Genomic DNA, 111,605 nt, shown 5'->3' on the forward strand with positions numbered 1-111,605 from the left:
CAGCGTGAACGGCTTGTCGCAGACCACGTGCAGCCCATGCGAGATCGCCTCGAGCGCCAGCTCGGCGTGGGTGGTGACCGGCGTCGAGATCGCCACCGCCTCGGCCCCGGCCTCGGCCAGCGCCCCGATCGAGTCGAACGCGGCCGCCCCCGGATGCTGCTCGGCCAGCTGTTTACGGCGCTCGTCGTTGGTCGTGACCACGCCCAGGAATTCGACATTGGCCGCCGAGGCGATCAGGGGAGCATGAAAGGTCCGCCCACCCGAGCCATAGCCCACCAGCCCGAACCGCACCGCGTCACTCATGCTTCGAAACCTTGCCACATCCGCGGCCTGTTCTCGCACGCTGCCCCGCAGCCTGTGGACAACGGACACCCGCTGTCACCCGCCCTGTGGACAACGACCTCAGCCGGCTCCGTCAGGCCATAGGGTTCCCCCACGACGAGCAAGCGCAGCTCGGACGAAGCACTTCGCCGGCGGCGAATCCGCCCGTTGGCCACGATCGGAGAAGAGGACGTATGGGCAGCTCACAACACCGACCGGAGCGCACTGAAAGGCCCGGGATCTCGATCTATGAATCGCGCTATCGTGATCCCATGGCCGAGTTTCGCACGGCGACGGTGCCTGTCGTGGTCGAGCGCGACGAGGACGGCGTGTGGTGCGCCCACGCCCAGCTGCGTCCAGGCCTGGGTGCGAACGGTGAGGGCGACACGGAGGAGGCTGCCCTGGAAGACCTCCGCGAGGCGCTGGCCGGTCTCATCGAGGAATTCGGCGCCCCCAGGGAGCTCTCGGTCACCATCGCCGCCTGACGCCACCGCTCCCTTCCGTTCCGGGCACGCGCATCGTCCGTGCTCTCGAGCGGCACGGGTTCAAGGTGGCCAGGACAGCCGCCTGACGATCGAGCAACTCGCGCCCTGAGTGTCACGGTGGTCGGGTGAGGCTGCCTGTCGGATGGATGACGGGTTCCGGACTGGGGAGCTTCTGATGCGTCAACATTCGACGCATGAAGCAAAAGGAACGTACGCCGTTCGCCGACCTGGATGGGCAGCCGCGGGAGATGACCGCGATGCTGCTGGCCGCCCTCGACGCGATGGGGCGCCATCCCGAGATCCAGCGGGTGCGCCGTACGGCGATGGACACGTTCCGCCCCGAGCCGGGCTGGCGGGTGCTCGACGCGGGCTCCGGCGCCGGTGAGGTGGCCCGCCGGCTCGCCGGTGTGGTGGGTCCGTCCGGCTCGGTGACCGCGCTCGACTATTCGGCGGCCACCATCGACGCCGCGGTCCGGCGGCACGACGGCAGCAACGTGCGCTATCTGACCGGCGACGTGTCCGCGCTCGAGCTGCCCTCGGACAGCGTCGACGGGGTCTGGTGCGAGCGGGTGCTCCAGCACGTCGACGACGCCGACCTGGCCATCGCCGAGATGGTGCGGGTGACCCGGCCCGGCGGCCGGCTGTGCCTGATCGACACCGACTGGAGTTCTCTGGCCTTCGACGGCGTGCCGCCGGCCTTGGCCCGCACCGTCGTGGCGGCCATGCACGGGCGGCTGACCCCCAAGCAGGTCGACATGGGCCGCACGCTGCGGCGCCGGCTTGTCGGCAAGGGCCTGTGCGACGTTGTCGCCACCCCGGTGACCTGCGTTTTCGGTGACCCGCCGTCGGCCGCGGTGGTGCTGCCGATGGTCAACCCGATGGTGCCCCAGGAGGCCTGGATGACACCCCCGGGCGTACGGGAAAGCTGGTTCTCGCACGTCGACGAGGCGGGCATCCGAGGCGACTTCCTGGCCATCCTGACGATCTGGGCGGTGACCGGCACAGTCCAGGTGACCGGCACAGTTCAAGTGACCGGCGCGGCTCAGGAGGCGCGCCGCCAGTACTGACGCTTCTTCTCGTCGCGCACCACGAACCCCAGCCGTCCGAGCTCCTCGCGCAGCTCGCGCGCGTCGTCGTCGTCGCCCGAGCTCAGCGCCTTCTGCCGGGCGGTGAACACCGCGTCGGGCAGGTCGGGCAGGCCGGGCACCCACCGCCGGTAGGCGTCGAGGTAGGGATCCTTCTCGGCCCAGGCCACCCCGCGCGAGCCGAACGCCGCACTCAGTTTCTGCTGGGACAGATGGGACGGCTCCCGGGCCAGTTCCCGCCCGGTGCGGCCGAGCAGCACGAGCTGGTCGCGGTCGGGGAAGGCCAGCGCGATCTCGCCCTTGGCCACCGCTCGCCGGTGACCGGGCCGGGTCAGCACCACCTCGAGCGGCGTGATCCGGACGGTCAGCGACTCGGCGTCGACCAGCGCGGCCAGGATCAGCCCGGCGATCAGTCCGATCCCGAGCCCGGCCACCAGATCCCACGGCTCGGGCAGCCGCCGGATCAGCTCGAACGGCCCGCCGAACGGCACCCGATCGATCACCCAGAGGATCCCCCACAGCAGCGCGGCGCCCGCGATCGGCAGGGTGAGCCACACGAGGACCCGGATCCACCAGGGCGTGGGCACGGTCGTTTCCTGTTCCAGCACGCCACCGAGTCTTCCGTCGCCGCCGGGCCGCCGGTAGCGACCGGGGTCGACCGGACGTAGACCAAAGTCGACTGCCCGCGCGTGCGCGCCGCCGGTAGCGTCGGGGACGTGCGGAGATGGATGGTCGAGCTGTCGCTGGCCCTGGCGGCCACGGCTCTCGGCGTCGTGTTCCTCCGCACCTCGATCTCGGAGGGTGACAGCGCTCCGGTCGCGTTCGAGGTGGCGACCGGGGTGCTCGCCGCGGCCGGGCTGATCCTTTTCCGCCGCAGCCGTCCGGTGGCCCTGACCCTGGTGCTGATCCCGCTCGGCATCCTGTTCGCGCTGCCGATGGGAGCCACCCCGGTCGCGCTCTTCGCGGTCGGCCTGCACCGCCGCCCGTGGGTCGCGGCCAGCCTGGTCGCCCTGCACTCGGTGCTGGTCGCCGCGATCTACTACATCGCCCTCGGCGCCACCCGCCTCTATGTCGAGAGCGTCGTCTTCCTCGTGCTCCTGCACGTCAGCCTGGTCGCGATCGCGATGCTCATCCGCTCGCACCGCCTGCTGGTCGCCTCGTGGGCCGAGCGCGCCCGCCAGGCCGAGGAGGGTCAGCGGCTGCGGGTCGAGCAGGCCCGGCTGGCCGAGCGGGAGCGCCTGGCCCGCGAGATGCACGACGTGCTGGCCCACCGGCTGTCCCTGCTCGCGGTCCACGCGGGCGCCCTCGAGGTACGCCGCGACGCCTCCGACGGCGAGCAGCACGCGGCCGGCGTCATCCGCGCGACCGCGCACGACGCGCTCGAGGACCTCCGCTCGGTGATCCACATGTTGCGCGCCCCGGCCGAGGATCAGCCCCAGCCGACCCTGGGTGACGTGCCCGCGCTGGTCGAGCAGTCCCGGTCGGCCGGCGCCGACGTGGGGCTCACGCTCGACGGCGGCGACGGCGTGCCCGAGACGGTGGGCCGGCACGTCTACCGCATCGTGCAGGAGGCGCTCACCAACGCCCGCAAGCATGCGCCCGGCGCCCCGGTCAGCGTGGCCATCAGCGGCGGTGCCGAGCACGGCCTCGACGTCACCGTGCACAACACCATCACCGCGCAGGGCCCGGCCATGCCGGGTGCCGGCACCGGGCTGGCCGGGCTGCGCGAGCGGGTGGCGCTGGTCGGCGGCCGCCTCGAGCACGGCCCGACGGCGGCCGGCGAGTTCCACCTGAGAGCCTGGCTCCCGTGGACACAGTGAAGGTTCTGCTCGTTGACGACGACGCGCTGGTGCGGGCGGGGCTGACCATGATGCTGGGCGCGTTCGACGACCTCGAGGTGGTCGGCGCGATCACCGACGGCACCGAGGTCGCCGCCGCCGTCAACACCCACCGGCCCGACGTCGTGCTGATGGACATCCGCATGCCCGGCCTCGACGGGCTCTCCGCCACCGAGTCGTTGCGCAAGCGCCGGGACGCGCCCCAGGTGATCGTGCTGACCACGTTCGACACCGACGAGCACGTGCTGCGCGCGCTGCGGGCCGGGGCGGGCGGCTTCCTGCTCAAGCACACGCCACCGCGCGAGATCGCCGACGCCGTCCGGCGGGTGGCGGGCGGTGAGCCGATGATGTCGCCCGAGGTGCTGCGCAAGATGATCGGCATGGTCTCCGGCGCCGACCCCGGCCGCGACCGGGCCCGTACGGCTCTGGAACGGCTCAGTCCCGGCGAGCGCGACGTCGCCCGGCTGATCGCCGAGGGCCGCACCAATCAGGAGATCGCCTCGGAGCTCCTGATGAGCACGGCCACCGTCAAGGCGTACGTCTCGAGGATCTTCACGAAGTTGTCGCTGACCAACCGGGTGCAGATCGCCCTGCTGGTCCACGACGCCCGCTGAGAAGCGCCCGCTAGTACCCGGTCGGCACCATCCGCGCGATCAGGGTGTCGAGCGGCACGCTGGCGAAGCCGACCCGCACATCGCTCGCGCCGTAGGGCAGCCAGAACCGCCCCTCGTGCACGAGCCCGCCACACGAATAGACAACGTTCGGCACGTATCCCTCGCGCTCGACCTCGTCCGGGTCGATCAGCCCCGCGGGCAGGTCGGCGATGACCCGCGACGGGTCGTCCAGGTCGAGCAGCATCGCGCCGATCGCGTAACGCCGCATCGGGCCGACCCCGTGCGTGACGACCAGCCAGCCGGCCTCGGTCTCGATCGGCGAGCCGCAGTTGCCGACCTGGATCAGGTCCCAGCCGCGGTGCGGCGTCAGCAGCGGCGCGGACTGCTGCCACCGGTGCTGCTCGTCGCGGACCGCCAGCCCCAGCGTCTCGCCGTCGGAGCGGCAGAGCGCCATCTTCTGACCGTTCACATAGCGCGGGAACAGCGCCACGCCCTTGTTGCGCGCGGCCAGTCCGCTCAGCCGGGTCACCTCGAAGTGCCGCAGGTCGCGCGAGAAGATCACCCGCCCGGAGATCTGCCGGCCGTCGTACGCGGTGTAGGTCGCCTGATAGACGTGCCGGCCGTCCGGGTCGGTGACGCGCACGAACCGCGCGTCCTCCATGCCGTTGCTCTCGGCCGGGGTGGCCGGCCACATCACCCGCTGGTGCAGCGGCACCGCGCAGGGGAACTCGACCGCGTAGTCCTCGGACACGATGTGCCGGATCTGGTCGATGGTCTCCTGCGACTGCGGCCGGGCCAGCAGCTCACCGGGCACGTGCGAGATGACGTCCTCGAACTCGCTGTCGGTGAACCGCTCGGGCAGCGTGGAGATGACGTAGGCCGAGGCCTCGTTGTCGATCTGGGCGTCGATCATGGCCGCGGCCAGCTGGTTCTTCCAGTGCGTGGCGCCCACCCGCTGGCCCACCATGAGCGGGCCCTCGCGGCTCTCCATGCGGAGTTTGGCGCCGGGGCCGAGCACGGCCGAGCAGAATCCGATCGACGAGATGTGCCCTTCGCCGATCTGCCGCAGGCTGATCGCCACCCGCAGCTCGCCCGGTTCGAGGCCGGCCTGGTCGGGGTGCTCGACCATCGACGGGTTGCACAGGGCCGCCGCCTCGACCGCGAACTCGTGGCTGAAGTACGCCCCGATCAGCGTGCGGGCGGTCGGGGACAGCTCGATCTCGGACGGCACCCGGTGCTGCACCAGCTCGTAGTGGTGCTGGAAGGTGCCGAGCAGGTCGTGGTGCCGGCCGCCGAAGCGGGTCAGCACGTCGTCGAGCAGCGTCGCGATCTCGGCCTCGTCGAGCTGCAGGATGCGCTCGATCAGCCGGCCCGCCCGGTTCTTGACGGTCTGCGAGTCCTCGCCGGGCACGAACAGTTTGATGACGACGCGCCGCCCGTCGGGCTGCATCACGACGTCGTGCCGAGTGGTCATGGTCTGAGTATTCATCGTTGCGGTCACGCCAGGCCGCCTGAGGGTCGGGTCGCGCTCCGGGTCGCCAGCGTGCGGGCATGCTGCAACGTGGAGACGAGCGCGAGGGTGGATTCGGCTCCTTGGTTCACATTAGGACCAGTTGCCATCAGTCCGTCATAACATCCACCGGTTAGCGGGTCGTACATCGTCGTCTGGCCGTCGTTGTCGCCCAGGAACCAGGCGATCGCCCGGAAGAGCTGTTCGTCCCAGCGGTCGTCGCCGGTGACCGCGGCCGCCGTGGCGCAGGCGTCGGCGGTGGCGGCGGCCTCGATCGGCTGCTGGTCGAAGCGGTGCTTGGGCACGCCGGGCCGCCAGCCGCCGACCGGCACCACCGACAGGTGCCCCTCGTTGTCCTGCTCGCGGCACAGCCAGGCCAGCATCTTGAGCCCCGACCGCAGCAGGGTCTCGTCGCCGAGCAGGTCGCCGGCGGCGATCAGCACCTCGGGCAGGGCCGGGTTCGCGTACGTGAGCTCGGGCTCGGGCCAGACCCACTCGGCCTCCTTCTGCGAGGGCAGGCCGATCACCGTGGCCGCGTCGGCCAGCAGCTCGGCCGCCTCGGTGGCCCGCGGGTCGGCCCGCAGCACCTCGGCCGCACCCAGCCCGGCGAACGCCATCGCCCGCGACCACGGCGACCGCTCCCGGCAGCCGATGAGGAACGCGTTCAGCGACTCCCGCCGGATCCAGGGCACGGTCGAGCGGGCGGCGGCAGTCCCCAGGCCCCACAGGGCGCGGCCCCACCAGTCACCCAGCGACGGCTCGTCCAGCCATCGCCGCTCGTACGAGAAACGGTTGCGAAAGCCGCCGGGTGCCTGGGCGTGGGTCAGGAACGCCAGATAGCGCTCGGCCAGCCCGACGAGCTGGGCGGTCGGCCGCGGCTCGCGGCTGATCAGCAGCAGCCCGCGGGACACGTCGTCGACGCAGTAGCCGTGCTCGCGCCGGACGATGGCGTTGCGGGCGTGCTCGAGCAGACCGGTGTCGTCGGACAGGCGCGCGACGTGACTCCAGTCGGGCAGCGGCGCGTCGGCCAGCTGGATCGGCGGTGGCACCAGTCGCAGCCCACCGGAAGCCGTGATCACGCCGGAACCGACGCGGCGAGCGGCGAGCGGGTGGCGAGCAGGCGGGAGGCCAGCGACTGGTAGCGGGCGGCCACGGCGGGCCAGCGCAGCGTCGGGCCGCCGGCCAGGCCGGTGAGCCGCCCAGGCAGTCCCGGCTCGGCCAGCACGTGCCGGATGGCCGAGGCCATCGCCTCCGGGTCCTGGTGCGGCACGAGCAGCCCGGGCCCGTCGGCCAGCAGCTCCACGGCGTGCGGGAACTCGGTCGCCACGACCGGGATGCCGGCGCCGACGGCTTCGATCAGCACGCCCGACGTGACCTGCTCGGTGGAGTCGTAGGGCAGCACCACCACGTCGGCCGAGCGGATCAGCCGGGTCAGGTCGTCCTCGTCGAGATAGGCGTCGTTCCAGCTCACCGCGTCGGTCACCCCGAGCGAGGCGGCGAGGGCTTTGAGCGAGTCCCGGTACGCGTCACCGAACTGCTCCAGAACCTTCGGATGCGTCCGCCCGGCGACCGTGTAGACCGGCGCCGGGTCGACGTCGCCGAGCAGGGCGAGCGCCCGCAGCGCCCACTCGATGCCCTTGCCCGGCCCGAGCAGCCCCCAGGTGAGCAGGTGCGGGCGGTCGTGGTCGGCGCGCGGGCCGGTCCCGCGGCTGGCCGCACCGTGCGGGATCACCGAGATCTTGCGCGGGTCGACGTCGTAGCCGGCGGTCAGCCGCTGCCGGGCGGTGTCGGTCATGGTGACGACCGCGTCGGCCGTGGCCGCGATCCGCTCGAGCACCTGCCGCTGCAGCGGGTCGGGCGAGCTGAGCACGGTGTGCAGCACGACGATCGAGGGCACTTGCAGGGCCCGCAGCAGCGGCAGCACCTCGTTGCCGGCGTCGCCCGGATAGATGCCGTACTCGTGCTGGAGGATCGCCACGTCGAAGCGGTTGAGCGCGTTGGCCGCGGCCTGCCAGCCACCGGGGGTGTCGGTGTGCCAGGTGTGCACGGTCCGCGGAGCGGCGCGGTCGAGCTCGATTCCGCCGCTGATGCTGTCACCGGCGAGCAGCCGGACGACTCCCGAGCCGCCGTTGGTGTTCAGATGCGTGGCCAGCGCCGCATTGAACGTGGCCAAACCGCATTGGGTCGGCGGATAGGTACTCAGGAAACCGTACGTCGCGGGCATGACGTGGCCTTTCTCGCTCTGCGGACCCTTCTCCGCAGCACGGCTCAGCGCACCCGGACAGGACTGTGCCGGGCGCGCGCAAACGCCATTGCGGAGATCCGGGAAATTGCCCGGATTAACGCGCAATTCACATTACGACGTTAACAAGAAAGACCATTCACTCGACGATTTTCCGGTAAATCGCCAGGTAGTCCTCGACCATGCGGTCACGGGAGAACCGTTCTCGGGCGCGGCGGGCACAGGCGCCCCGGTCGAGCCCGCCGATCCGGCCGACCGCGGCGACCGCTTCGTCCACGTCCTCGACGAGATGCCCGGTGACGCCCTCGTCGACCACCTCGGGCATCGACCCTTTCCGGTACGCGATCACGGGCGTCCCGCAGGCCATCGACTCCACCACCGACAGGCCGAACGGCTCGGCGAACCGGATCGGATGCAGCAGCGCGAGCCCCGACCCGAGGATCGTCCCGCGCTCGTCCGGCCCGACCGACCCCAGGTAGACGACCCGGTCCCCGTCGATCCGCGGCTCGATCAGCTCCTCGAAGTACTCCCGGTCCTGCACGATCCCGCACATCACCAGCCGCCGGCCGGCCCGCCGGGCGATCTCGATGGCCAGGTCGGTGCCCTTGTCGGGGTGGATGCGCCCGAACAGGATCAGGTCGTCCCGGCTCCCGGTGTGCACCGGCAGCGCGTCGAGGTCGATGCCGTGGTGCACCGTGCCGAGGTAGTCGAGGTCGGGGGAGCGGTCGCTGTCCGAGATCGAGACGTACGCCGAGCGCCCGCGGCGATAAGCGGGCAGGATGTTCGGCCCCGAGAAGCCGTGGATCGTGGTCACCATGGGCGCCGCGCAGTGCTCCGAGAAGGCCAGCGGCAGCCAGTCCAGGTGGTTGTGCACGATGTCGAACTCACCCGAGCGGGCCAGGGCGTGTCCCACGTGCAGGGCTTCCCAGACCCGGCCGTCCAGGGCGTCGTTCTCCTCGTACCCGCCCGGGGCGACCCCGTCCAGGGTGGCCTTGGTGATCGAGTCGAGGCTGGCGAACAGCGTGACGTCGATGCCGCGGTCGACCAGGCCTTCGGTGATCAGGCTGGTCACCAGCTCCCAGGGCCCGTAGTGCCGGGGCGGCGTACGCCAGGCGATCGGGCCCAGCATGGCGACCTTCATGACAAATGCCTCGTACAGGTAGTTAACACGTGCTTAGTATGCCCAGCGGTTTGATCCGGCGTTCTCGTGTTAGAGAAGACCCATGACGGATCTCTGGTGGAAGAGTGCGGTTGTTTACCAGATCTACCCGCGCAGCTTCGCGGACGCCGACGGCGACGGCATGGGCGATCTGCGCGGCATCATCGACCACCTGGACCATCTGTCCGGTCTCGGCGTCGACGTGATCTGGCTGTCGCCCATCTATCCCTCCCCGCAGGACGACAACGGTTACGACATCAGCGACTACCAGAACATCGAACCGGTCTTCGGCGACCTGGAGACCTTCGACGAACTGCTGGCCGGTATCCACGCCCGGGGCATGAAGCTGATCATGGACCTGGTCGTGAACCACTCCTCGGACGAACACCCGTGGTTCATCGAGAGCCGTTCCAGCAAGGACAACCCGAAGCGCGACTGGTATTGGTGGCAGCCGGCCCGCGACGGCATGGAGCCGGGCACCCCCGGCGCCGAACCGACCAACTGGGGCTCGGTGTTCGGCGGCTCGGCCTGGGAACTCGACGAGAAGACCGGCGAGTACTACCTGCACCTGTTCTCCAAGAAGCAGCCCGACCTCAACTGGGAGAACCCCGAGGTCCGCCAGGCCGTCTACGCGATGATGAACTGGTGGCTCGACCGGGGCATCGACGGCTTCCGGATGGACGTCATCAACATGATCTCCAAGGTGGTGCCGCTCCCCGACGGCCGCGTCACAGCCGGATCGCTCTACGGTGACGGCTCGGCCGGCTTCATCAACGGCCCCCGGATCCACGAGTTCCTGCAGGAGATGCACCGCGAGGTCTTCGCCGGCCGCGACGCGTTGCTGACCGTCGGCGAAATGCCCGGCGTCACCGTCGACGAGGCGAAACTGTTCACCGACCCGCAGCGCAACGAGGTCGACATGGTCTTCCAGTTCGACCACGTCTGGGCCGACCGCGGCGAAGACCCGTGGCTCCTGATGCCGCTGCAGCTGACCAACCTGAAAGCCATCTTCAACCGCTGGCAGACCGGCCTGGCCGAGGTCGGGTGGAACAGCCTTTACTGGAACAACCACGACCAGCCCCGGGCAGTCTCCCGCTACGGCGACGACAGTGCGCAATACCGGGTGGCGTCCGCCAAAATGCTGGGCACCGTGCTCCACCTGCACCGCGGCACGCCGTACGTCTATCAGGGCGAAGAACTGGGAATGACGAACTTTCCCTTCCGGACGATCGACGAGTTCCGCGACATCGAGGCGTTGGGCCAGTACGCGCAGGCCATCGACCACGAGGGACGGTCACCCGACGAGGTCCTGACGGTCCTGCGAGCCCGCGGCCGCGACAACGCCCGCACGCCCATGCAGTGGAACGTCTCGGAGCACGCGGGCTTCACCACCGGAACGCCGTGGCTGGCGGTCAACCCGAACTACCCGGAGGTCAACGCCGAGGCCGCCCAAGGCGATCCGGACTCGGTCTACCACTACTACCGCCAGCTGATCGCGTTGCGCCACGACGAGCCGGCTGTGGTGGACGGTGACTTCACCATGCTGCTGCCCAACCACGAGCAGTTGTACGCGTACACCCGTCGGCTGGGCGGGACCGAGCTGCTGGTGATCGGGAACTTCTCGGGGGCGGCGGTCAAGGCAGACCTCGAGGACGACTGGTCGGGGGCGGAGCTCGTGCTGACCAATCTGTCGGCGCCGCCGGACAAGGACTGGACTCTGGCTCCTTGGCAGGCTGTGGTTTATCGGCGGTCGGTGGGATAACCCGCGTTGCCTCCCTCTGGGCTGTGTCGGGGTGGCTTGGTGGGCGGGGATTTGTTGCGGTGGACGGGCGAGCTTGCCGGCGGCATCGACTTGGGTCACCGGCTGCTGGGTGCCTGGTCGGGGTGGCGGTCACCTGACGGGTGAGGGATCTGGCTGCCGCGTTGGGGACGAAGCGAGGCGGTCCGCTTCAGCAGGCCGACGTGGGTGGTGGGATGCGGGAACTTAACAATGCCGGTCGCGTCCGCCTTCGGCATACATCGTGCAACGGCCGCTGGGTGCATGGCTCTACTTGCCGGTGCCGTCTCGGCGGCTGAACGCCGGCCGGGCTTCGCCTCGGCTTACGCCCAAGCGGGCGACGCACGCGTAGCTTCGCCCCAACCATTGGCCGATGCGTGCGTAGCCCCCCGGCCGAGCCGCGCGAATCAAGTTTACGCGGCGCCAACAGCCGACGACTTGAATCGGCTCAGAGCGGGGCGCGTTATGCCGAGCTTTGCCATGGCGGTGCTCCGTCCACAAAATCCGTCCTGAAGCTTGGTTGATCTCTCCGGGGCGGCAGCCTCAGCTCATCGTGAGCTGGGGCAGGCCGCAAGCGCTCTTCTTGCGGCCTGCCCCAGCTTGCGATTCGCTCCCGGCTTCCGACGCGGAGAGATCAACCAAGCCCACCACCGCAACAAACCCAGTTGATCTTTTCGAGCGGCCGGGGATTGGGGCAGAGCCCCAAGGTCTACCCCCGTGCACACTGCGCCCCTGCCGCCGCTGATCGCTTCGTGGGGCTGGGAATGCCGGCCCAAGATGAGAAGCGCGCAACATGAGGCTGGGCGCCTGGCTGCATGCAGCCAGGCGCCCAGATCAGACAAGAGCGGGATCAGCCGGTAATGGTGTCCCAGGAGTAGCCGAGCAACGCGAAAGCCGCCCCCAGCAACGCCAAACTGACACCGCGGGACGAGATCGGCAGCGCGGCCAGCACAAGCAGAATGATGGCGATCAGATAGAAGATGCCCTGAACGGACATGGAAGCTCCTCGATAGTGGGGGTGGCGGCGCAGCCAATACCCCCACGACGGGAGGCTTCAAACCAAGGTCAACACGAGTTCGGAGCCGGGAGTGATCGTTGTCTCGGTGGGGACCAGGCGGGTGGCCGGGCCCACCGGCTCGGTGGTGCCGTAGTTGCGCAGGAAGCGGGGATGCGCCCCACCACTGATCTGGACCCGCAGGCGGTGGCCGGGCCGGAACACGTGCGCGGTGTGTCCCATGTCGACGGTGACGCGGCCCTCGGTGGTCATCCGGGTCAGGCCGTCGCAGATATTCAGGGAGCGACCGGTGGGGTCCACGTCACAGAGGCGGACGAAGAGGTCGGCACTGGCGGCGGTGGTGGCGGCGTCCAGTTCGGCGCGGACCGGGCCCATCAGCGTGAGCGGCCTCTCGACCGGGTCGCTGGTGAAGAGCAGCACGTCGGAGCGGCGTTCGAGCTCGGCGTTGTCGACCTGGCCCTGGGTCGGGGACTGCAGCGGGCCGCCGATCGACGGGGTCGGGTCGGTGGGGTCGTACCGGAATTGCCAACCCCGTGCCGCGTCGAACGAGTCGAGGCGCAGGTGCTCGGCGCGGGTGCCGGGCGGGGGCCAGTCGGGCAGGTCCCGCCATTCGTCCACGCCGCCCACGTGGACCCGTACGCGATAGGCCGGAGGCTCGCCGCGCAGCCGGCGCATCGTCTGGGCGAAGATCTCGGTCCAGCCCTTCTCGAGGGCCGACGTGTGGGTCCACGGGCCGATCAGCAGGTCGACGTCGCGGCCGGCGGCGCGCAGCGCGGCATGCTGATCGAGCACCTGGTTGAGGGTGAGATCCCACCAGCCGAGCAGCAGGCTGACCGGCACCTCCATCGCGCCGGCCGCGGCGGACATCGACGCGCCCTCCCAGAACTCGGGTGTCGGGTGGGTGAGCCACTCCTCGAACTGTGGCCGCCGGCCCCCGAACGCCGACGGATACGCGTCGAGGAGCGGCAGCCCCCGGATGGCGCGCTGCAAGCGGTACTTCAGGCGCAGCGCGCCGATGAGCAGATCGCCCGAGGTGGCTCCGCCCTGTTTCAAAGCCATGCCGCCGACGATTGCCCGCTCCAGGCCGAACGCGCCGCCGGCCCAGAAGAAGTCGTACGGGTCGGTGTGGCCGAGCTGCATCACGGCGCCGCGCCACTCGGGTGGCGGGTCGGCGGCCAGGGCGGCTTGCGAATAGGACATGTAGCTGGCGCCGAGGGTGTAGAGCTCGCCGGTGAACCAGCTCTGCTTGCGCAGCCACTCGACCGCGGCGACGCCGTCGGCGGTCTCGTGGCGCCAGGGGTGGAATTCGCCCCCCGATCCTTGGGTGCCTCGGGTGCTCTGCAGCAGCACGTGGAAGCCCTGCTCGGCGACGCGGACGCCGTACAGCAGGTTCCAGGGGAAACCACTTCGGATGTACGGGGCCCGGACGAGCACGGTCGGGCAGGGCGCGCCGGCGGCCGGCGCGTAGTGGTCGGTGAGCAGCGCGACCCCGTCGGCGGCGGGCACGGGCACGGCCGTTTCCCGCTGGACGGTGTAGGGGCCCGGGGCCCGGCGGCTCAGGAGTCGGAGGGACAGTGGCAGTCTTTTCATCGGTCCACCCCCGCAATTATCGTACGTCGTACCAAAAATAGTAGCAGGAGGCATCGATGGCTCGCGGACGTCCGCCCGCGCACACCCGGGAGCAGGTCGTGGACGCCGCGATCGGCATCGCCGACGTCGAAGGACTGGGGGCGGTGACGATGCGCCGCATCGCCCAGGACATCGGCGCCGGCGCGATGTCGCTCTACACGTACGTCCCGGACAAGGACCGCCTGGTGGATCTGATGGTCGACCGGATCTCCGGGACCGTCCCGCCGATCGCGATCACCGGCGACTGGCGTACGGATCTGCTGGCCCTGGCCCGTTCCCAGCGCACCCTGATGCGGGCGCATCCGTGGCTACCCACGGCCCTGCCCAACCGGCGGCTGACCGGCCGCAACACGCTCGCCTATCTGGAACAGGGCCTGGCCGCGCTCGAACCGACCGGCCTGCCCGGGTCGATCAAGATGGAGATCGTCGCGCTGCTCACCGGGCTGGTGGCCACGTTCGTCACGGCCGAGGTGGCCGGGACGACGCCCGTACCGGAACAGGTCGCGCTCATCGGTGAGGCGGTGGCCAGTGGGGACTTCCCGCAACTGGCCGCGACCCTGGCCGAAGGTGGCCAGGGTCGCGAACCCGACTTCGATCGCATCGCCGGGTGGACGATCACCGGTCTGGTGACTCAGGCCCTCAACTCTTGAGGCAGATGTCGAAGGGGTGACCCTCGGGGTCGAGCAGCACCCGCCAGCGGTCGGCGTTCGGCTGCTCGTCGGGCTTCGTCGCGCCCAGCGCCAGCGCCTGCTGCTCACCCTTGTCCAGGTCGTCGACGTAGAAGTCGAGGTGGTAGCGCTTGGGCGAGCTCTCCCGCGGCCAGCCCGAAGCCGAATATCCGGGCACCTGCCCGAAGCCGATGCTGGTCGAGCCGTCGCCGATCATCGCGTACTCGGCCTGGCTGTGCTGGACCTCCCAGCCCAGCACAGCGGCGTAGAAACGGGCCTGTCCGGCCGGGTCGGACGCGTCCAGATTGATCATGGCCAGCGTTGCGAATCCACTCATGAACGCGATCCTTCCCGCAGAGACTGACACCTTCTGTCAGTTACTTCAGATAGACCAGCCCGTCGAGGGCGACCCCCGGCCGACCCGTCGTGCCTTCCACCACGATCCGTACGGTGTGCTCGCCGCTCTGCGGCCACCAGCGTGACCACACCACCTGACGTGGCTGCGGCCGAGCGGAGCGCAGGTCGATCAGACCCTGCGGCTGCCCGTCGAGGAACACCCCGATCCGGCCGGCGCGCGGGCCCCGGCTGAGCACGAGCGCCGCCGAGCTGCCGCTGAACCGCCACGACGCGCTCGTGCCGCGCACGCTGCCGCCGACCGCGGTGCCGCCGAGATAGGACCCGTTGCTCAGTGGACGCCACGTTCCGGTGCGCTGGGCCGACGATTCCGAGACCACCACCGGCGTACGGGTGACTGAGGCACTCACGGCGTTGAAGGCACGGTCGGTGGCGCGCACCGTGAAGGTGGTGGGCCGGTTGGCGGGGGCGCCGACGTTCCGCGTACGGGAAGTGACGCCCAGATTGACGGTCGCGGGCCGGGTCAAGCGCACCGAACCCAGGCTGGCGTTGTCGCGGACGGTCCAGTCGAGGTGCATCGGCACCGCGCTGAGATCGACAGTGCCCGGCCGCAGTGCCACGTCGGGCTCACGGCTGAAGACCGGCGCGCTCGTGTCGGCGAAGACCCGGCTGCTCACGGCCGTGGACCGGCCCGACAGGTGCAGCGCGCGCACGGTGACGGTGTGCCCGCCCGGGGCGAGCCGGATCGGGGCGAAGCGGCGACCGGCCGGCGTGGCGACCCGCAGGACACCGTCGACCCAGACCTCGTAGCGGTTGATCAGCCCGGCCGGCGTGCTGACCGTCCAGGCCGGCTGGATGACGCCCTTGGTGAAATACCAGGCGCCGGCGTGGGCGGCGCCCCGCATGGCGGTCAGCCGCAGGCCGGTCGGGGCGGCGCCGGCGATCGCGCGGATCGACGGCAGCTGGGCATAGAGGGCGTTGCCCGGGCACGCGGTCTGCCCGGCGTCACGGTGCCCCGAGATCCGGAAGAACGGCACGCGCCGACCCCGGGGAAAGCGGTCGGCCCCGGTCGAGGTGACCACCACCCGGCCGCTCGGCGGATTCCCGTACGCCCCGAGCTTGTAAGCGGCCACGGCGGCGATCACGGTCTGGACCCGCGGGGTGACCCGCAGGCCGCCGTAGGAGCCGATCACCGCGATGGAGCTGGCATCGGCGTTGAAGCCGAGCGTGTGCGCACCGAGCACCGTGCGCGCGACACCACCGCCACGCCCCTCGAAGACCGTGCCGCACTTGTCGATCAGGAAGTTGTAGCCGATGTCGTCCCAGCCCCGGCTGCGCACCTGATAGGCCTGGATCCCCCGCACGATGCTCGCCGACTGCGAACAGCTGTAGCCGTTGCCGGTCGCCGTGTGATGCACGAAGAAGACCTGGGTCGGCCCGGTGTATTCGGGCACGCCCTTGACGATCGCCTCGTTGGCCCGCCACCCGGCCCGCGTGACCAGCCGCGGAACCGGCCGCGCGGGCAACGGCACAACGGCCCGGGCGGTCGTCTTCTCGGTCCGCCCGGCGTCCTGCCTCGGGTTCTCTGCTTGCCGCGCGGCGATGGTGCCGCTGGGCGTCGGCGTGGCGGCATGCGGTGTGGCGGTTCTGATCGTGGCCGGTGCCTTGGCCGGGTGCGGAATGGATCTGCCGCCCGCCGGGGGAGTGACCGCGTCGGCGGCGTCGGGATTGATCAGGTCCATGCGGAGTCCGGCCGGCAGCGGACCCCGAGCGCCGGTCACGCGGGCCTGGACACCATCGGACGGTCCGACCCACAGGGGGTCCGACGATCCCCGTACGTCGGCCGGAGCGCGACCGTCGGTCTCGAGCGTCAGCCACGACGACCACCGGCGGGTGTCGGCCGCGCGGGTGCGCACCTGGACGACACCGCCGACCCGGGCCGCCGGATCGGCCCAGGTCACGCCGACAAGACTGAACGGCCTGATCGCCGCCGGTCCCTTGCTCACGGCCGAGCCGAGCGCGACCGTCTGCAGCGCCGGATTGACGGCACTTCCCGCAAGCTGCTCAGCGGCCGAGACCGGCGCGCCGCCCGCCCCGGCCACCAAGGTCAGGAGCGCAGCGGCAGCTCGAGATAACGTCCGATTCCGATGCACGTGTCCCCCCGTGGTCCAGTTGACCGGCCACGTGCCACCCTGCCGTCAGTGCTCCCACCCGTCCCGAGAACGCCAAATAAGCCCCGCAAATCGGACGAATGGCGTGCCGAACCAACCGAACGTCCGGCGTGTTCCGCTTCCGAAGCCCCCAGTGCACCCGCGCAGCCCCGCGCCAGGCCTCCAGCGCACGACCCCACGCCAGGCCTCCAGCGCACCCCCGCGCACGACGACCCGCGCACTGCGCACCCCGCGCGTGACCCGCGCCAGGCTGTCGACGGGCACACTGCCCCGCCCTGACGCCCGGCGAGGGTGATGCTGCCGCTCGGGGCACCGCCAGGGGTCGCCGGCGTCGGTGATGATCCGGATCCAGTCCGCGCGCGATGGCCGGCGCGTTTCATCGGCCGCCGGGCCAGTCCTCGGCTCCCCCATGCGCATCGTTTGCGGCCTGGCCGGCGGCTCACCCCCCGGCGGAACCAGCCCGCCGAGCACCCGAACCGCACGGCGGGCCGCATCGACGTGCCAGGCCGGTGCCGTATCCGTTGCCGGGTCGGGCTCGCGGTCAGAACAGCGTGCCGGGCAGCTGGTCGACGGGGGTCATGCCGGTCAGGGTGACCCGTAGCCCGGTCAGCGCAAGCTCCGGCGCCTGCTCGAGCAGCTCGCGCGCGACCGCCGGCCAGGCCCGCAGGTCGGCCGTCGCGGTCCGCCCGGCTCGCCTGAGCACTTGAGCCGGGCTCCCGTCATCCGGCCGGAGGGTGATCGTCAGGCCCGCGGCGGCCAGCCCGGCCCGCTCGGCGCGGCGGCACACCCGCTCGACGCACCGCTCCAGAAGCTCGGCCGGCGTCCAGTCGGGCCGGGCGTAACCGCTGATCGAACCCTCCGCCGACAGCTCGGAGCGGTGCTCGACCGGCCGCACCGCCGCGTCGTCGGTCGCGTCGCGGATCGCTCGCAGCCGGCGGGCCATCGCGGTGCCGCACACCCGTCGCAGCGTGTCCCACGGAACCGTGTCGATCTCGCCCAGCGTTGCCACCCCGAGCTCGGCGAGCCGCTCGACCGTCCGGGCCCCCACGCCCCACACCTTCGTCATCGGCAGGTCGCGGCGCAGCTCGGCCTCCTGCTCGCCGCGGATCACGTGCAGCCCGTCGGGTTTCGCCGCGCGCGAGGCGAGCTTGGCCATCAGCTTGGTCCGCCCGATCCCGACGCTGACGGCTATCCCCAGCTCGGCCGCCGCCCGTCGGCGCAACTCGTGACCGGCCGCGACCGCCGCGGGCCAATCGGCCGCACCGACGTCGAGGAACGCCTCCTCCATCGAGCCCGGCTCGACCGCCCGGGCGCACTCGTGAAAGAGGTCGAACAGCGCGTCCCCGGCCTCCTCCACCTCGGCGCGCGGCACGTCGATCAGCACCAGCTCGGGGCACTGCCGCAACGCCTCCTGGGCCAGGACGCCACCCCGCACTCCGCGCGCCCGCGCCGGATAATTGGCGCTGGCCACGAAGACGTGAGCCACCACGGCGACCGGCCGGTCCACGAGCTCCGGCCGGTGTCGCAGCACCACCGAGGCGAAGAACGCATCAGCATCCGCGTGCAGGAGCGGTCCTCGACCCATCCGCAGATAGTACACATGTTCGACTGCCTGAAGGAGCCCTCAAGGCGCGGTCAACGTGGGGTAGGGCTGGAGGGTGATGGCCTCGGCCTTGGCGAACTGGCGGGCCAGCAGCTGTTTCATCGGCCAGCGACCCATCGAGCCCATGCTGAGGGCTCGCAGGCGGATCGCCAGGCGGCTGTTCGGGGCGAAGCCGGCCATGCCGCCCGGCGGCAGCTGGGTGCCCTCGGCGACGTACGCGGCCATGGCCTCCTGGTAGCGGGCGAAGGCTGCCATCGGTGTCCCGGCTGAGGTCAGCTCGCCGGCCAGGACGTACGCGCCGACCAGGCTCATGCTGGTGCCGAGGCCGGCCAGCGGGGAGCCGCAGTAGCCCGCGTCGCCCAGCAGCACGACCCGGCCACGGTGCCAGCGGTCGACGTGCACCTGGTCGATCGAGTCGAAGTAGAAGTCGCCGGCGTCGGGCATCGCGGCCAGGAACGACGGGACACGCCAGCCCACGCCGGCGAAGCGCTCGGTCACCAGCCGCTGCTGGGCCGCGCGGTCGAGACGGCCATGACGTTCCCTCGTACGGAAGCTCAGGCTCGCCTTGGCGGTGCCGCCGCGCTCGGGGCGCAGACCGGCCACCCGCCCGCCCGGTGCGTTGAACATGTGGAACCAGCCGGCGAGGTCGCCCGGGTCTCCGACGGTGAACAGGGCGCCGTAACCGCCCAGCGGCCGCACGTAGTCCGTTTCCGGGCCGAAGGCCAGCGCCCGCACTCCGGAGTGGACACCGTCGGCGCCGGCCACGATGTCGTATCGCTCGGTGCCGCCGCTCGCGAAGGTGACATCCACGCCGTCGTCGTGCTGGGTCAGCGCGGCGATGCGGTCGCCGAAGCGGTAGGTCGCCTGATCCCGGGTGGCGTCGATCAGGACGCGGGTGAGGTCGCCGCGGGAGATCTCGATCTCGGCGACGATGCCCTCGCCGCCGAACAGCTCGGCCGGCATCGACGCCCGGCGGCGGCCGTGCTCGTCGACCAGCGCGAAGCCGCGCTCGTCGACGCGGTGGGCCAGCACGTCGGGCATGAGGCCCATGCGCTCGACCACCGTGCGGGCGGCGCCGCGGAGGTCGACGGCGTGGCCGCCGGGGCGGGGGCCGGGAGCTTTCTCGATGACGGTCACGTCGGCGCCGGCGCGGTGCAGCCACCAGGCCAGCGCCGGGCCCGCGATGCCGGCACCGGAGATGAGGACGCGCATTTGCGTACGGTGTACTCGCATGCCTCCGAAGGCTAGAAAGCCTTGCCTTCATTGGCAAAGCACACTAGTACACACAGGATCAGGGCGATCTGGTGTACTAGAACGGTGGAAGCTTCCTACCGGCGGATCGTCGGTGACATCCGGCGCCGCATCGAGGCCGGCGAGCTGCGCCCGGGCGATCGGGTGCCGTCGGCCCGGGCGATCACCCGGGAGTGGGGTGTCGCGATCGCCACCGCGACCAAGGCGCACGCCGCGCTGCGCGAGGAGGGGCTGACCATCGCCCGGCCCGGCGTGGGCACGGTGGTCGCCGGGCCGGTGCCGCGGCGCGAGCACGAGTTGAGCCGGGAGCGGATCATCAAGGCCGCCATCACGATCGCCGACGAGCACGGGATGGCCGAGCTGACCATGCGCCGGCTCGCGGCCGGGCTGGGGGTGGCCACCATGTCGCTCTACCGGCATGTGCCCGGCCGCGACGAGCTGATCATCGGCATGATCGACGTGGCGATCGGGGCGGTCCGTCTGCCCGCGCGTCGTCCGAGGGACTGGCGGGCCGGTCTCGAGATCGTGGCCCGCGAGGAATGGGCGATCTTCCAGCGTCATCCCTGGCTGGGCCGGTCGATGTCGCTGACCCGCCCGCAGATGGCGCCCAACGGTGTGCGCCTCAGCGAGTGGGTGCTGGCCACCTTCGACGGCACGGCGCTGACTATGGCCGAGCGCATGTATGTCCAGATCGCCCTCCTGACGTTCGTCCGCGGCCTGGCCGCTGCCATCGAGTTCGAGCAGGAGGCGGTCCGCGAGACGGGCCTGACCAGCGACCAGTGGCTGGAGACCCAGGAGACGACCCTGGCCGGGATGATCGAGGCGGGCACCCTGACCCGATTCGAGCAGCTCACCGCGGACGGCTTCGACTTCGACCTCGACCAGCTCTTCGAGTTCGGTCTGGCCCGCCTGCTCGACGGCCTGACCCTGTTCGTCGACGCCCGCAGTTGAGGCGCCCGCCGTCGGCGCGCCTGCGTTTGGCGCGCCTGCGTTTGACGCGCTCGAGTTGACGCGCCCCGGGTTGAGGCGCCCCGAGTTGAGGCGCCCCGAGTTACGGCGCCCGGAGTCAACTGGCGATGAGCAGGACTACCTTGCCCTCGCTGTGCCGGGATTCGACGGCACGATGGGCCTCGACGACCTGATCGAGGGGGAAAAGCTGCACCGGCATGACGACCTCGCCCCGCGCGGCCAGCTCGACCACCTGGGCCAGGCGCTGGGGATCGCGGCCCGCCCGCACCACGTGGGCCCCGTGCTCGGCCGCGGCTTTGTCGTCGACGATCGTGCCGACGCGGTCGGGCGTGATGCCCAGCTCGATCGACTGGGCGATCGCCTCGCCGCCGGCCGCGTCGAGCGCGACGGTGGGCTTCAGGCCGAGGTCGTGCAGGTCGCGGATCAGCTGCGGACCGTACGCGACGGGGATCGCCCCCTGGCGGCGCAGGCGGTCGTGGTTGCGCGGGCTCGCGGTGCCGATCACCGTGGCCCCGGCCCGGCGGGCCAGTTGGGTGGCGATCGTTCCCACGCTGCCCGCGGCGGCGTGGACCAGCAGCACGTCGTCCGGGCCGGCGTTCAGCTCCAGCAGGGCGCCGCTCGCCGTCTGGGACGCGGCCACCAGGGCGGCCGCGGTGGGGAAGTCGAGGGCGGCCGGCTTGCGGACGACGGTCTCGGCGGCGACGCACAGCAGCTCGGCCGCGCCGTTCAGCATGGTCGAACCGAGGACCGGGTCGCCGACCACGAAGTCCCGCACACCTTCGCCGACGGCGTCGATCACTCCGGCGTACTCCTGACCGATGGTCTGCGGGAACGTGATCTTGGCCCAGGGCATCTGTCCCTGCCGGACAGCGACGTCGAACGGCTGGACACCGGCGGCCAGGACGCGTACCCGCACCTCGCCCGGGCCGGGTTGCGGATCGGGGATGTGGACCACGTGCAGCACCTCGGGCGGACCGAAACGGTCGAACACGGCAGCTCTCATGGCCGGAGTCTGCAAGCTGAACCGAGGTTGAGGTCAAGATTCTCGCCCGGATCGTCGATTTCGCGGCGGTGCTGTTCGTCGGTGGAATGACAGCTAGCCAACGGAAAGAGGACCGAGATGGCCAAGTACACCCTGCTGATCTATGGCGACGCGGCGCAGTGGGAGGCGTTGTCCGACGAGGAGCGCCGGGCCAAGGACGCCGCCCACGCCGAGTTCCGGGCCGCGGCCGGCGACCGCATCATCGGCGGGCAGGAGCTGGAGCCCGCTCCGAACGCCACGACGCTGCGCGGCTTCGTCACCTCGGACGGGCCGTTCCTGGAGACGAAGGAGGCGCTGGGCGGCTTCTACTCGCTCGAGGCGGCCGATCTCGACGAGGTGCTGGGCCTGGCCAAGCTGCTGCCCGAGGTGCACGACGGGCACAGCGCGGTGGAGATCCGGCCGGTCGTCGACCACCCATGACCGCCGGCATCGTCGCGGCGGTGGCCGAGGCTCACCGCCGCGACTGGGCCCAGGTGCTGGCCACGACCGCGCGGGTCACGCGGGATCTCGAGCTGGCCGAGGAGTGCACTCAGGACGCGTACGCCCAGGCCTTGGTCGTGTGGGCGCGCGACGGTGTGCCCGCCCGGCCGGGGGCGTGGCTGACCCGGGTGGCGCGGAACCGGGCGCTCGACGAGGTGCGGCGCGAAGCGGCCTTCCGTCGTCGCCTGCCCCTGCTGGTCACCTCACCGGACAGTCCGGGCGACGACCGCCTGCGGCTCATCTTCACGTGCTGCCATCCGGCGCTGTCCCGGGAGAGCCAGGTGGCGCTGACCGCCCGCCTGGTCTGCGGCCTGTCGACGTACGAGGTGGCGCGGGCCTTCCTGCTCTCCGAGCCGACCATGGCGGCCCGCCTGACCCGGGCCAAGAAGAAGATCGCCACCGCTCGCATTCCGTATCGCACGCCGGACCCGGACGAGATGGAGGAGCGTCTCGACCCGGTCCTCGAAGTGGTGCACCTGCTCTTCACCACCGGTCACACCGCCCCCACCGGCCCGGCGCTGATCCGCTCCGACCTCACCGCCGGCGCGATCCAGCTGGCCCGGACGCTGCACCTGCTCATGCCGCGGTCGGCCGCCGTGACGGCCCTGCTGGCGCTGTTGCTGGTGACCGACGCGCGCTCGGCCGCCCGGGTCACGCCGGCCGGTGCCCTGGTGTTGCTGCCCGACCAGGACCGCAGCCGGTGGGATCGGGCGCTGATCGCCGAGGGGACGGCTCTGCTGACCGACGCGTTGCGCCGCCGGCCGCCGACGCGGTTCGCCGTGGAGGCCGCGATCGCCGCGGTGCACGCCGAGGCGCCGTCGTGGGAGCAGACCGACTGGACCGAGATCGTCGGGCTCTACGGGGTCCTGCTGCGCCTGACCGGTGATTCGCCTGTCGTGGCGCTCAACCGGGCGGTGGCCATCGGCTTCCGCGACGGCCCGCAGGCGGGCCTGGACGCCCTGCTCCCGCTGGCGGCCGAGCCCGCCCTGGCGACGTACGCGTATCTCTCGGCCAGTCGGGCCGACTTCCTGCGCCGCCTGGGCCGCCGGACCGAAGCGGCCGCCGCCTACGACGAGGCCCTGACCCTCACCGGCAACGAGGTCGAGCACGCCTTCCTGACGGCGCGCCGAAACAGCCTGTAGCCACGCGCCGGGAAAGCGTCCAGCCCTACGCCTCACATCACATGGCGCTCGGCCGATAGTTGGGGTACAAATGATTTGCGTGGCAACGGAAGCTCGGGAGGGCGCGGAGATGACGAAGGACGCCGAGGGACGCGGCCGGTTCCGGCAGTGGATTCACGAGACGTTCGACGACATGTGGTTCCGGTCGATGATCGGCCCGGCCCAGACCAAGAACGCCGTGCAGGGCTGCGACGAGGGCGCCCGCGAGCAGTGGAAGCGCGACCTCGAGAACCGCAAGCGATACACCCGTGAGCAGCGCGAACGCAAGCGCCTGGCCCGCGAGGGCAACCGCAGCTGATCGCCGCACCAGCGCCGGGCTGCACCAGCGCCGGGCTGCACGGAAGCCAGCCGCACCAAAGCCGCGCTGCACAAAAGCCGCGCTGCGCAAAAGCCGCCCGCGGACGGCCGTTGATCAGCGCCGCACGTCGTCGCCGGCCAGGGCGGCCAGCTCGGCCCGGGACGGGGCACCCTCGCAGTCGCCCGGCACGGTGACCGCGAACGCGCCGGCCGCGATGGCCGTGGTCAGGCGATCGACCGCGGTGGCGCCGGCCAGGCGGTCGGCCAGATAGCCCGCCACGAAGGCGTCGCCGGCCCCCACCGGGTCGACCACCGTCACTCCCAGGGCGGGCACGGTGTGCCGCTCGCCGTCGATCAGGGCCACGCAGCCGCGGCCACCGTCCTTGACGATCACCTCGGCCGGGCCCAGCTCGGCCAGCGCCGCGGGCACGTCGTCGCCGGTGACGAACAGGGTCGCCTCCTCGGGGGAGGCGAAGACGATGTCGGAGCGCGACACCAGGTCCCGCAGCACGGGGGCGGCGTCGTAGCTGCTCCACAGCTTGGCCCGGTAGTTCACGTCGACCGACACGGGCACCCCGGCCGCCCGGGCCGTCTCGATGGACTGGAAGACCGCCGCCCGGGCCGTCTCGCTCAGGGCGGGCGTGATGCCGGTGACGTGCAGGATCGAGGCCGCGGTGATCTCCGAGGCGCTGATGTCGGCCGGGGACAGGTGTGAGCCCGCGCTGCCCGCCCGGTGATAGTCGACCTGGGCGAACTCGCCCGAGCGGCGGTGCCGCACCATCAGACCGGTGAACGACTCGTCGGTGATCGCCACGGTGCGGACCCCGGCCGCGGCGATCCGGGCGGCGATCAGGCTGCCGGTGGCGTCGGGGCCGACCCGCCCCAGCCAGGTGGCTTCGCCGCCGAGCCGGGCGACACCGATGGCCACGTTGCTCTCGGCGCCGCCGATGCCGAAGGAGAAGCTTTTCGCGTACGCCAGAGGGCCGATGCCGTCCGCCGCGACCAGCCCCATCGTCTCACCGAAGGTGAGCAGGCCCGTCATGAGCGGGCGAAGGCGACCGCACTCACCGCGTGCCGGGCGCGGGCGGCCAGGGCGGTGAGGCTGCCCCCGACGACGGAGTCACCGACGAGCGGGCCGCCCAGACCGACCGACCGGGCGCCGGCGAACAGCCAGTCGGCGATGTCCTCGATCTTGATGCCGCCGGTCGGCATGACGTTGATCTGGGGGAGCGGGCCGCGCACGTTGCGCAGGAAGTCGGGGCCGAGACCGGCCGCCGGGAACACCTTGACCAGCGGGGCGCCGGCCCGGTGAGCCGCGTACATCTCGGTCGGGGTCGACGTGCCGGGATAGAACGGCACGGTGGTGAGCCCCATCAGATCGACGTCGAGCACCGGGGACACCAGGAACTCGGCGCCGGCGTCGACCGCGGCCTTGGCGTCGTCGGCGGTCAGCACCGTGCCGGCACCGACCGCCACCGACGACGGCAGCTGACGGCGCAGTCCGGCCAGCGCCTCGAGAGCGCCGCGGGAGGTGAGCGTCACCTCGAGCGCGGTGACACCGTTGGTCGCCAGCACATCGGCGACCGCGGCGAAATAGTCGGCCGTGGGGGCTCGCAGGATCGCGACGATCCCACTTTCGACCACGGCGGCGGACACGGCGTCGAGGGGAACGCTGTCATCGGTCACGCCTTCAGATCCTGCCCCACTTCGGCTCGGCCATCCAGGGGTGCGGTGCGTGCGGGACGTCTCAACCGGGACCAGGGCCGGCCGCGCTGGTCGGCGTCGGCCACCGTGGGCTGGGCCGGCGGCATCGTGTCGATCCGGAGCTCCTCGCGGATCGCCGCCTCGAACTGCTGCATGACCAGCGGTACCTGCGCGATCAGCTCGCGGAAGTGGATCTGTGGCTCCACCCCGGCCACCGCGGCCGGGTTCATCTCGCCGTGCAGTTTCTGCAGCAGGACGTGGACCGCGAGGGCGGCGCTGCGCACCGAGCCCGAGGCGAGCAGCCGCACCTGCATCAGGGCCGGGCCGACCTCGTCCATGTATGTCAGCACCGGCACCGGCTTCTCCCCGGCGTCGTACGCGGCACGCAGGCGATAGGTGTCCCGCTCGAAGACCGAGAGCAGGGTCACGTACGCCTCCTTGCGCTCCTCGTACCACCTCCGGGTGCGCCGCCGGCGGCTGCGCAGATAGTCGTTGCGAGCGGACGTGAGCTGCACCGCAGCGGCTCCGGCCAGGGCGAACAGGGCAGCGATGAGGGGTAGCCCCCACCACGGGATGTCAGACACGGGCTAACGGTAGCGACGCCCCGCCCGCCGGTCCCGCCCCGCCCGCCGATCGTGACCGCCCGGCGACCAAAGCTCACCTATCCGGCCATCCGGGACAGCGCAGCGTCGATACCCCGTGACCCTTCGTCATGCGCCCGAGATGCCCATTCGTATACTTTTGCGCGGTGTATTCCCCATTCGGCCTTCGGTCCGATTCCCGCCGCGCTGGGGGCGTGATAGAAGGCAGAGACCAGTGTCACGAAGTGCGGGAGGCGTCGCCTTGGCCGGAGCGGAACTGTCCACAGCGTTCAAACTGCTGGGCGCGGTGGCCAAGCCGGCCGCCGAGAAGCTGAAACGCCAGGAAGGGGTCGTCGCCGTCCTGCACCGGCTCGGGATGGCGCCCGACGTCCCGCCGCCCGACTTCGCGGGCGTCTACACCTACACCGTGGTCGAGTACTGCTACGGCAAACCGGAGCCGGTCCTGCGGCTGTTCCAGAACGAGTACGTGCGCTCGGCGTTCGAGAAGTCCTTCGCCACCGGTGACCCGGCGCACCTCGACCGCGAGATCACCGAAATCCTGCAGTGGAACGACGAAACCGGCGCCCTCGGCCGGATCGATTACAACCTGGCCCGCGAGGTGACGGGGTTCTCCGTCGTTTTCAACCGGCTGGTGGACCGCACCCGCACGGCCGCCGAAACCCGCGTGGAACGCGACGTTCAGGACGTCCGGGGCGGCGTGAAGGACATCCAGGAGTCGCTGTCCTCCTTGGTCAGACGACTCGACCGGATGAACACCCGCGAGGAGATCCTCCGCCAGGAGTGGCGTGACCGGACCCCGGTGAGCCGTCTGGCCGACGAGCTGCGGGAGTGGTTCGCGGCCGTGGAGTACAAGATTCTTCAGGAGGTGCGGAGCAGCGCGACGGATTTCGTCTGGCTCGTCCGGGTGCCGGGATCGCGGCGGGGCTTCGACACCGTCGTGGTGCTCGGGAAGAGTGGTGAGCTCAGTGCTCCGGACGTGACCGAGGCGGCCGATCTGGTCACGACGCACCGGGCGGCCGAGGGCTGGGTCATCGTCCCGCAGCGCATCAGCAAGGCCGCCCGGGCTGCCGACCAGGAATTCGAGCAGGTCATCTGTTACACGATGGACGAGCTGATCGATGAGCGGGCCGACTTCGAGCCTTACCTTTCGTGGCTGGAGAACGAGATCCGCAGCCGTGACATCGAACATCGGTTCGTGCCGCTGTCGTGCGTGAAGGAGGAGCCGGACCGGCGGACCGGCCGGATCGCCGCATCGAGCCACTACTCGTGGCGGGAGGGCGGTCTGGATGAGCACGTGCGTTCGTGGGTCGACGACAACGCCAAAGAGCACTTGTCGATCCTCGGTGAGTTCGGCATGGGAAAGAGCTGGTTCAGCCTCCACTTCGCCTGGACCATGGCGCAGGAGTGGCGTGCGGCCAAAGCCGCCGGTCGGAAAAGGCCCCGGCTGCCGCTGGTGGTCCCGCTGCGCGACTACGCCAAGGCGGTAAGCATCGAGTCGCTGTTCTCGGAGTTCTTCTTCCGCAAGCACTCGATCCTGCCGGACGGGTACCGCGTCTTCGAGACGCTCAACCGGATGGGCCGGCTCCTTCTCATCTTCGACGGCTTCGACGAGATGGCGGCACGCGTCGACCGCCAGTCAAGGATCAACAACTTCTGGGAACTGGCCCGGGCCGTCGTGCCCGGTTCGAAGGTTCTGCTCACTTGCCGTACCGAGCACTTCCCGGAGGCGCAAGAGGGACGAGATGTGCTGAGTGCACAACTGATCGCCTCGACCAGCGCCCTCACGGGTGAGCCGCCTCAGTTCGAGGTGGTAGAGCTGCAGCCGTTCGACGACGAGCAGATCGCCCGGATGCTCGAACGGATCACCACCGACCGGACCCGGGAGACGATCCTGCAGCATCAGGATCTTGTCGATCTGATGCGCCGCCCCGTCATGGGGGAATTCGTCCTGTCGGCCCTCCCGGCCATCGAGCGCGGCGCCAAGGTCGATCTCGCGCGCGTCTATCTGTACGCGGTGCAGCACAAGATCAACGCCGACATCAAGGCCGAGCGGACCTTCACATCGCTGGCCGACAAGGTCTACTTCCTGTGTGAGCTGTCCTGGTTCATGCTCACCGAGTCGATGCTCAGGATCAACTACCGTGCGATACCCGATCACATCCGGGCCTGTTTCGGGCGTGCCGTGCGGGAACAACGGGACCTCGACCACTGGCATTACGACATGCTCGGCCAGACGATGCTGGTCCGGGATGAGGCCGGCGACTACACGCCGGCTCACAAGTCGTTGCTGGAATTCTTCGCCGCCTACAAGATCGCTGCTGAGCTGGGCATCATGAACGCTGATTTCATGGCTCTCATCGGGGCGACGAGCGCCGAGAGCGCGCCGTCGTTCTGCTGGTCCGAACTACCCGGGGTGCCCAGTGGTGGCAGAGCGACCGCGATCGGGTGGAAAGCGGAAGATCATGAGCGGCAGGCCAAGACGTTGGGTGCCATACCCCTGGAGTCAGCCGTTTTCGACCTTCTGCGGCCCATGTTGATCGAGGACGTCGTCGAGTCACTGGTCGAGCTGGTTCAGGCTACGTCGGTGATCGGTCCGTCGGCGTCGGGATACACCGGTGCGCACATCGTCGAACTGCTCATGCGGTTGGACGCGACGGCGCTGCGCGGACGCCAACTCGACGGCGTGATCCTGCGAGAGTCGTACTTCGACCGGATCGATACCGTCCTGGATCTGACCGGCTGCTCCCTGCGTTCCGCCGACCTCTCGGAGACCGACATGGAAGACGTCGATCTGACCGGCGCGGATCTCACCGGAGCGGACTTGACAAACGCGAGATACGTGGGGTTCGACCGGAACGCGATTCACCTGGTCCGGACAAAAGGTGATCTGCCGATCCTGTGCGTGAGCCGTAACGGCCGGGTCTACCGGTGGGATCTCTCCGGCGATCCCTCCCCCGTGTTCACCGCACCGGCTGAGGCGGAAAGCGCCTGTACGTTTTCTGACGGAACGACGGTGACATTCTGGCGGGACCGGAGCGAGACCGGCGCGATGACTGGGGACATGCATCGCTCCTCCGCGGAAAAGGACGCCGGCACAGTCGTTCGAGGCTCATTGATAGACGTCTGGGAGGTTGATGGGAAACGCTACCTGCTGGAACGGCGGGGAGTCGATAGTTCAGGTTCACTTGTCCTCCTCGATTTCGAGTCGGGCGATGATGTGGCGGAGACTCCGTTTCCGTTCTCGAACGCGGTTTTCGATGTCAACTGCGACGGTCGCCTATTTGTCCTGATCTTCGAGGATGGGGTTTTCGACTACACGAGCCGGCTTATCGACGCTGAAGTGGTCGAATTGGTGCTCGAGTCGCCCCATCGGCTGCGTTCTGTCAAGCGTCGCGACATCAAGATGGCGGCCAGTGACCGCGACCTCTTCGCGCTGTACGGCCGCAGCGGCTTCGCCTACTTGCTGGCGGCCGAGGATGGCGGTACACGAATTGTCTTGATGGATGTCGATACGAATTCGTCAATGACGGTGGATCTGCCGGAGGCGATCGTCGACTATCGAAGTCTTTTTCTTCGCTATGGGCATGCGATGGCGCGACGATTCGTACTCAACCGCGACGGTAGTGTCGGTGCGTTCGCGGTTGGCGGGGGACTTGTGGTGGTCCGCCTAGATGATCCGCGGCGGCGGGTGTTGTCGATCTCCGAGGATCAAAATGTGAGTTGCGCCCTCCTGACCGAGCAGGACGTCCTGGTGTTCGCCGACACGTACGGCGGCTTGAGCGCCTATGACATCGACTCCGGCGAGGAGATTGCCGCCGTCAATCTGAACAACAAGGTTCGCGGCGCGACGTTCCTCGACGTTACCGGTGTCGAGCCTGCGGTCCGCGCGCATCTGGCTCGCGCTGGCGCGATCGTGGACTGAAAGACGCAGAACGAGGTCGAGCCGTCAGGACACGGCCGGGTCGATGGTCAGGGTGCCGGCGGTGGCGTCGAGGGTGGCCGGGGTGCCCAGCGGGATGGCGGCCTGACCGATCGGGAGGCCGGCCAGGATCGGCACGCCGAGGGGGGTCAGGTGGTCCCGCAGGACGTCGAGGACGGGGCCGGGACCGCACTCCACGTAGCGGCCCACCGCCACCGCCCGGACGCCCTTGAGGCGACCGGTCCGGGTCAGCATGGTCAGCTGGCGGTCGATCTGGGCCGCGGTCAGGCGCTCGGCCTCCAGCAGGAGGATGGCGTTGTAGAGGCTGGGCAGGATCCAGCCGGCGGCGGTGGCCAGTTGTTCCTGGTCGCCGCCGAGCAGCACCCCCGACGCCCGGCCGGTGGTGGTCAGTTCGGCCGTGTGGGAGTCGGGCTCGCCGCGTACCACGATCGGGTCGGCGCCGAAGGCCGCGGCCAGCAGCGACCGGTCGGCCACGCCGTAGATCCCGGCCAGGCCGGCCCGCTCCCAGAACGCCAGATGCAGGATCGTGCAGTCGCGGAAGCCGACCAGCAGCGTCGGCAGGTGGGCGGCCGTGGTGAAGTCGAGCCGGTCGGCGATCCGGTGGGCCCGGTCGCCGCCGCCCACCGCGATCACCGCCTTGATCGACAGGTCGCGCAGGGCCTCGTCGATGTCGCCGACCCGGCCGGCGTCGTCGTCCGCGTCCAGCGTGTGGGCGCCCACCGAGACCTTCAGGCCTAGGCCCTCGAGCCGGTGGACCGTGCGCTCGACGTCGGCCCGTTGCGGCGGGCCGGCCGGCGACACCAGTCGCACCTGATCGCCGGCCCGCAGCCGGGGCGGCCGGACGACATCGACGTACTCGTATGCGCTCTGCACGTCCGCATTATCGCGTCGCGACCCGCCACTCCGCCCCCGGGCGAACGTCCGACCCCGATCCGGGCCCGGCCAGTAGGGTGCGTCGGCATGAAGGTGCATGAAGAGGACGTACGGATTCCCGGGGCCGGCCATGAGATCCGGGCCAAGGTGCTGATCCCGGACGGTGGCGGCAACCGGCCCGCGGTGCTGCTCTATTCCGACATCTTCCAGCTGACCGAGTCGACGCTGCGCACCTGCCGCCGGCTGGCCGCGGCCGGTCTGGTCGTGTGCGTGCCCGAGATCTATCCGCGGGGCGAGCTGGCCGGGGTGGCGCTGGAGTTCGACGACGCGGGCAAGCAGGCCGGGCTGGCCGGTGCGGCCTCGATGACGACGGCCGAGTTCGACGAGGACCGGGCGTCCGCGCTCGATTACCTGGCCGGTCGCGACGACGTCACGACCCTGCACGCGGCGGGGTTCTGCCTCGGCGGGCACCTGGCGTTCCGGGCCGCCTTCGACGAGCGGGTCGCCTCGACCGTCTGCTTCTATCCGACCGGCCTGCACAACGGCTCGCTCGGCGCCGACACCGCCGACTCGCTGAGCCGGGCCGCCGACGTCGGGGGTGACCTGATGATCATCTTTGGCTCGCGGGACCCGCACGTGCCCGCCGGCGCCCGCGTCCAGATCCTGTCCGCGCTCTACGAGGCGGGCAAGGAGGATCTCGAACTGCATGTGTACGCCGGCGGGGAGCACGCGTTCATGCGGGACGTCGGCCCGCGTTACGATCCGGCGCTCACCGACCTCGGGCTCGCAGAGGCGATTTCTTTCTTCGGCGGGCGCTCGCTTCGGTAGCCGGCCGCTCGACCCGGGCCGGATTCCCGCGTACGAGCCGGTCGTGCACCCGCCACCGGTCGGTGACCGCGGCCCGCTCGGCGGCGGTGTCGCCCGCCTCCAGGCGCTCGCGCAGCCGGCGCAGGGCGATCCGCCGGTTGAGCCCGAACTCCCGCTCGGTGTCGACCACGACGACGAGCCCCGACGGCCGGTGGGTGGCCCGAGCCGCCGTACTGGCCTTGTCCCGGTGCTGCCCGCCGTGCCCGCCGGTGCGGATCGCGACCACGTCGACGTCCCCCGCCGAGAAGACGGTGCGCGGCACCTCGAGGCTGATCGGCTGCCCGACGACGTACCAGTTCTTGCGGCCGATGCCCGTACGGAAAGGACTGGAGGCCTGCCAGCACAGGGTGCCCGTCCAGGACCGGGCGAAATCGCCGGCGCCGGAGCCCTCGATCGCGACCAGGGCCGACCGGGTCGTGCCCTCGGCGACGCTGGTGCGCAGCCCGTGAGCCGCGGCCTCGGCCTCGAGCCGGCGCAGCAGCTCGACGAGCGCCCACTCGCACTCCTGTGGCCCGCGCCCGGCCGAGAGCATCAGATGCACCGTCATCGGTGGCTCCTCGTCTTGTACGTGACCAGCGGAATCGTGACGGCGACGGGCGTGGCCAGCTCGTGCGCCACCAGGTCACCGATCACCTGCTCGATCCGTTTGTAGGCGGTCGGCGCCTCCTCGAACAGCAACTGCCGGTCACCGCAGACGACCAGCGACCCCACCGGCGTACGCCGGAGCCCGGCCACCGTGTGCTTGACCTTGCCGCGGCGCAACGCGTCCGAGCGCGACATCTTGCGCCCGGCCCCGTGCGCCACCGAGAAGTTCGCCTCGGCCCCGGCGTGCCCGGCGACCAGGTAGGACGGCGTGCCGCGGGTGCCCGCGACCAGCACGTCGCGCCCGTCGCCGCGGGCCGCGCCCTTGCGGTGCAGGAAGAGGCCGTCGCGGACCTCGGCCAGGTTGTGGCACTCGTCGGCGATCGGCTCGGTGGCCTCGGCTCCGAGCGCGTGCGCGACCCGGGCGGCCATCAGCCGCCGGTTGAGCGACCCCCACCGTACGGCGTCGTCGTGGGCCCTCAGGTAAGCACCGGGATCGGCGGCCGGCCCCGCGCCGTGCACCTCGGTGTGCGCCCGCAGGATGCTCTCGCCGAGCCCCCGCGATCCGCTGTGGACGATCAGGACGAGGTCGCCCTTGGCGACCCGGCCCGCCTGGAGAACGCTGTCGACCCGGGCCAGCTCGACGAAGTGGTTGCCCCGCCCCACGGTGGCGAGGCTGTCGGTGTGCCCGGCCGGGATGTCGTCCGGCCACAGGTCGTCGTCCGGCGTGAGCGGCCGGTCGAGGTCGGGGAGGCGGGCGGCGATCCGCTCGGCGTCCGGCCGCTTGAGCCGGATCGGGAAGACCGCGATGCCGCACCCGATGTCCGAGCCGACGAGGAACGGATAGAGCACCGAGGACAACATGGCGGCGCCGATGGGCGCCCCCTTGCCCGGGTGCAGATCAGGCATGCCGGCGACATGGATCATCCCGTCGAGCGCGGCGACCTGGTCGCACTGGGCGAGGGCGTTCGATTCGATCCAGCTGCCGGGAGACGCGAAGACACGGACAGACGGCTGAGACAAGGAGACTCCGAAAAGGGAATGACGAACGGACGGCGGCGCGGCACGGCGCGCGGCCGGAGGAAGGGCTGAGGGCAGTCCGTCAGTACGTCATGCCCCGACTCTGCCAGCGGCGGGGCCACGCGGACAACCGATTTCCCAGGCGATTGACAGGCGACTATGTAAGGGGTGAGGTGGGGAGCGACAGCCTTCAATGAAGCAGGGGGTTCGATGTCGCTTCGTCCTCGATGGGTGGCCGCGCTGGCCGCTCTCGTTCTCATCACGGCGCCGGTGTCGGTGCCGGCCCAGGCGGCGCCGGCTGCGGCGCCGTCGGTCACTCTCGGCGCCGGGGAGTCGGCGCTCATCCGTTTCCGTCTTCCCGGCGAGGACATGCTGCGCCGGCTGGTCGCCGGAGGAGCCGACCTCGCGGCCCGGCCGCGGACCCAGGACGGCGCGGTGCTGGTCGACATGGTGGTCGACGACCAGCAGCTCGCCACGCTGACCGGGCAGGGCGCCGTCCCGGTGCAGGTCATCCAGCGCGAGTCCGACCGGGCCCGCGTCTCCGCCCGGTCCGGACTGGCCGTTCAGGCCGACACGTTGCACTTCCTGCAGGCCTACTGGTGGACCACCGGCGGCCGGACCTTCCTGCAGACCCAGGTGGCCACGACGGCCAGTGACGACCCCGACCTGGAGATCACGGTCACCTGGCGGACCGCGGACGGGGCGACCGGATCGTTCCCGCTGGTGCGGTTCGAGGACGCGGGCGAATACCAGTACCACTACACGTTGCCCCGCCCGCTGCCCGCCAAGCCGGTGCAGGTGACGGCCACGTCGAGCCTCGGTGGCACCGCCCGCGCGGTGACCCCGGCGGCCTGGCCCGGCGCGACCCCGCCGGCCGCGCCCAGTGGATATCAGAAGGACTTCGTCGACGCGTACATGACGCCGGTCGACGTCCGGGCGCGGATCAAGCGGCTGGGACGGCAGTACCCGGCGCTGGTGGATGTCATCAACCTGCCCCGAAAGACCCAGGGCTACCGGCGTACGGCCGTGGCCTACCTGGGCGACCCGGCCGCGGTGGCCGTGGTGGTCGAGTCGGTCAAGTTCGGCGATCAGAACATGAACGGCGTCCAGGTGCGGACCGTGGACCCGGGGGTGGCCAACCGCCCGCTGGCTGCCACCTATCGGGACCGCGTTCTCACCGTACGGCTGGCGACCGACGCCGGCGGCAAGGTGATCAGCACGACCGACGACGTGGCCGCCTTCATCACGGCCCGCTACCCGCAGCAGTTCCGCGCCTTCGTCGAGGACGGCTCGGCCGGGGTGCCCATGCCGGTGACCGGGCCGGCGCGGCTCGACGACGGGCTCGAGGGCGCCGAGGTGCCCAAGGGGCCGTGGACCGTGCAGGCGCTGCGCATCGGCAAGGTGCGGGACGGGTCCAAGCCGGGTGTGCTCGCGTATTCGCAGGAGCACGCGCGCGAATGGGCGACCCCGCTGGTCACGCTGGAGTTCGCGGAGCGGCTGCTGGCCAACTACGCCACCGATCCGGCCACCCGCGAGCTGGTCGACTCGGTGGACGTCTTCGTCATCCCGACGGTCAACCCGGACGGCGCCAACTACTCCTTCAACGACTTCAACTTCCAGCGCAAGAATCTGGTCAACCACTGCACCGGGGCGGCCCGCGATCCGCGTAACCGCGACTCGTGGGGGGTCGACGTCAACCGCAACTACACCGTCGGGTCCTACTTCGACGGTTACGTCGGTGGCAGCGGCAACTGCCTGTCCGGCACCTACGCCGGCACCGCCGAGCTCTCCGAGAACGAGAGCGGCAACGTGATCGCGCTGGCCCAGGCCCACCCGAACATCGGGCTCGCCATGAACGTGCACAGCTACGGCGGGTACTTCATGTGGCCGCCCGGTGCGTACAAGGCCGACGGCCGGGTCACCCTGCCGCGGCCGTCGATCGACGAGTCGAAGTTCTTCCTGGACAGTGCGCGCCGGATCGTCGGGGCGATCGCGTCCGAGCGGGGCACGGTGACCTGGCCGTCGTACACCGGGCCGGTGGCCGACGTGCTCTATTCGGCGGCCGGCAACTCGGCCGACCAGCTCTACTACGAGCTGGGCATCGACGCGTGGGACTTCGAGGTCGGCAACGACCGGTGGAACGAGGCGACCCAGCAGTGGGAGGGCGTCGGGTTCCAGCCGCCGTTCGACGAGGCCCACGCCGAATCGCAGGAGTACGCGGGCGGGCTCGTCGAGCTGGTCCGGGTGGCGCGCGACAAGGAGGCGGGCGAACAGTGAGCGACTACGCTTGATCCGTGATCGGGACCACAGCCGGGTTGCTGCTCGCCGCGGGCGCGGGGAGCCGGTACGGCATGCCCAAGGCGCTGATCCCCTACCCGTCGCGACTGCTCGTCGAGCGGGGGGTCGACACCCTGGGTGAGGCTGGTCTGTCACCGATCGTCGTGGTGCTGGGGGCGGAGGCCGAGCGGGTGCTGGCCGCCGCCCCCGGTCTGCCCGCGACGGTGATCAACGACGAGTGGCAGTCGGGCCTGGGGTCGTCGCTCCGGGCCGGTCTGCGCGCCCTGGCCGGGACGCCGGCCGAGGCGGCCGTGGTGCTGCTGGTCGACATGCCCGGGGTCACCGCCGAGGCCGTACGCCGGGTGACCGCCCACGCGACGGCCGGGGCGCTGGTGATGGGCGGCTACGGCGAGCGCCGCGGCCATCCGGTGGTCCTGGGCCGGTCGCACTGGCCGGGCGTGATCGCGGGTGCGACCGGCGATTCCGGGGCACGGTCCTATCTCCGGACCCGTTCCGTCCACGTGGTGCCCGTCGGTGACGTGGCCGACGACCTCGACCTCGACGTCCCGGAGCTGAATCCCCATGCGTGATGTGCTCGAGAGCCTGCTGGCGTGGTGGGAGGCCGGCGAACCGGTCGGGCTGGCCACGGTCACGGCGACCTGGTCGAGCGCGCCCCGCCAGCCGGGCGCGGCCATGGTGGTCGGCCCGGGCGGTGAGGTGGCCGGCAGCGTCTCCGGTGGGTGTGTCGAGGGAGCCGTCTACGAGTTGTGCCGCGAGGTGGTCGAGACCGGCACGGCCCGGACGGCCCGGTTCGGGGTGAGCGACGACGACGCGTTCGAGGTCGGGCTGACCTGTGGCGGCACGATCGAGCTGCTGATCGAGCGGGTCGACCGGGAGTCGTTCCCGCAGCTGCCCGAGCTGGCCCGGGCGATCGCCGCCGGCCGGCCGGTCGCGTTGCTGACCCGGGTCGGCGACGCCCGGCATCTGGTGATCACCCCCGACGGCCGGGACGGCACGCTCGGCGGCGACCGGGTCGACGACGCGGCCACCGACGACGGGCGCGGCCTGCTCGCCGCGGGCCGCACCGGCGTGCTGCACTACGGCCCGTCCGGCGAGCGCCGCGGCGAGGGTCTCGCGGTGCTGGTGGCGTCGTTCGCGCCGCCGGCCCGGATGCTGGTCTTCGGCGCCACCGACCACGCCGCGGCCACGGCCCGGATCGGGTCGTTCCTCGGCTATCACGTGACCGTCTGCGATGCCCGCCCGGTCTTCGCCACCGCGCGCCGCTTCCCGTCGGCCGACGAGGTCGTGGTCGACTGGCCGCACCGCTATCTGACCGCCGAGTTCGAAGCCGGCCGGATCGACGAGCGCACCGTCCTGTGTGTACTCACTCACGACCCGAAGTTCGACGTCCCGGTGCTCGAGGCGGCCCTGCGCCTGCCGGTGGCCTACATCGGCGCGATGGGCTCCCGCCGCACCCACGACGACCGCAACAAGCGCCTGCAGGAGGCCGGGGTGACCGACGCCGAGCTCGGCCGGCTGGCCTCCCCGGTCGGCCTCGACCTGGGCGCCCGCACCCCCGAGGAGACCGCGGTCAGCATCGCCGCCGAGATCGTCGCCCTGCGCTGGGGCGGCACGGGCGCCCGCCTGACCGCCACCGCGGGCCGCATCCACCCGGCGTGACCGGCCGTCGGGCCCTCAGAGACCCCGCTTGCGGTTCCAGTCGATGACATACCAGGCGTACAGGATGTTGCCGAGGCCGGCGGTGAGGAAGAACAGCACGACGTGCAGGCCGAAGGACTGGCGCTTGCGCAATCCGTAGCCCCCGGCGAAAGCGGCCGCGGTCGTGTTGTTCTGGATCACGACCTGGGGCACCGGCTGGGGTGCGTAGTGCGGCGGCGGATAGGCCTGCTGCGGGTAAGGCTGCTGGGGGTACGCCTGCTGCGGGTACGCCTGCTGCTGATATCCCTGTGGCGGGTACTGCTGGCCGTAGGGAGCCGGCGGGTTCCCGTACTGCTGCCCGTTGTATCCGGGCGCCGGCGGGTAGCCGGGCTGGATGGGCGGGTATTCGCCACGCGGCGGATAGCCACCGTAGGAAGGCTGGTCGTCGGACGGAACCGGGTGGGACACGGCGGCACTCCAGGAGATCTTTGAAACCTGAAGCAGCAGGTTAGTTGATCTCCAACGCCGCCCATGGTCGTCCTGACGGCTGGTTCGGCCAGTCGAACAGCCGGGAACCGGCGCCGGGACGTCAGCGCGGGGTGTACTCGAGGAGAACCACGCCGGAGGGGAAGGCGGTGGCCTTCGTGTGTGACAACGGCAGGGCGACCTCGTCGAACAGGCGGATGCCGTGGCCCTGGACGACCGGGTGGACAAAGAGGCGGAACACGTCGACCAGGCCGGTCGGGATCAGTGAGCGGACCAGCGTCGTGCTGCCGGTGACGGTGATGTCGCGGCCGGGCTGCTTCTTGAGGGCGGCCACGGCGTCCAGGTCGCGCAGGATCGTCGTGTTCGGCCAATCCGCCTGCTCGAGGCCGGTCGACACCACGTACTTGGCCACCTGGTCGAGGTAGGCCGAGATCTTTCCCTCCTGGTGCGGCCAGAAACCGGCGAACTCCTCGTACGTCACCCGGCCCAGCACCAGCGCGTCGGAGTCCGCGCCGTGCCGGTCGTTGACGGCGGCCAGTTCGGCGTCGTCGGTCATCGGGTCGAACCATCCGGCCATGGGCGAGATGATCCCGTCGAGGGTGCTGTTCTCGGTCACGATGAGTCGGCGCATCACCTGCCCTTACCCGCTCCGGGCAGGAAACCTCGCACGGCGGCCAGGCCCAGAGCCGTACGCGGATGGTAGGCCGTCCGCCACAGGCCGCCGTGGGCCGCCGCCACCGCCTCGTCCGGCCAGGCCAGCGGGGCGGCCGCGCGGGGCCGGCGGATCTGGTGGACGAGCAGCAGCGCCATCAGGCGGTTGGCCGTCTCGGGGCGGAAGATCTCGACGTCGAACAGGTGGGCCCCGGCGTAGGCCGCGGCCAGCAGCCGGTTGCTGGTCACCGAGCGGGTCCAGGTCGGCGGCGCGACCGCGAAGCTGACCACGCCGTCGCGCCGGGCGACCGAGGCCCGCCAGCGCTGGATCCGCTTGGCCAGCGCGTAGTTCGGGCCCTGCTGCGGGACCAGGCTGTCGTTGATCGGCTCGCCGCGATAGTTCGGCTGCAGCAGGTGGCCGCCGGACAGCGCCGCGGTCACCCGGGCCCGGCGTGAGCGGGCCTCGAAGCGCCGGGTGGACTGGGTCACGGCCGCCGGCGGCACGGCGAAGACGTCGGTCGGGGTGGCCAGGAAGGCCAGCGCGACGTCGTCGCGGCGCGCGCGCAGATGGACCGCGAGAGCGTCGAACGCGACCGAGAGCTGGGCGTAGGCGGCGCCGGGGGCGTAGACGTAGTTGCCGAGGATCAGCCGTCCGTCGATCCCGTCCAGCCAGTGCGCGACCGCGCCCGGCTCGGTCAGCAGGTCGGCCCCGGGGTCACGTCCGGACAGCACCGGTGCGATGAGCGTGCCGGCCGAGGGCACTGTCGAGACGCGTCCCCACACGGCGGGCAGGTCGACCGCCACGACCGTGCCACCCCAGCCGAGCACGGCCGGCACCGGGCCCATCTCGGCCGCGGCCCCGACCGCCACCAGCCGCTGGTCGGAGAGGTCGAGCCAATCCGGGTTGTCGATCACCTCGCGCACCGCCCCGGCGCACGACTCCTCGATCACCCCGGCCGCCACCCACGCGTCGAGGCGTTGCCGCAGAGCATCACCCCGCAACAGTTCCTTCCCGTACGGGAGCACGACCTCCGTCTCCGGCGCGCGATCACCGGTGACGGTCACCGTCTCGAACGGCTTCTCGGGCCGGTCGAGCGGGACCGGCATCCGCCGGTGCACCGAGTCGAGCCCGGCTGAGGCGATGGCGTACCCGTCGGTCAGCCCGGCCGAGACCAGCGCCCGGAAATGCCGCAGGTAGCCCCGCCGCCAGTCGGTCTCGGCAGCGGCGGCGCCGGCGGCGGCCGGGTCGGCGGCCCGCAGGGCGTCGGCGACCACGTGGCGGCCGAAAGCAGCACTGCTGCGCCGGCCCGTCTCATCGGCGGGAAACTCGATCACGCGCGACAGTATCTCCTCCCGGGGTAGGAGGCGCCTTCCGACCACCGGCCGCGATCGGGGCCCGCGGGCGGACGAGACGCCGCTGGGAAACCACGACGCTTCGGTCATGACTACCGTTGCCCTGCGCACCACCCGATGGCACCGGCCGCTGCTGGTGCTGACCGCGGCGATGGCCGGGCTCGCGCTCGTGGCCGCCGTCGGCCTGCTCGCCGACGACCGCATCCTGGTCGGCGCGCCGATCTGGGCCAAGCCGTTCAAGTTCGCGGTCTCGTTCGCGCTCTATGCCCTGACGCTGGCCTGGATGCTGGCCGTGCTGCCGCGGCGCAGCCGGGTCGGCGAGTGGGCCGGCCTGGTGATCGTCGCCGTCTCGTTCGTCGAGATGGCCATCATCACCGGGCAGACCGTGCGCGGGCACCGCAGCCACTTCAACGACACCAACGCCCTCGACAGCCGGCTCTGGGCGATCATGGGCGCGTCGATCATGGTGTTGTTCGTCGCGCACCTGGTCATCGCCGTGGTCGCCCTGCGCCAGCGCATCCCGGACCGGGTGGCCGCGTACGCGATCCGGGCCGGCCTGCTGCTCTCGCTGCTCGGGCTGATCGTGGCCTGGCCGATGGTGATGCCCGGCCAGGCGTCGCCGGCCGAGGCGATCTCGGGTGCCCACGCGGTCGGGGTGGCCGACGGCGGGCCCGGGCTGCCGCTGCTGGGCTGGAGCACCACCGGCGGCGACCTGCGGATCGGGCACTTCGTGGGCATGCACGGTCTGCAGGCCATGCCGCTGCTCGCGCTGCTGCTGACCCGGCGCACCCGCCTCGATCCGGCGGTGAGCTCCCGGCTGATCGTGGTGGCCGGTTTCGCGTACGCGGGCCTGACGCTCCTGACCACCGGGCAGGCCCTGCGCGGTCAGCCCCTGCTCGAGCCGGACCTGCTCACTCTGGCCGCGCTGGCCGTGCTGGTGGCCGGAACCGTCCTGGGCGGCCGCGCCGTGCTGCGCACCCAGCGCCTAGGCTGAGCGTCATGGGCTGGCTGGCTCGCCTCTTCGACAAGCGGGACACCTGGGCCCGGATGCTGCTGCTCGACCTCAGCGGCCTGAGTTACCTGACCTTCTACGGCGGTGGGGCGCCGGGGCCGAGCCCGGCGCAGTGGGGCCTGGCGATCGCCGCGTTCGTCACGATGCTCGTCCTGTCCCGGCTGCCCCGGATCAACTTCCTGGTGCAGACGGCCCTGCTGGTGGCGGCGTTCGTGCTGGTCGACGACACCACGATCAACCAGGTCGGCAGCAGCTGGGCGCTGGGCGAGCTCGTCGTCCAGGCGAGCCGGCCGCGCGTCTTCGTGCTGGCCGCGACCCTGCTGACCGCCCTGCACATCGGTCTCGACGTGCTCCCGATCGACGACCGGCTCGGCCGGGAGTTCCTCGGGCTGCTCGTGCCGATCGGGTTGCCGCTGATGCTGGGCCTGGTCGTGCGGACCTCCCGCGAGCTCAGCCGGCAGGCCGAGCAGCAGATCGTCGCGGCCGCCCGCGCGGCCCGGGCCGACGAGCGCAGCGCGATCGCCCGCGAGCTGCACGACGTGGTGGCCCATCACGTGGCGTCGATGGTGCTGCGGGTCGGGGTGGCCCGGCACGTGTTGCCGGGCCTGGACCCCCGGGTCGGCGAGGTGCTCGACGACGTGCACCGGACCGGGACGGCGGCCCTGTCCGACCTGCGGCGACTGGTCGCCGTGCTGCGCGCGGACGGGGACAGCACCGACGCCGCGCTGACCGCGATCGAGCCGGGCGCGCTGCCCGCGGCTCTGGGTGCGGCCGTCGACACGGCCCGGCGCACCGGCCTGACGGTCGAGGCCGACATCGACGAGGCGGTGGGGACGATCGACGCCATCCGGGGTCTCGCCGTCCTGCGGCTGACCCAGGAGGCGCTGACCAACGTGGCCAAGCACGCCGGTCCCGAGGCCCGGGCGCGCCTGCGGGTGGCGGTCGGGGCGGGCGACGTGGTCTGGGAGGTCAGCGACGACGGCGGTGCCGGGCCGGTCCGGGCGACCCCGGGCGGCGGGCACGGGCTGACCGGCATGCGGGAGCGGGTCGAGGTGCTGGGCGGCACCCTGACCGCGGGGCCCGAGGGCTCGGGCTGGCGGGTCGCGACCGTGCTGCCGGTGCACAGCGGGGCGGCCGCGTGATCCGGGTCCTGCTCGCCGACGACCAGCGGCTGATCCGGGCCGGGTTGCGCATGCTGTGCGACGCCGAGCCCGACCTCGAGGTGGTCGGCGAGGCCGGCGACGGTCGTGAGGCGATCACGCTGGCCGCGCGGCTGACGCCCGACGTGATCGTGATGGACCTGCGGATGCCGGGCGTCGACGGGATCAGCGCCACCAGCCGGGTGCTGGCCGAGCGGCCGGCGACCCGGGTGCTGGTGCTGACCACCTTCGGCGACGACGACCACCTCTACCCGGCGCTCAACGCGGGGGCCTGCGGGTTCCTGCTCAAGGACGCGCCGCCCGAGGAACTGCTCGAAGGCATCCGGCGGGCGGCGGCGGGGGACAGCCCGTTCAGCCGGGACGTGCTGCGGCGGCTGGTGCACCGGGCGACCAGCGCCGGAGCCGATCAGCGGCGCCCGGTCGAGGGGCTGACCGCGCGTGAGCGGGACGTGCTCGACTTGGTGGGGGAGGGACTCTCCAACGCCGAGATCGGTGAGCGGTTGCACATCGGCGTCACCACCGTGAAAACCCACATCACGGCGCTGATGGCCAAGACCAACAGCCCCAACCGCGTACGCCTGGCGCTGGTGGCCCACCGGCAGTGAAAAGCCGGAGCCCCATGGCGGTGGGACTCCGGCTTTGTCTCCTCCACGGTAACGCGGTTTGCACCCCGGCGTCCCGTGAACGTGCTATCAGCCCTGGCGGCCGTTCCAGCGCGGGTTCTTCTTGTTGATCACGACCTGGCGGCCGCGACGACGAGTGACCACGCTTCCGGGCTTGCTCTTCAGCGACCGCAGCGAGTTTCGGACCTTCATGATCGGTACCTCTCTCCGCGCCGGCGAGGCGTCCGCCGGTCGCGAGTGAAGTAACGCCCGGGGCAGGGCCGGTATTTCCCGGGTACGAGCCGGGGTTTTGCCTCATGTCGGCCGGGTGCCGCACCGATCACAGGGCCATGCGTATGCGCTCCCTGGCCACCGCGGCCGCCACCGCCGCCGTGGTCATCGCCGGCACCGCCCTCCCCGCCCAGGCCTTCGTCCCGGAAGGAGCCGTCTTCGGTGCCGGCGTCCCGGGTGCCATCCCCGGTCGCTACATCGTGACCCTGAACCAGCCGGTCGGCGGTGACGCCTCGGCCCTGTCGGTCGACGGTGGAACGACCTACGTCGCCGACCTGAGCGCCACCCAGGCCCGCCGGCTCGCGGCCGACCCGGACGTGCGTTTCGTCGAGCAGGACCGGATGCTGACCCTGCAGGGCACGCAGAAGAACCCGGCGTGGGGTCTCGACCGCATCGACCAGCGGGCCACCAAGGCGTCCAAGTCCTTCACGCCGACCGACGACGGCAGCGCGGTGCACGCGTACGTGCTGGACACCGGCATCCGCATCACTCACGCCGACTTCGGCGGCCGGGCCACCTACGGCTACGACGCTCTCTCGGGCACGACCACCGCGAGCGACTGCAACGGGCACGGCACCCACGTGGCCGGCACCATCGGCGGCTCGGTCTACGGCGTGGCCAAGAAGGTGAAGCTGGTCGCCGTCCGGGTGCTGGACTGCGAGGGCAGCGGCTCGCTGTCCCAGGTGATCGCCGGCGTGAACTGGGTCACCGCGCACGCGGTCAAGCCGGCCGTGGCCAACATGAGCATGGGCGGCTCGAACAGCAAGTCGCTCAACGCCGCCGTCCAGCGCTCGATCAACTCCGGCGTCACCTACGTGGTGGCGGCGGGCAATGAGAACGCCAACGCGGCCACGATGAGCCCGGCCAACCTGCCCGCCGCGATCACCGTGGGCGCCACCGACAGCGCCGACCGGCGGGCCTCGTTCTCCAACTACGGCTCGGTGCTCGACCTGTTCGCGCCGGGCGTCAACATCCGCTCCGACTACTACGGCGGCGACCGCCTGACCGCGGTGGCCAGCGGCACCTCGATGGCCTCCCCGCACGTGGCCGGCGCGGCCGCGCTGGCCCTGGACGCGTCGCCCGGGCTGACCCCGGCCCAGGTGCGCAACTACCTGGTCAAGAACGCCACCACCAGCAAGATCAAGAACCCCAAGGGCTCGCCGAACAAGCTGCTCTTCGTGCCCAAGCCGCCGGCCAAGCCGGTTGTCAAGACCGCTTCGCTGACGGTGACCGCCGGTCAGGCCTACGCGGGCAAGCTGGCCCTCACCGGGAGCCGTTCGGGCACCTGGAGCATCGTGTCCGGCAAGCTGCCCGCCGGTCTCACGCTCTTCCCGAGCGGGTCGATCACCGGTACGCCGAAGGGGCCGGGCTCGGCCACCGTCACCGTCCGGTTCACCGACTACGTGCCGCAGTCGGTCACCCGGGCGCTCAAGGTGACGGTCCGCACGACCACGCCGGTGATCTCCTCGGACTCCCTGGAGCCGGCCGTGACCGGCGCCTACTACTACCAGCAGCTGACGGTCGCGGGCGGTCGCCCCGGCACCTGGTCGATCGGCGCGGGGGCCCTGCCCGACGGCCTGACCCTGTCGTCCGGCGGCATCCTCGAGGGTGTGCCCACGACCGCGGGCAGTGCCGCCTTCACCGTGGCCTTCACCGACGCCTTCGGCACCCGGGGCCTGCGCGACCTGACGATCGACGTCAGCTGAAGCCCGCGGCGTACTTCTGAGCCACCGCAACGGAATCCGGAAGGTCTGCCTCGACGACGGGCAGGCCTTCCGCCACGTCCGCTCCCAGCTCGGTGAGCAACTGGCGCAGCAGCGCCTCGGCCGCGGCCGCCTGAGGTGCGATCCCGGCGGTCACCACGGGCACGGCCCGCTTCCCGGCGAGGGCCTGGGACGGCAACTGATCGAGCAGGACCTTCAGTACGCCGGTGTAGCTGCCCTTGTAGGTCGGCGTCGCCACCACCAGCACGTCGGCCTCGCGCAGCGCCGCCACGGCGGCCGCGGTCGCCTCGTCGCCCGGGGTGAGCAGGCCCGCGCCGAGCTCACCGACCTCGATCACCGTCGGGCTTCCGTCGCGGGCGAGGGCCCGGCCGACGGCGATGGCCAGAACTGACGTCCGGGAACCCGGGCGGGGGTTGCCGGACACGACGACGTAGTGGGTCATCGACTCTCCCGGATCAGGCGGCGTGCCGCAGATGGGTGTAGTGCCCGTCGTGATAGACGAGCGGGGTCACGGAGTCGTCCTCGTGGTGCCAGCCGGCCTCGGGTGCGGCCAGCACGATCGTGTGGTCACCGGCCTCGACGCGCCGCACCACGCGGCAGACGATGCGGGCCAGCACACCGTCGAGCAGCGGCACGCCGCCCGGCCCGGGCTGCCACGCCCCGTGGGTGGCGAAACGGTCGATGTTCCTGGTCGAGAACGTGCGGGCCACCTCCTCCTGCTCCCGGGTCAGCACGTGCACCGCGACGACGCCGGCCGCTTCCACGGCGGGCCAGGCCGAGGCGGTGTGGGCCAGGCAGAACGAGACCAGCGGCGGGTCGAGCGAGACCGAGGTGAACGACGTGGCGGTGAAACCGGCGGGCGGCTCACCGGGCGCGGTGATGACGACCACGGCCGCGGCGTGCCGGCGCAGGAGGGCCCGGAAAAGATCCGTGTCCACGCCGTCCACATAGTGAGAAAAACCGGAATCGGACGAACTTGCGGTACCCGTTACGGCTGCTTGCATGACCATCACCGTGCGCCCTTTCCAGCATCGATGTCAACGCGCTTCCCATATCCTAGTTAACCTAGGGGGTATAGTGATCCGGCCGCCACCGGAGGGAGAACCCCATGTCCGCGCTCGCCATCGCCCACCCCGCCGTTCCACGCCGCCGGCTCCACCCCGTGCCCACGCTGCCCGAGCCGCCGGTCACGGTCACCATCAGCATCTCGGGGACGGGCGCCGGCCGCGATCGGGTGGTCGCCGCCCTGCGCGACTTCGTGGACGCGGCCGGGCCGGCGATCTCGGTCGAGCCGGAGCGGGCCGGCGGGCTGCGGCTCGACCCGGGGGCCCGCACGGCCGTCCGCGACGGGCAGCCGCTCGACCTCAGCCGCCTCGAGTACGACCTGCTGCTGTTCCTGGCCCGGCACCCGCGCCAGGTCTTCAGCCGCAGCCAGCTGCTGTCCCAGGTGTGGGGACACACGCACACCACCAACCGCACGGTCGACGTGCACGTGAGCCGGCTGCGCACGAAACTGGCCGACCCCGAGGTCGTCACCACCGTCTACGGGCTCGGCTACCGCCTGGCCGACGATTCCGGCGTGACGGTGGTCGAGCGGTGACCCCCTCTGTTCGCACGGTCGCCGTGGTCGGCGGCGGCTGTGCCGGTGTGCTGGCCACCCGGGAGCTGCTGCGCGGCACCGGCGACCGGGTCGTGCTGATCGAGCCGGACGAGCCGGGTGGTGGCCTGGCCTACGGCTCGGCGCGGCCGTGGCACCTGCTCAACTCGAGGGCCGGTGCGATGAGCGCCGACCCGGACGACCCGGGTCACTTCGCGCGCTGGGCCGGGTGCTCGCCCGGCGAGTTCCGGCCCCGGGCCGAGTACGGCCGCTATCTCCGCGATGTCTTCGCGTCCCTGGCGTCGGAGGATCGGCTGACCGTACGGCGTTCCCGCGCGGCCGGCCTCTCGGCCACCGGGGTGCGGCTCGCGGACGGGTCCGAGGTCCGCGCGGACGGTGTGGTGGTGGCCACCGGCAACCCCGCGCCCGCGCAGCCGGTCGGGCGCCCCGACCACCCCGACTACGTCGCCGACCCGTGGGCCAAGGGCGCGCTCGAGGCGATCCCCTCCGACGTGCCGGTGCTGCTGGTCGGGGCCGGGCTGACCGCGATCGACGTGGCGCTCACCCTCACCGCGTCCGACCGGGACGCGCCGATCACCGCGGTCAGCCGCCGGGGCCAGTTGCCGCTGACCCACACTGAGGTGGCCGCGCCCCCGGTCGGGCTCGCGCTCGACGACTGCACCACGCTGCGCGACATCGTCCGGGCCGTGCGGGCCGAGGCGGCGCGGGCGGGGGACTGGCGGGCGGTGGTCGACGGCCTGCGCCCCTACCTGGACGAGATGTGGACCGCCTTCACCCCCGACGAGCAGGACGCGTTCCTGCGTCACCTGGCGCGGCCGTGGGAGTGTCACCGGCACCGGATGGCGCCGTCGGTCGGGGCCCGGGTCGCCTCGCTGCGCCAGGACGGCCGGCTCGAGGTGCGGGCCGGGGGCATCCGGTCGATGACCGCGCCGCCCGCCGGTGGCCTGCTCGTCGAGCTGGAGGCCGGGGTGCAGTGGTTCGGGGCCGTGGTCAACTGCGCCGGGCCCGGTCGCCTGCCGGCTGCGGCCGGCTCGTTCGTGGGCAGCCTGCTCGAGGCCGGTCAGGCGCGGGTCGGGCCGCACGGGCTGGGGCTCGACATCGATCCGGCCGGGCGGTTGATCAGCGCCGGCGGGCGGGTTCAGCCGGACCGGTGGCTGATCGGGCCGCTGCGCCGGGGTGCGAAGTGGGAGACGACAGCGGTGCCCGAGATCCGCTCGCAGGCGCGGGGTTTAGCCATCCCGGTTGGATAATACGATTCGCGCTATGTGGGGTGGTTGTCGCAGGTCAGACGGATTTCGCTCGCTGCCGCGGGAAATGTGAACATCTTGTCGAACCATCGAGAACCCTCAATACTCCGAGGGCAGAGTGGTACGCCGGATCCGGCGTACCCCCACCCCCTGGGAGGACCCCCGTGCTCAACCGGAAGCTGCGCCGGCCGATCGTCGGCCTTGCTGCCTGCATGCTCGTCGGCACCGGACTCGCCGCCTCACCGGCGTCGGCCGCCCCCGCCGGCGACCCGTCGTTCGCCCCGTCCGCTCTGTCCCAGAAACTCGACGCCCAGTTCGGCGTCAACGACGCCGGCTCCTACATCGACGACGCCGGCAAGGTCGTCGTCAACGTCACCGACGCGGCGACCGCCCGCTCGGTCAAGGCGGCCGGCGCCGTCCCGCGCTTCGTCACCCGCACCGGCGCCGAGCTCGCCTCCGCCGACAACGCCCTCAAGAGCAGCCTGAAGACCCCCGGCACCGCGTTCGCCATCGACCCGGTCAGCAACCAGGTCGTCGTCGAGGTCGACAGCACCGTCACCGGTGCCGCGCTCGCCGCGGTCCAGGCCACCGTGGCCAAGCTGGGTGACAAAGCCCGCATCCAGCAGGCGCCCGGCGCGATCACCACGAAGATCAGCGGTGGCGACGCCATCTACGCCGGTGGCAGCCGGTGCTCGCTCGGCTTCAACGTGCGCTCCGGCAGCACCTACTACTTCCTGACCGCCGGCCACTGCACCAGAGCCGCCAGCACCTGGACCAACGGCTCGGCGACCCTGGGCACCCGGGCCGGCAGCAGCTTCCCGGGCAACGACTACGGCATCGTCCGCTACACCAACACGACCATCACCAAGAGCGGCACCGTCGGCAGCCAGGAGATCACCTCGGCCGGCACCCCCGCCGTCGGCGCCACGGTCACCCGCCGCGGCTCCACCACCGGCATCCGCTCGGGCCGGGTCACCGCCCTCAACAGCACGGTGAACTACGCCGAGGGCTCGGTCTCCGGTCTGATCCGCACCACCGTCTGCGCCCAGCCGGGTGACAGCGGCGGCTCGCTCTACGCCGGCACGACCGCCCTGGGTCTGACCTCGGGTGGCAGCGGCAACTGCACCTCCGGCGGCACCACGTACTTCCAGCCGGTGACCGAGCCCCTGAGCGTCTACGGCGTCCAGGTGTTCTGATCCACCCAGCTCCACAACGGACGGCCCCGCCCTCACCGGCGGGGCCGTCCTCGTCCCGAGGGTAGGGGTAGCCCTACCTTCGATCGGGTGGCTCACGGGATCGGCAGCCGGCGCACGGGTGAATAGCGTCGACGGCATGACGACGACTCAGCTCGAGACGGCTCCTCAGCTGGACATGCGGCCGACCGCGGCTCAGCTCGAGACCCCGCTGGCCAAGCAGGTGGCGGACAACTCGCGGTACGTCCTGAGTGGCTTCCCGATCGCGCTGGCGTCGTCCGTGATCGTCCTGGCCGCCTTCGTGGCCGGGCTCAGCCTGGTGGTCGTCTGGATCGGCGTACCCCTGCTGGTCCTCGCCCTGACCCGGTCGCGCACGGTCGCCGCCGCGGAGCGCGCGCGGGTCGCCGAAGTCCTCGGCGTCCCGATGCCGGCGCCGGCCCCTCGCACCGGCCGGCTCACCGCCCTGATCACCGACGGGCCGGCGTGGCGGGAACTGGCCCACGCGATCCTGCGCCTCGTTCCGAGCACGATCGCCTTCTCCGTCGTCGTGACGTGGTGGGCCGGGATGCTGGGCGGTGTGAGCTTCGCCCTGTGGGGCTGGTCGCTGCCCGGCGACGACCTGCCCGAACTGCTCGGCCTGAGCGACACCTACCCGGCGTCCATCGCCTTCTATCTCGCCGCCGGCGTGCTGTTCGCCCTGACTCTGCCGGCCGTCGTCAGCGCCGCGGCCCACTTCGAGGCCCGCTTCGCCCGCCGCCTCCTCAGCCGCTGACCGTCCTGAGGCTTATCGTCGAGGCTTGACGAACTTTCCCCGGCTGCACCCGCCCGAGCGCGAGACGCTCACCCAGTTTCTCGACGAACACCGCGCGATGGTGCTGGCCGCCCTGGCCGGGGTCGGCGACGAGGAGGCGGCGGCCCGGTTGCTCCCGGCCACCGGGATGACGATCGGCGGGATCGTGAAGCACCTGGCCCACATGGAAGACCTCTGGTTCACCCACACCCTGCTCGGTGCCGCCTACCCCGAGCCCTGGGCCGCGGTCGGCTCGGACGAGACCTGGGCCTGGGCGTCGGCCGGTCACGACTCGGCCGGGTCACTGCGCGAGCTGTACGCCGTGGCCTGTGCCCGGAGCCGGGCCGCCGTGGCCGGCGTCGACGACCTGGGACGGCGCGCGGCCCGGTCCTCGTTCGGCAAGGCGCCGGTCAGCCTGCGCTGGATGCTCGTGCAGATGATCCGGGAGACCGCCCAGCACTGCGGTCACCTCGACCTGATGCTGGACGTCCTGCGCCGCGGCTCCCGTTAGCGGGTCTCCTCGACCCGCTCCTCGCCCCGGCGGCGCAGCAGCTTCAGACCGGGCAGGCCGGCGATCGCCAGGTGCAGGTCCTCGGTGACCTCGAGCAGCTTGTGCAGGTCGGGGCCGACCTGGTCGAGCTTGCCGAGCAGCGGCATCACGTCGTCGACCAGGTGGGCCCGCAGCGTCGGGAGCTGGTCGATCATGCGGATGGCGGCGGTCACCTCCTCGGAGGACAACTCGTCGACGAACCGGCGGGCCAGCGGCGCGCCCTTCAGGAGCGCCTCCGAATAGGCCGCCAGCAGCAGGGCGGCCTCCTTGGCGGAGGCGTCGGCACTGCCGACCACCAGCTCGGCGCGCGCGCTGACCTCGGTGGCCCGCTCCACCACGCCCGCCGCGGCGTCGGAAACCCCGACCGCCCGCAGGACGACCCCCTCGGCCCGCTCGCTGACCTCCTCGGCCCGGCCCACCACCTTCCCGGCCCGCGCGCTGATGTCCTCGGCCCGCTCGACGACCCCGCCGGCCCGGCCGCTGATGTCCTCGGCGCTGCCGACGACGATGCCGGCCCGGCCGCTGATCTCTTCGGCGCTGCCGACGACGGCGCCGGCCCGGCCGCTGATCTCTTCGGCGCTGCCGACGACGATGCCGGCCCGGCCGCTGATCTCTTCGGCGCTGCCCACGACGGCGCCGGCCCGGGAACTGATCTCGACGGCCTGGCCCACGACGCCGGAGGCGGTGGCGGCGATCGCGCGGGCCTCGGCCACCGTCGACTCGGCCGCCTCGACGACCCGGGTCACCCGCTGGATCAGGCCCTCGGCCTCGTCGGCCAGCATGGTGACCCGGCTGACCAGGAGCTCCGTCTGGCCGAGGAGCCCGAGCACGCGGACCGGAACGGTGGCCGCGGCCGCCGCCGTCTCGACGACCTGGCCGACGGCGGAACGAGCGAGCTCGGCGATCGCGGCCGGAGACACCAACGGGAAGCGCATGCACCCATCATGCGCCCACTCGTCACCTCCGGCCGGGGGGTCACCCTTCGTGAGCGAGCCGTGCGCCGAATGTCGGTAGTCTCGGTCAATCTCCCCGCCGAAGCACCCTAGGACGCCCATGAACCGTCGAGACACGGCACTATGGCAGGCGTGCGACGTACGCGAAACTGGATTCTGGCCATTGCGGCGGTGGGAGTCCTCGGGGGTGCGGGTTTGGTCGGCGCGGGCATGATGCGCGACTCCGGGGGCAGTTCGACGCCGGCGGCCGGCACGTTCCATGACGCCGGGGCCAAGGCGGCTGGGGCTCCGGCTCAGGCCGCTCCGCCCCAGGCCGCTCCACCCCAGGCCACGCCGGCTCCGACGCCCACCCGGACCGGTCCGGGTCCGGCCGAGGTGCGGGCGGCCCGGGTCCGAGCCCTCAACGCCGCGCTCAAGAAATACGCCGCGTCGGCCCCCGAGTTCTCGGTCGCCGTGCTCGACCGCCGCACCGGCCAGCGCTACTCCTATCGCGGCGCCGAGCGATACGAGACCGCCAGCGTCGTGAAGGTTCAGGTGCTGGCCTGCCTGCTGCTCAAGGCCCAGGACGCCCGCCGCGACCTCACCGCCACCGAGTTGTCGCTGGCCAAGCGCATGATCCGGCTCAGCGACAACGACGCCACGACCTCGTTGTTCGGCAAGCTCGGCCGCGCCTCCGGGGTCGGTGCCTGCAACAAGCGGCTCGGCCTGACCCAGACCACGGTCAACAGTGCCTGGGGCCTGACCCGGACCACCGTCAACGACCAGGTCAAGCTGCTCGCCGAGCTGGTCGACACGTCCGGCCCGCTCGACGCCGGCTCGCGCAAGCTGGCCCACACGCTGATGAGCACGGTCGACGACAGCCAGGACTGGGGTGTCCCGGCGGTCGCCCGGAGCGGGGAGAAGTTCACCGTCAAGAACGGCTGGCTGGCCCGCTCGACCGAGAACTACCGCTGGATCATCAACTCGGTCGGCCGCGTCACCGGGCCGGGCACCGACGTCTCGATCGCCGTGCTGTCCCACGACAACGCCAGCATGTCGGGCGGCATCAGCACGGTGCAGAAGGTCGCGAAGCTCACGCGCCAGCACTTGAAGTATTAGCCTCGGCCGCCCGGGCCTCGCGGCGCTTCGAGATCCACGAGATGGTCTGGTTGATGATCAGGATGAGCAGGACGGCCGCGATCACGCCCTCCCACGGCTCGGGGAAGATCGAGCCGCCGGCCACCCCGATCCCGGCGTAGACGGTCGACCACAGGGCGCAGGCCGGCGCGTTGGCCACCACGAAGGTGCGCCACGGCATGCCCAGGAAGGCCGCCGCCAGCAGCACCGGCACCCGGCCGCCGGGGATCAGGCGGGAGACCAGCAGCACCGGGATCTGTCTCTGCTGCAGTTTCTCCTTGACCGACACCAGGTGCTCTTCGTCGCGCAGCCAGCGCAGGCGCTTGGCCAGTTTCTCGCCGCCGACCCGGCACATCGCATACATGACCAGGTCACCCACGTACGCCCCGGCGGCACCGGCGGCGATGACGAAGACGATGAGGACCGGGTGGTGCTCGTGGAAGGCCAGCGCCGCGGCGCCGCTGACCGCCGCGCCGGTCGGGACGATCGGAATGATGGCGCCGAACGCCACCACCGCGAAAAGCCAGGCCAGCGTGCCCAGGGTGGCCGTCACCCGGGACGTCCGACGGTCAAGGTCCCGCCGTGGGCCAGCACCCGCACCTGGGAGTCGGGGGCGGAGCGCAGCGCGACGCGGGCGAACTCCTCGCCGGGGTCGCGGAACATGTGCGAGCGGATCCGGCCCATGCCGACCGGCCACAGCGTGCCGTAGTGGATCGGCACCGCCCAGGCGGCTTTCGCCCGCCGCAGGGCCTCGGCGCCGGCCGCCGCGTCCAGGTGGTGCAGCGAGCCGAGCGTGGGCCCCCAGCCGCCGACCGGTATCAGGGCCAGGTCGAGCGGGGCCAGGTCGTGCATCTCGTCGAACAGACCGGTGTCACCGGCGAACCAGGTGCGGGCCTCGCCCTCGACGACGAACCCGATGGCGATCGCCCGCTCCCGGGACCACGGGCCGCGGCCGCCGTCGTGGGCCGCCTTCACCGCGCGGATCCGGAGGGAACCGGCGGTGGTCTCCTCGCCCGGCGCCAGCTCGACCGTGCGGGCGGCCGCCTCGGCCCCGAGTGACCGGGTCACGAACGATCCGGCGCCGCGCGGCACGATCAGCCGCGGGGTGCCGCCCAGCTTGCGCAGCGACGCGACGTGGAAGTGATCGGCGTGCAGGTGGGAGAGCAGCACCGCGTCGGGAACGCCGGCCGGCTCGGGGGCCGGACCGGCCATCCGGCGCAGGTGAGCCACCCGGCTCGTGAGCACCGGGTCGGTCAACAGGGTGGTGCCGGAGTCGGAAAGCCACACAGTGCTGTGGCCCCACCAGGTGACCGTAGTCGTGCTCACACATTCCACGGTACAGAAGGTGAGTTTCGATCCCGGCCCGCCCCGGGCACACTGTCGCCGTGACCGGACCCCGCAGCGCCGTAGTAGTGAACCCCTCCAAGGTGCCCGACATGGACGAGCTTCGCCGGATCATCGGCGAGGGCCTGAGCCAGGCCGGGTGGCCCGACCCGGCCTGGTACGAGACCACCCCCGAGGACCCGGGCGAAGGTCAGGCCAAGCAGGCCGTCGAGGACGGGGCCGAGCTGGTCTTCGCCTGTGGCGGCGACGGCACGGTGATGGCCGTGGTGACCGCCCTGGCCGGCTCCGACGTGACGATGGCCGTGCTCCCGGCCGGCACCGGCAACCTGCTGGCGGCCAACCTCGGCCTGGGCACCGACCCGGCGACCGGCGTGGAGGTGGCCCTCGAGGGCGGCCGCCGCCGCATCGACGTGGGTGTCGTCGACGACAAGTGCTTCGCGGTGATGGCCGGCATGGGCTTCGACGCCCAGATGCTGGAGAAGACCTCGGACGAGGCGAAGAAGCGGATCGGCTGGCTGGCCTACATCGGCGGCGGGGTCAAGGCGCTGCGCGACCGGCCGATGCGGGTGCGGATCGTGCTCGACGGCGGCAAGGTGATGCCGCGGCGCCCCCGATCGGTGATCGTCGGCAACGTCGGGCGTCTGCAGGGCGGCGTACGGCTGCTGACCGAGGCCGACCCGGCCGACGGCAAGCTCGACGTCGCCATCCTGAGCCCCAGCAACCTCGGGCACTGGGTGTCGCTGGCCTGGGGCGTGATCCGCCGCCGCAAGCGGGTGCCGCTGATGGAGACCTACACCGCCGAGCACGTCGAGATCCAGGCCCGCTCGGCCCAGCCCCGGCAGCTCGACGGCGACCTCATCGAGCCCGGCCGCACCCTCAAGGTGTCGGTCAAGCCCGGGGCGCTGCTGCTCAGTGTGCCCCGCCCAGCCGGCGACCCCGACCTGGCGTACGACGTGAGCGTCGCGGCCGAGGCGGCCGAGGACATCCGCGAGGCCGCCCGTGAGTAGTACGGAGCCCGTGCCCCAGACCCGCGACATGAGCGGGGACGAGCTCTCGGCGGACGACGCCGTCCACGCGTTGTGGCACTACGGGCGGTGGCCGCTGGTCCGCGACGCGTTCATCCGGTTCCGCTACGGCGACGGCTTCAGCCATGCCCGGGCCTTCGCGTTCCAGCTGTGCCTGGCGATCGTGCCGTTCCTCATCGCGCTCTCCGGCCTGGCCGCCGACCTGGGCGCCGAGGACGGCGGCCGGGTCGTGGCCGAGACCATCCTCGAGCTCACCCCGGGCGCCAGCGACCCGCTGGTCAGCCAGTTGCTGGAGGACACCGAGGAGTCCAGCGACGCCGGCGAGCTCGCGCTGACCCTCGGCCTGATCACCGGCCTGGCCGCACTGATCACGGCGATCTCCCAGATCGAGCGGGGCGCCAACCGGATCTACGGCGTCGAACGTGATCGTCCGGCCCTGTTCAAATACGTCCGGGCCACGATCCTGGCCGCCGTCGCCGGCCTGCCCGCCCTCTTCGGCTTCCTGCTTCTGGTGGCGGGCCGCCCGTTCGGCGACGCGGCCGCCCGGCACTGGCCCTGGGCGGAGGACGTCCGGGTGTTGTGGGACTTCGTGCGGTGGCCGCTGAGCCTGCTGCTGATCGTCTTCGCCGTCGCCCTGCTCTTCAAGTACTCGCCCCGCCGTCGCCAGCCCGGCCTGTCGTGGCTGCTCTTCGGCGCGGGGCTGGCCACCGCGCTGTGGTGGCTGGCCAGCTTGATGCTGGCCGGGTACGTGCGCTTCGGCTCGGGCTTCGGTGCCACCTACGGCCCGCTGACCGCGATCATCGCGCTGCTGCTGTGGGCCAACCTGACCGGGATAGCGCTGTTCCTGGGCCTGGCCTTCGCGGCCCAGCTCGAGGCGGCCCGGGTCGGCGCGCCCCGCCCGGCCAAACGCGACCGATGGGAGCCGGAGGACGATTCGTCCCCCGGTGTACGCGCGAAGCGCTCAGGGTAAAGGCGGGTCACCTTCCGACCCGGCGACAAAGGAGCTCGATGTGACCGACGACAACCGCGTGGTGGAACGCGCCGGTTGGGCCCCCGTCCGCCACTTCGCCGAGCGCAGCGTCGCCGGCTTGGCCGGGGTCGTGCTCGCCGGACTGGTCTTCGGCACGTTGCTGCTGCTGGTCAGGGCCAACTGGAGCCCGCTGCGCCGCCTCGACGAGTCGATCGCGAGTGGTCTCAACGACCTGGTCGCGCCGCATCCCGCGATGGTCGAGGTGCTCACCACGATCACCTCGGCCGGCGGCCGGGGAGTCCTGGCCCCGCTGGTCGTGATGGCCGTCGTGCTGCTGCTGATCCGCCGCCTGCCGCGCCTCGCGCTGTATGTGGCGGTCACCGGGCTCGGCGCGGTGGTCCTCGACCCGTCGCTCAAGGCCGTGGTCGGCCGGCTGCGGCCGGTGGTGGCCGACCCGATCGCCTTCGGCGGTGGCAACAGCTTCCCGAGCGGTCACACGCTGGGCGCCACGATCGTGTACGGAATGCTGGCGCTCGTCCTGCTGTCGGCCACCCGCGGCCGTCACAAGGCCTGGATCCTCTCGGTGGCGGCGGCGGTGATCGTGGCCGTCGGACTGACCCGGATCGCGCTCGGCGTGCACTTCCTCTCCGACGTGCTGGCCGGCTGGATGCTCGGCCTGGCCTGGATCAGCGTGACCGCGTACGCGTTCCGGGTCTGGCGCCGCGAAGCGGGCCACGCCGTGCCGCCGCTGACCGACGGCCTCGACCCCGACGCGGCCGACGACCTCGTGCCGGCGCCGGCCGAGCGCGCGGTGCTGCCCCATCCGTGGGCCAAGGGAGCCGAGATCCTGGTCGGCTGGGTGTTCACGTTCGGCGTGCTCTACTTCGTCGGGTACGCGGTGACGCGCTGGGAGCCGTCCTTCGACGACGGCGTGCCGCGGTGGCTCCAGACCTTCCGTACGTCGTCTCTGGACCACCTCAGCTGGCTGGCCTCCAAGGCCGGGGACACCCACGCGGTGCTCATCGTCTGCCTGGTCTTCTGCCCGCTCGCCCTGGCTCTGTGGCGTCAGTGGCGGCCGATCGTGTTCGTCGTGCTGACCATGATCGGCGAGCTCACGCTGTTCCTGTGCGCCGCCGCCGCGACCGGCCGCGCCCGCCCGTCGGTCGAGCAACTCGACGGCCAGATGCCGACGTCGTCCTTCCCGTCCGGTCACATCGCCGCCACCATGTGCCTCTGGGTGGCGATCGCGGTGGTCTGCATGCCCCGCGTACGCCAGTGGTGGCGCTGGGTCTTCCCGGTGCTCGCCTTCGTGATGCCGGCGCTGGTGGCCCTCTCCCGGATGTATCGCGGCATGCACCACCCCACCGACGTCCTGGGCGCGACGCTGCTGACCGCCTGCTGGGTGACCGCCCTCTACTTCGTCATCCGCCCCAACGCCCGCCCCGAGACGGTGACCGAGGCCGCCGAGGAAGCGCACCTCGCCCGCGACCACGAGGTGGTGACGGCGTGACGCTGCGTTTCCTCACCTGGAACATCAAGACCGGTGGCAAGGGCCGGCTCGACGCGATCGCCGCGGTGATCCGGCGCGAGCAGCCCGACCTGCTGGCCCTGCAGGAGCTGCGCGACTTCGACCGCGACGGCGGCCGGGTGCTGCACGAGCTGGCCGGCGCGGTGGGCCTGGTGCCGCACCTGGCCCGCTCGTTCCTCGGCCAGCCGGTCGCCGTGCTGGTCCGCCCGTCCATGCAGATCATCGACCGGGCCGAGGTGCGCTGGCGCCTGCACCACGCCGCGGCGATCGTCACGGTGGCCACGGCGTCGGGCCCGCTGCGGATCGTGAGTGCCCACCTCAACCCGTTCTCCCCCTACCGCCGCATGCGCGAGGCTGTGTGGCTGGCCGCCCGCTACAACCCGGCTCAGGTCCCCACCGTGATCGCCGGCGACCTCAACGGCCTGGACCCCGGCACCGACCACACCGAGACGCTGGCCCCCCAGCCGGGCTTCCTGCGAGCCCGCCACCTGGCCCGCGACGGCTCGGCCGACACGAGAGCGGTGGCCGCCTTCCTCGACGCCGGCTACGTGGACCTGTGGAAGGTGGCCGGCTCCGGTTCCCCCCTGACCGTCCCCACCACCCGGGGCGGCGGCCGCGAGTTCTCCCGCATGCGCCTCGACTACGTACTGGCCACCCCCACCCTGGCCCAGGCGGCCACCGCCATGACCGTGGTCCGAGGCGACGAAACCGAGTTCGCCTCCGACCACTACCCCCTCCGCGTCGACCTGCCCGGCTGACCCCCGAGATCAAGCGGCGTTCGATTCGTGCCGGCTGGCCTGGGAGTGGTCATACGTAAGCTAGTCGTGTAACAATGCCGCGTGCCCGCAGATTTGATCTTTGAGTCATCCGTCGAAGACGCCGAGGGTCGTCGATGAGTCCCGCGCGGCCGCCCGAGCAGCTCGTTCGCCTTGTGCGAGAGCTACTGAGGCTGCCGGTCGAGACGGAGTGGCTGGAAGACAAGGTGGGCCACTGTGAGCCTGCGGAGATCGGGAGCTACATCTCCGCGCTGGCCAACGGCGCTGCCTTGGCCGACCATGATCGCGGATATCTCCTGTGGGGAATCGAGGATGGCACCCGAGCCCCGGTCGGGACGGATTTCGAGCCGTTGCGGCATAAAGTCGGTAACGAGAATCTGGAGAACTGGCTGCTGCGACACCTGAGCCCGCAGATCCACTTTAGTTTCCACAGCGTTGCCGTCGGCGACAAGCCACTGGTCGTCCTGGAGATCGACCGGGCGGTGCAGCAGCCGGTGACGTTCAAGGGCGAAGCCTTCATCCGGATCGGCTCCTACAAGAAGAAGCTCAACACGCATCCCGACGTGGAACGGCGGCTCTGGAAGTCGTTCGTGCACGGCACGTTCGAGGGCGGCATCGCGGCCGACCACTTGAGCCCCTCCGAGGTGCTGCAGTTGCTCGACTATCCGTCCTACTTCCGGATCATGAAGGCGCCCCTGCCTGAGAGCCGGTCCGGAATCCTGGATGCGGTCACACACGAGGGTATGGCGGTGGCGGACGACTGCGGCAGCTGGGCGGTGACGAACCTCGGGGCCATGCTTTTCGCGCACGACATCGCTGCTTTCTCAGCGTTGCGCCGCAAGTCCGTGCGGGTGGTCCAATACCGCTGAAGCAGTCGCGTCGAGACGATCAAAGAGCAGGAGGGTGTGCACGGCTACGCCGCCGGGTTCGCCGGCCTGGTCCGTTACATCGATGAGCTGATTCCCTCGAACGAGGTAATCGGACAGGCGCTGCGTCAGACCGTCAAGCTCTATCCAGAGCTCGCCGTCCGCGAGCTGGTGGCGAACGCTCTGCTCCATCAGGACTTTCTCGTCTCCGGCAGTGGGCCGACCGTGGAGATCTTCGACGACCGGATGGAGATTACGAATCCGGGACGACCGCTGGTGGATCCGCTGCGGTTCGTCGACAGTCCCCCGGTGAGCCGAAACGAGCGTATGGGGAGGGCCATGCGGCGGGGCGGTCTCTGCGAGGAGCGCGGCAGCGGATGGGACAAGGTGGCTTTCGAGATCGAGTTCCACCAGCTTCCGGCCCCGCTGGTCGAGGTGACTCAGGAACACACGCGGGTCACCCTCTACAGCCACCGGGATTTACGCGACATGGATCGTGCCGACCGGGTCCGGGCCGTCTATCTACACGCGTGCCTGCGCTACGTAAGCGCCCAGCGGATGACGAATACCTCAGTGCGTGCACGGTTCGGCATCGAGGCACATAACAGCGCCAGGGCCTCACGGTTGATCAAAGAAGCGATTGACGGAGAGTTGATCGGCCTGCGTGACCCGCAAGCGCCAGTCAAGCTGCGTGAGTACGTACCTTGGTGGGCTGCCCCGGACGGCAGCCTGCCGGCCTGAGTCGGGTGGGGCTTGACGCGAGGAGTGCACTCGACTCTCCTAGTTCGCGTCAGGTTGCTCAGAGTGATTTTTTCCTTGATGAGTAACTGTGTTGCTACCTCAGATTTCGCCGTAGTAATGCTTTGAGCTGGAAAGACTTGTCATATTTTCCTTGATGGGTCCTTGATTGGGCAGCCGAGATGCACTACTCAGAGTGAATTCTGCCGTGAGGCTGCGTCGGTCTTCGTGTGGCCGGATGAGACGTCCTTCGGGTGCAGGGTAACTCCGGCGTCGAGCGGGCCACGGTCCGCCGCGCATGGGAGGCGGGGAGGGTGGGCATTGCCTCAGGGGAGATCGATTTGATTGGGGCGGGTTGGTCGCTATCATCAGCGGACGCCGCACTCGGAAGCGCTCCAATGCGGGAGTGCTCGAAACCGGAGGCGTTCGATGGCGAATCAGCGCTTGGCGGTGATGGTGGGCGTCAACGACGCCGGCCCGCACCCGCGCCTTCGTTTCGCCGAGCGGGACGCCGAGGCCCTGCGTGACCAGCTGGAGCTCGAAGGCTTCGAGACCTGCCTGTTGATCGGCGCGGAGGCCACCGCGGCCGAGATCAAGGCGACTCTGCGCCAAGCCGTTATGCGGTCCGACACCTCGGATGTCCTGGTTGTCTATTTCGCCGGGCACACGGTCACTCCGGAGTGGAGCCGGGGTACCGATACCTATCTGGTCACCCCCGATCTCGACGAATCGGCCCTTTCCGAAAATCCGGATTCGGGGCTTCGGATGGCTTTTCTCGAACGGGATGTGCTCGAGTTCTTCGCCGGGCCGGCCGTCCTGCTCGTCGACGCGGCCGGTGATGCCCACGTCGCGCCACAGGCCGGCTACAGCGCGCTGACCTCCTATCAGCCCGACGCCGCGAGCCGGGAGGACCCGGTCATCCAGCACGGCGTCCTCACCGCGCACATCCTCGCCACGCTCCGCCGGCGGCCGGGCGTCACGTTCGGGTCGCTCGTTCTCGCCGTACGGGAACAGGGGTTGACCCCCCAGGTGGTGAATCCGCCGTGGGGTGACGGGATCGTGCTCGCCGGGCCGGCCGGTCAGCCCCGCACGCCCGCGTCGCTGCCGCTGGCCAATCCGATGGACGCGGCCGCGGGCGACATCCTGCACCTGATCAGCCGGCTCACCCACCACGCCCGGATGCCCCGCCACGCCGCCCCGCGATCGGCCGGCAGCCGGGCCGAGGCCGGTGTGGCCGCGCCCTCGCGTGTCGAATACCTGCGGGCCGCGACCGACGCCCACTCCACGGCGCTGCTCGAGTACACCCCCAACGGCTTCCAGACGATCGACTCGTCCAAGCGCTTCGACCTCGACGTGATCCGGCCGCTGCTGCGCTTCCCGGCCGGCGCCGACTGGTTCGGGCACACCGTGCACGACGATCACCGCACGGTGCTCTGCGTGCCGCTGCGTCACGCCGAGGGCCGCTCCCTGCTGCTGGCCCTGGTCGACCCGGCCACCGATCTGCTCGGGCTCGGCCAGCCGCTGGCCAAAATCCTCGAGACCATCTGGCGTACGGATTTCGCCGCCTCCCCGGACGAGGCCGAGGTCGAGGTGCTGACCGCGCTGCGCGACGCGTTCGGCCGGCTGCCGGTGCCGCTCTACGAGCACTGTTTCGAGCTCTACCGGCGGGTCATGGAGTCGTACTGTGTCGTCTTCCAGCCGGTCGTGACACTCGGCAAGACCGCCCGGCGGGTGGGGGTGCACAGTTACGAGGCCCTGGCCCGGCGCTCGCCGAGCGACCAGCGCGCCCCCGTCGCCATGCTGCGCCTGGCCGAGGTGTGGGGTGACCGGTTCGTCGTCGAGCGCGACAAGGTGATCCTGCGGATGGCCCTGCGCGCGTACGCCCAGGCCCACGCCGAAGGGCCGTGGGCTCAGCCCAAACCGGTCTCGGTCAACGTCGCCGTGCGGTCACTGTTGAGTGACGCGTACGTCGAGGTCCTGCGCACGATGATCGCCGAGCTGGGCATCGACCCCGAGACGGTGACGCTGGAGATCTCCGAGCAGGACCCGATCGAGCCCCGCCGCGGCGAGCAGTGGGCCGAGGCTCCGCACGCCTACTTCCACAACCGGCTGGCCGCGATCGCGCGCGACGTCGGGGTGGCGTTCGCGGTCGACGACTTCGGCGAGGGGTACGCGTCGCTGTCGCGCATGGCCGAGTTGCCGCTCACCCAGATCAAGGTCGACCGGGCGATTCTGCACCACCCGCTCGCGGCCAAGGAGTTGTCGCTGGTCATGGACACGGCCCGGTACGCCGGCCACGCCCCGCGGGTGGTCATCGTCGAGGGCGTGGACAACGAGTCGCCGCTGACCCTGCGCGAGATCTACGAGCAGCGCATCCGTCACGTGCAGGGCTACATCACCCGGCAGCCGGCCGGCCCGACCCTGAGCACGATCTCGCCGGAGACCTCCGAATACATCGCGGCCCTGGTCCGGGGCGACGACGAGCACCGCGACACCCTGATCACCCGGGCCGACGACATCCCGTTGCAGCGCGGAGCCTGACAGCGGTCACCTGGTGGCCGCTATTGCGGGCACGGTGAGGTCATGACTTCTTCGATCGACCGCGCGGGCTCCCGGATCGACCACCTGAACATCGCCGTACCCGACCTGGGTGCCGCCGTGGCCTTCTACGAGCCGGTGCTGGCCTCCATCGGGATCACCAAGATGCTCCAGATCCCGCCGAACGCGACCCCGAACCAGCCGACCGCGATGACCGGGTTCGGGCTGGCCGGGGTGAAGCCGTACTTCTGGCTCATCGACGGCGGCACCGTGGGCACCAACATGCACGTGGCGTTCACCGTCGACCGCCGGGAGGACGTCGCCACCTTCTATGACGCCGCGTTGAAGGCCGGCGCCACCTCACTGCTGGAGCCGGCCGTCCATCCCGAATATCACGACGACTACTACGGCGGTTTCGTGCTCGACCCGCACGGCATCAACCTGGAAGCGGTCTGTCACGCCTGAGCGTCGGCGCGGCGCGGCAGCTTCCAGTCGGGGCGCGGGAAGTGGCAGGTGTAACCGTCCGGGATGCGCTCCAGGTAATCCTGGTGCTCCGGCTCGGCCTCCCAGAACGGCCCGGCCGCGGTCACCTCGGTGACCACCTTGCCCGGCCACAGCCCCGACGCCTCGACGTCGGCGATCGTGTCCTCGGCCACCCGCTTCTGCTCGTCGGTCTCGTAGAAGATCGCCGAGCGGTAGCTGGTGCCGACGTCGTTACCCTGCCGGTTCAGCGTCGTCGGGTCGTGGATCTGGAAGAAGAACTCCAGCAGATCCCGGTACGACGTCTGAGCCGGGTCGAACGTGATCTCGATGGCCTCGGCGTGCCCGTCGTGGTGGTAATAGGTCGCGTCGGCCACGGTGCCGCCGGTGTAACCGACCCGCGTCGAAACGACCCCCGGCCGCCGCCGGATCAGGTCCTGCATCCCCCAGAAACAGCCCCCGGCCAGAATCGCCTTCTCCGTCGCCATACCGCTCACCTCACTGATCGCCCGACAACCCATCGTCCAGCCTGCCCCGAGCGGCCGCCGGAGGCACTGTCAGTTCGGTCACGTGCCAGCAGCTCGACCAGCCGGGCCATGGCGCCCGCCCGAGCCGCCTCGAGGAAGGCTGTGAGCAGCTCCTCGCGCATCGCCGGGTCGACCGGACGGTGTCGCGGCTCGGTCAGGTGCCGGCGGGCCCGGCTGGCCAGTTGCCGCGCGCTCGCCTCACTGACCCCGAGCACCCCGGCGATCTCGCGGAACGGGTAGCCGAAGGCCTCGTGGAGCAGATAAGCGGCACACTCGGCCGGGGTCAGCCGTTCCACCAGCAGCTGGACGGCGGCCGCGAGGGACTCGCCGCGCTCGGCCTCCCGCGCCGGGTCGTCGGCCGCCGGCCGGAACTCCGGTGCCCAGCGGCCGGTGCTCACCTCGCGACGGGCGTGAGCCGAGGTGGCCGTGTTCAGCGCGACCCGCCGGGTGACGGTCACGAGGAACGCGATCGGGTCCCGGACCTCGGCCGGGTCGGTGCGGTGCCAGCGGATCCACACATCCTGGACGACGTCCTCAGCGTCGGCGCTGCGACCCAGAATGCGGTAGGCGACTGTGAACAGTTGGGCACGGACGCTCTGATCGATCACCACGGTCGGCACCTCCTCTCGTGGTCGAGGATCGCCGCCGGGGCCGGCCGGTCGAGTCCGCCAACACGCCAGCCGGCGTGGCCAGTCCCGATTGACGCGACCTGGCCAGCGGTTATAGCGTCCGGGGCGATGTCGATCAGCCCGGCCATGCGCGATCGGCGCGACGAATGCCAGGTTCTGGATCAATTGCTGACCAGCGTGCGGGCGAGCCGGAGCCAGGTGCTGGTCGTGCGGGGCGAGGCCGGGGTCGGCAAATCGGTCCTGCTGGACTACCTGGCCCGCAACGCCTCCGGCTGCCGGGTCGCCCGGGCGGCCGGGCACGAGTACGAGATGGAGCTCGCCTACGCGGGCCTGCATCAGCTGTGCGCGCCGTTGCTCGACCTGAGTGATCGGCTGCCCGGTCCCCAGCGGGATGCCCTCGCGGCGGCCTTCGGACTGAGCTCGGCCCCGGCCCCCGATCGTTTCATCGTCGGACTGGCGGTGCTCGGCCTGCTCTCCGCGGCCGCCGAGGACGAGCCGCATCTGTGGATAGTCGACGACGCCCAGTGGCTGGACCGGGCGTCGGCGTTGACGCTCGCGTTCGTCGCCCGCCGCCTGCTCGCCGAATCGGCCGGCCTGGTCTTCGCGGTGCGGGAGCCGGGCAGCGTTCCGGAGCTGACCGGGCTGCCCGAGCTCGCGCTGGGCGGGCTGCCCGACAGCGACGCCTCGGCCCTGCTCGACTCGGCCCTCCGCGGGCGCCTGGACGAGCACGTCCGGGACCGCATCATCGCCGAGTCGCGCGGCAACCCGCTGGCCCTGCTCGAGCTGCCCCGGGGGTTGACGCCGACCGAGCTGGCCGGGGGTTTCGGCGTGCTCGAGGTGTCGCTGCTGGCCAACCGGATCGAGCAGAGTTTCCTGCGGCGGCTCGACGCACTTCCCGAGCAGACCCGGCGACTGCTGCTGACGGCGGCGGCCGAGCCGGTGGGTGACGTGGCCCTGCTCTGGCGGGCGGCCGCCGTGCTCGGGCTCGGCGCCGGTGCCGCCGCCCCGGCACAGTCGGCCGGGCTGATCGATCTGCGCGGCCGGGTGCGTTTCCGCCATCCGCTGGTGCGCTCGGCGATCTATCGGACCGCCACCCTGCCCGAACGGGAGCGAGTGCACCGGGCGCTGGCCGAGGCCACCGATCCGGGCGTCGACCCCGACCGCCGGGCGTGGCACCGGGCGTACGCGACGACCGTGCCCGACGAGGGCATCGCCGCGGAGCTGGAGCTGTCCGCCGGACGCGCGGCCGACCGGGGCGGGCTGGCCGCCGCGGCCGCCTTCCTCGAGCGCGCGGCCGAGCTCACTCCCGATCCGGCCCGCCGGGGGCGGCGGGCCCTCAATGCCGCCCAGGCCACCTTCGAGTCGGGGTCACCGGAGGCGGCGAAGAAGCACCTGGCGCTGGCCGCGTTGTGCCCGCTGGACGACCTCGACCGGGCCCGGCTGACCCATCTGCGGGCCCGGATCGCCTTCGCGCTCCGGCGGGGCAGCGACGCTCCGCCCCTGCTGCTCGAGGCCGCCACCGAGCTGGCGCCGCTGGACAGCGGGACGGCCCGCGAGGCCTACCTGGAGGCGCTCGGGGCGGCCATCTTCGCCGGGCGCTTCAACGACCGGATCGGCCCGCGTCAGGTGGCCGAGGCCGTACGCACGGCACCCCCGGCCGGATCGCCACCGCGGCCGATCGACCTGCTCCTCGAAGGACTGGCGACCCGGTACACCGGGGGCTACGTCGCCGGCGTGGCGCCGCTGCGGGCCGCGCTCGAGGTGTTCGGACGCGGCGCCGCGGACGACCCGGGCGAGGTGACCCGATGGTTCTGGTTGCCCTGGCTGGTCGCCGGCGACCTGTGGGACGACGAGACCTGGCACGGGCTGGCCACCCGGGCGGTCCGGCTCGTCCGCGAGGCCGGCGCGCTCACCATGCTGCCGCTGGCGCTGGGCAACCGCGCCGTCGTGCACCTGCACGCCGGAGAGTTCGCGGCGGCCTCGTCGCTGGCCGAGGAGGCCGACGCGATCACCGAGGCCACCGGGAACGCCCCGGTCCGGTACTCCTCCATCCTGCTCGCCGCGTGGCGGGGCGTCGACGATGCCGGCAGCCCGGACATCGAGTGGAATCTGCAGAACGCGCTCGAGCGCCGCGAGGGACGGGCGATCGGCGGCTACGGCTACACGTCCGCGGTGCGCGACAACGGCCTCGGCCGCTACGAGGCGGCGATGGCCGGCGCCCGATCGGCGGTCGAGTACGACGACCTCGGCATCACCGGGTTCGCGCTGGTCGAGCTGATCGAGGCGGCGGCCCGCAGCGGCGCGTACGACGAGGCCGCAGTAGCCCTGCGCCGGCTCGAGGAACGAACAAATGCGGCCGGCACCGACTGGGCGCTCGGTGTCCAGGCCTGGTCGGGTGCCCTGCTGAGCGAGGGCAAAGCCGCCGAGGCCCTGTACACCGAGGCGATCGAGCGGCTCGGTCGCAGCCGGATCAGCCTGCACCGGGCCCGAGCCCACCTGGTCTACGGCGAGTGGCTGCGGCGCGAGAACCGCCGCGTCGACGCCCGCGAGCAGCTGGGGACCGCGTACGAGATGTTCAACCGGGCCGGGGCCGAGGCGTTCGCCGAGCGCGCCCGCCGCGAGCTGCTCACCACCGGTGCGACCGCCCGCCGGCGCACCGTGGAGACCCGCGTCGAGCTCACCCCGCAGGAGGGACAGATCGCCCGCCTGGCCCGCGACGGTCTGTCCAATCCCGAGATCGGCGCGCAGCTCTTCATCAGTCCCCGGACTGTGCAATACCACCTGGGCAAGGTCTTCGCCAAGCTCGAGATCACCTCCCGCGGCCAGCTCAGCCGGCTCCCGCCCGGCCGTTTCTGACCGGCGCCCGCCCCTTCGCCATGGGCCAGGTCAACGCTCCCGCCTGACCCCGGTCGGCCGGGTGGCCATCCTCGTCCGGCCGGTCGGCTGGTATCGGTGAGCGTGATTGTGCGGGACGTTCCGAGGACGGCTACGCACGACGCGAACGAGGAGGAACCTCATGCAACGAAGGCGAGTCAGCATGGCCGCGATCGGCGTCCTGGGGGCGGCGCTGGTCACGATCCCGATGAACGGGGTGGCCGCCGCGGCGATCCCGGCCGGGCAATCGGTCGCGGCCTGCTCCTCGGTGTCCAGTGAGCGCGCCCGGGACCACCGGCCGGGCGGCTCCGACCCCAACGACCTGACCCGGAGCCAGGCCGTGCAGGCGGAGAAGCAGATGACCGCCAAGCTGCGGTCGAAGGGGCTGAACTGGGCGTCCCGGGTGCCGAAGGGCCCGATCACCATCGACGTCCGGGTGCACGTCATCACCCGCGCCGACGGCACCGGGGGCGTGACGCGGCAGCAGATCGCCGACCAGATCGCCGTGCTCAACGCCGCCTACGGTGGCCGGAGCTCACGCCACGACGCTCCGACGATCTTCCGGTTCAAGACCAAGTCGGTCGACTACACCGCGAACGATGACTGGTTCGACTGGTCCAACCCGGACGTCGACCCGGCCGACGACCAGGAGGCCAAGGCGGCCCTGCACCGGGGTGGCTACGACGACCTCAACATCTACATCGCCGGGCTCTCCGACGGTCTCCTCGGCTACGCGTACTTCCCGAACGAGGCCACGCTGATCCAGGACGGTGTCGTGATCCTCAACGACAGCCTGCCCGGCGGTGCCGCCGCGCCGTACAACGAGGGCGACACGCTGACCCACGAGGCCGGCCACTGGCTCGGGCTCTACCACACCTTCGAGAACGGCTGCACGGCTCCCGGTGACGCCGTCTTCGACACGCCCTACCAGGCCGACGGCGACAACATCTTCGAATGCAACGAGTCCGACGACACCTGCCCGGCCCCGGGCCGCGACCCGGTGCACAACTTCATGAGCTACGGCGACGACCCGTGCCTCGACCGCTTCACCCTCGGCCAGAGCATCCGCATGGCCCTGGTCTGGTTCGCCTACCGGAACTGACCACCACCGACCCGTCGGCCTGTCCCCGGCTCCCGGGGGCAGGCCGATCCGGCGTACGAGATCGTCCGATCCCTAGATCATCTTGGACGAGCGGACCATGGTGGGCACCGAGCACGCCGCCGTAGCGTGGGGCCGGTTCGTGCCCGCACCTCGAGGAGCAGACGGTGGACAACGAGATCGAGCTGATCAGTGACGGCGATGGCCTGGCGGTCATCGGGCACCCGGCGGCTGTCGAACGTTTCCTCACCACCGAGGGGCTGCCGTCGAAGGACCTCGGCCTGCAACGGCTCGACACCGCCCTTTTCGCCGGATCCCTCCTGTCCAAGGCGGGCGCCGGGGTCGCCGAGCACTCCGGTCGCTGGGTCCAGCTGACCGGCCGATCAGCCGAGGCCCTGAAGAAGTACGACCTGATGAAGGGCTCGGAGAACGGCGTCAGCCGGGCCGTTCTGACCGACCACGGCAAGATCACCGGCCTGCTCGAGATCGTCCGGGGCCACCCCACCGCGCTGCTGACCAACCCGGCCATCCTGACCGGCGCGGCCGGGCTCATGGCGCAGCTCGCGATGAAACAGAGCATGGACGAGATCACCGAGTATCTCGCCGTGATCGACGCGAAGGTCGACGCCGTGCTCCGCGCCCAGACCGACGCCGTGGTGGCCGACATGATCGGGGTCGAGCTGGTCGTCGACGAGGCCCTCGAGATCCGCGACCGGGTGGGCCGGGTCTCCGAGATCACCTGGTCGAAGGTGCAGGCCACCCCGGTGCCGCTGGCCCGCACCCAGGTGTACGCGGTGCGGCAGCTCGACGCCATCGCCGAGGCCCTGGAGACCACCAAGGTCGGTGACCTGGCCCGGGCGACCAGGGAGGCCGAGGGAAAGGTTCAGGAGTGGCTGGCCGTCCTGGCCCGGTGCTTCCAGCTGCAGGACGCGGTATCGGTCCTCGAACTCGACCGGGTGCTGAACGCCTCCCCCGAGGAGCTGGAAGAGCACCGCATCGGCATTCGCATCGCCCGGCGGAACCGCATCGACATCATCGCCGGCACTACCGAGCGCCTGCTGACCCGCCTGGACGCGGCCGCCGCCACCGCCAACGCCAAGGTCCTCCTCAACCCGACTTCGTCCCGAGCCGTAGTGCACTCCACCAACCACGTCGGAACCGCCGTAACCACCTTCAACACCCGCCTCGGCCTGGACCGCGACCACCAGTCCCACAACGCCCGCCGCTGGCTCGACGCCGCCACCGAAGTACGAGACAAGGCCCTGACCACAGGTTCCGAAGTACGAGACAAGGCCCTGAACACCGGTTCCGAAGTACGCGACAAGGCCCTGAACACCGGCTCCGAAGTGCGCGACAAGGTCCTGGAAGCAGGTGCCGACAGCGTAGGCGCTGCCACCCGCTTCGGCCTGAGCGCTTTCGGCCGAGCCAAGTCAATGATCAACAAGGTCGCCACCGACCACCCCGAAAAGCCCCAACCCCAGCTGGAACCCAAAAAAGACGCCTGAACTGAGTCGCGGTGGTGGCGAACCCGTGCCCGCGCGACGTAGTCGTGCTGGTACGGGCGCAGCCCCCGACACCCTAGTTGGCGTGCCGCAGTGAGGTGCAGTTGGCGAACCCCGCTCGCGCGACGTAGTCGCGGTGGTTGGCTCGCGCGACGAAGTCGCGGTATCCGCCCCGCCACGACCGGTGAGTGAGCGGCAGAGGGGGTGCGGGTGGCGTAGCCCCCGCCTCGCGCGACGAAGTCGCGCGGAAGGAACGAGGCGGCCCGGTCTGCGCACCCCGCAGACACACTGCCGCCCCCGACTCGTGGGCGATACTGGGATCGAACCAGTGACCTCTCCGGTGTGAACGGAGCGCTCTCCCGCTGAGCTAATCGCCCTCAACGAAGACAGACTGTACTAGACCGCGTCGCTGTGGGGCGAGCAGGGGTCAGTTCAGGTAGTCCTCCGTCTCCTGGATCAGGTCGACGCCGAAGCTGAGCTTGACCGAGAAGTAGACGATCGCGCTCACGAAGACGAAGCAGACCAGGCCGACGAGCGCCTTGACGGGCCACGACTGCCGGGCGATCCAGTGGGTCCAGGCCAGTACGTGCTTCTTGGTGAACTCGAGCAGGTGTCTCGCCCAGGCGAACTCGACGGCCCAGATCGCCAGGCCGGCGATGACGATGGCCCAGCCGGGGCCGGGGAACGGGATCAGCACGATGCCGATGGCGACAACGATGGCGCCGAGCGTGGCGATCGAGATCTTCAGGGCGAGCCGGCCCGTCGGGTTGGCCCGGATCTTGTCCAGCACACCCGGTCGGGCTTGTTCGTGGTCGGGTTTCGCAGTCATTTCATCCCCCAGTGTCCCGGAGCCCCGTCACTACCCGGGAGGAATGGACGTTACCGGAGTAAGTCAACTGCTGGACCACCCGACGCCGGGCGGAACCGAGTACTTGGGCAGAACAGGACAAGATAACGCTTTACGTCTTGTGCGAATGGGTTTTCGGAACCGTCTTCCCACTACTGGGTGAGATCAGCGTATGGCGGAGCGTAACGACAGGGATCACCTGAGTATGGGAAACGCGGGGTTCACCAGCCTCGCGCGGTGCCGGGGGGAGTTCGTCCATGAGTACCATTCGTCCAACGACCGTCGAGGTCGAGACCTCACTGCGGCTCGTAGCGCCTGATGCCACGGCACTGCCCGTGCGTGCCAGCCTGCGTTACGACCCAGCCGACCCTTATGCGGTCCACGTGTTGTTCCACGCAGAATCAGCCGGTGGGGAAGCCGTGAGCTGGTCCTTTGCGCGGGAACTGCTCGTGACCGGGCTCGATGAGCCCGCGGGCATCGGAGACGTCCGGGTGTGGCCGTGGGCCACGCCGCGGGGGGACTTCGTTGCTCTCGCTTTGTCATCACCTGACGGCAATGCGTTGTTTGAGGTGCCTCGCAGCGTCCTTGTCCGATTCCTCCGTCGCACCTATGTGGTGGTGCCGCGCGGCCGGGAATCGGAGCACCTGGACGTCGACGCGGCGGTCAATCGGTTGCTGGCCGGCCGATAACGCACGGAATGCGATGGGGGCGACTCGCGCGGACTCTGCCGGTCCGCTCGGGTCGCTTTTCCGTGTACGGAACTTAAAGCTCATAACCGGACATTAGACCCTAGAAATCACGGTCCGCGATGCCCATTCGCTCAAGCTGTGTTTCAACGGGTGCATCGCTGGTCAGGGCCAGTTACCGTCGGCCCGATGTCCACTGCAGCTCTGCGGCTCGACACCGCGACCACGTTCCGTCCGCCCGGGTGGGCGGGCGTCGGCACCTGCGCTCTGGACGCTACCTCCGCCCAGCCGCCGAGCCGGCTTCCCTATCACGTCCTGCTGCTGGCCACGGCCGGTCACGGCACCGTCGAGGTCGACTTCTTCGGGCACTCGTGCCGGCCCGGCACCCTGCTCTGGATCCGTCCGGGCCAGGCCCTGCGTGTCGGCCGCAACGGGCTGATCGCGTCGGTGGTCACCTTCGACCCCCGGCTGGCCGGCGACGAGGAGCACCTGCACAGCCGCTGGCAGCTGCGCGGCGAGGACGAGGACGCGGTGATCAACGAGTTCGCCCAGCTCGCCGTGGACTGTGAGCGGCACCCGCCCGGTCCGATCGCCGCTGAGCTGCTGCGCCATCAGCTGCGCGTCCTGCTCCTGCGGGTCGCGCTGATGGCCTCGGCCGATGCGTCGGGGCCCGAGAGCCGCACCTACACCCGGTTCCGCGGGCTGCTCGAGGCCGGGCACCCGCACAGCCGCCGGGTCGAGGACTACGCCGAGGAGCTGGGCTGCTCGGTGCGGACGCTGACCCGGGCCTGCCTGTCGGTCACCGGGCGCACCGCCAAGCAGGTGGTCGACGACCGGGTCTCGCTGGAGGCGCGCCGGCTGCTCGCCTGCACACCGCTCTCGGTGGCCGAGGTGGGCCGCCACCTGGGCTTCCCCGAGCCGACCAACTTCGGTCGCTTCTTCCACCGCGAGGTCGGGATGAGCCCCGGTCAGTTCCGGGCCGAGACCTCGGACGAGCCGCACGCCGCCATCCCCGCCCAGCGACGATCGTCTGACTGAGCGTAATTCCCACAAAACCGTGGGGTATGTGCGACTCGGTGGCGCCGAGAGGGCATGATGAATGAGTGCAGATCTCCGCGCGCGGCGACTATGCGGTCCGGGCCGCTCTCAGCCTGGCGAGGGCCTACCCGGCATTGATGTCCGCCCAAGCCATCGCCCAAGACCAGGAAATGCCCCGCAAGTTCCTCGAGGCGGTGCTGGCCGATCTGCGCCGCGCGGGAGTGGTGCGGGCGCAGCGCGGCGCCGAGGGTGGCTACACATTGTCACAATCCCCGCGTGACGTGACGATCGGTCAGATCCTGCGCGCGGTCGACGGTCCGCTGGCCGGCGTGCGGGGCCTGCGTCCTGAGGAGACTCGTTACACCGGCGCGGCGGAAAATCTGCCCAACCTGTGGGTCGCCGTGCGCGCCGCCGTACGGGAAGTGGTCGACGAGGTCAATCTGGCCGAGCTCATCAGTGGGCGCATGCCGGCGCACGTCCGCAAACTGACCACCCGCCCCGATGCCTGGCAGCCGCGCTGACGTTTGCCAATTTGTCCAATCGGGAATTGATCTCCCATCCGACGCACCTTGGGAGGGACGTACCGATGGCTCTCGTCTTCCGTAAGCGTAAGAAGTTCGGCCCGCTGATCCTGAACTTCACCGAGAACGGTTTCTCCTCGTGGAGCATCAAGATCGGCCGCTGGTCCTGGAACTCGCGCAGCCGCTCGCACCGCTACGACCTGCCCGGCCCGTTCTCCTGGAAGCAGGACAAGAGCCGCTCCTGACCGTCGGCAGCCGCCGGCGGCGAGCGGCCGCCGGCAGCTACTGGACAGCGATGACGACGTCCCCGCCGAGCCGCCCCGTGGGCGGCCGGCGGGTCACCGTCCCCGCGTCGACCAGCGCGTGCAGCACCCGCGTGGCATCCGCCGAGCGATAGACCGTCTCGGTCAGGGCGAAGGTCCGCAACGCGGTCACCGTGGCCTCGCCGGCCTCACCCAGGTGAGCCAGCAGTTCCCGGCGTAGCGGCCCCGGGTGCGGCGTGAGCGAGATGTCGATGAGGTGCCGGTCAGGGTCGCCCGGGTCCCGATACCGCACCCCGGCGAACTCGTCGACCGACCACAGCGCCTCCTTGAACCCTTCGAGGCTCTTGCCGGCCGTCGTGCCGAAGACCAGCAGCTCACCGGGCTCCTCGGAGACCGCCAGCTCGACCTGGGTGAACAACGGCCAGCCACCGCGATAGGGCTCGGCCGACGCCCCGGGCGGCAGCACCAGGATCATCTCGGCCGGCTTGCCCGCGGTCAGGGCGGCCACGGTCGCCGGAGCCGGCAGTGCGGTCTCGCCGGCCGCGTCCACAAACCCCAGCAGGGGTACGCGTTGAGCCCCGATCGCCTTGAGGCCGACCGGCAGCAGCCCGTCCGTCCCGCCCGAGATCGTGTGCACCGACAGTCCGGTGCCCGCTCCCGATGCGACCTGGATCGCCTGGAGCCGGGCGTCGAGCGCCGTCAGGTCGTGGCCCGCCGCCACCATGGCGAGCTCCCGGCCCCGTACGAGATCGGCCTGCTCCGCCAGCACCCGCATCGCCGCCTCGGCCGCCGCCCCGTCGTCCGCGTCGGCGTAGCCGTGCGCGTAGATCACCCGCCGGGCCCGGTGCAGAGCGGCCGGCGCCCAGGCCTCGAGGTAGCGGACCAGCAGCTCCCGCTTGACTGTGGCAATTGCCGAAGGGGACATGTGCGGGCTCTCCAGTGTCTGGTCAGCGAGGACTTCGCAACATTGCACTTGTACCTACAGTGGTCACATGAGCACTATGGGATACGTGGCCCCTCCCCAGCTCGCCGAACTCACCGCGCGCGCCCAGACTCTCACGTCTGCCGGCGACCTCGCTGGTGCGCGCCGCGTGCTGGCCCAGGTGCTCGATCCGGCCGACGCCGCCGACCCGCGCCGGGCCACCCCCGACCTGGCCCTGGCGGCCGCGCTGCACGCCCGCATCCTGATCGCGCTGGGCGACGCCCACGGCGCCCGGTTCTGGGCCGAGTATGCGCATGCGGCCGAGGAGCGTCTGCACGGCCCCCGCCACGACCACACGGTCGGCGCGGCGGCCACCCACGCCGCGGTGCTCCAGCGGGTCGGACAGTTCGCCCGGGCCGCCCAGGTCTACCGCCAGCTGGTCGGCGACCTCACCGAGCTCGAGGGCCCGGAGTCGCCGCGCGTGCTCGCGGCCGAGGCCGACCTGGCCACCGCCGAACACTCAGCCGGTCACTGCACCGCCGCCCGCTCCCGGCTCGGAGCCGCCTGGCGCCGGCACACCCGGCTCCACGGTGAGGCGTCCGCCCCCGGTATAAAGATGCTGGCCCGGCTGGGCGCGATGGAGCGCGAGTGCGGGCGGGACGCCGAATCCCGCGAGCACCTGGCCCAGGCCCAGCAGCTGTGCGCCCGCTATCTGCCCGACGACCACCCTCTCGTACGCCAAGTCACCGCGCTCGCCACGGCCGGGCCCTCGGGCAACCACGTCTGCGGCCGGGTCGAGCAGTCCGAGGGCCCCGGCACGACCACAGCGGGCGGCCCCGGCGTGACCACAGCGGGCGCCCCCGGCGTGACCACAGTGGGCGGCCCCGGCGTGACCACAGCGGGCGCCCCCGGCGTGACCACAGTGGGCGGCCCCGGCGTGACCACAGCGGGTGGCCCCGGCGTGACCACGGTGGGTGCCCCCGGCGTCCGCACGCTGCCGTTCCCACGCCGCCCCACGGTGCCCGACCCCGACCCGGCCGACGACCCGTCCCTGCCGCCCCCGGACAACCGGCCGACCGACCCCAACGGCTCGGTCTATCAGCAGCCGCTCTATCTGGCCGACGTGCATCAGGACACCGACGACCTGGCCGGCGGCCGCCACGCCCGCGCCGACACCCCGCCGCCGCTGCCCGGCCGGCGCGCGCCCGACTACGGCCCCGACGGCCGTCCGCAGCCGATCGGTTCCGCGCCCGCCAGCACCTACACGCTGCCGCCCAACACCGAGAGCCGGCTACCCGTCCGCGCCGAGCCCGCACCCACCCGTCGCCGCCAGCCGTTCCTGCTGGCCGCCGTCCTGGTGGCCGGCGTGGCCGCCGCCGTGGCCGTGGTCGCCCTGACCCTGCCCGACGCCAACGGCGACGAGAGCCCGGCCGCCGCCCCCACCCCGGCCGCCACCTCCGCTCCGGCCGCGTCCGCCTCCGCCGCGGCGCCGGCCACCCCCACGACCCGCCCGCCGACGGCCGACCCCGGCGCCCCCACCGCGCTCAAGCTGCGCGACAACCGCGACAGCGTCACCCTCCAGTGGACCTACCCGAAGGACTCCGAGGGCCCGATCCTGGTCTCGGGCAGTCGCGCCGGCCAGCCCCAGAAACCGTTCCAGCAGCTCCCCGCGGGCAGCGCCGACTACGTCGTCTACGGCCTGAACGAGCAGCTGAACTACTGCTTCACCATCTCAGTGGCCTACGGCACCAACAACATCGCCCGCTCAGTCCCGGCCTGCACCAAGCGCTGACCGCCCGTCCCGCCCGCTCAACCGGATCTGGCGCGGTACGGCCTGCCTTACACTTGCTTCGTGACTACCACTGATCGGGTGCGTGTCGACACCGGCGCCGGCGGGTGAGGAATGAGCGGCTACTCGTGCTGGCGGGACATTCGGTCCGAGTACGTCGAGCGGGCCGGCGGCGAGGAAGCAGTCGCTGAGGGCAAGCGGCAATTGTTCGCGACGATTCTCGGGCAACGGCCGGCCGATGATCGCGGGCCGTATCTGTGCGGTGCCGGCCGGTCAGGTGGCGGCCGGCGAGATGCCGCCCGCTGCTCACCGCCGGCTGCTTGCGACGCTGCCTTATCTGATTCTCCGATCCCGTACGAGGTCGGAGACCGTCACGGCGGTCGGGCCTCGTGCGGCGAGGGCGGTCAGCAGGTCGTCGGTGGTGGCGGCGACACCGCTGCGCTGGGCGGTGCCCTCGTGCAGGACGACGATCGAGCCCGGGCGGATCGAGGCCAGCAGGTGGCCGGCGATCGCCTCGTCGGCCGGGCCCCCGGTGTGGCCGGCGACGAGGGTGCCGAGGACCGCGCGCAGGTTGATCTCGGCCGCCGAGCGGAGCATCCGCGGGGTGAAGACGCCGGAGCCGGGGCGGAACCACCGGACCGGACCGTAACGGGCGAGCATCCGGCTCACCTCGGCCAGGTCCTGGCGGAACCGCTCGTCTCCGATGAAGGCCGACCGTTCGTCGCGCATCAGGTGGTTGGCGATCTCGTGGCCGTCGGCCACGATCTGCTCGACCAGTTCCCCGTACGCGGCGACCCGCTCACCGATCAGGAAGAACGTCGCCGACGCCCGGTGCCGGCGCAGCACCTCGAGCAGCTGCGGGGTGGTCTCGGGGTGCGGCCCGTCGTCGAAGGTCAGCGCGAACACGGGTTCGGTGGTGTCGGCGAACCACAGCACGTCACCCGGAATGACCCGGGACAGCGCCCGGGCGACGGGTTCCCGCCAGCGCAGAAACCCGTCGGAGACCATGGTCAATGGTAGGCCGGATCGCGGCTCGGCCCGTCCTCGCCGATCAGCGCGTACGGAAGTGGGGAGTCAGCTCCAGAGCGGGACGGTCCGGTCGAGGTCGGCGACGAGGATGTCGTAGGTGTCGCCGACCGCGTGGTCGCGGGCGCCCGGCTCAGGGGTCGCCCGCAGGTCGCGCAGATCGGGCTCGGCCGGCTGCACGTAGCCGAGCCACAGATAGAGGTCGCGGGCCACCCGGTTGGATTTGTCCACACCGAGCAGGACCTGCTCGTGACCCCGGGCGCGCAGATTGGCCTCGGCCTGCCGCAGCAGAGCCCGGCCCACCCCGTGGTGCCGCCGGGCGGGCGCGACGTGCAGATGGAAGATCATCGGTACGCCGGCCAGGTGCCGCCGGATCTCGGGCTCGGTGGCCAGATCCCACGAGAGGAACACCCCGCCCACCGGTCCGTCGTCCTCGAAGGCCAGCAGGATCTCGCCCAACCCCTTCTCCTGCAACGGATAGCGGCCGGCGAAGAACTCGTGATGATCAGGACCGAGGGCACCGATGAGCGATTCGAGGTCGTCGCGGTTCGCGGCGCGGATCTTCACGGGCACCCGCACAGCTAATCCCACTTCCGGTCCGGCCGCGAACCCGGCACGTGCCCCGGCGCACGGCCGGGGCACGTGGGTTCGTCACCGGCCGAGGGCCGAGACAATGACGGCGCCGATCAGGGCGACGAGGGACAGGAGCAGCAGGACGACCACGCCGAGCGAGGTGAGCAGCATGCGGGTCATCTGCCAGACGGCGGTCAGGACGGAGCGGGCCCAGCTGACCGCGAAGCCGAGAAGCATGATCGCGACCATGATCGCGATGGTGCTCATCAGGTCGGTGGGGAGCTCCGGAGAGGTGCCGGCCGCCGCGGCGAAGGGGACGAGAATTGACATGAGCGTGCCTTCCCTGACAAAGAGGCGGGTTCGCGACAGAGCATCTTCGGGGCGGGCGCGAGGGGAGAGCGGCGGAGCCATCGCGGTGGCTCACGTGATCGAGGAGAACGTCCGGGCATCGGCATCGTCATCACCCCTGCCGGCGCTTGATTTCAGCGCTTCTTGTAAGCTCAGACTAAACTTCAGCACTTCACTGAAGTAGCGTTAACCATCGTCAATTTCTGGCTCCTCACGGCAGCCCCGATAACCTCATTCCGGTTCACTCATGCTTTTCCCGGCGTTAAGGTCTATCCTTCGGGCTGTGCTTCAGCGAGCTACTGAAGTCAACTGAAGGAGACGGCGCCGATGCCCAGGGTGACTACGCTCGCCGAGCGGCTGAGGGAGCTGCGCACGGCCGGGTGGCCGGGTCACCCGCTGACCCAGCGGGCACTGGGCCGGGTGCTCGGAGTGAGTGTTCCGCTGATCTCCTCCTGGGAGCACGGCACCGTGCCGCCGCCCGAGCGCCTGGACGACTACGCGCTCTACTTCGCACTGTCCGAGCCGGCGTCGTCGCTGCCCGGCGTCGATCAGCTCGACGGCGAGCAGCAGCAGGCCTTTCACGAGCTCCGGCGGAGTCTGCACACTCTGCGCGGCCGCGTCGCCGGGGAGGGTGATGCGCTCGGTGAGCCGGCCATCCCGCATCCGTTGCACTTCCCACCCGGCCAGGCGATCACCATCGTCCCGTCGGAGCTGCCCCAGCACGTGCGGGACCAGTTCGGCGATGTGTCCCGGCCGCACGGCCCCGACTACGTCGAGTCGTACAAGTACGCCGACCTCGACGCGCTGATCGAGTTGCTGTCGTTCATCCGCGGGATGAATCCGACCAACCCCACAACCGTGGGCGTCCCGCGGGAGCTGTCGACCGACGATCTGACCGCCCACCTGATCGCGCTCGGCGGCGTCGACTTCAACGAGGTGACCGCGGCCGCGCTGACCGACCTCAGCCACGTCCCGGTCAAGCAACTGGAGCGCGAGACGTTCCACGACACCGGGGCGTTCTCGGTCGGCTACGCGGACGGGCGGCGCGCCCGGCTGGCCCCGAAGCTGCACCGTGACCAGGGCAGCACCACTCTCCGGGAGGACGTTGCGCACTATCTGCGCGCTCCGAATCCCTATAATCGGGAGCGAACACTGACATTCTTCAACGGCATGTACAGCCGGGGAAGCTACGGGATCGTCCGGGCCCTGACCGATCCGAAGATCCAGGAGCGGAACGCGGCTTACGTCGACCGTAGATTTCACGGGACCGACACCTATAGCATCGTCTGCCGCGTGAAGATCGTCGCCAATGAAGTCGTCGTCCCCGACTGGACGGTGGACGACATTCGTTTACACGAGTGGCCGGAGGCCGAGCATGACCGCACCAGCGGTGCTGCTGCCCACTGACGCGCAGCAGTCCCGGCAACGGGCCACGCACCGTCCGCTCCTCCACCACATCACGGCGGTGGACGCCGAGGCTGACGTGAACGCGATCATCGTGCCCGCCGCGCGGTCGGCCGGCAGCCTCGCGCATGCCACCCGGCTGGCCGCCGAGCTCGGCTGCCCCCTGCTGGTGCTGTGCAGCCTCGAAGCCACCCCGGCCGGCGTCCGGGCGCAGACCGCCGGTTCCGGGGTCGAGGTGTTCGCGGTCGAATCGCCGGAGACCAGCCGGCTGCCGGTGCTCGAGAGCCGGTTCATGCGGTTGGACAGCAGCCTCCGGCGGCAGACCGACACCCCCGGCAAGCGGAACTTCGGCCTGGCCCTGGCCTGGATGGCCGGGTGGGAGCGGGTCCTCTTCCTGGACGACGACATCGACATCCGGGATGCTTCCGAGGTGCGCCGGGCGGCTGCGCTGCTCGACGACTACGAGGTGGTCGGCCTCGACAATGTCGGCTTCCCCGACAACTCCGTGGTCTGCCACGCCCACCGCGACACCGGCGGCCACCAGGGGACGTTCATCGGGTCGGGCGCGATGCTGTTCCGCCGGAGCCGGGCGACCTCGTTCTTCACGAGCATCTACAACGAGGACTGGTTCTTCCTGCTCGACCCGCACGGGCTGGCCCGGTGTGCGGTCTACGGGACGTTCAGTCAGGCGCGCTTCGACCCGTACGCGGTCAAGAACCGGGCCGTGACCGAGGAGTTCGGCGACTGCCTGGCCGAGGGTCTGTTCTCCCTGCTGGACGACGGCCGGACGCTGGACGAGGCGGCCGCCACCCCGTTCTGGGAGGCCTTCCGGGCCGACCGCGAGGAGTTCATCACCGGCATCCTGCGCCGGCTCGACACGGCGCCCGGCATCTCGGTGTTCCGCCGCATGCAGATGGCCGAGGCGCTGCACGCGGCCCGGGCCGGCCTCCACCAGTTCACCTCGGACGACTGCGTCAGCTACCTCAAGACCTGGCAGGTCGACAAGCAGGTGTGGCGCACCTGGGTCGAGGCGCTGCCGGTGGGCCTGACGATCGGCGAGGCCTGGACGCACCTGACCTCCTGAGCGGCGCGCACGGATCTGAGGGCAGGGCATCGTCCGGTACGGATGAGTGAGCACCGGGCCGGGTCAGAATTCGACCGGTGGCGCGTTGAACGGGGTGATCACCTGGACGGCTGAGGGGTTGGTGCGGATCGGGCCGGGGAGCACGCCGTGCGACTGCATGATGGCGTGGCAGGCCCGGCGCAGGTCGGTGCGCAGGTCGTGGTGGAGCACGGCCGATAGCTTGCGCTCGCGCAGCAGGGCCGTGTTCTCCCGGTCGAGGTCGTGGGCGACGAAGACGTCGTACGGGTGGTCGCGGAACGCTTCGACGACGGCCGCGTTGCCGCCCGCGCCGGCGTAGAGCGAATAGATCCCGCGGACGGCCGGGTTCGCGGTCAGCCGGTCGCGGATGTCCCGGCGTACGGTATCGGGCCGGTCCTCGGCGTCGGTGACCTCGACGACGCGGCGCCGGGTCTCGGCCCGGAAGCCCGCCTCACGCTCGTCCTCGCCGCGGAACGTGCCGCGGCCGCGCACCACGAGCACCTCACCCGGACGGTCGCCCAGCCACTGCTCGATCAGGTAGGCCGCGGTGGCCCCGGCGGCGTGGTTGTCGAGGCCGGCGTAGGTGATGCGGGGGCTGGTGGGCAGATCGGTCACGAGCGTGACCAGCGGAATGCTGAGCCCGGTGGCCGCCGCGACGATGTCCGGGTGGTCGGGCGCCTTGAGGATGACGCCGTGCGAGCCACTGCGGCCGGCCCGGTCCAGGGCGGCGACGACCTCCCGTACGGAAGGGCCGTCGAGCAGGTGGAAGCGGGCCCGGACCAGCGCCGGGCGCAAGCCGGGCAGCTCGGCCTCCAGCGCCGCGCGGATCGTCGTGGAGAAGCGCGGCGGTGCCTGCACGACCACGTCGACGAGGAAAGTCCGGCCGGCCAGGCGCACCTGGTCACGCTGCCGGTCGAGATCGGTGATGGCCCGGCGCACCTCGCGGACGGTGCTCTCCCGGACGCCACCCCGGCCGTGCAGCACCCGGTCCACTGTGGCCTCACTGAGCCCGGCTTGAGAGGCGATCTCGCGGATCCGGTACGGGTGCTTCATGCGTCCCACGATGATGGGGTTTTGAGGGGTTCTCAAGGGTCCGTGGCGGCGCACGGAGACCTAGCGTGAGGCCCATGACAACGTGGTTCACCGCCGCCGACTGCGACCTGGAGGACTTCCGGGCGGTCTGCGAGCAGAAGACGGAACTGACCGGCTACCCGCACGCGACCGACGTCGTCGACAACGTGCTCATCTATCCGGGATCGCTGCCCCGGACCCGCGAGATCCAGGGCGAGCTGATCCGGGCGCTGCGCGACGGGCCGGGCATCGTGGTGTTCACCGACGCCTTCGCGACCGACGTCGTCGACCGGGCGACCGCCGTGTTCACCGCGCTGATCGACGAGCAGCGGGCGGCCGGCGTCCAGGGCGGTGACCACTTCGCGAAGCCTGGGGCCAACGACCGGGTGTGGGGCGCGCTCGACAAGTTCGCGTTGCGGGACCCGGCGGCGTTCGCCGCCTACTACGACAACCCGGTGCTGGCGCTGATCTGCGAAGCCTGGCTCGGCACCGGCTACCAGGTGACCTCGCAGGTCAACGTGGTCAACCCGGGTGGCCAGGCGCAGGTGGCGCACCGCGATTACCACCTCGGGTTCATGTCGCAGGAGCAGGCGCTGCGGTATCCGGCCCACATCCACGCGCTGTCGCCGGTGCTGACGTTGCAGGGCGCGGTCGCGCACGTCGACATGCCGATCGAGACCGGGCCGACGCTGTATCTGCCGCACTCCCAGAAGTACCCGGCCGGCTACATCGCTTTCCACCAGCCCGAGTTCACCGGCTACTTCGACGCCCACCACGTGCAGCTGCCGCTGAACAAGGGCGACGCCGCCTTCTTCAACCCGGCCCTGTTCCATGGCGCCGGCACCAACAGATCCACGGGCGTACGCCGGATGGCCAACCTCCTGCAGATCTCGTCGGGCTTCGGCCGCGCGATGGAGGCCGTCGACCGTACGGCCATGGTGGCCGCGCTCTACCCGGTGCTCCGGACGTACGGCGGCTCGGTCGAGAACGTGATCGCCGCGTCCGCCGAGGGCTACGCGTTCCCGGCCGACCTCGACCGCGACCAGCCCATCGGCGGACTGGCCCCGCCGACCCAGGCCGAGCTGGTGCGCCGGGCGCTCACCGAGAAGTGGGACCAGGACCGGTTCCAGCAGGCACTGCGGGCATGATCGGGTCCGTCGCGGGTAGCCGGGCCGGGTGCGCGCCTACCTGAACCAGCACCGGGACGACCTGGTGGACGAACTGATCGGTTGGATGCGGTTGCGGTCGGTGGCCGGGCTGCCCGAGAACGAGCCCGATCTGCTCCGCTCGGCGAACTGGCTGGCCGGGGCGCTGCGGGCGACCGGGTTCCCGACCGTGGACGTGTGGCGGATCGAGGGTGCGCCGGCGGTCTATGCCGAGTGGTGCGAGGCGCCGGGGGCACCGACCGTGCTGATCTACAGCCACCACGACGTACGGAAGACCGACGACGAGCAATGGGAGGAGACCGCGCCGTTCTCGCCGGCCGTGCGGGACGGCTACGTCTACGGCCGGGGTGGGTCGGACGCCAAGGGGCAGGTGCTCAGCCACCTCTGGGGTATCCGCACCCACCTGGCGGTCACCGGTCGCGAAGCTCCGGCGGTCAACATCAAGATCCTGGTCGAGGGTGAGGAGGAGACCGGCTCGGCCCACCTCGCGGACGCTCTCGACCAGCACCGCCACCTGCTCGACTGCGACCTCGTGGTGGTCAGCGACACGCTGACCTGGCGGGCCGACCACCCCGCGGTGTGCACGAGCGTGCGCGGCATGATCAGCGCGGAGTTGCGGGTCCTGGGGCCGCTGCGCGACGTGCACAGCGGGGCCGTGTCGGGTCCGGCGGTCAACCCGGCGATCGAGCTGTCCGCGCTGATCGCCGCGCTGCACGACGACCAGGGGCGGATCACGTTCCCCGGGTTCTACGACGACGTCGAGGAGCTGACCGAGGCGCGGCGGGCCGAGCTGGCGGCGCTGCCCTACAGCGACGAGGACTGGCTGGAGCGGTCGGAGACGCGCAGCATCGGCGGGGAGCACGGCTACACAGTGCTGGAGCGGCTGTGGGAGCGGCCCTCGGTCGAGGTGATCGGGCTGCTGTCGGGGGACCCGGCCGGTCTGCCCCGGGCGGCGGTGCCGGCGGTGGCCACGGCGCGGCTCAGCATCCGTACGGCGACCGGGCAGCGCGCCGCCACGGTCGAGAAACAGCTGCGGCAGTGGGTGGCCGCTCGGCTGGACGACAAGGTCGACTACGACTTGACCATCTCGGAGCAGATCTCCCAGGAGCCCTACCGCACGCCGGGCGACCTTCCCGCGCTGGCCGTGCTGGCGGCCGCGATGGAGGAGGGCTTCGGCCGGCGCCCGGGCCGCATGGGCAACGCCGGCGGCGGTCCGGCTGAGCTGCTGGCCCGCAAGCTCGCCGCCCCGGTCCTCTTCTTCGGCGTCGGCCTCCCCGAGGACCGCTGGCACGACGACGACGAACGAGTCTCCATCCAGATGCTCCTCAACGGCGCCGCCACCCTGGCCGCTTTCTGGTCCCGCTTGGGCGCCGACGCCGATCCCCAGGCCGGAAAGGCACGAAGCGCGGACTGAGATACGCCGGCTGGTGCTGCCGCTCGAACAGTTCCTCGAGGCCGACCGGATGCCGTAGCAGCTTCCCTGCCTGCTCGAAGGCGTCATCGGCCCGCTGGTCGGGGTCTCGCACTCCGCCGCCCACCGGGCCATCGACACCCTCGGCCCGCTACTCGCACTCGCGCCAGTACGCCGCCGGCCCGAAGACTTACACGATCCTGCGGGACTACCGCCGCGCCGGGCGCATACCCGCGGTCACTGCTTCAGGCATCGCTCATCTGCACGACATCGCTCTGGCCGACTGACGCCGCCCACCCGTTTGCCCGGCGCCCGCACCGAGTTACGAGACATCACTCAGGACACCGTGTCAGGGCTTCTTAACGTTCGTCTCAGATTCGCTTGGTACGAATTCGGCATCGGATGAACGAGGCAATCCGCGTGCAGGAGGCAATGATGTCACACCCGGGCGCGCCTGGTGACGACGAAGGGTCGAACTGAAGCATCTCGCAGACGTTTGCCGTGCGGATACCACACCACAAGCAGCTGGAAAGAGACTGACATGAAGTCCATGGGACGCCGCGGCTTTCTGGCCGCCGCCACGGCACTTGGCGCTGGTGCCGGCTTGTCCACGTATGCCGCTGCTTCGGCAGCCGACGGGAAAGACGCTCCGGGCAAGACTCCGGACATTGCATTGCGAGACCGGGACCTGCCCTTCATCGGCGTGGAGGAGACCTTTTCGACTCCCACGTTGTTGAAGCTGAACTCCATCAATGAGGAGCACATAGCGTTCCTCGAGGAAATTGGTCTTTCGGATCTGGGCCAACGACGCATCGGCGATATGGACGCGGGGGGACTCAACGTTCAAATCCTCTCTGCTCATACACCGTCCGTACAAAACGTCCCCGGGCAAAGGGGCATCGACCTTGCCTATCGTCTCAACCGGCAACTTGTCGACGGGCCGATCGCCAAATATCCGGGCCGCTTCAAGGCTTTCGCCACCTTGCCCTTGCAGAGCCCGGAGGCGGCGGCGGACGAACTGGAACGCTCGGTCAAGGAGGATGGCTTCCTGGGCGCACTGACCAACGGGCACATCACGAAGAAGTATCTCGATCATCCCGATTTCGAGCCTGTTCTGGCGCGTGCCGTCGCTCTCGATGTGCCGATCTACCTGCATCCCGGCTATCCAGCGGACGAAATCTTCAAGATTTACTACAGCACCACACGGTCGGAATACACGGAAGAGTTCCAGGACTACATTTTCAGTGGGTCTGGATATGGCTGGCACCAGGAGGTGCTGACCCAATGCATTCGGATGATCACGTACGGGGTTTTCGACAGATTCCCTGAACTGAAAATCATCATCGGACACATGGGCGAAGGTCTTCCCTTCTACTACAAGCGGATCATCGAAGACATGGGCGAGCCGACCGAAAACTCGCTCGAGAAGCCCATCGGGCAATACTTCCAGGACAACTTCTGGATCACGACCAGCGCATTCCCCCAGACCGAACTGCTCGATCTTCTGCTGAAGTTCATCAGCGTGGATCGAGTGATGTTCGCAACCGACTACCCGTTCGCGGACATCAAGGCGCAGACCGACTGGTTCCGCGGAGTCGATCTGCCACGCGAAGACAAGGAAAAGATTGCGTTCCGAAATGCAGAGAAACTGTTCGGAATGAAAGTGCTCGTGAAGTGATACGCCGGCGTCGGGCAGCCTTCACCCGGCGACGGTCGCGTCGCCCGCCAGCGCCAGCGCACCGGTTACACCGTGTGCTTCGAGCAGGCGCCGCTGGCGGGCGGCGCCGGTGCCGTCGCGGCGCAGGCGGTCGAGGCCGGCCGTCACCACCTCCAGGTCGCCGTGCCGGTCGAGGGACGGCGCGACCAGCTCGAGCAGCTCGGCGATCAGCTCCCAGGCCGGCCGGGGCCGGGCCGAGCGCGGGTCGAGCAACGTGCCCGCTGTGCCCTGGCGGGCGGCATTCCAGTGGGCCGCTTCGAGCACCACGTCCGGGATCGCCACCGGCTCGGCCGGCGGTGACGCCATGGTGTCGACCAGGCCGCGCACCAGGGCGGCGATCAGCACGGTGTCGGCCGCCTCCAGGCAGACGTCGCCCACGCGCACCTCGACCGTCGGGAAGTTGGCCGACGGGCGGGAGAACCAGAACAGCATGCTGTGGTCCATCATCTCGCCCGAGGCGATCAGCGCCTCGACCGTACGCTCGTAGTCCGCCACCGACGCCAGGTGCGGCCACGGTCCCAGGCTGGGCCACCGGTCGAGCTGGATCGAGCGCCAGCTGGCGTATCCGGTGTCCGCCCCGAGATGCAGCGGCGAGTTGGCGGCCAGCGCCTGGATCACCGGCAGCCAGGGGCGCAACCGGGTGCAGATCCGCACGGCCAGGGCCGGGTCGGGGACGCCGACATGGACGTGGCAGCCGCAGACCGCCGGGTCGCGCGCGATCGGGCCGTAGTGGGCCACGATCTTGCGGAAGCGGGTGTCGTCCATCGGCTCGCGGACCGGCTCGGCGACCGGGGTGGCTCCGATCGCCACCAGGCGGGCGCCGGTGGCGGTGGCCGCCGCGGCCGTGGCCCGGCGGGCAGTCAGCAACTGGTCGCGCAGCTCGTCCAGGGTGGTGCAGACGTCGGTGACCATCTCGACCATGCTGGGGCGGAACTCGCGGCGGCTGCGGTGGCGGAACTCGTCGGGCAGCTCGGCGTAGACCTTCTCGGCCATCGGCGCGTTCTCGCCGGTGTCCGGGTCGAGAAGCAGGAACTCCTCCTCCACGCCCAGGGTGAGGCTCACCGGGGACGGGTGGCGGTCAGCAGGACCACCGCGATCCGCTCGGCCCGGGCGTAGGCCGAGCCGTCCAGCTCCTCGTCGTAGACGTCCGGGTCGACCTCGCGATAGGTCCAGGTCAGACCGGTGCCTTCGAGCCGCCGGGCGGCCGCCTCGCGCAGCCGGTCGTGGCCGTCGACGATGCCGCAACCGCTGAACAGCACGAGCGAGCCGCCGGGGCTCAGCCGCTGCGCCGCGACGTCGATGATCGTCAGCGACAGCTCGTGACCGCCCGGACCGCCGCCGTCGCGGTAGGTCCGGCCGGCCGGGTCGACCATGAACGGCGGATTCGAGACGATCAGGTCGAAGGAGCCGTCGACGTCGTCGAGCAGGTTGCTGCGGCGGGGGAGCACCCGGTGGTCGACGCCGGCCAGGGCGGCGTTGACCCGGGCGTACCGGAGGGCTTTGTCGTTGATGTCGACCGCGAGCACCTGCGCGCCGGGGGCCCGCTTGGCGACGGTGATCGCGCCGGCTCCGGTGCCGCAGCCGATGTCGACCGCTCGCGCGATGTCGAGGCCGCTGACGTGGGCCGCGGCGGCATCGGCCATCCGGTAGGTGTCCGGGCCGAAGAACACCGAGTCGGGCGCCTCGGTCGGGAACGCCGAGTGGACGTAGAGCTCCCCGTCGTACGAGGAGAAACGCACCCGGCTGCGCCAGAGGTCGCCACTCGTGTCGACCGCGCCGGCCGCCCGGAGCAGGTCGACGATCGGGGCGGGCAGCAGGTCGGGGGCGAACGGCCGGCTCCAGCCGAAGACATCGCGCAGGCTGCGCGCGACGGCGTTGCCGGGACGGCGGTTGACCCGCTCGTGGGTGGCCGGTGTGACAGTCGTGAAGCAGTAGCCACGTTCCTTGAGCGTCGCACCGAGCCGCAGCAGGGCGGTGTCGGCGTCGGTCAGTCGAACCATGGCGGCAGCCGTCTGGGTCGTCGTCATGGGCCGCGCATTCCCCCGAACTTTTCGCTTAATCGTTCATCCGCGACGGGTGATGCCCGGCCCGGCGGCATGCGGGACGGTCGGCGGGACACCAGGGCCGGATGGGGCAGGCGATGCGGACAGACACGAGAACGTTGATCGGCGGGGCGGTGGCGCTGTGTGTGGCCTCCGGTGTGGTCGGCGGCGTCCTCGGCGCCTGGTGGGCTCCCGGCCCGGAGCCGCAAGCGGTGCAGGCGGTCGCCGCCGCCTCGACCGGGTGCGACGTCACCGGCGTGGCCGAACGGGTCTTCCCCTCGCTGGTGACCATCCAGGTGCAGGGGGCCGAGGGCTCCGGTCTCGGGTCGGGCTCGGTCCTCGACCGTGAGGGCAACATTCTGACCAACGACCACGTCATCTCCTCGGCCGCCGCCGGGGGCCGGATCACCGTCGACTTCGCCCGGGGCGCCGCGGACGTGCCGGCGACCGTCGTCGGGCGGGATCCGAGCACCGACCTGGCCGTGCTGCGGGTGCCGCCGGATCGCGCGGCGCTGACCCCGATCGAGGCGGGTGACTCGTCGGCGCTGGTCATCGGGCAGCCGGTGGTCGCCGCCGGCTCGCCGCTCGGCCTCAACAGCACCATTACCGCCGGGGTGGTGAGCGCCCTCAACCGATACGTCGACGTCGGGCAGGGCGGCCGGCCGAGCGCGCTGGTCAACGCCGTGCAGACCGACGCCGCGATCAATCCCGGCAACAGCGGCGGACCGCTGGTCGACTGCTCCGGGCGGCAGGTCGGCGTCAACTCGGCCGGCGCCCAGGTGCCCGGCGGCGGGGGCGGCAGCATCGGGCTCAACTTCGCCATCCCGATGGACTTCGCCCGCTCGGTGGCCGACCAGATCATCGACACCGGCCGGGTCACCCATCCCAGCATCGGGGTGCTCGCGGTGACCGTCACCGACGAGATGGCCCAGGCCACCGGGCTGCCCCGGGGAGCCCTGATCGACCAGGTGCTGCCGGGCCTGGGCGGGGCCCGGGCCGGTCTGCGCGAGGGTGACGTCCTGACCAGCGTCGGCGGGAGCGCCGTGGACAGCGTCGACCAGATGCTGGTCGCCGTCCGCAAGCAGAGCCCCGGGAAGCCGGTCGAGGTGACGTACGTCCGGGACGGCAAGACGTTGCTGGCGCCGGTCCCGGTGTCGGCCATCTGAGCTCGACGGAGGACGTGACCATGGGCACGACCGACACCGCTCAGGCGGTGAGCACACCGCAGAAGCTGACCCTGATCACCATGACGGCGATGGTCGTCGGCTCGATGGTCGGCGCTGGGGTGTTCTCGCTGCCCCGGCGCTTCGCCCAGGAGACCGCGGTGCTCGGCTCGCTGATCGCCTGGGTGATCGCCGGGGCCGGCATGTTGATGCTCGCGTTCGTGTTCCAGACTCTCGCCGTCCGTAAGCCCGAGCTCGACGCGGGCGTCTACGCGTACGCCAAAGCGGGTTTCGGCGAGTATCTGGGCTTCTTCGCCGCCTTCGGCTACTGGGCCAGCTCGTGCGTCGGCAACGTCACCTACTGGGTGCTGATCATGTCGACGATCGGGACCATCGCCCCGGCTCTGGGTGAGGGCGACACGGTGCTGGCCGTCGTGTTGTCGACGATCGGCGTCTGGGCGTTCTTCTATCTCGTGCAGCGCGGGGTCAAGGACGCGGCCGTCATCAACCGGGTCGTCACGATCGCCAAGCTCGTCCCGATCATCGCCTTCGTGCTGCTGGCGTTGTTCGCCCTCGACCCCCAGGTGTTCGCCGACAACCTGCGCGGTGGCAGCGATCTCGGGTCGCTCTTCGAGCAGGTGCGCGGCACGATGCTCGTCACGGTCTTCGTCTTCCTGGGGGTCGAGGGGGCCAGCGTCTACTCCCGGCACGCGGCCCGCCGCTCGGACGTGGGGCGCGCGACGATCCTCGGGTTCCTCAGCGTCTTCGCCGTCTTCGCCTCGGTCACCGTCGTGTCGTACGGGATCCTGCCCTATCAGGAGATCGCCCAGCTGCGCCAGCCGTCGATGGGCGGGGTGCTCGAAGCCGCCTTCGGCCAGTGGGGCAAGGTGCTGGTCAGCGTCGGCCTCATCGTGTCGGTGCTGGGCGCCTATCTGGCCTGGACGCTGATGGCGGCCGAGGTGCTCTTCGTGGCCGCGCGCGACGACGACATGCCGCGCTTCCTGGGCCGCACCCGCGGCGCCGACGTGCCGTTCAACTCGTTGCTGCTGACCACGATCCTGATCCAGGTCGTTCTGATCATCACGTACTTCTCCGAGGACGCCTTCAACTTCGCGCTCGACCTGACCAGCGCGCTCAGCCTGATCCCGTTCCTGCTGGCGGCGGCCTACGCGGTCAAGCTGGGCCGCGGACGCGCGCTGACGGTCCCGCTGATCGCCACCGCGTACACGGTGTTCCTGCTGTTCGCCGCGGGTCTGAAGTTCCTGCTGGTCTCGTTCATCCTCTATGCCCCGGCCACGATCCTGTTCGTCATGGCCCGGCGCGAGCAGGGGCGCCGGCTGTTCTCGCCGCGCGAACTGGTCATCCTGGCCGTCTCGGTCATCGGGGCGGTCGTCGGCATCGTGGCGCTCGCCGCGGGCTGGATCTCCATCTGAACCGAGGAGTCGATCATGACTGAATCCACCCCCTACGGCGTCCACTCCGAGGTCGGCCGGCTGCGCAAGGTGCTCGTCTGCTCGCCCGGCCTGGCCCACCGCCGGCTCACCCCCAGCAACGCCGACGACCTGCTCTTCGACGACGTCATGTGGGTCGAGAACGCGCAGCGCGACCACGCCGACTTCGTCAACAAGCTGCGCGGGCACGACGTCGAGGTGGTCGAGCTGCACGAGCTGCTGGAGCAGACCATGGCTCTCCCGGACGCCCGGGCCTGGCTGCTCGACCGCAAGATCGTGCCCAACGAGGTCGGCATCGGGCTGGTCGACGACACCCGCGCCTTCCTGGAGTCGCTGACGCCGCGTGAGCTCGCCGTCTTCCTGATCGGCGGCCTGGCCACGTCCGACCTGCCGGACGACTTCCGGTCCGGGTACGTCGCTCTGGCGCGCGAGTCGACCGGCGTACGGGAGTATCTGATGCCGCCGTTGCCGAACACGCTCTACACCCGGGACACGACGTGCTGGCTCTACGGCGGGGTCACGCTCAACCCGCTCTACTGGCCCGCCCGCCACGACGAGACCCTGCTGATGAAGGCGATCTACCAGTTCCACCCGGACTTCGCGGGCGCGACCGTCTGGTGGGGTGACCCCGAGAAGGACTGGGGGCTGGCCACCTTCGAGGGCGGCGACGTGATGCCGGTGGGCAACGGCGTGGTGCTGGTCGGCATGAGCGAGCGCACCTCCCGCCAGGCCATCACCCAGGTGGCCAAGGCCCTCTTCGACCAGGGGGCGGCCGAGCGGGTGGTGGTGGCCGGCATGCCCAAGCTGCGCGCCGCCATGCACCTGGACACGGTGTTCACCTTCGCCGACCGGGACATCGCGACGCTCTATCCGGCCATCGTCGACGGCATCCACACCTTCTCGTTGCGCCCCAGCGACAACCGGCACGGGGTCGAGATCACCGACGAGGGCTCGCGGACGTTCGTCGACGTGGTCGCCGAATCGCTCGGCCTCAAGGAGCTCCGGGTCATCGAGACCGGCGGGGACGTCTATCAGTCCGAGCGCCAGCAGTGGGACAGCGGCAACAACGCGGTCGCGCTCGAGCCGGGCAAGGTCTTCACGTACGACCGGAACACGCTCACCAACACGCTGCTGCGCAAGGCCGGGGTCGAGGTCATCACGATCGTCGGCGCCGAGCTGGGCCGGGGCCGCGGCGGCGGGCACTGCATGACCTGCCCGCTCATCCGCGACGCCGTGGATTTCTGAGATCCCATGTACGAGCACAGCGCGCTGGTGCTGTTCCTGGCCCTGTTCGCGCTCTACAGCCCGGTCGCGGCCCTGGCGTCGTACCTGCCGATCGTCCGCCCCTACGCCCACGGCGAGCAACTGCGGCTGGCCTCCGCGCTGACGGTCAACGTCGTGGTCTTCGTGCTGACCGCCATCTGGGTCGGCGAGCCGCTGCTCGTGCTGCTCGGCATCAGCACCGCGGCGCTGACCGCGACCGGCGGCATCGCGCTGTTGCTGGCCGCGGTGCCGATGATGCGGGGAACTGTGGCCACACCGTCGCCGGACGACGACGGCCCGGGGCCGGACGTGCCGTGGCGCTCGGTGCTGTTCACCCCGCTGACGTTTCCGCTGACCGTGGGGGGCACGACGTTCGCCTTCGGGGTGGCCGCCTCGGCCGACGCCGCGGACAACGGCGAGCGGCTCCTGCTCTCCGTCGCCGCCCTGGCCTATGCCGTCGTGACCGGTGTGACGCTGTATATCTCAGGGCACGTCGAACGGCGCGTGTCGCCCCGGATCAGCATGATCCTCGACCGGGTGGCCGGCATCCTGCTGACCGCGATCGCGGTGATCCTGCTGGCCAACGGTTTCACCGATCTGGTCCAGGCCGCGATATGAGAAAGGGCGCCGGCACTCGGCCGGCGCCCTCCTCCGCCGTACGTCAGACCGCGAACCCGCGGTGGCGGCGCACCAGCTTGCGGAGCATGAAGACGGTCTGCGCGATGGTGGCGATGTAGAGCAACGGCCAGCCGAGCGAGAGGATCGCCGACTGCACGCCCACGCTCTGCTGGGTCCAGGCGAAGATGGCCCCGCCCATGACGGCGATCAGCACGACCAGCGGCATGACGTAGGCCGAGCCCTTGCCCTTCTCCGCGTTGGCCTGGGCGGCCCAGTTGTCCTGATCGGTCTTGGCCAGGAACTGCGCCCAGGCCGAGACGAAGTGCCCCATCCGGACGAACATGTAGAGCTCGGCCGGGACGAAAAGCGCCGCATAGAGGATGTCGGAGGCGCTCTTGTCCTTCATGGACAGAGCTAGGCGCAGGTTGAGCAGCATGGCGATGGCCGGCGGGATGAGCCAGATCGGGTTGAACACGAAGGCGTCGATCGACAGCGCGGCCACCAGCAGCAGCAGGAAGCCCAGTCGCGACACGATGTTGAACGCCATCGAGATGTTCTCGAACCACCGCAGCCGCAGGTTGGGGTGCAGCGGCTGGCCCTTGCTGTCACCGCGCTGGCCGGGCCAGAACAGGTCGATGGCGCCGAAGTTCCACTTCACCTGCTGACCGTGCAGCGCGCGGAGGTTGGTCATCGGGCCGACGTACGCGCGGGCGCTGGCGCTGATCTTCGTGCTGAAGCCGGCGTCCTTGATCTGGAGCGACAGCTTGCTGTCCTCGACCTCGCTGTCGCGCACCCACGGCGCCTGCTGATAGTGCCGGACCATGACCGTCTCGAGCGCCCGCATGTTGAACAGGCTGCACTGACCGCCCAGCACGGCCATGTTGCGGCCGCGGAGCAGGTTGTCCATGTTGAACGCGGCGAACTGCGCGCGCTGCCCGGCCACCAGGAACCGCGCCATCAGGCCCTTGCGGTTCTTGTCGATGCTGTAGATCGCGCTGAGCCCGCCGATGCGCGGGTCGTCGGTCATCTCCAGCTCGAGCCGCTCCACGGCGTCGCGGGCCAGCGTGGTGTCGCCGTCGACACCGAGGATGTAGTCGAAGCCGCGCGACAGGAAGTAGCCGTAGTTGAGCGCGCCGACCTTCTTGTCGGGGTTCACGCCCATGTCGTGGACGTGCACCGTGGTGACGAATTCTTCGCCCTTGACCGTACGGGTGTGCCGGCCCTCGAAGCCGCGGGCGATCTCCGGGGTGTCGTCGTCGGTGTTGTTGATGATGACGTGGATGACGTCCGGCAGGCGGGTCTGGGCGAGCAGGCTCTTCAGCACCTCGGCGATCGTGTCCTGCTCGTTGTAGCAGGGGATGATGCAGCTGATGGTCGCGTTGCGGGGGGTCGCGCTGGTGGCGGCGGCCGCGATCTCCCCGGCCACCGTCTCGACCGCCTCCAGCTCGTGCAGCTGCGGGGTGGCCGGCGGGAGCGCCAGCGGGCCGGCCTTGGAGCTGCGGGGCAGCAGGATCTGGCGGTCGGTGGCCCGGCGCAGGCCGGGGCTGGACTCGGTCATCGGGGGGCACCATTCGTGAGCAGCGGCAGGGTCAGGGTGTCGAGGGCGGTCGAGCGGTAGTAGCTGTTCGACTTCGGCGCCGTCTCGACCAGCAGGTCCAGCCGGATCGTGAGCGCGAGCGTCGTTGCTCCCGCCGTGGCCGCCGGCAGCGTGACCACGGTGTTGTAGGGGAAGGGCGGGGTGACGTCGAACTTGCCGTTGTCGGTGGCGGCGGTGACCCGCTTGGTGCCGTCGTCCTGGATCACCTGGAAGGTGCTGATGGTGATCCGGTGGGTGTCGTCGGCGTCCTCGACATGGGCCGCGACGTTGATCGTCTTGAGCGTCTCGGCGCTGTAGAGCTTGGCGTTGTCCGAGGTCCAATAGGTCAGCTTCACCGAGAAGGCGCCCTGTTTGAGGCTGTGGGTGACCGTGCCGGTGTCCAGCGGGCCGCTGGCCCGGACCGGGAGCTTGACCGCGACGGCGGTGGGGGACGCCGACGGGGTGGAGGCGGCGCCGGGGGTGCTCGCGCCGGCCAGCGGCTTGCTGCTGCTGGTGAAGTCCTTGAGGGTGGTGCAGCCGCTCAGGCTGCCGCCGAGCATGGCGGCTGCCGTGCCGACAGCCACGATTCGGGGGAGGCGCACGGGGGATCCTTCGCTTCGACCGGCGCGGATCGCCCGCGCTCTGCTCGACACCTCATCGGCGACGGCGGGTCCCGGCTTGAAGGTTTCCCTCAGGGTTCTTTTCGGTAGCCCGCCCGTGGGGGATATCGGGCTACGGCTGCTACTGGTGCCAGCGGGCGATACCCGCCGAACGACGGGTCACCAGGCCCGCCTCGAAGAACTGGACGGTGTCGGGACCGTCGCCGATCGTCTGCTCCGGGTGGGTGGGAAAGCCGATGTCGGGGCCGAGGATGGCCAGGACGTCCTCGCGGACCGCGATGGAGTCGTGTTCGGGGCTCCAATAGATGGCGCCGCCCTCGAAGGGCTGGATCCGGCGGCGGGCGTCGGCCTTCCGCGGGGCGTCGGTGGGGAAACCCAGCCAGGAAGCGGTGCCGCCCAGGCGCTCGTAGAGGATCCCGATACCGGCATCGACGGTGTGGGTTCCGTGTGTCGAGGTGTAGACGGTGGCGCCACCGGGATGGTCGAAGCCGATGCAGGCGGCCACCAGGTCGTCGGGGTAGTCCCAGGCGCCCTCGAAACGCTGGAACCGGCCGTCGGTACCTTGCGGCGACCGGCCGGCGGCGTGCGATTTTCCCCGCGGGAAGCCGAGACGGCCGTTCACCCCGCCGAGGACGTCGTAAAGTTCCCGCACCGGTGACATGATCTCGATCGCCCCGACCGACTCGGTGAAGGCGATGCTGCCCCGCTCGAACGGTTGGATCCAGCCGTGGTCGCCGGTGCCGTTCTTGCGCGTCGGGCCCGCTTCTTGCTCCGGGCCGGTGGGAAAACCGAACCGTTCGACGCTTCGGTGGCTCTCGTAGTGCTCGCCGATGCCACCCCACGTGGCGAAGGTCCCGTGCTTCTCGCTCCGGTAGACGGTTGCCCCACAGACCACACCGAGCCGCGAGCATGTCTCGGCGCTGTAGTTGCCCAGGAATTCGAAGTGCTGACGAGTCCCCGCTTCCGCGCCGACCTCGAAATCGGTGGGTGGCGTGAGCGGAAAGCCCAGCGGTCCTTCACTTCCCCCCGACTCGAGATAAAGATCGGCGATGGGGTCCGTGGTCGGGTGGGCGCCCCCTCGTGCGGACCAGAAGACCGCACCATCTCGATACATAATGTAGAAACCGTCGGTTCCTTGGGGTGACAGCTGCGTTCGGCGAAGAAAATCAGGCTTGGCGCCGAGAACTTCGCCCCACTTGTCGTGAACTCTCGACATCGCTTCCGCCGCCGCCGGCACATCCGCCAAGCCCTGCAGATCCGGCCCGCCGCGACTGATCAGCGCTCGGGCTCGAGCTGGGTGCATCACCGCGACGAGTGCGACGGCGTACTCCTCGTCGACCGAGTACAGGAGACGCAGAACTTCATCCGCGTCCTTCTCCGGCGCGGCTTTCATGATCTGGTCAGCGTCGTCGACGTCCAGCTGCCGAAGTTCCCGAACGACTTTCCATGGGGCGGCCCGGCCGATCAACCCGAGATCGAGCGTCTTGCGCGACTCATTGTTGATCTGAATGTTGTTGTTGCCGGCCTGGACACCGCTGCTGCCGTGGACCGAGGTCTCGATATGCCGAGGTTCAGGGTCCACCAGTGCTCCTGCCGGCTGAGGGGTATAAGCGGCAGTCAGTATCACCCCGGAGCGGGCGGTCGGAAACCGGACAAACGGCCGGGTTCACGGGCCAGGGGTATGATGGCCGCTGCGGTGAACGAGGAGTGCTTCATAGGTTAACGGCAGGTTAACGAGCAGCGTTCCTCAGGAAAACGGTTGAGGGTTGTCGATCTAGGGAAGAGGACGTTTTGTTTCGCCGATTCGGGCAATGCGGGTCGGCATGTCGGACCACCAGATACGCGGGCGTGCAGTGAGTAAAACAGCAATGACCAGGTGTTTCTGGCAACCTCCGATCAGCAAACAGGCACCCAAGGTCGAGCTCAAGGTGGCCGTCTCCTCCGACGATCTGCGGGCCCTGGAGGCGAATCTCGACGGTGGCCTCACCCGCGAGATCTACTTCCTCGACACGGCCGGCCTCGCCCTGCAGCAGCACGGCCTGATCGTGCGCGTGCGCAGCACCAAGGGTCGCGCCGGCGACGCTGTGGTCAAGCTGCGGCCGGTGCTGCCCAAGGCGCTGCCGCGATGGCTGCGTAACGACAACGGGTTCGCGGTCGAGATCGACGCGCTACCCGACAACTACGCCTGCTCGGGCACGCTCAAGCGCACCCTCGGGCGGCACGAGGTGGAGCGCACGGTCGCGTCCGGGAAACCGCTCACCCGGCTGCTCTCCGGCCGTCAGCGGCGCCTGCTCACGGCGTACGCGAATGTGCCTTTGACCGCGCTGATGACCTTCGGTCCGGTGCGGGTGCGCAAGTGCCGCATCACGCCCATCGCCCTGGACCATCCGCTGATGGCCGAGGAGTGGACCTTCCCGGACGGCACGTCGATCGCCGAACTCTCCACGCGCTGCCCCTCGGGCAAGGCGGCCGCGGTGGCCGCCGAGACGTCGAGCGCTCTCCGGGCGTATGGGATCGTCCCCGACGACGAGCCCCAGGTCACCAAGACGGAGGCGACGCTCCGGTATTTCAGACCTCTATTCGCGACCCCATGATCACCGTGCGGTCGCGGGGTAGGCTGAAATACTCCGCCGCGTCGGCCGTGATGTAGGAGGTGGCGATGAAGAGGCGTTTGCGCCACGGCGCCATCGTGTGGGACGGACCGCGGACGAGCTCGATCTTCGACAGGAAGTAGGACGCCTCGTCGACCGAGATCTGCCCCTCGGTCAGCTCCTCGTCGAGCATGCGCAGCAGGGCGGGCACGTCCGGCGTCTCCATGTAGCCGTATCGCGCGGTCACGTGGGTGACACCGTCGCCCGGCGACCCGAGATGGTCGACCTCGATGCGCCGATCCTCGGTCAGGCGGGGCACGGGCAGCGTGTCGATGGCCAGGATGATCACGTGGTCGTGGCGTACATGGTTGTGCTCGACGTTCGCCCGGAGCGCGAGCGGGGCGGTCTGCTTGCCGCGGTTGAGGAAGATGGCGGTGCCGGGCACCCGGCTCAGCGGTGGCTGGCGGGTCTCCATCTGCTCGACGAATTCGCGCAGCGGGCCCTCCTCGAGGTCGCGCTGCTCGGTGACGATCTGGCGGCCGCGCTGCCAGGTGGCCATCACGGTGAAGGCGACCACGCCGATCAGCAGGGGCAGCCAGGCGCCGTGCACGATCTTGGTGAGGTTGGCCGCCAGGAACAGCACGTCGATCGCGAGCAGGATCCCGCCGCCGGTCAGCACCAGCCAGAGCGGGGTGTGCCAGCGGACCCGGGCGAAATAGAAGAACAGCAGCGTGGTGATGGTGATCGTGCCGATCACGGCCATGCCGTACGCGTAGGCCAGCGCGGCCGAGCTGCGGAAGGCGAACACCAGCACCAGCACCGAGATCATGAGCAGCCAGTTGATCCACGGGACGTAGATCTGGCCGATGGTCGACTCGGAGGTGTGCGCGATGCGTAGCCGCGGCAGGTAGCCGAGCTGACCGGCCTGGGAGGCCACCGAGTAGGCCCCGGTGATCACCGCCTGCGCCGCGATGACGGTGGCCGCGGTGGCCAGGATCACCAGCGGCAGCCGGCCCCACTCCGGCACGAGCAGGAAGAACGGCCCGGTCAATGCGCTCCGGTCACCGAGCAGCAGGGCGCCCTGGCCGAGGTAGCTCAGCGTGAGCGCGGGCAGCACCAGCCCCAGCCAGCCGCGGATGATGGCCTTACGCCCGAAGTGCCCCATGTCGGCGTAGAGCGCCTCGGCCCCGGTGACGGCCAGCACGACGGCCGCCAGCGCGAAGAAGGCGATGGGGAAGTGGCCGGTCAGAAACCCGATGGCGTACGTCGGGGACAGCGCCTTGAGGATCTCGGGGTTGCCGGCGATGCCGCCGACCCCGGCCGCCGCGATCACCAGGAACCAGGCGATCATCACCGGCCCGAACAGGCGCCCGACCGCGGCGGTGCCCCGCCGCTGAAAGCTGAACAGCACCACGATGATCAGGGCGGTCAGCGGGACGACGATGCCGGCCAACCCCGGCTCGACCGTCTTGATGCCCTCGACCGCCGACAGCACCGAGATGGCTGGAGTGATCATGCTGTCGCCGAAGAACAGGGCGGCGCCGAAGATGCCCAGCAGGGCCAGGGCGACCGCGCTGCGCCGGCCGGTCGAGGTGCCCCAGCGGCGCAACAGCGTGATCAGGGCCATGATGCCGCCCTCACCGTCGTTGTTCACCCGCATCACCAGCGTGACGTAGGTGAGGGTCACGATGATCATGACGGACCAGAAGATCGTCGACACGACCCCGAGGATGTTGACGTCGGTGAGCGGCACGGGGTGCGGGTCATCCGGGTTGAACAGCGTCTGGATGGTGTAGATGGGGCTGGTGCCGATGTCCCCGAACACCACCCCCAGGGCGCCGACCACCACGGCGGCCCGGGCCGTCTGGTTGCCGTGCTGGGTCTGCGGACGGGTGGTCTCGGTCGCCTCTGGGCTCACATGGTCATTCTGCGCGCCGGTGAGTGCTTCGGGTGGCGTGTCGGACGGTGTCTCGTATTACGAAGCCGGGGAGTTCAGCCGGGCCCGGGTCACGGCCTGGCCCCGCTCGGAGGCGGGGAAGCGGTCGAGCATGGCGCGCAGCTCGGGCGCGGAGACGTTGGCGCCGAACGCCTCGGTGCCGGGCTCCAGCCGTACGCCCTCGGACAGCGGCCCGGCGATCACCGGATCGAAGCCCAGGTCGTCGACGATCGCCGCGACCGCGGCGACGTCGGCCTCGTCGTCCCCGGCCACCGCGATCGCCTTGCGGCCGGGCGCCCCGGCCGGGCGCGCGTCCTCCTCGAGGTCGTGGTAACCCATGTGGTTGAAGGCCTTGACCACCCGGGAATCGGCCAGGAAGGCCTGCACGATCTCGCTCGAGGAGGTGCGCGGGTCGGTGAGGTCGTCGCGGATGCCGTCGACCTCCCACCAGTAGTTCATGGCGTCGACGACGAGCTTGCCGTGCAACTGGCCGACCGGCAGGGTCTGGTGCTTGCCCAGCGGGAGCGCGAGCACCACGACGTCGGACCGGGCGGCCACCTCGGCCGCCGTGGTGGGCTCGGCGCCGGGCACCAGGACGCCGACGATCAGCCTGATCTTCGAGACGTCACCGGACCCGGCGATGAGGACCCGGTGCCCGGCCGCCACCGCCAGCCGGGCCAGGACGGTGCCGACCTTGCCGGCGCCGAGGATGCCGATCGTCGTCATGGCTCAGGCCGCCAGCAGGTCGCGGGTCATCGGGATGACCTTGCTGCCGAACAGCTCGACGGCGCGCAGGCGGGCGCTCGCGGGGGTCGACCCGGCCACATAGATCAGGTCGAACCGGCCGACGCCGAGCGAGGTGATCGCCTTGGCCATCTTGCGGGCCACGGTCTCGGGCGAGCCGATGTAGAGCGAGCCGTGCTCGACCTCGTGGTCGAACTCCTCCTTGCGCAGCGGGGGCCAGCCGCGCAGCTTGCCGATGCGGTCACGCATGACCTTGTAACGCGGGTAGAACACCTCTTTGGCCTCCTCGTCGGTGTCCGCGATGAAACCGGGGGAGTGCATCCCGACCGGGTGCGCCACGGTGCCGAGCTGGTCGGCGGCGCGCCGATACAGATCGACATAGGGCGCGAAGCGGTCGGGGGCTCCACCGATGATCGCCAGCATCAGGGGCAGACCGTACCGCGCCGTGCGGACGACCGACTGCGGGGAGCCGCCGACGCCGACCCAGGTGTCGAGGTGGCCCGAGTCGGTCTTGGGGAAGACGTCGGCGTCGGTCAGGGCCGCGCGGGTGGTGCCGCTCCAAGTGACCGGCTTCTCCTTGAGCAGCTCGGCGAAGAGCTCGATCTTCTCCTCGAACAGGGTGTCGTAGTCGCTCAGGTCATAGCCGAACAGCGGGAACGACTCGGTGAAGGAGCCGCGGCCGAGGATGACCTGGGCGCGCCCGCCGGACAGGCCGTCGAGGGTGGCGAAGCGCTGGAACACCCGGACGGGATCGTCGGAGCTCAGGACGGTCACGCCGGAAGCGAGCCGGATGTTCTTCGTCTTGCCGGCGATGCCGGCCAGCACGGTCTCGGGGGACGAGATCGCATACTCCGGGCGGTGGTGCTCGCCGAGCGCGATGACGTCCACGCCCAGCTCGTCGGCGAGGACGGCCTCGTCGACGACCTGGCGGATGGCCGCACCGTACGACAGCAGGTTGCCGTTGTCGTCCTCCGGCACGTCGCCGAACGTGTCGAGACCGAAAGTGATGTCGGTCATGATGACCCCTCCAAGCTGGTTGACGTGTCAATTATGCTCGCTACGATTGACACGTCAACTACAGGAGGTGTGTCCGTGACCACTCGGTTCCCGACCAGAGACGAGCTCCGCGTCTGGCGTGACTTCATCGAGACCGGCGAGGCCGTCCGCACGGAGATGGCCGCCCGGTTGCAGCGGCAGGGCCTGTCGACCGGCGACTACACGGTGCTGCTGGCCCTGAGCGAGGCGACCGGGCAGCGGATGCGGTCGTCCGAGCTGGCCACGGCCGTCGGCTGGGAGCGCAGCCGGCTCTCCCACCACCTCGGGCGGATGGAGAAGCGCGGCCTGATCCGCCGCGAGGAGTGCCTCACCGACAACCGGGGCGCCGAGGCGGTGCTGGCCCCGGCCGGCGCCGAGATCTTCCAGGCGGTGACCCGGCCGCACCTGCGCGACATCCGCGAGATCTTCGTCGACGCGCTGACCCCCGACCAGCTGGCCGCGACCGGCGAGATCATGGCCGCGCTGCGGGAGCACCTGGCCCAGGAGTAAAAAGGGGGTCATGGCTCGTATAGCGGTGACCGGAGGCAGCGGCAAACTCGGCCGCGCCGTGGTGCAGGACCTGCTGGCGCACGACCACCAGGTCGTCAACCTGGACGCCGCCCCCGGCGACGGCTCGTTCATCAAGATCGACCTCACCGACTTCGGTCAGGTGGTGGGGGCGCTGACCGCGGTCGACGAGCGCTACGACGGCATCGACGCCGTCGTGCACCTGGCGGCGATCCCCGCCCCCGGACTGCGGCCCAACGCGGCGATCTTCCACAACAACGTTCCGGCCACCTACAACGTCTTCGAGGCGGCCCGGGTGGCCGGCATCAAGAAGGTGGTCTGGGCGTCCAGCGAGACGGTGCTCGGGCTGCCCTTCGGGAGCACCCCACCGCCGTACCTGCCGGCCGACGAGGACTACCCGGCCCGCCCCAACTCGGCGTACTCGCTGGGCAAGCACCTCGAGGAGCAGATGGCCGCCCAGTTCTGCCGCTGGGACCCGGCACTGTCGATGACCGGTCTGCGCTTCTCCAACGTGATGGATCCGGCCGACTACGCGGCCTTCCCCTCCTACGACGCCGACCCCCACCTGCGCAGCTGGAACGCCTGGGGCTACATCGACGCCCGCGACGGCGCCCAGGCCGTCCGCAAGGCCCTGGCCCACACCACACCGGGCGCCGACGTCTTCGTGATCGCCAACGCCGACACGGTGATGACCCGTTCCAGCGCCGAGCTGGCGGCCGAGGTCTTCCCCGACCTGCCGATCACCAAGGAGCTGGGCGAGCACGAGACCCTGCTCTCCATCGACAAGGCCCGGCGCGTGCTCGGCTACGAGCCCGAGTTCAGCTGGCGGACCCAAGTCTGAAGCGTGGCAGCGGCGGGCCACCGGCGGAGCCCATGGCTCCAGCGCCGACCACGACGACGTCGAGCATTAGGGCGGCTCCAGATGGTTGTGCTGCGGGGTCACCTTGATCACGGTCTCCCGGATCGACAGGCCCAGTGCGCGCCAGGCGGTGATGGGTCGAGTGGCGGCCGTCACGAACGAAGCGGCCCGCTCGTAGCGGCGTTCGCGGACGGGGTGTCGACCGCGCCGACGACCCAGCCGGCCCGGCCGAGGGAGGCATGATCGAGCGACGCCAACTGTGTGGCCAGGTGGAACGGCTCGGTGACGGTGACGTGCAGTTGCGGGGCGAGACCGATCCGCCGGGTGCGCCGCGAGAGGTACGCGGCTCGCACGCCGGCCTTGACCGGACCGGAGTTCCCGATCGTCACGAAGGCGAACCCGGCCGCCTCGACCTCGTCGATCGGGGCGTCACCCAGCTCCAGCGCGAGGTGCATCACGGCTGCCGCTCGTACGGGATCTTCTCGCCCGCCTCGACCGCGACCGGCAGCCGGTTCTCGGTGGGGGGCAGGGGGCAGGTCGCGAAGTCGGTGTAGGCGCAGACGAGGTTGGTGGCCTTGTTGAAGTCGAGGGTGACCGTGCCGTCGGCGGCCGGTGCGTCGATGGCCAGGCTGCGGTTGGCCGCATACGTCGTGATGCCCGACGTCTCGTCGGTGAACAGGGCGAAGAGCGAGCCCGGCGTTCGTCCATTGAAGACAGTCAAGGCCAGCGGGATGCCCAGCGCCTCGAACTCGACGCGGCCCGGCGACTCGTACACGTGCTCCAGGCCCTCGACGGCCGCGCCCACGGTGACGGCGCGCGGCTCCTTGAACGGCACGTAGCGGCCGGTCAACTTCCATTTCCCGGTCGGCTCGTAGGCCGGGACGCCGTGGAACCGCTGCCGCAACTCGTTTCCGGGGTGGCGTGGCCGGACGATGTCGAACCCGCCGCGCTTGGCCACCTCGATGACGGCGTCGCCGGAGCCGGGAAAGACGCCGCCGCGCTCGGGCAGCACGCCGAACCGGTGGCGCCCGGTGGCCTCCTTGCCGTCGACCGTCAGCGACTCACCCTCGGCCAGGTCGACGACGACGCCGTCGGGGCCGGTGCTCCACTCGCCGGGCGCGTCGGAGAAGCGCCGCGGGGTCGCGTCCAGGAAGTTGAGGCTGGTGATGGCCAGGAATCCGTGCGGGTCGGCGAGGGCGCGCTCGTGCTCGGCGTGCCACTCGAGCCAGGTCTGGGTGCTCATGCGATCGACCATATCCCTACTTTGCCTATAGGCAATAGGGGGTGCTAGGCTTCGCCCTGAAGGTCATGAGTGCCAGCGACAAGCCCCGGCTCGCTGGCCGGCAACCCTTGCGATCGCGATGGGGTGCCCCGGGTGACGACCTGGCCCGCGCCGACCGGCGTGGGCAAGCGCGAGTCTGCCGGAGGTTTCTCCATGTCCGATCATCTCGACATCGTCGGCGCCGACCTCACCACCACGCTGCCCGGTGGGGCCACCGTCCGCTTCGCCCATCTCGACTACGCGGCCTCGGCCCCGGCCGTGCGGGCCGCCGTCGAGGCCGTCCGCGATCTGCTGCCCTACTACGGCAGCGTGCACCGCGGGGCCGGGCTGCGGTCGCAACGCTCGACCTTCGCCTACGAGCGGGCCCGCGACATCGTGGCCGAGTTCGTGGGCGCCCGCCCCGGCGACGAGGTCGTCTTCACCCGCAACACCACCGACGCGCTGAACCTGCTGGCCCGCGCGCTGCCCGAGGGCACCACGACGATCGTCTTCGACGGTGAGCACCACGCCAACCTGCTGCCCTGGCCGTCGCCCGTGCGCCTGCCGGCGCCGGCCGATGCCGACGAGGCGGTCGCAGCGGTGCGGGACGCGCTTTCTTCCGTACGCGGCCCGGCGCTGCTCGCGGTCACCGGGGCCAGCAACGTCACGGGGGAGATCTGGCCGGTCCGCCGCCTGGCCGACGTCGCCCACGCGTACGGGGCCCGGGTGCTCGTCGACGCCGCGCAGCTCGCCCCGCACGTGCCGGTCAACCTCGACGACCTGGGCGCCGACTATCTGGCCTTCTCGGGTCACAAGCTGTACGCCCCGTTCGGTGCCGGTGTGCTGGCCGGCCGCGGTGACTGGCTGGACGCGGCCCCGCCCTACCTGCGGGGCGGCGGCGCCAGTGTCTCGGTCGGCGACGACGCCGGTGACGTGGTCTGGGCCACCGGCCCGGCCCGCCACGAGGGCGGCACCCCCAACCTGATCGGTGCCATCGCGGTGGCCGCCGTCTGTGAGGCGTTGCTGCGGACCGACCGCGCGGCCTTGCTGGAACACGAGCAGAGCCTGCTGTCCGGCCTCGACGGCGGCGTCTCGCTCTTCGGCGGCCGGCAGCCCCGCGTCGGCATCGTCTCGTTCGCCGTGGCCGGCCCGGCCGCCGTGGCCGACCGGCTGGCCCGCGAGCACGGCATCGGGGTGCGCGCCGGCCTGTTCTGCGCCCATCCCCTGGTCCGCAGGCTGGGCGGCGCCGGCTCCTGCGACACCGGCGGCCTGCTCCGCGCCAGCTGGGGCCTCGGCACCACCCACGAGGACATCGACCGTCTGGCCACCGCGCTGTCCGATCTCGCTTAGATGGGGACATGCCCGTTCCCCGCGCCGTCGCCGTCGTCCTCTCCGATCACCGCGTTCTGGTCATCAAGCGCTACCTGCGTCGACCGCACCCGTGTGTCATGTGCCCGCCCGGCGCCACGTCGTGCGCCGGCCATCATTACGCGGTCCTGCCCGGTGGCGGTGTCGAACCGGGGGAGACCGTGGAGGCGGCCGCGGTGCGCGAGCTCGTCGAGGAGACCACCCTGCGCGCGGTGATCGGCCGTCGATTGTGGACCGGCCGGCACAACGGCCGTCCGGCCACGTATTTCCTGATGACCGACGTGGTGGGCACCCCGGTCCTGTCGGGTCCGGAGGCCGAGGAGAACGGCCCGGACAACAGTTTCGAGCTCCGCTGGGCCACCGCCGGGGAGTTCGAGGCGCTGAACCTGCACCCGGCCGAGATCCGTCCGCCCCTGGCCGATCTGCTGCCCGGGGTGACGCTGCGGCCGGCCACTGCCGATGACGCGTACGTCCTGGCCGACATCGTCATGGCGGCCACCAAGGCCCAGGGGCGGTGGACCGCTCGCAGCCCCGGGGACGAAGCGGACTGGCGCGAGGGTTTCGCCGAGTGGAGCCGGGACACCGTCCGGGAGGCGAGCCCCGGCAACGCCCTGTCCGTGATCATGCTGGGCGACGAGGTGATCGGGCGGTTGCGCGTGGTGCGGCGGGACGGGGTCGTTCAGCTGGCCGGTCTGCAGCTCGTTCCGTCGGCGCAGGGCCGGGGCATCGGCTCGTCGATCGTCCGCGATCTGCAGACCGCCGCCGCGGGGGAGGGACTCACGCTGCTGATCGGGGTGGAGAAGGACAACCCGCGGGCCCGGCGCCTCTACGAGCGTCTGGGCTGTGTGCTCGAGTCCGAGACCGGCGACGAGCATCTCCTGCGCCGGCCTAATCTGGGTCGATGAAGACGGTGGTCATCGGCGGCAGTGGGCACATCGGCACGTTCCTCGTTCCGCGGCTGGTGCGGGGCGGGCACGAGGTGATCAACGTCAGCCGGGGGCAGCGGGCCGCCTACGTCGACGATCCCGCGTGGCAGCACGTGCGCCACGAGAGTGCCGATCGCGACGCCGACGACTTCCCGGAGCGGATCGCCGGGCTGGGGGCGGACGTCGTCGTCGACCTCATCTGCTTCACGCTCGACTCGGCCACCGCGCTGGTCGAGCGGCTGCGCGGCGAGACCGGGCATCTTTTGCACTGCGGGTCGATCTGGCGGGCCGGGCCGAGCCTCAAGCTGCCGGTCACCGAGGACAACGGCGCACCCCCGATCGGTGAGTACGGCATCGCCAAGGACGCCATCGCGCGGATGCTGAAGCAGGAGACCCGATCCGGCGGCCTGGTCACCACCTCGTTGCACCCGGGCCACATCGTCGGGCCGGGCTGGCACCCGATCGGCCCGCTCGGCAACACCGATCCGGGAGTGTGGCGCACCCTCTCGGCCGGCGAGCCGCTCGACATCCCCGGCATCGGCACGGAGCTCATGCATCACGTCCACGCCGACGACGTGGCCCAGGCCTTCGAGGCCGCCATCACCCGGCGCGAGGCGGCGGCGGGCGAGGACTTCAGCGTCGTCGCCCCCTCCGCCCTCACCGTGCGCGGTTACGCCCGGATCGCCGCGTCGTGGTTCGGCCAGACCGCCGAGCTGCGCCCGGTGAGCTGGCCCGATTTCCGTCGCACGGCCGGCGACGAGGCTGCCGGGGCCAGCTGGGAACACCTCGTCCGCAACCACTACTTCAGCATCGAGAAGGCCCGCACCCTGCTCGGCTACGCCCCCCGGTACGAGCCGGAGGCGGCCGTGCTCGAGTCGGTGCGCCACCTCATCGAGCACGACCAGCTCGAGGTGGTCAACCCGCTGACTGTTTAGTCCGCGCGTGGACGGCCACCGGCTGCCCGGCCCCGGGCACCACGGTGTCGAACTCGTGGACCAGCCCCAGTTTCGCCATGACCCGGGCTGACCGCTGGTTGTCCACATGCCGGATGCTGATGACCCGGTCCAGGCCGGCCTCGTCGAAGCCGAACCGCAGCGCCGCCGCGGCCGCCTCGGTGGCGTAGCCGTGTCCCCAGGCGGCCCGGCTCAGCCGCCACCCGATCTCCACCGCCGGCATCACCTCGGGCAGGAACGCCGGCACCGCGAGCCCGGCCCAGCCGATCAGCTCACCGGTCTCGCGCACCTCCACCGCGTACAGCCCGAAGCCGTGCTCGTCCCACTCCCGCCGCATCCTTCGCAGGCCCTCGGCGCTCTCCTCCCGATCACGCACCCTCCCGTCGAGGATGTAGCGCATCACCTCCGGGTCGGCGTTGATCGCCGCCAGCACATCCAGGTCGGCATCCTGCCACCCGCGCAACAACAGCCGGTCCGTCCGCAAGCTCTCCATCGCGCCATTCTGACCCCGTAGGGTCGCCGGTATGTCAGTCGCCGTGGCCGCTCCCCACCCCGATGCCGTGGAGGCCGCGCGCACGGCCGTGACGGCCGGGGGCAACGCCTTCGACGCCGCCCTGGCCGCGGCCGGGGCGCTGGCCGTCGTCTATCCGCACCAGTGCTCGGTCGGCGGCGATCTCGTCGCCATGGTCCGGCGGGCGGGCTCCCCCGTACGCGCGGTCGTCTCGGTCGGTGCCGCGGCGCTCGCCGCCCGTCCGGGGCCGGTGCCGTTGCGCGGCCCGCATTCCGTGACAGTTCCCGGGGTGGTGGCCGGGTGGGCCGCGGTGCACGAGCTCGGCGCCCGGCTGCCGCTGGCAGAGCTGCTGGCGCCGGCCGTCCGGCTCGCGGCCGACGGGGTGGAGAAGAGCCCGGGTCTGCGGGCGGCCATCGCGAACGGCCTCGACGTCATCCGCGCCGACCCCGGGCTGGCCGCGGTGATGCTGCCGCCGACGCTGGTGCAGCCGGCGCTCGCGCGGACGCTGACCGGGATCGCGCGGGATTGGCGGTCGTTCTACGCCGGCCCGCTGATTCCCGGCCTCCGGGCGCTCGGCAGCCCGTTGGCCGGGGCCGATTTCGCCGCGCACACCGCCGAGGTGGTCGAACCCCTACGCCGTACGGTCGGCGGGGTGACCTGGCATGCCGCGCCACCGCCCGTGCAGGGAGCCACGTTCCTGGCCGTCGTCGGTTCGACCTCGCTCCTCGCCGACTGCCGTCGCGCCCAGGCCGCCCGCAACGCGCTGCTCGGCGATCCCTGTGGTGGCCCGATCGACCTGGACGGGCTTCTCCACCCGAGCGGCGCCGGTGCCGGTGCCGAGCCCCCGAAACCCACCGGTGACACGGTTGCCGTCACCGCGGTCGACGACGAGGGCAACGCCGTGACCCTCATCCAGAGCGTCTTCGAGAGCTTCGGCTCCGGCCTGCTGGAACCGTCGACCGGTGTGGTGCTGCACAACCGTGGCTCCTCGTTCAGCCCCGACCCGTCGCACCCGGCCCGGACAGCGCCCGGCCTCCGCCCACCGCACACCCTCTGCCCGACGATCGCCCTGACGCCGGACGCGCCGGACGCGCCGGACGCGCCGGACGCGCCGGACGCGCCGGACGCGCCGGACGCGGTGGCCGCGCCGGACGCGGTGGCCGCGCCGGACGCGGTGGTCGCGCTCGGTTGCCAGGGCGGCCGGGCCCAGCCGTGGATCCTCGCCCAGCTGGCCCCCGACGTGCTGACCGCCGACCCGTCGGCGCTGATCACCCGACCGCGCTGGATCCTGCGCGGCACCGAGCTGATCGTCGAGCCCGGTGTCCCGGCGCCGGCCGGCGCGGACGGCCTGACCGTGACGACGACCAGCGGCCCGCATGACGGTGCCGGTCACGGGCAGCTCTCCCGGTTCAGCGGCGGCCGTCTGGAGGCCGGCAGCGACCCGCGCGCCGACGGTCTCGCCGCCGTGCTGTCTCCCTAGGATCGGGCCCATGACCCGCACCACGCCGCCGCGGCCGATCGACGTCACGGCGCTGTTCCCGTCGTTGTCCGGGTTGTCGACAACCGCCACCCGGCTGCATCCCCGGCCGGGCGCGCCCTCAGCCTCGGACAGCTCGGTCGCCGGCCCGCTGCGATGGCCCGCCGACGAGGCGTGGCCGGTCTGCCACGACGGCCGTAACCACTACATCCACCGGCTGCTGACACCGGCGACGGTCCGCCGGCAGCGGGCCGTCCACGCGGCCAGGGGCACCCGTCACACACTGACCAACCAGGAGAGGGCGCAGCTGCCGAGTCCGGATTTCTCGGAGCCGCACCGGCTGGCCGACCAGCCGATCCCGCTGATCCCGGTGGCCCAGCTGCACCGGCGCGACATCCCCGACTTCGCCGGGCCGGACGACTGCGACCTGATGCAGGTGCTGTGGTGCCCGCTCGACCATCCCGAGGAGGGTTACAACCCGCGGGTCCGCGTCTTCTGGCGGCGCGGTGCCGACCTCGGTCCACTCCTGGCCGAGCCCCCGGAGCCGCCGGTGGTCAACGACTCGTATCTGCCCGTGCCGTGTGTCGTGCACCCGGAGCAGGTGCGCGAGTTCCCGTACGGCGGTCTGCTGCCCGGCGATCTCGGGGCCCGGATCGACGCGTGGGAGGAGGAGCTGGGAACCAGCTACCAGTCCGACTTGTCGCTGGCGCCCGGCTGGAAGATCGGCGGCTTCGCGAACTGGTCGCTGACCGATCCGCACCCGATGGACTGCGCCGAGTGCGGCACCGCGATGACGTTGCTGCTGACCGCCGACTCCGGCGAGTGGGAGGGGCGGGTCAGCAGCTGGCGGCCGGTCGAGGAGCCGGAGGGGGCGAGCGCCGATCCCGTCGGCGTCACCATCGGCCGGGGTTACTCGCTGTACGTGTTCCGGTGCCCCGTCTCGTTCGACCACCCGACAGCCACCACCATGCAGTGACCCGGCTCAGCTGAGGGTGAAGGTCACGTCGTCCACGTCGAAGGCGGTGACCCCGTCGCCGGCGACCTCGCTGGCGAAGAAGATGACGGTCGCGGTGCGGTCGGTGGCCGCCGTCCCGGTCGAGCCGGTGTATTGGTGCCACTGCGGCGAGCCGTCGCCGGACAGTGCGAAGTAGGTCTTCGGCGGCACCCCGGTGACGTTGAGGCTGACATTCAGGTAGTCGCGGCGGGTGGTCTCGGTGGTCGTCGTGCGTACCCACAGCCGGAGCGTGAGCTTGCAGCCGGCCGGGAGCGTGACGTCGGTGCGCAGGACCTCGGTCCGGGTGATGTCGAGGCCGGCCAGCGAGGCGTACGCGCGGCCGGTGTGCGCGGGCCGGGCCTGGTCACCGAGGACAACCATGCGGGGCCCGGCCGTCCAGCCGGTGGTGCCGCGCTCGAAGCTGGGGTTGGTGATGAGCTGCCCGGCGCAGGGCGGCGCGTCGGCGCGCTGCTGGTGGCCGTAGGACGCGCTGCCGGTGGCCAGAACGAGCACGGCAGCCGCCGAGGCGGCGGTGACAAGAGCCCTCATGATTCCTCCCCGTATCGGAATCATTCAACTGTATCGATGCGTGCCGCCGGTCGCTGTCCCTTCCGAGCGGTGACCAGCCACGCTCGCGAACCGAGCCAGACGCCGTCATCGGTCGTATGGGCCAGCATCGTCTCGCGCAGTTCCGCGGTCCCGGCCGCCGCGGGCGCGAAATTCCGGACCCAGTCGAGCGCCGCCGCCACATCGGGCCCGTAATAGAGCGGCTCGTCCACATCGGCGAAAGCGACGCCCTCGAACCCGGCGCCGCTCAGCATCGCGGTCACGCCCGCCCGGTCACCGAGCGAGAAGGCCCCCCGGCCCGCGACCGGTGGCTCGCCCAGGGCCCGCCGGATGACGACATGCCACTCGTTGAGCGCACCGTCCTGCCAGACCAGCATCACCAGCCGCCCACCCGGCCGAAGCGCCCGCCCGACACCGGCGAACGCCGCCGCCGGATCACCGAAGAACATCGTGCCGAACCGGCTGATCGCCACATCGAACCGCCCCGCCCCGAAGTCGTGCTCCTGCACGTCGGCGCACGCGAAGCTGACGTTGGGCACGCCCTCGGCCCGGGCCAGCTCCCGAGCGCGCTCGATGGCCGGCGCGGAGATGTCGACCCCGAGCGCGCTACCCGCCGACGCCGCCCGCGCGGCCTCACGGGTGGTCAGCCCAGCCCCACACCCAAGATCAAGCACATGATCCCGGGCCCCGATGCCCCACGCCCGCCGCAACACCTCCTGATGCCGCCGCAGCTCAGCGTCATACCCGGCACTGATCATCAGGTCCGCCCTCCGTCCCCGCCGAGCCTAATCGCCCATCCGGCAAAGCCGAGCCGAGCGTGGCCAACCACTGTGGACGAGAGTTCGGGCCGCCTTGTTCGCCGCCGACGGCAGACGGGTCGCTGACTTTCCCGTACGCCGGAGCGGGCCGCGCCTGACTCGGCGCCCGTGCCGAATCGCGGCCGGCCGGCTCCGGCGACTGAACCGACCGGCGTGCCGGCGCCGTGTAGGTTTCGCCGGGCGAGGACCTCTACGGGCGGGTGGTTGATCGATGGACGACATGACCAGCATCGATGCGCCGGCGGTGCGCGCGATGGGTGCGGCGGTGACCGGGACGGGCGATCAGCTCGCGGGCGCGGCCGCCGTGATACCCGGCTGGGAGTATGCGGGCCGGGGTGCCGTCGAGGGCGCCGTGGTGTGTGCGGACGAGATGGCCCACGCGGCCCGGTTCTGGCAGATCACCGTGGAGGGGCTGGCCGGCCTGGTCCGCGGTTACGGCGACGACCTGCGCGCGGCGGCCGGTGACTTCGTCGCCACCGACAACAACGCGGCCGACCGGATCCAGACCGCCGGAAAGCCCGGGTGACGGCATGACGATCACGCTCCCCGGGCTGCTGGCCGCCGACACCGGCCGCCTCGAGACCGTGGCCCGGCACTGGGACAAGCTGGCCCGGGCCCTCGATGCCGCCGTCGAGGACCTCGGCCGCGACACCCGCGAACTGCCCAACCACTGGCCGGCCGGGCCCAGCTCGCAGGCCGCCCAGGACAAGGCGGCCGAGCTGCGCGTCCAGGTCGGCAACGGGCAGACCCACTGCGCCGCCGTGGCCTGGATCATCCGCGATTTCGCCCTCGACCTGGAACAGGGCCGGCGCCGGCTCAACGAGCTGGTGGCCGAGGCGCAGGCGGCGGGTCTACGGGTCGACCTGGAGGCGGGCCTGATCACCGCCACGATCGCGGCCGCCGCGTCACCGGGCGCGGTCGACGCCTACGCCCAGCAGATCGGCGAGGTCCTGACCGTGGTCAACGAGGCCGACCGCAAGGCCGCCGACGACATCGGCCGGCACGTCTACCGCGAGGAGACCCTGCCCGACGCCGAGCAGTCGCGGTTCGACGACGTCGCCATCCTCGCCCTGGCCAACTGGGTCGACACGAGCCAGACCGACTACTGGAAGGGCCTGCACTCGGTGCACCAGGAGCGGGCCATCGCCGAATTCCCCACGATCATCGGGGCCGCGCCGGGCATCCCGCCGAAGGACCGCGACGCCGCCAACCGCATCCTGCTCGGCCGGGCCAAGGACGAGCTGCTGGCCGCCCGGGCCCGTCAGGAGCAGGCCCACGACGGTGCCATGAACCAGGCCCAGCTCGACCTCGACCGGCGCCTGGCCGCCATCACCGACCTGGAGCACCGGTCCGAGGGCAAAAACCTTCTCTCGTACGAGGCCGGTTCCGAGCAGGAGGCCGAGCTCACCAAACGGTGACGTGCGGGCGCGGGCGACCCCGGGAATTTCCGGGCGGATAGCATCGTCAAGGTTCTGATGGGCTTTTCGCAGCTGAAGGAGATCACCGTGTCCGCATCCCGTACCCCCGCTGTGGCCGACCCTCTCGTCGTCCCGGCCGGGACTA

General features: G+C 70.9%; 110 protein-coding genes, 1 tRNA gene, 1 pseudogene and 1 riboswitch (2 of these 113 only partly in view). Of the genes and pseudogenes, 62 read left to right on the forward strand and 50 right to left on the reverse strand.

The features are described 5' to 3' along the window. On the reverse strand, nt 1-303 hold the beginning of the coding sequence (locus tag NAG42_RS23965; RefSeq protein WP_250033223.1) for a Gfo/Idh/MocA family protein. 720 nt of this gene lie to the left of the window's left edge; the window shows 303 of its 1,023 coding nt (coding positions 1-303); its start codon is at nt 301-303; the stop codon falls past the left edge of the window. Nucleotides 304-593: 290 nt separating this feature from the next. On the opposite strand from NAG42_RS23965, the gene NAG42_RS23970 reads away from it, so the two are divergent. Together NAG42_RS23970 and NAG42_RS23975 are read left to right on the forward strand one after the other, a co-directional pair. Continuing rightward, entirely contained in the window at nt 594-806 is a 213-nt protein-coding gene (locus tag NAG42_RS23970) for a type II toxin-antitoxin system HicB family antitoxin (RefSeq protein WP_250033224.1), read from the forward strand. Nucleotides 807-1,000: 194 nt separating this feature from the next. Then, a complete protein-coding gene (locus NAG42_RS23975; protein WP_250033225.1) occupies nt 1,001-1,873 on the forward strand; it encodes a methyltransferase domain-containing protein in 873 nt (290 codons plus the stop codon). Here NAG42_RS23975 and NAG42_RS23980 read toward each other — a convergent pair. Continuing rightward, complete coding sequence (locus NAG42_RS23980; protein ID WP_250033226.1) at nt 1,849-2,499, reverse strand: YqeB family protein; 651 nt, start codon at nt 2,497-2,499, stop codon at nt 1,849-1,851. The two genes, NAG42_RS23975 and NAG42_RS23980, sit on opposite strands and share 25 nt — an antisense overlap. A 108-nt stretch (nt 2,500-2,607) precedes the next feature. Between NAG42_RS23980 and NAG42_RS45040 the strand changes: the two genes are divergently transcribed. Both NAG42_RS45040 and NAG42_RS23990 read left to right on the forward strand, forming a co-directional pair. Then, the gene (locus NAG42_RS45040) at nt 2,608-3,711 is read left to right on the forward strand and encodes a sensor histidine kinase (RefSeq protein ID WP_250033227.1); all 1,104 of its coding nucleotides are present in this window, start codon (nt 2,608-2,610) and stop codon (nt 3,709-3,711) included. After that, complete coding sequence (locus NAG42_RS23990; RefSeq protein ID WP_308201181.1) at nt 3,699-4,343, forward strand: response regulator transcription factor; 645 nt, start codon at nt 3,699-3,701, stop codon at nt 4,341-4,343. Before NAG42_RS45040 ends, NAG42_RS23990 begins: the two co-directional genes overlap by 13 nt. Before the next feature lie 10 nt (nt 4,344-4,353). Here NAG42_RS23990 and NAG42_RS23995 read toward each other — a convergent pair whose 3' ends face one another. The 4 genes from NAG42_RS23995 to NAG42_RS24010 form a co-directional block, all read right to left on the reverse strand. Continuing rightward, entirely contained in the window at nt 4,354-5,817 is a 1,464-nt protein-coding gene (locus NAG42_RS23995) for a glycoside hydrolase family 130 protein (RefSeq protein WP_250033228.1), read from the reverse strand. Nucleotides 5,818-5,840: 23 nt separating this feature from the next. Then, nucleotides 5,841-6,929: a glycosyltransferase gene (locus tag NAG42_RS24000; RefSeq protein ID WP_438872445.1), complete on the reverse strand. Its 1,089-nt coding sequence runs from the start codon at nt 6,927-6,929 to the stop codon at nt 5,841-5,843. Then, entirely contained in the window at nt 6,929-8,077 is a 1,149-nt protein-coding gene (locus NAG42_RS24005; protein WP_250033230.1) for a glycosyltransferase, read from the reverse strand. Before NAG42_RS24005 ends, NAG42_RS24000 begins: the two co-directional genes overlap by 1 nt. A 157-nt stretch (nt 8,078-8,234) precedes the next feature. Continuing rightward, the gene (locus NAG42_RS24010) at nt 8,235-9,236 is read right to left on the reverse strand and encodes a glycosyltransferase family 4 protein (protein ID WP_250033231.1); all 1,002 of its coding nucleotides are present in this window, start codon (nt 9,234-9,236) and stop codon (nt 8,235-8,237) included. 82 nt (nt 9,237-9,318) lie between these two features. Between NAG42_RS24010 and NAG42_RS24015 the strand changes: the two genes are divergently transcribed. After that, the gene (locus tag NAG42_RS24015) at nt 9,319-11,016 is read left to right on the forward strand and encodes a glycoside hydrolase family 13 protein (RefSeq protein WP_250033232.1); all 1,698 of its coding nucleotides are present in this window, start codon (nt 9,319-9,321) and stop codon (nt 11,014-11,016) included. Between the two features lie 865 nt (nt 11,017-11,881). On the opposite strand, the gene NAG42_RS24020 is transcribed toward NAG42_RS24015, so the two are convergent. Continuing rightward, complete coding sequence (locus NAG42_RS24020; protein WP_250033233.1) at nt 11,882-12,028, reverse strand: hypothetical protein; 147 nt, start codon at nt 12,026-12,028, stop codon at nt 11,882-11,884. Between the two features lie 57 nt (nt 12,029-12,085). After that, nucleotides 12,086-13,636: a CocE/NonD family hydrolase gene (locus tag NAG42_RS24025; protein ID WP_250033234.1), complete on the reverse strand. Its 1,551-nt coding sequence runs from the start codon at nt 13,634-13,636 to the stop codon at nt 12,086-12,088. 56 nt (nt 13,637-13,692) lie between these two features. Between NAG42_RS24025 and NAG42_RS24030 the strand changes: the two genes are divergently transcribed. Then, nucleotides 13,693-14,325 (forward strand): TetR/AcrR family transcriptional regulator, encoded by a 633-nt coding sequence (locus NAG42_RS24030; protein ID WP_250033235.1) that lies wholly within the window; start codon nt 13,693-13,695, stop codon nt 14,323-14,325. On the opposite strand, the gene NAG42_RS24035 is transcribed toward NAG42_RS24030, so the two are convergent. From NAG42_RS24035 to NAG42_RS24050, 4 genes are all read right to left on the reverse strand, one after another. Further along, on the reverse strand, nt 14,315-14,680 hold the full coding sequence (locus NAG42_RS24035) for a VOC family protein (protein WP_250033236.1): 366 nt from the start codon (nt 14,678-14,680) through the stop codon (nt 14,315-14,317). The two genes, NAG42_RS24030 and NAG42_RS24035, sit on opposite strands and share 11 nt — an antisense overlap. A gap of 40 nt (nt 14,681-14,720) precedes the next feature. Continuing rightward, complete coding sequence (locus tag NAG42_RS24040) at nt 14,721-16,850, reverse strand: N-acetylmuramoyl-L-alanine amidase (RefSeq protein ID WP_498370594.1); 2,130 nt, start codon at nt 16,848-16,850, stop codon at nt 14,721-14,723. A 559-nt stretch (nt 16,851-17,409) separates the two neighbouring features. After that, nucleotides 17,410-18,453, reverse strand: coding sequence for a Y-family DNA polymerase (locus NAG42_RS24045; protein ID WP_250033238.1), 1,044 nt, complete (start codon nt 18,451-18,453; stop codon nt 17,410-17,412). Nucleotides 18,454-18,492: 39 nt separating this feature from the next. After that, nucleotides 18,493-19,683, reverse strand: a complete 1,191-nt coding sequence (locus tag NAG42_RS24050; protein WP_250033239.1) for an FAD-dependent monooxygenase — start codon at nt 19,681-19,683, stop codon at nt 18,493-18,495. A gap of 105 nt (nt 19,684-19,788) precedes the next feature. Between NAG42_RS24050 and NAG42_RS24055 the strand changes: the two genes are divergently transcribed. Further along, nucleotides 19,789-20,673, forward strand: coding sequence for a TetR/AcrR family transcriptional regulator C-terminal domain-containing protein (locus tag NAG42_RS24055; protein WP_250033240.1), 885 nt, complete (start codon nt 19,789-19,791; stop codon nt 20,671-20,673). Between the two features lie 115 nt (nt 20,674-20,788). Here the strand turns inward: NAG42_RS24055 and NAG42_RS24060 are convergent, their stop codons facing one another. Then, the gene (locus NAG42_RS24060) at nt 20,789-21,694 is read right to left on the reverse strand and encodes an NADP-dependent oxidoreductase (protein ID WP_250033241.1); all 906 of its coding nucleotides are present in this window, start codon (nt 21,692-21,694) and stop codon (nt 20,789-20,791) included. Nucleotides 21,695-21,811: 117 nt separating this feature from the next. On the opposite strand from NAG42_RS24060, the gene NAG42_RS24065 reads away from it, so the two are divergent. The 3 genes from NAG42_RS24065 to NAG42_RS24075 all read left to right on the forward strand — a co-directional run bounded on the left by NAG42_RS24065 (nt 21,812) and on the right by NAG42_RS24075 (nt 23,692). Further along, the gene (locus NAG42_RS24065; protein ID WP_250033242.1) at nt 21,812-22,153 is read left to right on the forward strand and encodes a YciI family protein; all 342 of its coding nucleotides are present in this window, start codon (nt 21,812-21,814) and stop codon (nt 22,151-22,153) included. After that, nucleotides 22,150-23,355, forward strand: coding sequence for an RNA polymerase sigma factor (locus NAG42_RS24070; RefSeq protein ID WP_250033243.1), 1,206 nt, complete (start codon nt 22,150-22,152; stop codon nt 23,353-23,355). The genes NAG42_RS24065 and NAG42_RS24070 overlap by 4 nt, the downstream gene beginning before the upstream one ends. Nucleotides 23,356-23,434: 79 nt before the next feature. Next, entirely contained in the window at nt 23,435-23,692 is a 258-nt protein-coding gene (locus NAG42_RS24075; protein ID WP_250033244.1) for a hypothetical protein, read from the forward strand. Between the two features lie 114 nt (nt 23,693-23,806). Here the strand turns inward: NAG42_RS24075 and NAG42_RS24080 are convergent, their stop codons facing one another. Genes NAG42_RS24080 through NAG42_RS24090 form a run of 3 tightly spaced genes read right to left on the reverse strand, consistent with a single transcriptional unit; the run spans nt 23,807 to nt 25,979 of the window. Beyond that, a complete protein-coding gene (locus tag NAG42_RS24080) occupies nt 23,807-24,733 on the reverse strand; it encodes a sugar kinase (RefSeq protein WP_250033245.1) in 927 nt (308 codons plus the stop codon). After that, nucleotides 24,730-25,377, reverse strand: coding sequence for a bifunctional 4-hydroxy-2-oxoglutarate aldolase/2-dehydro-3-deoxy-phosphogluconate aldolase (locus NAG42_RS24085; RefSeq protein ID WP_250033246.1), 648 nt, complete (start codon nt 25,375-25,377; stop codon nt 24,730-24,732). Before NAG42_RS24085 ends, NAG42_RS24080 begins: the two co-directional genes overlap by 4 nt. Beyond that, nucleotides 25,374-25,979, reverse strand: a complete 606-nt coding sequence (locus tag NAG42_RS24090) for a hypothetical protein (protein ID WP_250033247.1) — start codon at nt 25,977-25,979, stop codon at nt 25,374-25,376. The genes NAG42_RS24085 and NAG42_RS24090 overlap by 4 nt, the downstream gene beginning before the upstream one ends. A 259-nt stretch (nt 25,980-26,238) precedes the next feature. Here NAG42_RS24090 and NAG42_RS24095 point away from each other — a divergent pair, with 259 nt between their 5' ends. After that, the gene (locus NAG42_RS24095; RefSeq protein ID WP_250033248.1) at nt 26,239-29,919 is read left to right on the forward strand and encodes an NACHT domain-containing protein; all 3,681 of its coding nucleotides are present in this window, start codon (nt 26,239-26,241) and stop codon (nt 29,917-29,919) included. Between the two features lie 24 nt (nt 29,920-29,943). Here NAG42_RS24095 and NAG42_RS24100 read toward each other — a convergent pair whose 3' ends face one another. Continuing rightward, nucleotides 29,944-30,810, reverse strand: coding sequence for a S66 peptidase family protein (locus tag NAG42_RS24100; protein WP_250033249.1), 867 nt, complete (start codon nt 30,808-30,810; stop codon nt 29,944-29,946). A gap of 87 nt (nt 30,811-30,897) precedes the next feature. Here NAG42_RS24100 and NAG42_RS24105 point away from each other — a divergent pair, with 87 nt between their 5' ends. Next, complete coding sequence (locus NAG42_RS24105) at nt 30,898-31,638, forward strand: dienelactone hydrolase family protein (protein WP_250033250.1); 741 nt, start codon at nt 30,898-30,900, stop codon at nt 31,636-31,638. On the opposite strand, the gene NAG42_RS24110 is transcribed toward NAG42_RS24105, so the two are convergent. Together NAG42_RS24110 and NAG42_RS24115 are read right to left on the reverse strand one after the other, a co-directional pair. Next, nucleotides 31,580-32,224, reverse strand: a complete 645-nt coding sequence (locus tag NAG42_RS24110; protein ID WP_250033251.1) for a peptide chain release factor-like protein — start codon at nt 32,222-32,224, stop codon at nt 31,580-31,582. The two genes, NAG42_RS24105 and NAG42_RS24110, sit on opposite strands and share 59 nt — an antisense overlap. After that, a complete protein-coding gene (locus tag NAG42_RS24115) occupies nt 32,221-33,282 on the reverse strand; it encodes an RNA ligase RtcB family protein (protein WP_250033252.1) in 1,062 nt (353 codons plus the stop codon). The genes NAG42_RS24110 and NAG42_RS24115 overlap by 4 nt, the downstream gene beginning before the upstream one ends. Nucleotides 33,283-33,489: 207 nt before the next feature. Between NAG42_RS24115 and NAG42_RS24120 the strand changes: the two genes are divergently transcribed. Genes NAG42_RS24120 through NAG42_RS24130 form a run of 3 tightly spaced genes read left to right on the forward strand, consistent with a single transcriptional unit; the run spans nt 33,490 to nt 37,236 of the window. Then, nucleotides 33,490-35,556: a M14 family zinc carboxypeptidase gene (locus NAG42_RS24120; protein ID WP_250033253.1), complete on the forward strand. Its 2,067-nt coding sequence runs from the start codon at nt 33,490-33,492 to the stop codon at nt 35,554-35,556. 17 nt (nt 35,557-35,573) lie between these two features. After that, nucleotides 35,574-36,146 carry a nucleotidyltransferase family protein gene (locus NAG42_RS24125; RefSeq protein WP_438872439.1) on the forward strand — a complete coding sequence of 191 codons (573 nt, stop codon included), beginning with the start codon at nt 35,574-35,576 and terminating at the stop codon, nt 36,144-36,146. Beyond that, nucleotides 36,139-37,236, forward strand: coding sequence for an XdhC family protein (locus tag NAG42_RS24130; RefSeq protein WP_250033254.1), 1,098 nt, complete (start codon nt 36,139-36,141; stop codon nt 37,234-37,236). Before NAG42_RS24125 ends, NAG42_RS24130 begins: the two co-directional genes overlap by 8 nt. Nucleotides 37,237-37,251: 15 nt before the next feature. On the opposite strand, the gene NAG42_RS24135 is transcribed toward NAG42_RS24130, so the two are convergent. The 3 genes from NAG42_RS24135 to NAG42_RS24145 form a co-directional block, all read right to left on the reverse strand. After that, the gene (locus NAG42_RS24135; RefSeq protein ID WP_250033255.1) at nt 37,252-37,683 is read right to left on the reverse strand and encodes a DUF8108 domain-containing protein; all 432 of its coding nucleotides are present in this window, start codon (nt 37,681-37,683) and stop codon (nt 37,252-37,254) included. A gap of 121 nt (nt 37,684-37,804) precedes the next feature. After that, nucleotides 37,805-38,332, reverse strand: coding sequence for a dihydrofolate reductase family protein (locus tag NAG42_RS24140; protein WP_250033256.1), 528 nt, complete (start codon nt 38,330-38,332; stop codon nt 37,805-37,807). Next, nucleotides 38,332-39,687: a hypothetical protein gene (locus NAG42_RS24145; protein WP_250033257.1), complete on the reverse strand. Its 1,356-nt coding sequence runs from the start codon at nt 39,685-39,687 to the stop codon at nt 38,332-38,334. The genes NAG42_RS24140 and NAG42_RS24145 overlap by 1 nt, the downstream gene beginning before the upstream one ends. A gap of 106 nt (nt 39,688-39,793) precedes the next feature. Here NAG42_RS24145 and NAG42_RS24150 point away from each other — a divergent pair, with 106 nt between their 5' ends. The 3 genes from NAG42_RS24150 to NAG42_RS24160 are packed head-to-tail and all read left to right on the forward strand — an operon-like array spanning nt 39,794 to nt 42,482. After that, the gene (locus tag NAG42_RS24150) at nt 39,794-40,699 is read left to right on the forward strand and encodes a hypothetical protein (RefSeq protein ID WP_250033258.1); all 906 of its coding nucleotides are present in this window, start codon (nt 39,794-39,796) and stop codon (nt 40,697-40,699) included. A 5-nt stretch (nt 40,700-40,704) separates the two neighbouring features. Next, a complete protein-coding gene (locus NAG42_RS24155) occupies nt 40,705-41,859 on the forward strand; it encodes a sensor histidine kinase (protein ID WP_250033259.1) in 1,155 nt (384 codons plus the stop codon). Further along, complete coding sequence (locus tag NAG42_RS24160; protein ID WP_250033260.1) at nt 41,856-42,482, forward strand: response regulator transcription factor; 627 nt, start codon at nt 41,856-41,858, stop codon at nt 42,480-42,482. Before NAG42_RS24155 ends, NAG42_RS24160 begins: the two co-directional genes overlap by 4 nt. Nucleotides 42,483-42,569: 87 nt before the next feature. Here the strand turns inward: NAG42_RS24160 and NAG42_RS24165 are convergent, their stop codons facing one another. After that, nucleotides 42,570-42,692, reverse strand: a complete 123-nt coding sequence (locus tag NAG42_RS24165; RefSeq protein ID WP_127501833.1) for a ribosomal protein bL36 — start codon at nt 42,690-42,692, stop codon at nt 42,570-42,572. Nucleotides 42,693-42,829: 137 nt separating this feature from the next. Here NAG42_RS24165 and NAG42_RS24170 point away from each other — a divergent pair, with 137 nt between their 5' ends. Next, a complete protein-coding gene (locus tag NAG42_RS24170) occupies nt 42,830-44,476 on the forward strand; it encodes a S8 family peptidase (RefSeq protein WP_250033261.1) in 1,647 nt (548 codons plus the stop codon). Here NAG42_RS24170 and NAG42_RS24175 read toward each other — a convergent pair. Then, nucleotides 44,469-44,936, reverse strand: coding sequence for an NADPH-dependent FMN reductase (locus NAG42_RS24175; protein ID WP_250033262.1), 468 nt, complete (start codon nt 44,934-44,936; stop codon nt 44,469-44,471). The two genes, NAG42_RS24170 and NAG42_RS24175, sit on opposite strands and share 8 nt — an antisense overlap. A gap of 13 nt (nt 44,937-44,949) precedes the next feature. Next, a complete protein-coding gene (locus tag NAG42_RS24180) occupies nt 44,950-45,432 on the reverse strand; it encodes a flavin reductase family protein (protein ID WP_308201182.1) in 483 nt (160 codons plus the stop codon). A 170-nt stretch (nt 45,433-45,602) separates the two neighbouring features. On the opposite strand from NAG42_RS24180, the gene NAG42_RS24185 reads away from it, so the two are divergent. The 5 genes from NAG42_RS24185 (at nt 45,603) to NAG42_RS24205 (ending at nt 49,853) form a co-directional block, all read left to right on the forward strand. Then, entirely contained in the window at nt 45,603-46,094 is a 492-nt protein-coding gene (locus tag NAG42_RS24185; protein ID WP_250033264.1) for a winged helix-turn-helix domain-containing protein, read from the forward strand. Further along, entirely contained in the window at nt 46,091-47,362 is a 1,272-nt protein-coding gene (locus tag NAG42_RS24190) for an FAD/NAD(P)-binding protein (RefSeq protein WP_250033265.1), read from the forward strand. The genes NAG42_RS24185 and NAG42_RS24190 overlap by 4 nt, the downstream gene beginning before the upstream one ends. Nucleotides 47,363-47,523: 161 nt before the next feature. Then, nucleotides 47,524-48,555, forward strand: a complete 1,032-nt coding sequence (locus NAG42_RS24195; RefSeq protein WP_250033266.1) for a S1 family peptidase — start codon at nt 47,524-47,526, stop codon at nt 48,553-48,555. 136 nt (nt 48,556-48,691) lie between these two features. Then, nucleotides 48,692-49,324 carry a sensor domain-containing protein gene (locus NAG42_RS24200; protein WP_250033267.1) on the forward strand — a complete coding sequence of 211 codons (633 nt, stop codon included), beginning with the start codon at nt 48,692-48,694 and terminating at the stop codon, nt 49,322-49,324. A 25-nt stretch (nt 49,325-49,349) separates the two neighbouring features. Continuing rightward, nucleotides 49,350-49,853, forward strand: a complete 504-nt coding sequence (locus NAG42_RS24205) for a mycothiol transferase (protein WP_250033268.1) — start codon at nt 49,350-49,352, stop codon at nt 49,851-49,853. Here NAG42_RS24205 and NAG42_RS24210 read toward each other — a convergent pair. Continuing rightward, entirely contained in the window at nt 49,850-50,827 is a 978-nt protein-coding gene (locus tag NAG42_RS24210; RefSeq protein WP_250033269.1) for a hypothetical protein, read from the reverse strand. The two genes, NAG42_RS24205 and NAG42_RS24210, sit on opposite strands and share 4 nt — an antisense overlap. 141 nt (nt 50,828-50,968) lie before the next feature. Here NAG42_RS24210 and NAG42_RS24215 point away from each other — a divergent pair, with 141 nt between their 5' ends. Further along, nucleotides 50,969-51,943, forward strand: a complete 975-nt coding sequence (locus NAG42_RS24215) for a serine hydrolase (RefSeq protein ID WP_250033270.1) — start codon at nt 50,969-50,971, stop codon at nt 51,941-51,943. On the opposite strand, the gene NAG42_RS24220 is transcribed toward NAG42_RS24215, so the two are convergent. Further along, nucleotides 51,918-52,514 (reverse strand): DedA family protein, encoded by a 597-nt coding sequence (locus NAG42_RS24220; RefSeq protein WP_250033271.1) that lies wholly within the window; start codon nt 52,512-52,514, stop codon nt 51,918-51,920. The genes NAG42_RS24215 and NAG42_RS24220 overlap by 26 nt on opposite strands. Beyond that, nucleotides 52,511-53,287, reverse strand: coding sequence for an MBL fold metallo-hydrolase (locus NAG42_RS24225; RefSeq protein WP_250033272.1), 777 nt, complete (start codon nt 53,285-53,287; stop codon nt 52,511-52,513). The genes NAG42_RS24220 and NAG42_RS24225 overlap by 4 nt, the downstream gene beginning before the upstream one ends. 59 nt (nt 53,288-53,346) lie before the next feature. On the opposite strand from NAG42_RS24225, the gene NAG42_RS24230 reads away from it, so the two are divergent. The 8 genes from NAG42_RS24230 to NAG42_RS24265 all read left to right on the forward strand — a co-directional run bounded on the left by NAG42_RS24230 (nt 53,347) and on the right by NAG42_RS24265 (nt 62,211). Next, the gene (locus tag NAG42_RS24230; RefSeq protein WP_369077111.1) at nt 53,347-54,312 is read left to right on the forward strand and encodes a diacylglycerol/lipid kinase family protein; all 966 of its coding nucleotides are present in this window, start codon (nt 53,347-53,349) and stop codon (nt 54,310-54,312) included. 28 nt (nt 54,313-54,340) lie between these two features. Continuing rightward, nucleotides 54,341-55,300, forward strand: coding sequence for a YihY/virulence factor BrkB family protein (locus NAG42_RS24235; protein WP_250033274.1), 960 nt, complete (start codon nt 54,341-54,343; stop codon nt 55,298-55,300). 40 nt (nt 55,301-55,340) lie between these two features. Then, nucleotides 55,341-56,810 (forward strand): phosphatase PAP2 family protein, encoded by a 1,470-nt coding sequence (locus tag NAG42_RS24240; protein ID WP_250033275.1) that lies wholly within the window; start codon nt 55,341-55,343, stop codon nt 56,808-56,810. Beyond that, nucleotides 56,807-57,586 carry an endonuclease/exonuclease/phosphatase family protein gene (locus NAG42_RS24245; protein WP_308201183.1) on the forward strand — a complete coding sequence of 260 codons (780 nt, stop codon included), beginning with the start codon at nt 56,807-56,809 and terminating at the stop codon, nt 57,584-57,586. The genes NAG42_RS24240 and NAG42_RS24245 overlap by 4 nt, the downstream gene beginning before the upstream one ends. Before the next feature lie 134 nt (nt 57,587-57,720). Continuing rightward, nucleotides 57,721-58,473 (forward strand): AlbA family DNA-binding domain-containing protein, encoded by a 753-nt coding sequence (locus NAG42_RS24250; protein ID WP_250033276.1) that lies wholly within the window; start codon nt 57,721-57,723, stop codon nt 58,471-58,473. 36 nt (nt 58,474-58,509) lie between these two features. Further along, on the forward strand, nt 58,510-59,211 hold the full coding sequence (locus NAG42_RS24255; RefSeq protein WP_250033277.1) for an ATP-binding protein: 702 nt from the start codon (nt 58,510-58,512) through the stop codon (nt 59,209-59,211). A 426-nt stretch (nt 59,212-59,637) separates the two neighbouring features. After that, nucleotides 59,638-61,749 carry an EAL domain-containing protein gene (locus NAG42_RS24260; RefSeq protein WP_250033278.1) on the forward strand — a complete coding sequence of 704 codons (2,112 nt, stop codon included), beginning with the start codon at nt 59,638-59,640 and terminating at the stop codon, nt 61,747-61,749. Between the two features lie 42 nt (nt 61,750-61,791). Beyond that, nucleotides 61,792-62,211: a VOC family protein gene (locus NAG42_RS24265; protein ID WP_250033279.1), complete on the forward strand. Its 420-nt coding sequence runs from the start codon at nt 61,792-61,794 to the stop codon at nt 62,209-62,211. Here NAG42_RS24265 and msrA read toward each other — a convergent pair. Further along, nucleotides 62,202-62,714, reverse strand: coding sequence for a peptide-methionine (S)-S-oxide reductase MsrA (msrA, locus tag NAG42_RS24270; RefSeq protein WP_250033280.1), 513 nt, complete (start codon nt 62,712-62,714; stop codon nt 62,202-62,204). The genes NAG42_RS24265 and msrA overlap by 10 nt on opposite strands. Before the next feature lie 5 nt (nt 62,715-62,719). Beyond that, entirely contained in the window at nt 62,720-63,364 is a 645-nt protein-coding gene (locus NAG42_RS24275; protein WP_250033281.1) for a sigma-70 family RNA polymerase sigma factor, read from the reverse strand. A gap of 126 nt (nt 63,365-63,490) precedes the next feature. On the opposite strand from NAG42_RS24275, the gene NAG42_RS24280 reads away from it, so the two are divergent. The 3 genes from NAG42_RS24280 to NAG42_RS24290 all read left to right on the forward strand — a co-directional run bounded on the left by NAG42_RS24280 (nt 63,491) and on the right by NAG42_RS24290 (nt 68,860). Then, on the forward strand, nt 63,491-66,238 hold the full coding sequence (locus NAG42_RS24280; protein ID WP_250033282.1) for a helix-turn-helix transcriptional regulator: 2,748 nt from the start codon (nt 63,491-63,493) through the stop codon (nt 66,236-66,238). 160 nt (nt 66,239-66,398) lie between these two features. Continuing rightward, nucleotides 66,399-67,358: a zinc metalloprotease gene (locus NAG42_RS24285; protein WP_250033283.1), complete on the forward strand. Its 960-nt coding sequence runs from the start codon at nt 66,399-66,401 to the stop codon at nt 67,356-67,358. A gap of 164 nt (nt 67,359-67,522) precedes the next feature. Further along, nucleotides 67,523-68,860, forward strand: coding sequence for a hypothetical protein (locus NAG42_RS24290; RefSeq protein ID WP_250033284.1), 1,338 nt, complete (start codon nt 67,523-67,525; stop codon nt 68,858-68,860). A gap of 302 nt (nt 68,861-69,162) precedes the next feature. Here the strand turns inward: NAG42_RS24290 and NAG42_RS24295 are convergent. Together NAG42_RS24295 and NAG42_RS24300 are read right to left on the reverse strand one after the other, a co-directional pair. After that, nucleotides 69,163-69,234: transfer RNA gene (locus NAG42_RS24295), tRNA-Val, on the reverse strand. 50 nt (nt 69,235-69,284) lie between these two features. After that, complete coding sequence (locus tag NAG42_RS24300; RefSeq protein ID WP_250033285.1) at nt 69,285-69,686, reverse strand: TIGR02611 family protein; 402 nt, start codon at nt 69,684-69,686, stop codon at nt 69,285-69,287. 275 nt (nt 69,687-69,961) lie between these two features. Here NAG42_RS24300 and NAG42_RS24305 point away from each other — a divergent pair, with 275 nt between their 5' ends. The 4 genes from NAG42_RS24305 to NAG42_RS24320 all read left to right on the forward strand — a co-directional run bounded on the left by NAG42_RS24305 (nt 69,962) and on the right by NAG42_RS24320 (nt 72,194). Beyond that, complete coding sequence (locus NAG42_RS24305; RefSeq protein ID WP_020514863.1) at nt 69,962-70,393, forward strand: SsgA family sporulation/cell division regulator; 432 nt, start codon at nt 69,962-69,964, stop codon at nt 70,391-70,393. 186 nt (nt 70,394-70,579) lie between these two features. Further along, nucleotides 70,580-71,428, forward strand: a complete 849-nt coding sequence (locus NAG42_RS24310; protein WP_250033286.1) for a helix-turn-helix domain-containing protein — start codon at nt 70,580-70,582, stop codon at nt 71,426-71,428. A 65-nt stretch (nt 71,429-71,493) separates the two neighbouring features. Beyond that, a complete protein-coding gene (locus NAG42_RS24315; protein WP_184956002.1) occupies nt 71,494-71,949 on the forward strand; it encodes an RrF2 family transcriptional regulator in 456 nt (151 codons plus the stop codon). Nucleotides 71,950-72,014: 65 nt separating this feature from the next. Further along, nucleotides 72,015-72,194 (forward strand): DUF4236 domain-containing protein, encoded by a 180-nt coding sequence (locus tag NAG42_RS24320; protein ID WP_250033287.1) that lies wholly within the window; start codon nt 72,015-72,017, stop codon nt 72,192-72,194. 37 nt (nt 72,195-72,231) lie between these two features. On the opposite strand, the gene NAG42_RS24325 is transcribed toward NAG42_RS24320, so the two are convergent. Continuing rightward, complete coding sequence (locus NAG42_RS24325; RefSeq protein WP_250033288.1) at nt 72,232-73,137, reverse strand: hypothetical protein; 906 nt, start codon at nt 73,135-73,137, stop codon at nt 72,232-72,234. 67 nt (nt 73,138-73,204) lie between these two features. Between NAG42_RS24325 and NAG42_RS24330 the strand changes: the two genes are divergently transcribed. Then, nucleotides 73,205-74,926, forward strand: coding sequence for a fibronectin type III domain-containing protein (locus NAG42_RS24330; RefSeq protein WP_250033289.1), 1,722 nt, complete (start codon nt 73,205-73,207; stop codon nt 74,924-74,926). 330 nt (nt 74,927-75,256) lie between these two features. On the opposite strand, the gene NAG42_RS24335 is transcribed toward NAG42_RS24330, so the two are convergent. From NAG42_RS24335 to NAG42_RS24345, 3 genes are all read right to left on the reverse strand, one after another. Next, entirely contained in the window at nt 75,257-75,931 is a 675-nt protein-coding gene (locus NAG42_RS24335; RefSeq protein WP_250033290.1) for a polysaccharide deacetylase family protein, read from the reverse strand. A gap of 66 nt (nt 75,932-75,997) precedes the next feature. Next, the gene (locus tag NAG42_RS24340) at nt 75,998-76,528 is read right to left on the reverse strand and encodes a GNAT family N-acetyltransferase (protein WP_250033291.1); all 531 of its coding nucleotides are present in this window, start codon (nt 76,526-76,528) and stop codon (nt 75,998-76,000) included. Nucleotides 76,529-76,600: 72 nt separating this feature from the next. Beyond that, complete coding sequence (locus tag NAG42_RS24345; RefSeq protein WP_250033292.1) at nt 76,601-76,852, reverse strand: hypothetical protein; 252 nt, start codon at nt 76,850-76,852, stop codon at nt 76,601-76,603. Nucleotides 76,853-77,197: 345 nt separating this feature from the next. On the opposite strand from NAG42_RS24345, the gene NAG42_RS24350 reads away from it, so the two are divergent. Together NAG42_RS24350 and NAG42_RS24355 are read left to right on the forward strand one after the other, a co-directional pair. Further along, a complete protein-coding gene (locus tag NAG42_RS24350; RefSeq protein ID WP_250033293.1) occupies nt 77,198-78,277 on the forward strand; it encodes a helix-turn-helix domain-containing protein in 1,080 nt (359 codons plus the stop codon). Then, nucleotides 78,246-79,358: a hypothetical protein gene (locus tag NAG42_RS24355; protein WP_250033294.1), complete on the forward strand. Its 1,113-nt coding sequence runs from the start codon at nt 78,246-78,248 to the stop codon at nt 79,356-79,358. Before NAG42_RS24350 ends, NAG42_RS24355 begins: the two co-directional genes overlap by 32 nt. 63 nt (nt 79,359-79,421) lie before the next feature. On the opposite strand, the gene NAG42_RS24360 is transcribed toward NAG42_RS24355, so the two are convergent. After that, nucleotides 79,422-80,429, reverse strand: a complete 1,008-nt coding sequence (locus tag NAG42_RS24360; RefSeq protein WP_250033295.1) for a LacI family DNA-binding transcriptional regulator — start codon at nt 80,427-80,429, stop codon at nt 79,422-79,424. 74 nt (nt 80,430-80,503) lie between these two features. On the opposite strand from NAG42_RS24360, the gene NAG42_RS24365 reads away from it, so the two are divergent. The 4 genes and pseudogenes from NAG42_RS24365 to NAG42_RS24380 all read left to right on the forward strand — a co-directional run bounded on the left by NAG42_RS24365 (nt 80,504) and on the right by NAG42_RS24380 (nt 84,702). Further along, entirely contained in the window at nt 80,504-81,595 is a 1,092-nt protein-coding gene (locus tag NAG42_RS24365; RefSeq protein ID WP_250033296.1) for a phytanoyl-CoA dioxygenase family protein, read from the forward strand. Nucleotides 81,596-81,623: 28 nt separating this feature from the next. Then, nucleotides 81,624-83,027 (forward strand): M20/M25/M40 family metallo-hydrolase, encoded by a 1,404-nt coding sequence (locus NAG42_RS24370; RefSeq protein ID WP_250033297.1) that lies wholly within the window; start codon nt 81,624-81,626, stop codon nt 83,025-83,027. A gap of 85 nt (nt 83,028-83,112) precedes the next feature. Continuing rightward, nucleotides 83,113-83,214: pseudogene (locus tag NAG42_RS24375) on the forward strand (IS5/IS1182 family transposase); the annotation flags it as partial. A gap of 351 nt (nt 83,215-83,565) precedes the next feature. Then, a complete protein-coding gene (locus NAG42_RS24380; protein ID WP_250033298.1) occupies nt 83,566-84,702 on the forward strand; it encodes an amidohydrolase family protein in 1,137 nt (378 codons plus the stop codon). Nucleotides 84,703-84,723: 21 nt separating this feature from the next. Here the strand turns inward: NAG42_RS24380 and NAG42_RS24385 are convergent, their stop codons facing one another. Then, the gene (locus tag NAG42_RS24385) at nt 84,724-85,803 is read right to left on the reverse strand and encodes a carboxylate-amine ligase (protein ID WP_250033299.1); all 1,080 of its coding nucleotides are present in this window, start codon (nt 85,801-85,803) and stop codon (nt 84,724-84,726) included. Beyond that, the gene (locus NAG42_RS24390; protein WP_250033300.1) at nt 85,800-86,768 is read right to left on the reverse strand and encodes a methyltransferase; all 969 of its coding nucleotides are present in this window, start codon (nt 86,766-86,768) and stop codon (nt 85,800-85,802) included. The genes NAG42_RS24385 and NAG42_RS24390 overlap by 4 nt, the downstream gene beginning before the upstream one ends. Nucleotides 86,769-86,881: 113 nt before the next feature. On the opposite strand from NAG42_RS24390, the gene NAG42_RS24395 reads away from it, so the two are divergent. From NAG42_RS24395 to NAG42_RS24410, 4 genes are read left to right on the forward strand one after another with little or no spacing between them, the layout of a single operon-like run. Further along, nucleotides 86,882-87,949 (forward strand): S1C family serine protease, encoded by a 1,068-nt coding sequence (locus tag NAG42_RS24395; protein ID WP_250033301.1) that lies wholly within the window; start codon nt 86,882-86,884, stop codon nt 87,947-87,949. A gap of 20 nt (nt 87,950-87,969) precedes the next feature. After that, a complete protein-coding gene (locus NAG42_RS24400; protein WP_250033302.1) occupies nt 87,970-89,379 on the forward strand; it encodes a basic amino acid/polyamine antiporter in 1,410 nt (469 codons plus the stop codon). A gap of 15 nt (nt 89,380-89,394) precedes the next feature. Next, entirely contained in the window at nt 89,395-90,642 is a 1,248-nt protein-coding gene (locus NAG42_RS24405; protein ID WP_250033303.1) for an arginine deiminase, read from the forward strand. A gap of 6 nt (nt 90,643-90,648) precedes the next feature. Next, nucleotides 90,649-91,278: a MarC family protein gene (locus tag NAG42_RS24410; RefSeq protein WP_250033304.1), complete on the forward strand. Its 630-nt coding sequence runs from the start codon at nt 90,649-90,651 to the stop codon at nt 91,276-91,278. 43 nt (nt 91,279-91,321) lie between these two features. On the opposite strand, the gene NAG42_RS24415 is transcribed toward NAG42_RS24410, so the two are convergent. From NAG42_RS24415 to NAG42_RS24425, 3 genes are all read right to left on the reverse strand, one after another. Further along, on the reverse strand, nt 91,322-92,836 hold the full coding sequence (locus NAG42_RS24415; RefSeq protein WP_250033305.1) for a glycosyltransferase family 2 protein: 1,515 nt from the start codon (nt 92,834-92,836) through the stop codon (nt 91,322-91,324). Further along, on the reverse strand, nt 92,833-93,456 hold the full coding sequence (locus tag NAG42_RS24420) for a hypothetical protein (protein ID WP_250033306.1): 624 nt from the start codon (nt 93,454-93,456) through the stop codon (nt 92,833-92,835). Before NAG42_RS24420 ends, NAG42_RS24415 begins: the two co-directional genes overlap by 4 nt. Nucleotides 93,457-93,595: 139 nt before the next feature. Next, a complete protein-coding gene (locus NAG42_RS24425; protein WP_250033307.1) occupies nt 93,596-95,101 on the reverse strand; it encodes an LGFP repeat-containing protein in 1,506 nt (501 codons plus the stop codon). A 241-nt stretch (nt 95,102-95,342) separates the two neighbouring features. Between NAG42_RS24425 and NAG42_RS24430 the strand changes: the two genes are divergently transcribed. Next, nucleotides 95,343-96,068, forward strand: a complete 726-nt coding sequence (locus NAG42_RS24430; protein WP_250033308.1) for a CYTH domain-containing protein — start codon at nt 95,343-95,345, stop codon at nt 96,066-96,068. On the opposite strand, the gene NAG42_RS24435 is transcribed toward NAG42_RS24430, so the two are convergent. The 3 genes from NAG42_RS24435 to NAG42_RS24445 are packed head-to-tail and all read right to left on the reverse strand — an operon-like array spanning nt 96,043 to nt 99,762. Beyond that, entirely contained in the window at nt 96,043-97,983 is a 1,941-nt protein-coding gene (locus NAG42_RS24435; RefSeq protein ID WP_250033309.1) for a potassium transporter Kup, read from the reverse strand. The genes NAG42_RS24430 and NAG42_RS24435 overlap by 26 nt on opposite strands. Before the next feature lie 57 nt (nt 97,984-98,040). Beyond that, entirely contained in the window at nt 98,041-98,727 is a 687-nt protein-coding gene (locus NAG42_RS24440) for an NADPH-dependent F420 reductase (protein ID WP_250033310.1), read from the reverse strand. Between the two features lie 3 nt (nt 98,728-98,730). After that, entirely contained in the window at nt 98,731-99,762 is a 1,032-nt protein-coding gene (locus NAG42_RS24445; protein ID WP_250033311.1) for an LLM class flavin-dependent oxidoreductase, read from the reverse strand. 75 nt (nt 99,763-99,837) lie between these two features. Between NAG42_RS24445 and NAG42_RS24450 the strand changes: the two genes are divergently transcribed. Both NAG42_RS24450 and NAG42_RS24455 read left to right on the forward strand, forming a co-directional pair. Beyond that, a complete protein-coding gene (locus NAG42_RS24450) occupies nt 99,838-100,290 on the forward strand; it encodes a MarR family winged helix-turn-helix transcriptional regulator (protein WP_250033312.1) in 453 nt (150 codons plus the stop codon). 10 nt (nt 100,291-100,300) lie between these two features. Beyond that, the gene (locus tag NAG42_RS24455) at nt 100,301-101,149 is read left to right on the forward strand and encodes an NAD-dependent epimerase/dehydratase family protein (RefSeq protein ID WP_250033313.1); all 849 of its coding nucleotides are present in this window, start codon (nt 100,301-100,303) and stop codon (nt 101,147-101,149) included. A gap of 170 nt (nt 101,150-101,319) precedes the next feature. Here NAG42_RS24455 and NAG42_RS24460 read toward each other — a convergent pair whose 3' ends face one another. Together NAG42_RS24460 and NAG42_RS24465 are read right to left on the reverse strand one after the other, a co-directional pair. Next, the gene (locus NAG42_RS24460) at nt 101,320-101,622 is read right to left on the reverse strand and encodes an LLM class flavin-dependent oxidoreductase (RefSeq protein ID WP_250033314.1); all 303 of its coding nucleotides are present in this window, start codon (nt 101,620-101,622) and stop codon (nt 101,320-101,322) included. Continuing rightward, nucleotides 101,622-102,410 carry a DUF1684 domain-containing protein gene (locus NAG42_RS24465; RefSeq protein ID WP_250033315.1) on the reverse strand — a complete coding sequence of 263 codons (789 nt, stop codon included), beginning with the start codon at nt 102,408-102,410 and terminating at the stop codon, nt 101,622-101,624. Before NAG42_RS24465 ends, NAG42_RS24460 begins: the two co-directional genes overlap by 1 nt. 61 nt (nt 102,411-102,471) lie before the next feature. Continuing rightward, nucleotides 102,472-102,586: riboswitch (SAM riboswitch) on the forward strand. A gap of 16 nt (nt 102,587-102,602) precedes the next feature. Between NAG42_RS24465 and NAG42_RS24470 the strand changes: the two genes are divergently transcribed. Genes NAG42_RS24470 through NAG42_RS24480 form a run of 3 tightly spaced genes read left to right on the forward strand, consistent with a single transcriptional unit; the run spans nt 102,603 to nt 105,657 of the window. Further along, entirely contained in the window at nt 102,603-103,778 is a 1,176-nt protein-coding gene (locus NAG42_RS24470; RefSeq protein ID WP_250033316.1) for an aminotransferase class V-fold PLP-dependent enzyme, read from the forward strand. Between the two features lie 8 nt (nt 103,779-103,786). Beyond that, complete coding sequence (locus NAG42_RS24475; RefSeq protein WP_250033317.1) at nt 103,787-104,701, forward strand: bifunctional NUDIX hydrolase family protein/GNAT family N-acetyltransferase; 915 nt, start codon at nt 103,787-103,789, stop codon at nt 104,699-104,701. Beyond that, nucleotides 104,698-105,657 (forward strand): NAD-dependent epimerase/dehydratase family protein, encoded by a 960-nt coding sequence (locus tag NAG42_RS24480; RefSeq protein ID WP_250033318.1) that lies wholly within the window; start codon nt 104,698-104,700, stop codon nt 105,655-105,657. The genes NAG42_RS24475 and NAG42_RS24480 overlap by 4 nt, the downstream gene beginning before the upstream one ends. On the opposite strand, the gene NAG42_RS24485 is transcribed toward NAG42_RS24480, so the two are convergent. Next, nucleotides 105,638-106,168 carry a GNAT family N-acetyltransferase gene (locus NAG42_RS24485; RefSeq protein ID WP_250033319.1) on the reverse strand — a complete coding sequence of 177 codons (531 nt, stop codon included), beginning with the start codon at nt 106,166-106,168 and terminating at the stop codon, nt 105,638-105,640. The two genes, NAG42_RS24480 and NAG42_RS24485, sit on opposite strands and share 20 nt — an antisense overlap. Nucleotides 106,169-106,199: 31 nt before the next feature. Here NAG42_RS24485 and NAG42_RS24490 point away from each other — a divergent pair, with 31 nt between their 5' ends. Beyond that, nucleotides 106,200-107,666: a gamma-glutamyltransferase gene (locus NAG42_RS24490; protein ID WP_250033320.1), complete on the forward strand. Its 1,467-nt coding sequence runs from the start codon at nt 106,200-106,202 to the stop codon at nt 107,664-107,666. Between the two features lie 10 nt (nt 107,667-107,676). After that, nucleotides 107,677-108,639, forward strand: coding sequence for a hypothetical protein (locus NAG42_RS24495; RefSeq protein WP_250033321.1), 963 nt, complete (start codon nt 107,677-107,679; stop codon nt 108,637-108,639). A 6-nt stretch (nt 108,640-108,645) separates the two neighbouring features. Here NAG42_RS24495 and NAG42_RS24500 read toward each other — a convergent pair whose 3' ends face one another. Both NAG42_RS24500 and NAG42_RS24505 read right to left on the reverse strand, forming a co-directional pair. After that, the gene (locus NAG42_RS24500) at nt 108,646-109,206 is read right to left on the reverse strand and encodes a hypothetical protein (RefSeq protein ID WP_250033322.1); all 561 of its coding nucleotides are present in this window, start codon (nt 109,204-109,206) and stop codon (nt 108,646-108,648) included. A 20-nt stretch (nt 109,207-109,226) separates the two neighbouring features. Further along, entirely contained in the window at nt 109,227-109,982 is a 756-nt protein-coding gene (locus NAG42_RS24505; RefSeq protein WP_250033323.1) for a class I SAM-dependent methyltransferase, read from the reverse strand. Between the two features lie 280 nt (nt 109,983-110,262). Here NAG42_RS24505 and NAG42_RS24510 point away from each other — a divergent pair, with 280 nt between their 5' ends. The 3 genes from NAG42_RS24510 to thrS form a co-directional block, all read left to right on the forward strand. Further along, a complete protein-coding gene (locus tag NAG42_RS24510) occupies nt 110,263-110,568 on the forward strand; it encodes a hypothetical protein (RefSeq protein WP_250033324.1) in 306 nt (101 codons plus the stop codon). 4 nt (nt 110,569-110,572) lie between these two features. Further along, entirely contained in the window at nt 110,573-111,460 is an 888-nt protein-coding gene (locus NAG42_RS44345) for a hypothetical protein (protein ID WP_284045794.1), read from the forward strand. A gap of 87 nt (nt 111,461-111,547) precedes the next feature. Next, nucleotides 111,548-111,605: the beginning of a threonine--tRNA ligase gene (gene thrS / locus NAG42_RS24520; RefSeq protein ID WP_250033325.1), read on the forward strand. 1,955 nt of this gene lie beyond the right edge of the window; the window shows 58 of its 2,013 coding nt (coding positions 1-58); the start codon lies at nt 111,548-111,550; its stop codon lies off the right edge, out of view.

Source organism: Paractinoplanes maris (assembly GCF_023544465.1).
Classification (GTDB): domain Bacteria; phylum Actinomycetota; class Actinomycetes; order Mycobacteriales; family Micromonosporaceae; genus Actinoplanes; species Actinoplanes maris.

What these genes read in the sequence shown, in the direction of transcription:
- NAG42_RS24310 (WP_250033286.1), top strand. Translation starts at nt 70,580, where the DNA reads ATGTCCACTGCAGCTCTGCGGCTCGACACCGCGACCACGTTCCGTCCG.
- msrA (WP_250033280.1), bottom strand. Translation starts at nt 62,714, where the DNA reads ATGGCGACGGAGAAGGCGATTCTGGCCGGGGGCTGTTTCTGGGGGATG.
- NAG42_RS24365 (WP_250033296.1), top strand. Translation starts at nt 80,504, where the DNA reads ATGACAACGTGGTTCACCGCCGCCGACTGCGACCTGGAGGACTTCCGG.
- NAG42_RS24475 (WP_250033317.1), top strand. Translation starts at nt 103,787, where the DNA reads ATGCCCGTTCCCCGCGCCGTCGCCGTCGTCCTCTCCGATCACCGCGTT.
- NAG42_RS24170 (WP_250033261.1), top strand. Translation starts at nt 42,830, where the DNA reads ATGCGTATGCGCTCCCTGGCCACCGCGGCCGCCACCGCCGCCGTGGTC.
- NAG42_RS24210 (WP_250033269.1), bottom strand. Translation starts at nt 50,827, where the DNA reads ATGCGCTTCCCGTTGGTGTCTCCGGCCGCGATCGCCGAGCTCGCTCGT.
- NAG42_RS24155 (WP_250033259.1), top strand. Translation starts at nt 40,705, where the DNA reads ATGGGCTGGCTGGCTCGCCTCTTCGACAAGCGGGACACCTGGGCCCGG.
- NAG42_RS24440 (WP_250033310.1), bottom strand. Translation starts at nt 98,727, where the DNA reads ATGACGACGATCGGCATCCTCGGCGCCGGCAAGGTCGGCACCGTCCTG.
- NAG42_RS24305 (WP_020514863.1), top strand. Translation starts at nt 69,962, where the DNA reads ATGAGTACCATTCGTCCAACGACCGTCGAGGTCGAGACCTCACTGCGG.
- NAG42_RS24165 (WP_127501833.1), bottom strand. Translation starts at nt 42,692, where the DNA reads ATGAAGGTCCGAAACTCGCTGCGGTCGCTGAAGAGCAAGCCCGGAAGC.
- NAG42_RS24380 (WP_250033298.1), top strand. Translation starts at nt 83,566, where the DNA reads ATGAAGTCCATGGGACGCCGCGGCTTTCTGGCCGCCGCCACGGCACTT.
- NAG42_RS24060 (WP_250033241.1), bottom strand. Translation starts at nt 21,694, where the DNA reads ATGAGAGCTGCCGTGTTCGACCGTTTCGGTCCGCCCGAGGTGCTGCAC.
- NAG42_RS24470 (WP_250033316.1), top strand. Translation starts at nt 102,603, where the DNA reads ATGTCCGATCATCTCGACATCGTCGGCGCCGACCTCACCACCACGCTG.
- NAG42_RS24415 (WP_250033305.1), bottom strand. Translation starts at nt 92,836, where the DNA reads ATGACCGAGTCCAGCCCCGGCCTGCGCCGGGCCACCGACCGCCAGATC.
- NAG42_RS24490 (WP_250033320.1), top strand. Translation starts at nt 106,200, where the DNA reads ATGTCAGTCGCCGTGGCCGCTCCCCACCCCGATGCCGTGGAGGCCGCG.
- NAG42_RS24350 (WP_250033293.1), top strand. Translation starts at nt 77,198, where the DNA reads ATGCCCAGGGTGACTACGCTCGCCGAGCGGCTGAGGGAGCTGCGCACG.
- NAG42_RS24335 (WP_250033290.1), bottom strand. Translation starts at nt 75,931, where the DNA reads ATGGTCTCCGACGGGTTTCTGCGCTGGCGGGAACCCGTCGCCCGGGCG.
- NAG42_RS24070 (WP_250033243.1), top strand. Translation starts at nt 22,150, where the DNA reads ATGACCGCCGGCATCGTCGCGGCGGTGGCCGAGGCTCACCGCCGCGAC.
- NAG42_RS24500 (WP_250033322.1), bottom strand. Translation starts at nt 109,206, where the DNA reads ATGAGGGCTCTTGTCACCGCCGCCTCGGCGGCTGCCGTGCTCGTTCTG.
- NAG42_RS24045 (WP_250033238.1), bottom strand. Translation starts at nt 18,453, where the DNA reads ATGGGTCGAGGACCGCTCCTGCACGCGGATGCTGATGCGTTCTTCGCC.
- NAG42_RS24280 (WP_250033282.1), top strand. Translation starts at nt 63,491, where the DNA reads ATGTCGATCAGCCCGGCCATGCGCGATCGGCGCGACGAATGCCAGGTT.
- NAG42_RS24260 (WP_250033278.1), top strand. Translation starts at nt 59,638, where the DNA reads ATGGCGAATCAGCGCTTGGCGGTGATGGTGGGCGTCAACGACGCCGGC.
- NAG42_RS24130 (WP_250033254.1), top strand. Translation starts at nt 36,139, where the DNA reads ATGCGTGATGTGCTCGAGAGCCTGCTGGCGTGGTGGGAGGCCGGCGAA.
- NAG42_RS24140 (WP_250033256.1), bottom strand. Translation starts at nt 38,332, where the DNA reads ATGCGCCGACTCATCGTGACCGAGAACAGCACCCTCGACGGGATCATC.
- NAG42_RS44345 (WP_284045794.1), top strand. Translation starts at nt 110,573, where the DNA reads ATGACGATCACGCTCCCCGGGCTGCTGGCCGCCGACACCGGCCGCCTC.
- NAG42_RS24510 (WP_250033324.1), top strand. Translation starts at nt 110,263, where the DNA reads ATGACCAGCATCGATGCGCCGGCGGTGCGCGCGATGGGTGCGGCGGTG.
- NAG42_RS24080 (WP_250033245.1), bottom strand. Translation starts at nt 24,733, where the DNA reads ATGACGGGCCTGCTCACCTTCGGTGAGACGATGGGGCTGGTCGCGGCG.
- NAG42_RS24300 (WP_250033285.1), bottom strand. Translation starts at nt 69,686, where the DNA reads ATGACTGCGAAACCCGACCACGAACAAGCCCGACCGGGTGTGCTGGAC.
- NAG42_RS24390 (WP_250033300.1), bottom strand. Translation starts at nt 86,768, where the DNA reads ATGACGACGACCCAGACGGCTGCCGCCATGGTTCGACTGACCGACGCC.
- NAG42_RS24330 (WP_250033289.1), top strand. Translation starts at nt 73,205, where the DNA reads ATGAGCACTATGGGATACGTGGCCCCTCCCCAGCTCGCCGAACTCACC.
- NAG42_RS24005 (WP_250033230.1), bottom strand. Translation starts at nt 8,077, where the DNA reads ATGCCCGCGACGTACGGTTTCCTGAGTACCTATCCGCCGACCCAATGC.
- NAG42_RS24480 (WP_250033318.1), top strand. Translation starts at nt 104,698, where the DNA reads ATGAAGACGGTGGTCATCGGCGGCAGTGGGCACATCGGCACGTTCCTC.
- NAG42_RS24495 (WP_250033321.1), top strand. Translation starts at nt 107,677, where the DNA reads ATGACCCGCACCACGCCGCCGCGGCCGATCGACGTCACGGCGCTGTTC.
- NAG42_RS24460 (WP_250033314.1), bottom strand. Translation starts at nt 101,622, where the DNA reads ATGCACCTCGCGCTGGAGCTGGGTGACGCCCCGATCGACGAGGTCGAG.
- NAG42_RS24200 (WP_250033267.1), top strand. Translation starts at nt 48,692, where the DNA reads ATGACGACGACTCAGCTCGAGACGGCTCCTCAGCTGGACATGCGGCCG.
- NAG42_RS24400 (WP_250033302.1), top strand. Translation starts at nt 87,970, where the DNA reads ATGGGCACGACCGACACCGCTCAGGCGGTGAGCACACCGCAGAAGCTG.
- NAG42_RS24050 (WP_250033239.1), bottom strand. Translation starts at nt 19,683, where the DNA reads ATGCGCGTCCTCATCTCCGGTGCCGGCATCGCGGGCCCGGCGCTGGCC.
- NAG42_RS24120 (WP_250033253.1), top strand. Translation starts at nt 33,490, where the DNA reads ATGTCGCTTCGTCCTCGATGGGTGGCCGCGCTGGCCGCTCTCGTTCTC.
- NAG42_RS23975 (WP_250033225.1), top strand. Translation starts at nt 1,001, where the DNA reads ATGAAGCAAAAGGAACGTACGCCGTTCGCCGACCTGGATGGGCAGCCG.
- NAG42_RS24235 (WP_250033274.1), top strand. Translation starts at nt 54,341, where the DNA reads ATGAGCGGGGACGAGCTCTCGGCGGACGACGCCGTCCACGCGTTGTGG.
- NAG42_RS24035 (WP_250033236.1), bottom strand. Translation starts at nt 14,680, where the DNA reads ATGAGTGGATTCGCAACGCTGGCCATGATCAATCTGGACGCGTCCGAC.
- NAG42_RS24505 (WP_250033323.1), bottom strand. Translation starts at nt 109,982, where the DNA reads ATGATCAGTGCCGGGTATGACGCTGAGCTGCGGCGGCATCAGGAGGTG.
- NAG42_RS23970 (WP_250033224.1), top strand. Translation starts at nt 594, where the DNA reads ATGGCCGAGTTTCGCACGGCGACGGTGCCTGTCGTGGTCGAGCGCGAC.
- NAG42_RS24320 (WP_250033287.1), top strand. Translation starts at nt 72,015, where the DNA reads ATGGCTCTCGTCTTCCGTAAGCGTAAGAAGTTCGGCCCGCTGATCCTG.
- NAG42_RS24110 (WP_250033251.1), bottom strand. Translation starts at nt 32,224, where the DNA reads ATGACGGTGCATCTGATGCTCTCGGCCGGGCGCGGGCCACAGGAGTGC.
- NAG42_RS24015 (WP_250033232.1), top strand. Translation starts at nt 9,319, where the DNA reads ATGACGGATCTCTGGTGGAAGAGTGCGGTTGTTTACCAGATCTACCCG.
- NAG42_RS24445 (WP_250033311.1), bottom strand. Translation starts at nt 99,762, where the DNA reads ATGACCGACATCACTTTCGGTCTCGACACGTTCGGCGACGTGCCGGAG.
- NAG42_RS24360 (WP_250033295.1), bottom strand. Translation starts at nt 80,429, where the DNA reads ATGAAGCACCCGTACCGGATCCGCGAGATCGCCTCTCAAGCCGGGCTC.
- NAG42_RS24405 (WP_250033303.1), top strand. Translation starts at nt 89,395, where the DNA reads ATGACTGAATCCACCCCCTACGGCGTCCACTCCGAGGTCGGCCGGCTG.
- NAG42_RS24485 (WP_250033319.1), bottom strand. Translation starts at nt 106,168, where the DNA reads ATGGAGAGCTTGCGGACGGACCGGCTGTTGTTGCGCGGGTGGCAGGAT.
- NAG42_RS24285 (WP_250033283.1), top strand. Translation starts at nt 66,399, where the DNA reads ATGCAACGAAGGCGAGTCAGCATGGCCGCGATCGGCGTCCTGGGGGCG.
- NAG42_RS24215 (WP_250033270.1), top strand. Translation starts at nt 50,969, where the DNA reads ATGGCAGGCGTGCGACGTACGCGAAACTGGATTCTGGCCATTGCGGCG.
- NAG42_RS24185 (WP_250033264.1), top strand. Translation starts at nt 45,603, where the DNA reads ATGTCCGCGCTCGCCATCGCCCACCCCGCCGTTCCACGCCGCCGGCTC.
- NAG42_RS24345 (WP_250033292.1), bottom strand. Translation starts at nt 76,852, where the DNA reads ATGTCAATTCTCGTCCCCTTCGCCGCGGCGGCCGGCACCTCTCCGGAG.
- NAG42_RS24025 (WP_250033234.1), bottom strand. Translation starts at nt 13,636, where the DNA reads ATGAAAAGACTGCCACTGTCCCTCCGACTCCTGAGCCGCCGGGCCCCG.
- NAG42_RS24325 (WP_250033288.1), bottom strand. Translation starts at nt 73,137, where the DNA reads ATGTCCCCTTCGGCAATTGCCACAGTCAAGCGGGAGCTGCTGGTCCGC.
- NAG42_RS24455 (WP_250033313.1), top strand. Translation starts at nt 100,301, where the DNA reads ATGGCTCGTATAGCGGTGACCGGAGGCAGCGGCAAACTCGGCCGCGCC.
- NAG42_RS24355 (WP_250033294.1), top strand. Translation starts at nt 78,246, where the DNA reads ATGACCGCACCAGCGGTGCTGCTGCCCACTGACGCGCAGCAGTCCCGG.
- NAG42_RS24430 (WP_250033308.1), top strand. Translation starts at nt 95,343, where the DNA reads ATGACCAGGTGTTTCTGGCAACCTCCGATCAGCAAACAGGCACCCAAG.
- NAG42_RS24465 (WP_250033315.1), bottom strand. Translation starts at nt 102,410, where the DNA reads ATGAGCACCCAGACCTGGCTCGAGTGGCACGCCGAGCACGAGCGCGCC.
- NAG42_RS24030 (WP_250033235.1), top strand. Translation starts at nt 13,693, where the DNA reads ATGGCTCGCGGACGTCCGCCCGCGCACACCCGGGAGCAGGTCGTGGAC.
- NAG42_RS24010 (WP_250033231.1), bottom strand. Translation starts at nt 9,236, where the DNA reads ATGAAGGTCGCCATGCTGGGCCCGATCGCCTGGCGTACGCCGCCCCGG.
- NAG42_RS24250 (WP_250033276.1), top strand. Translation starts at nt 57,721, where the DNA reads ATGAGTCCCGCGCGGCCGCCCGAGCAGCTCGTTCGCCTTGTGCGAGAG.
- NAG42_RS24395 (WP_250033301.1), top strand. Translation starts at nt 86,882, where the DNA reads ATGCGGACAGACACGAGAACGTTGATCGGCGGGGCGGTGGCGCTGTGT.
- NAG42_RS24175 (WP_250033262.1), bottom strand. Translation starts at nt 44,936, where the DNA reads ATGACCCACTACGTCGTCGTGTCCGGCAACCCCCGCCCGGGTTCCCGG.
- NAG42_RS24150 (WP_250033258.1), top strand. Translation starts at nt 39,794, where the DNA reads ATGACTACCGTTGCCCTGCGCACCACCCGATGGCACCGGCCGCTGCTG.
- NAG42_RS24410 (WP_250033304.1), top strand. Translation starts at nt 90,649, where the DNA reads ATGTACGAGCACAGCGCGCTGGTGCTGTTCCTGGCCCTGTTCGCGCTC.
- NAG42_RS23995 (WP_250033228.1), bottom strand. Translation starts at nt 5,817, where the DNA reads ATGACCACTCGGCACGACGTCGTGATGCAGCCCGACGGGCGGCGCGTC.
- NAG42_RS24020 (WP_250033233.1), bottom strand. Translation starts at nt 12,028, where the DNA reads ATGTCCGTTCAGGGCATCTTCTATCTGATCGCCATCATTCTGCTTGTG.
- NAG42_RS24065 (WP_250033242.1), top strand. Translation starts at nt 21,812, where the DNA reads ATGGCCAAGTACACCCTGCTGATCTATGGCGACGCGGCGCAGTGGGAG.
- NAG42_RS24265 (WP_250033279.1), top strand. Translation starts at nt 61,792, where the DNA reads ATGACTTCTTCGATCGACCGCGCGGGCTCCCGGATCGACCACCTGAAC.
- NAG42_RS24105 (WP_250033250.1), top strand. Translation starts at nt 30,898, where the DNA reads ATGAAGGTGCATGAAGAGGACGTACGGATTCCCGGGGCCGGCCATGAG.